Origin of the sequence: Pseudomonas brenneri (assembly GCF_007858285.1) — a bacterium.
GTDB lineage: Bacteria > Pseudomonadota > Gammaproteobacteria > Pseudomonadales > Pseudomonadaceae > Aquipseudomonas > Aquipseudomonas brenneri.
Genome location: NZ_VFIL01000017.1, coordinates 1 through 83,102 on the forward strand (window position 1 = coordinate 1; position 83,102 = coordinate 83,102).

67 protein-coding genes and 1 tRNA gene are annotated in these 83,102 nt (G+C 60.3%); 51 read left to right on the forward strand and 17 right to left on the reverse strand.

Annotated elements, in window-relative coordinates; translation table 11 throughout:
* The first annotated feature begins 503 nt into the window (after positions 1–503).
* The 7 genes from FJD34_RS26175 to FJD34_RS26205 all read left to right on the forward strand — a co-directional run bounded on the left by FJD34_RS26175 (position 504) and on the right by FJD34_RS26205 (position 8,479).
* A complete protein-coding gene (locus FJD34_RS26175; RefSeq protein ID WP_090290540.1) occupies positions 504–1,643 on the forward strand; it encodes a transporter substrate-binding protein in 1,140 nt (379 codons plus the stop codon).
* A complete protein-coding gene (locus FJD34_RS26180) occupies positions 1,640–2,233 on the forward strand; it encodes an ANTAR domain-containing response regulator (protein WP_090290541.1) in 594 nt (197 codons plus the stop codon). The genes FJD34_RS26175 and FJD34_RS26180 overlap by 4 nt, the downstream gene beginning before the upstream one ends.
* Positions 2,230–3,078 carry an ABC transporter permease gene (locus FJD34_RS26185; protein ID WP_032858326.1) on the forward strand — a complete coding sequence of 283 codons (849 nt, stop codon included), beginning with the start codon at positions 2,230–2,232 and terminating at the stop codon, positions 3,076–3,078. The genes FJD34_RS26180 and FJD34_RS26185 overlap by 4 nt, the downstream gene beginning before the upstream one ends.
* Complete coding sequence (locus FJD34_RS26190; RefSeq protein WP_032858324.1) at positions 3,079–4,005, forward strand: ABC transporter permease; 927 nt, start codon at positions 3,079–3,081, stop codon at positions 4,003–4,005.
* 29 nt (positions 4,006–4,034) lie between these two features.
* Entirely contained in the window at positions 4,035–5,654 is a 1,620-nt protein-coding gene (locus FJD34_RS26195) for an ABC transporter substrate-binding protein (protein ID WP_032858323.1), read from the forward strand.
* Positions 5,655–5,730: 76 nt separating this feature from the next.
* Positions 5,731–6,678, forward strand: a complete 948-nt coding sequence (locus FJD34_RS26200) for an acetamidase/formamidase family protein (RefSeq protein WP_032858322.1) — start codon at positions 5,731–5,733, stop codon at positions 6,676–6,678.
* 55 nt (positions 6,679–6,733) lie between these two features.
* Positions 6,734–8,479 carry an ABC transporter ATP-binding protein gene (locus tag FJD34_RS26205; RefSeq protein ID WP_032858321.1) on the forward strand — a complete coding sequence of 582 codons (1,746 nt, stop codon included), beginning with the start codon at positions 6,734–6,736 and terminating at the stop codon, positions 8,477–8,479.
* Between the two features lie 112 nt (positions 8,480–8,591).
* Here the strand turns inward: FJD34_RS26205 and FJD34_RS26210 are convergent.
* Positions 8,592–8,676 (reverse strand) — tRNA-Leu (locus FJD34_RS26210).
* A gap of 108 nt (positions 8,677–8,784) precedes the next feature.
* On the opposite strand from FJD34_RS26210, the gene queA reads away from it, so the two are divergent.
* The 6 genes from queA to FJD34_RS26240 all read left to right on the forward strand — a co-directional run bounded on the left by queA (position 8,785) and on the right by FJD34_RS26240 (position 14,858).
* A complete protein-coding gene (queA, locus tag FJD34_RS26215; protein ID WP_090290542.1) occupies positions 8,785–9,834 on the forward strand; it encodes a tRNA preQ1(34) S-adenosylmethionine ribosyltransferase-isomerase QueA in 1,050 nt (349 codons plus the stop codon).
* Between the two features lie 5 nt (positions 9,835–9,839).
* A complete protein-coding gene (gene tgt, locus FJD34_RS26220) occupies positions 9,840–10,955 on the forward strand; it encodes a tRNA guanosine(34) transglycosylase Tgt (RefSeq protein WP_162276351.1) in 1,116 nt (371 codons plus the stop codon).
* A gap of 43 nt (positions 10,956–10,998) precedes the next feature.
* Positions 10,999–11,337: a preprotein translocase subunit YajC gene (gene yajC, locus FJD34_RS26225; protein WP_032858314.1), complete on the forward strand. Its 339-nt coding sequence runs from the start codon at positions 10,999–11,001 to the stop codon at positions 11,335–11,337.
* 62 nt (positions 11,338–11,399) lie between these two features.
* Positions 11,400–13,268 (forward strand): protein translocase subunit SecD, encoded by a 1,869-nt coding sequence (gene secD / locus FJD34_RS26230; protein WP_032858313.1) that lies wholly within the window; start codon positions 11,400–11,402, stop codon positions 13,266–13,268.
* Positions 13,269–13,277: 9 nt separating this feature from the next.
* Positions 13,278–14,192, forward strand: coding sequence for a protein translocase subunit SecF (gene secF / locus FJD34_RS26235; RefSeq protein ID WP_032858311.1), 915 nt, complete (start codon positions 13,278–13,280; stop codon positions 14,190–14,192).
* 123 nt (positions 14,193–14,315) lie between these two features.
* Positions 14,316–14,858 (forward strand): glycine zipper 2TM domain-containing protein, encoded by a 543-nt coding sequence (locus tag FJD34_RS26240; protein ID WP_032858310.1) that lies wholly within the window; start codon positions 14,316–14,318, stop codon positions 14,856–14,858.
* A gap of 203 nt (positions 14,859–15,061) precedes the next feature.
* Here the strand turns inward: FJD34_RS26240 and suhB are convergent, their stop codons facing one another.
* Positions 15,062–15,877, reverse strand: coding sequence for a type III secretion system regulator SuhB (gene suhB / locus FJD34_RS26245; RefSeq protein ID WP_003175971.1), 816 nt, complete (start codon positions 15,875–15,877; stop codon positions 15,062–15,064).
* A gap of 145 nt (positions 15,878–16,022) precedes the next feature.
* Between suhB and trmJ the strand changes: the two genes are divergently transcribed.
* From trmJ to FJD34_RS26355, 21 genes are all read left to right on the forward strand, one after another.
* On the forward strand, positions 16,023–16,793 hold the full coding sequence (gene trmJ, locus FJD34_RS26250) for a tRNA (cytosine(32)/uridine(32)-2'-O)-methyltransferase TrmJ (protein WP_032858309.1): 771 nt from the start codon (positions 16,023–16,025) through the stop codon (positions 16,791–16,793).
* 2 nt (positions 16,794–16,795) lie between these two features.
* Positions 16,796–17,578, forward strand: a complete 783-nt coding sequence (gene cysE, locus FJD34_RS26255) for a serine O-acetyltransferase (protein ID WP_090290544.1) — start codon at positions 16,796–16,798, stop codon at positions 17,576–17,578.
* 298 nt (positions 17,579–17,876) lie between these two features.
* The gene (gene iscR, locus FJD34_RS26260) at positions 17,877–18,368 is read left to right on the forward strand and encodes a Fe-S cluster assembly transcriptional regulator IscR (protein WP_003210305.1); all 492 of its coding nucleotides are present in this window, start codon (positions 17,877–17,879) and stop codon (positions 18,366–18,368) included.
* A 50-nt stretch (positions 18,369–18,418) separates the two neighbouring features.
* Positions 18,419–19,633, forward strand: a complete 1,215-nt coding sequence (locus tag FJD34_RS26265; protein ID WP_065943314.1) for an IscS subfamily cysteine desulfurase — start codon at positions 18,419–18,421, stop codon at positions 19,631–19,633.
* A 99-nt stretch (positions 19,634–19,732) separates the two neighbouring features.
* Positions 19,733–20,119 (forward strand): Fe-S cluster assembly scaffold IscU, encoded by a 387-nt coding sequence (gene iscU, locus FJD34_RS26270; RefSeq protein WP_007929523.1) that lies wholly within the window; start codon positions 19,733–19,735, stop codon positions 20,117–20,119.
* 28 nt (positions 20,120–20,147) lie between these two features.
* Complete coding sequence (iscA, locus tag FJD34_RS26275; protein ID WP_003175963.1) at positions 20,148–20,471, forward strand: iron-sulfur cluster assembly protein IscA; 324 nt, start codon at positions 20,148–20,150, stop codon at positions 20,469–20,471.
* An 8-nt stretch (positions 20,472–20,479) separates the two neighbouring features.
* Complete coding sequence (hscB, locus tag FJD34_RS26280; RefSeq protein ID WP_032858306.1) at positions 20,480–21,001, forward strand: co-chaperone HscB; 522 nt, start codon at positions 20,480–20,482, stop codon at positions 20,999–21,001.
* Positions 21,002–21,052: 51 nt separating this feature from the next.
* Positions 21,053–22,915, forward strand: coding sequence for a Fe-S protein assembly chaperone HscA (hscA, locus tag FJD34_RS26285; protein WP_090290545.1), 1,863 nt, complete (start codon positions 21,053–21,055; stop codon positions 22,913–22,915).
* A 3-nt stretch (positions 22,916–22,918) separates the two neighbouring features.
* Positions 22,919–23,260 carry an ISC system 2Fe-2S type ferredoxin gene (fdx, locus tag FJD34_RS26290; protein ID WP_032858304.1) on the forward strand — a complete coding sequence of 114 codons (342 nt, stop codon included), beginning with the start codon at positions 22,919–22,921 and terminating at the stop codon, positions 23,258–23,260.
* Between the two features lie 14 nt (positions 23,261–23,274).
* On the forward strand, positions 23,275–23,475 hold the full coding sequence (iscX, locus tag FJD34_RS26295) for a Fe-S cluster assembly protein IscX (protein ID WP_032858302.1): 201 nt from the start codon (positions 23,275–23,277) through the stop codon (positions 23,473–23,475).
* Positions 23,476–23,566: 91 nt separating this feature from the next.
* Positions 23,567–23,992, forward strand: a complete 426-nt coding sequence (gene ndk / locus FJD34_RS26300) for a nucleoside-diphosphate kinase (protein ID WP_017846179.1) — start codon at positions 23,567–23,569, stop codon at positions 23,990–23,992.
* Positions 23,993–24,020: 28 nt separating this feature from the next.
* Entirely contained in the window at positions 24,021–25,169 is a 1,149-nt protein-coding gene (gene rlmN, locus FJD34_RS26305) for a dual-specificity RNA methyltransferase RlmN (RefSeq protein ID WP_029298546.1), read from the forward strand.
* 12 nt (positions 25,170–25,181) lie between these two features.
* Entirely contained in the window at positions 25,182–25,940 is a 759-nt protein-coding gene (gene pilW, locus FJD34_RS26310) for a type IV pilus biogenesis/stability protein PilW (protein ID WP_032858299.1), read from the forward strand.
* A complete protein-coding gene (locus FJD34_RS26315) occupies positions 25,940–26,923 on the forward strand; it encodes a RodZ domain-containing protein (RefSeq protein WP_090290546.1) in 984 nt (327 codons plus the stop codon). The genes pilW and FJD34_RS26315 overlap by 1 nt, the downstream gene beginning before the upstream one ends.
* A 2-nt stretch (positions 26,924–26,925) precedes the next feature.
* Positions 26,926–28,035, forward strand: a complete 1,110-nt coding sequence (gene ispG, locus FJD34_RS26320; RefSeq protein ID WP_029298540.1) for a flavodoxin-dependent (E)-4-hydroxy-3-methylbut-2-enyl-diphosphate synthase — start codon at positions 26,926–26,928, stop codon at positions 28,033–28,035.
* A 23-nt stretch (positions 28,036–28,058) separates the two neighbouring features.
* Entirely contained in the window at positions 28,059–29,348 is a 1,290-nt protein-coding gene (gene hisS / locus FJD34_RS26325) for a histidine--tRNA ligase (RefSeq protein WP_032858296.1), read from the forward strand.
* Between the two features lie 41 nt (positions 29,349–29,389).
* Positions 29,390–30,031, forward strand: a complete 642-nt coding sequence (locus tag FJD34_RS26330) for a YfgM family protein (protein ID WP_032858295.1) — start codon at positions 29,390–29,392, stop codon at positions 30,029–30,031.
* Positions 30,024–31,175 carry an outer membrane protein assembly factor BamB gene (gene bamB, locus FJD34_RS26335; RefSeq protein ID WP_032858293.1) on the forward strand — a complete coding sequence of 384 codons (1,152 nt, stop codon included), beginning with the start codon at positions 30,024–30,026 and terminating at the stop codon, positions 31,173–31,175. The genes FJD34_RS26330 and bamB overlap by 8 nt, the downstream gene beginning before the upstream one ends.
* 262 nt (positions 31,176–31,437) lie before the next feature.
* Positions 31,438–32,907: a ribosome biogenesis GTPase Der gene (gene der, locus FJD34_RS26345; protein ID WP_032858292.1), complete on the forward strand. Its 1,470-nt coding sequence runs from the start codon at positions 31,438–31,440 to the stop codon at positions 32,905–32,907.
* Positions 32,908–33,053: 146 nt separating this feature from the next.
* The gene (locus tag FJD34_RS26350; RefSeq protein ID WP_032858291.1) at positions 33,054–34,202 is read left to right on the forward strand and encodes a pyridoxal phosphate-dependent aminotransferase; all 1,149 of its coding nucleotides are present in this window, start codon (positions 33,054–33,056) and stop codon (positions 34,200–34,202) included.
* The gene (locus tag FJD34_RS26355; protein WP_032858289.1) at positions 34,190–34,981 is read left to right on the forward strand and encodes an amidohydrolase; all 792 of its coding nucleotides are present in this window, start codon (positions 34,190–34,192) and stop codon (positions 34,979–34,981) included. Before FJD34_RS26350 ends, FJD34_RS26355 begins: the two co-directional genes overlap by 13 nt.
* 173 nt (positions 34,982–35,154) lie before the next feature.
* Here FJD34_RS26355 and leuA read toward each other — a convergent pair whose 3' ends face one another.
* The 5 genes from leuA to FJD34_RS26385 all read right to left on the reverse strand — a co-directional run bounded on the left by leuA (position 35,155) and on the right by FJD34_RS26385 (position 44,726).
* Positions 35,155–36,834 (reverse strand): 2-isopropylmalate synthase, encoded by a 1,680-nt coding sequence (gene leuA, locus FJD34_RS26360; protein ID WP_032858288.1) that lies wholly within the window; start codon positions 36,832–36,834, stop codon positions 35,155–35,157.
* Positions 36,835–37,213: 379 nt separating this feature from the next.
* Positions 37,214–40,708: a membrane-targeted effector domain-containing toxin gene (locus tag FJD34_RS26370; protein WP_090290547.1), complete on the reverse strand. Its 3,495-nt coding sequence runs from the start codon at positions 40,706–40,708 to the stop codon at positions 37,214–37,216.
* Positions 40,709–41,600: 892 nt separating this feature from the next.
* Positions 41,601–42,422: a peptidoglycan DD-metalloendopeptidase family protein gene (locus tag FJD34_RS26375; protein ID WP_032858287.1), complete on the reverse strand. Its 822-nt coding sequence runs from the start codon at positions 42,420–42,422 to the stop codon at positions 41,601–41,603.
* A 3-nt stretch (positions 42,423–42,425) separates the two neighbouring features.
* Positions 42,426–43,805: an exodeoxyribonuclease VII large subunit gene (xseA, locus tag FJD34_RS26380; protein ID WP_032858286.1), complete on the reverse strand. Its 1,380-nt coding sequence runs from the start codon at positions 43,803–43,805 to the stop codon at positions 42,426–42,428.
* 30 nt (positions 43,806–43,835) lie between these two features.
* Positions 43,836–44,726, reverse strand: coding sequence for a LysR family transcriptional regulator (locus FJD34_RS26385; RefSeq protein ID WP_032858285.1), 891 nt, complete (start codon positions 44,724–44,726; stop codon positions 43,836–43,838).
* A gap of 99 nt (positions 44,727–44,825) precedes the next feature.
* Between FJD34_RS26385 and FJD34_RS26390 the strand changes: the two genes are divergently transcribed.
* The 6 genes from FJD34_RS26390 (at position 44,826) to FJD34_RS26415 (ending at position 52,195) form a co-directional block, all read left to right on the forward strand.
* Complete coding sequence (locus tag FJD34_RS26390) at positions 44,826–45,593, forward strand: sulfite exporter TauE/SafE family protein (protein WP_032858284.1); 768 nt, start codon at positions 44,826–44,828, stop codon at positions 45,591–45,593.
* Between the two features lie 91 nt (positions 45,594–45,684).
* Entirely contained in the window at positions 45,685–46,233 is a 549-nt protein-coding gene (locus FJD34_RS26395) for a sugar ABC transporter ATPase (protein WP_090290549.1), read from the forward strand.
* Between the two features lie 218 nt (positions 46,234–46,451).
* Entirely contained in the window at positions 46,452–47,921 is a 1,470-nt protein-coding gene (gene guaB, locus FJD34_RS26400) for an IMP dehydrogenase (RefSeq protein WP_003209646.1), read from the forward strand.
* Between the two features lie 81 nt (positions 47,922–48,002).
* Positions 48,003–49,580: a glutamine-hydrolyzing GMP synthase gene (gene guaA, locus FJD34_RS26405; RefSeq protein ID WP_032858282.1), complete on the forward strand. Its 1,578-nt coding sequence runs from the start codon at positions 48,003–48,005 to the stop codon at positions 49,578–49,580.
* A gap of 368 nt (positions 49,581–49,948) precedes the next feature.
* Complete coding sequence (locus FJD34_RS26410) at positions 49,949–51,043, forward strand: alkene reductase (protein ID WP_090290550.1); 1,095 nt, start codon at positions 49,949–49,951, stop codon at positions 51,041–51,043.
* 63 nt (positions 51,044–51,106) lie between these two features.
* Positions 51,107–52,195: an alpha/beta fold hydrolase gene (locus FJD34_RS26415; protein ID WP_223232759.1), complete on the forward strand. Its 1,089-nt coding sequence runs from the start codon at positions 51,107–51,109 to the stop codon at positions 52,193–52,195.
* A 74-nt stretch (positions 52,196–52,269) separates the two neighbouring features.
* Here the strand turns inward: FJD34_RS26415 and treR are convergent, their stop codons facing one another.
* Complete coding sequence (gene treR / locus FJD34_RS26420) at positions 52,270–52,974, reverse strand: trehalose operon repressor (protein WP_090290551.1); 705 nt, start codon at positions 52,972–52,974, stop codon at positions 52,270–52,272.
* Positions 52,975–53,290: 316 nt separating this feature from the next.
* On the opposite strand from treR, the gene treP reads away from it, so the two are divergent.
* From treP to FJD34_RS26450, 5 genes are all read left to right on the forward strand, one after another.
* The gene (gene treP / locus FJD34_RS26430) at positions 53,291–54,733 is read left to right on the forward strand and encodes a PTS system trehalose-specific EIIBC component (protein WP_032858277.1); all 1,443 of its coding nucleotides are present in this window, start codon (positions 53,291–53,293) and stop codon (positions 54,731–54,733) included.
* A gap of 64 nt (positions 54,734–54,797) precedes the next feature.
* Positions 54,798–56,444 (forward strand): alpha,alpha-phosphotrehalase, encoded by a 1,647-nt coding sequence (gene treC, locus FJD34_RS26435; RefSeq protein WP_090290552.1) that lies wholly within the window; start codon positions 54,798–54,800, stop codon positions 56,442–56,444.
* A 150-nt stretch (positions 56,445–56,594) separates the two neighbouring features.
* Complete coding sequence (locus FJD34_RS26440) at positions 56,595–57,815, forward strand: maltoporin (protein ID WP_090290553.1); 1,221 nt, start codon at positions 56,595–56,597, stop codon at positions 57,813–57,815.
* A 116-nt stretch (positions 57,816–57,931) separates the two neighbouring features.
* Positions 57,932–60,463: a phosphoenolpyruvate--protein phosphotransferase gene (ptsP, locus tag FJD34_RS26445; protein ID WP_090290554.1), complete on the forward strand. Its 2,532-nt coding sequence runs from the start codon at positions 57,932–57,934 to the stop codon at positions 60,461–60,463.
* A gap of 2 nt (positions 60,464–60,465) precedes the next feature.
* Positions 60,466–60,750 carry a PTS transporter subunit EIIB gene (locus tag FJD34_RS26450; protein ID WP_032858272.1) on the forward strand — a complete coding sequence of 95 codons (285 nt, stop codon included), beginning with the start codon at positions 60,466–60,468 and terminating at the stop codon, positions 60,748–60,750.
* A 55-nt stretch (positions 60,751–60,805) separates the two neighbouring features.
* Here FJD34_RS26450 and mltF read toward each other — a convergent pair whose 3' ends face one another.
* Positions 60,806–62,266 carry a membrane-bound lytic murein transglycosylase MltF gene (mltF, locus tag FJD34_RS26455; protein ID WP_032858270.1) on the reverse strand — a complete coding sequence of 487 codons (1,461 nt, stop codon included), beginning with the start codon at positions 62,264–62,266 and terminating at the stop codon, positions 60,806–60,808.
* Positions 62,267–62,553: 287 nt separating this feature from the next.
* On the opposite strand from mltF, the gene purL reads away from it, so the two are divergent.
* Positions 62,554–66,450: a phosphoribosylformylglycinamidine synthase gene (purL, locus tag FJD34_RS26460; RefSeq protein ID WP_032858269.1), complete on the forward strand. Its 3,897-nt coding sequence runs from the start codon at positions 62,554–62,556 to the stop codon at positions 66,448–66,450.
* 4 nt (positions 66,451–66,454) lie between these two features.
* Entirely contained in the window at positions 66,455–66,766 is a 312-nt protein-coding gene (locus FJD34_RS26465) for a YqfO family protein (RefSeq protein WP_090290555.1), read from the forward strand.
* A 94-nt stretch (positions 66,767–66,860) separates the two neighbouring features.
* Here FJD34_RS26465 and FJD34_RS26470 read toward each other — a convergent pair whose 3' ends face one another.
* The 8 genes from FJD34_RS26470 to FJD34_RS26505 all read right to left on the reverse strand — a co-directional run bounded on the left by FJD34_RS26470 (position 66,861) and on the right by FJD34_RS26505 (position 81,170).
* Positions 66,861–72,590, reverse strand: a complete 5,730-nt coding sequence (locus FJD34_RS26470; protein ID WP_090290556.1) for a membrane-targeted effector domain-containing toxin — start codon at positions 72,588–72,590, stop codon at positions 66,861–66,863.
* 81 nt (positions 72,591–72,671) lie between these two features.
* Positions 72,672–74,378, reverse strand: a complete 1,707-nt coding sequence (nagE, locus tag FJD34_RS26475) for an N-acetylglucosamine-specific PTS transporter subunit IIBC (protein WP_090290557.1) — start codon at positions 74,376–74,378, stop codon at positions 72,672–72,674.
* 26 nt (positions 74,379–74,404) lie between these two features.
* The gene (gene ptsP, locus FJD34_RS26480; RefSeq protein WP_090290558.1) at positions 74,405–76,918 is read right to left on the reverse strand and encodes a phosphoenolpyruvate--protein phosphotransferase; all 2,514 of its coding nucleotides are present in this window, start codon (positions 76,916–76,918) and stop codon (positions 74,405–74,407) included.
* Between the two features lie 36 nt (positions 76,919–76,954).
* Entirely contained in the window at positions 76,955–77,977 is a 1,023-nt protein-coding gene (locus tag FJD34_RS26485; RefSeq protein WP_090290559.1) for an SIS domain-containing protein, read from the reverse strand.
* Positions 77,958–79,064 (reverse strand): N-acetylglucosamine-6-phosphate deacetylase, encoded by a 1,107-nt coding sequence (gene nagA, locus FJD34_RS26490; RefSeq protein ID WP_090290560.1) that lies wholly within the window; start codon positions 79,062–79,064, stop codon positions 77,958–77,960. Before nagA ends, FJD34_RS26485 begins: the two co-directional genes overlap by 20 nt.
* A gap of 9 nt (positions 79,065–79,073) precedes the next feature.
* Positions 79,074–79,832 (reverse strand): GntR family transcriptional regulator, encoded by a 759-nt coding sequence (locus tag FJD34_RS26495; RefSeq protein WP_032858256.1) that lies wholly within the window; start codon positions 79,830–79,832, stop codon positions 79,074–79,076.
* Positions 79,833–80,094: 262 nt separating this feature from the next.
* On the reverse strand, positions 80,095–80,598 hold the full coding sequence (locus tag FJD34_RS26500) for a L,D-transpeptidase family protein (RefSeq protein ID WP_029296160.1): 504 nt from the start codon (positions 80,596–80,598) through the stop codon (positions 80,095–80,097).
* A 23-nt stretch (positions 80,599–80,621) separates the two neighbouring features.
* Positions 80,622–81,170: an NUDIX hydrolase gene (locus FJD34_RS26505; protein WP_032858255.1), complete on the reverse strand. Its 549-nt coding sequence runs from the start codon at positions 81,168–81,170 to the stop codon at positions 80,622–80,624.
* A 146-nt stretch (positions 81,171–81,316) separates the two neighbouring features.
* On the opposite strand from FJD34_RS26505, the gene FJD34_RS26510 reads away from it, so the two are divergent.
* The 4 genes from FJD34_RS26510 to FJD34_RS26525 form a co-directional block, all read left to right on the forward strand.
* Complete coding sequence (locus tag FJD34_RS26510) at positions 81,317–81,919, forward strand: CoA pyrophosphatase (protein ID WP_029296164.1); 603 nt, start codon at positions 81,317–81,319, stop codon at positions 81,917–81,919.
* Positions 81,920–81,954: 35 nt separating this feature from the next.
* Complete coding sequence (locus tag FJD34_RS26515; protein WP_032858254.1) at positions 81,955–82,479, forward strand: gamma carbonic anhydrase family protein; 525 nt, start codon at positions 81,955–81,957, stop codon at positions 82,477–82,479.
* Positions 82,476–82,691, forward strand: coding sequence for a DUF1289 domain-containing protein (locus FJD34_RS26520; protein WP_032858253.1), 216 nt, complete (start codon positions 82,476–82,478; stop codon positions 82,689–82,691). Before FJD34_RS26515 ends, FJD34_RS26520 begins: the two co-directional genes overlap by 4 nt.
* A 102-nt stretch (positions 82,692–82,793) precedes the next feature.
* Positions 82,794–83,102 (forward strand): helix-turn-helix domain-containing protein (locus FJD34_RS26525; protein WP_146552286.1); only part of this gene is annotated, 309 nt, incomplete at its 3' end.

Sequence of the window (83,102 nt, forward strand, 5' to 3'; positions counted from 1 at the left end):
GTGAAACGATGCATCGCCGATGGTAGTGTGGGGTTTCCCCATGTGAGAGTAGGTCATCGTCAAGATTAAATTCCGAAACCCCAATTGCGAAAGCAGTTGGGGTTTTGTTTTGGGCGCTCGGAAAGGGCTCCGGCAAATGTTTGTCTCGTATTGCCGCATCCGGCGCAAGGCGACGGCAACTGTATGGGAATTAACGTTACATCTGTGCGGGGTAATCACGCCCGGAGTCCGCGCAAGTTTGTCTCCTATTGCGCGCACCATTCTGATGCCCAGAAAGACCAATGCGCTCCAGCTCAGTGCTGACGCGAGCCTTGCACACTATGGAACGCCCCTGATCCTGGGCCACTATAAAGATGGCACGCTTCTTTCATAGCTAAACCTACGAGCAAGCCTGGCCCTGGTCATTAAGTCTTGCCGACAGACATCGCACGCCTTGAGCGCCAGGTAATGAAGCCTGATTGACCAGTCCGCTGGTCGATCAGGTTTTTTTTTGGGGAAAATAGATGCGTCGTACCATTGAGGTTGGGCTGTTGCTCTCCACCGAGGGCACTTACAAAAGTGTTGGCCGCAATGCGTTGGCCGGGGCAACTCACGCGCTTGCGCAGATCAATGGCAACCCCAGCTATGACTTTGTCCTGCGTGCCACCCACCTCAATCCACGAGGTGTTCTGCACCGGTACAGCGAAGGGGCTGTGGAATTGATGCAGTCTGGGGTCCGGCACATCTTCGGCACGACTACCTCCGCCAGTCGCAAGGAGATCATTCCGGACCTGGAGCAAAACGCCGGCCTGTTGTGGTACGCCTGCCCGTATGAGGGGTTCGAGAGCAGTGAGCATGTGCTCTATCTCGGCGGTTGCCCGAACCAGACGTTGATCCCTTTGTTGCGCTACGCCCTGCAGACGTTTGGTAAGCGCGCCGTGCTGCTGGGTTCGAACTACAGCTGGGGTTGGGAAAGTAATCGGGTTGCCCGTGAAGTGCTCGAAGTGGCCGGCGCCGAGGTGTTGCTGGAACGCTACATCCACCTGGATGCAACGCCCTTCAGTGAGTTGATCCAGACGCTCCTGGCAGAGCGGCCGGCGTTCATTCTCAACAACTTGATCGGGAAGTCCTCCTACGCCTTTTTGCAGCAGTTGGATGCAGCGTGCAATAGCGTCGGTTGGAGCCTGCCAGTGTTGAGCTGCAACCTGACCGAGGCTGAACTGAGTGACGTCGGCGACCTGCGCAGCCTGCGTGTGTTGTCGTGCGGCCCGTTCTTTGAAGAAGTCGCCCCCGCGTTCAGCCAGCAACAGCACATGCTGCATGGGGTGTGCTCGATTTCGCACTTCTATACCGGGATGTACGTGGCCCTGCACCTGTTTGCCCGTGCGCTGGAACAGTGTGGCAGCGATGACCCCGATAGGATTTGCCGCTACGTGTATGACCACCCGCAGGACAGCGTATTCGGCAGCCTGGCCATCGCCGAGCGCAACAACCACAGCAGCCAGCCGTGCCATATTGCTGAACTGCGCGCAGGACGTTTTGTGGTCTTGCACAGTGAGGCACGGCCACTGCCGGCCGACCCTTACCTGACCGCCACCGACCTGAGTGAATTTCAACGTCTGCGCGCAGTTGCACCAGTACCCCGCCTGAGGATCGTCAAATGAGCCTGTTCAAACGCCCGGACTTTGAAGCAGGTCGGTTGCTGTTGATCGACTGCGAGCCCCGCAGCCTGGCTAATCTGCACAAGAGCCTGCAGCGGCTGGGGATTACTGCACAGGAGTTGTTTGAGGACGCGGATGATTCGCTCGACGGTTGTTTTGCCGCCATCGTCGAGTTGGAGCCCTTCGCCAGCCCCACCACCCTGCAACGCCTGAATGCTGCCGGCGTACCCATTGTTGCGCTGACCTCCCACGAAACCCTGGCGCATATCCAGCGTGCCATTGAGTTGGGGGCCACGGCGTTGCTGAACAAGCCGATCACCCAAGGCTCGGTCTACACCACGTTGATGATGGCGATCGGTCTGCGTGAGCGACTCGACAGCGACGCACAGACCATTGGCGCGCTGCAACAACGACTCCTGGCACGGCCGCTGCTGGCCCAGGCACTGGCGCGGCTGATGGTCGAGCAGCAGATTGATGAGCGTGAGGCCTATGAGCGTCTGCGCAGCCTGTCCATGCACCTGAACCGTAGCCTGGATGACTTGTGCGCGGATCTGGCGGCAGATCGTCTGCAACCGAGCAGGGGCCAGCTATGAGGCTGTTGCGTGCCTTGGTTCGCCGCCCGGCGGTGGCGTTGTCGCTGTTGTACATTGTGATTGTCGTGTTACTGGCGCTGTTTGCACCGTGGATGAGCCCGTACGACCCGTCCGAGCAATTTGTCGAGGGCCTGTCGCTGGAAGGTGCGCCCCTGCCACCTGATACGCCGTACCTGCTGGGCACTGATCTACTCGGCCGTGATCTGCTGTCGCGGTTGATCTATGGCGCGCGGACGTCATTGTTCATCGGTTTGCTCGCCAATGGCCTGGCGGTGTTGATCGGCACGTTGGTGGGGTTGAGCGCGGGCTTCCTGCGCGGCTGGGTCGGCAGCACGCTGATGCGCTTCACCGACCTGATGATGGCGTTCCCGGCCTTGCTGCTGGCGATTGCGCTGTCGGCGATTTTCCAGCCCAGCGTGTGGATCGTCGCCCTGGTGATTGCCATGGTCAACTGGGTGCAGATCGCCCGGGTGATCTACTCCGAAACCATCGCCCTGAGCGCCCGTGACTTCGTGGCCGTAGAGCGAACCCTGGGCGCCAGTTCGCTGCGCATTCTGTTCTCTCACCTGCTGCCACATTTGCTGCCGACCATCCTGGTCTGGGCCACCCTGGGCATCTCGACCACGGTGTTGCTGGAAGCCACCTTGTCGTACCTGGGCGTAGGGGTCCAGCCGCCAACGCCGAGCTGGGGCAACATCATTTTCGAGAGCCAGACCTACTTCACCTCGGCACCGTGGCTGGTGTTTTTCCCCGGCATTGCGATTGTCCTGCTGTCGCTGGCATTCAACCTGGTGGGCGATGCCCTGCGCGATGAACTCGATCCTACCCTGCAAGGGAGAAGCTGAATGTTGGCCTTCATCAGTCGTCGCATCGGCTACTCGCTGTTGATCCTGCTTGGCGTGACCTTCATCACGTACCTGCTGCTGTTTATGCTGCCTGCTGACCCGGCACGCCAGATTGCCGGGCGCAGTGCCACGCCCGAAGTGGTGGCCGGGATCCGCATGCAGCTAGGGCTCGACTTGCCGTTCTATCAACAGTACGCCAATTACCTGGGCAACCTGGTGCAGGGCGACCTCGGGCGCTCCTACATCCAGCGCAGCCCGGTGACGGAGCTGATCGGCGCGCGCTTGCGTCCGTCCCTGGAATTGATGGCTGCCGGCATCGGTTTCGAGCTGCTGATTGGCATCAGCCTCGGCGTGATCGCCGCATTGCGTCGCGACAGTTGGGCCGACAAAGCCTTGATGGCTCTCTCGTTTATCGGCGTGTCGGCCCCCCAGTTCATCGCGGCGATGCTGTTCCTGTACTTCTTCGCCGTGCAGTTGGACTGGTTCCCCATGGGCGGTTATGGCGGCTTCAAACACCTGCTGTTGCCGGCCCTGACCCTGGGCATTCTCGGCAGCGGCTGGTACTCGCGCATGGTGCGCTCCTCAATGATCGAGGTGCTGCACCAGGACTTCATTCGCACCGCCCGGGCCAAGGGCTTGAGCCGCGTACGTGTGGTTTTGCGCCATGTATTGCCCAACGCCATCGTGCCGGTGATTCCGATGATCGGCATCGACATCGGGATCTTCATGGGCGGGCTGGTGGTGGTCGAGTCAGTCTTCGGCTGGCCTGGGATCGGCCAGTTGACATGGCAGGCGATCCAGCAAGTCGACATCCCGGTGATTGTCGGGGTGACCACGGTTTCAGCGGTGGCAATCGTTTTGGGCAACCTGGTCGCCGACCTGGTGATCCCTTGGGTCGACCCGCGTATCGACATCAAAAAACACTAAGAACATCACCATAGGTAAGGGGCTGGAGCATGAATCGCAAAGCATTATCCTTGGCCATCGCGGCTGCATTGTTTGCCGGCAATCTGTTGGCCGATGACTTTGATCCAAACGCCAAAGACGGTGGCGCCGCCGTCATTACCTATCAAAACGATGTGGCCACCCTCGACCCGGCCATCGGTTATGACTGGCAGAATTGGTCGATGATCAAAAGCCTGTTCGACGGGCTGATGGACTACAAGCCTGGCACTACAGAGCTGACCAAGAACCTGGCGTCGGACTACAGCATCTCCGAGGATGGCACCGTCTATACCTTCACCTTGAAGAAAGGCGTGAAGTTCCAGAACGGTCGCGAACTCAAGGCCAGCGACGTGAAGTATTCCCTGGAGCGTACCGTCAACCCGAAAACCCAGAGCCCTGGCGCGGGCTTCTTCAGTTCGATCGTGGGCTATGAAGACATGACGACCAACAAGGCCGAGCATTTGTCGGGCATTGAGGTCGTCGACGATTACACCGTCAAGATCACGCTCAAGTCGGCGAATGCGACATTCCTGCAGGTGATGGCGATCAATTTCTCCTTTGTCGTACCCAAGGAGGAGGTCGAGAAGTGGGGCGCGGACTTCGGCAAGCATCCGGTGGGCACCGGCGCCTACAGCCTGGCGGAGTGGAAGCTGGGGCAACAGATTCTGTTCAAGAAGAACCCGAGCTATTTCAAGGCAGGCCTGCCGCACCTCGACACGATTACCTTTGAAGTCGGTCAGGATCCGATGGTCGCACTCCTGCGCTTGCAGAAGGGCGAGGTCGATATCGCGGGCGACGGTGTGCCGCCGGCCAAGTTCCTGGAGTTCAAGAACGATCCCAAGTTCAAGAACCTGGTGGTCATCGGTGATCAATTGCAGACCGGCTACCTGACCCTGAAAACCACACTGCCGCCCTTCGACAACCTCAAGGTGCGCCAGGCGGTGAACATGGCGATCAGCAAGGATCGCATTGTGCGCATCATCAACGGCCGCGCGGTCCCGGCCAACCAGCCGCTGCCGCCAGCGATGCCGGGCTACGACAAGGACTACAAAGGCTACGCCTACGATGTCGAAGGCGCGAAGAAGCTCTTGGCCGAAGCCGGCTTCGACAAGGGTTTCGACACCGAGATGTACGTGATGAACACCGATCCGCAGCCGCGTATCGCCCAGGCTATCCAGCAAGACCTGGCGAAGGTCGGGGTGCGTGTGAAGATCAAGTCCCTGGCGCAAGCCAACGTGATTGCGGCAGGCGGTTCCAAGGACCAGGCGCCGATGGTGTGGTCTGGTGGCATGGCCTGGATTGCCGACTTCCCGGACCCCTCGAATTTCTACGGGCCGATCCTGGGCTGTGACAGTGCGGTGGACGGTGGCTGGAACTGGGCGCTGTATTGCAACAAGAGCCTGGATGCGCTGGCCGCCAAGGCCGACAGCATGGCCAAGCCGGAGCAACAGGCCGAGCGTACGGCCCTGTGGAAGAAGATCTTCATCGATGTGATGGCCGATGCGCCGTGGGTCCCGATCTTCAACGAACAGCGCTTCACCGTGCGCTCCTCGCGCATGGGCGGCAGCGACGCGCTGTACGTCGATCCGGTGCACATCCCGGTCAACTACAACTACATCTACCTGAAATAAAGCGCAGCCGGCCTGCGCGCTGGCCTGTCAGCCACCACGCCTTCCGGGCGTGGTCTTTACGTGGAGCTTTCTCCCTATGTGCCAGAACTGCCTGGTCAAGACCATTCACAGCGTCAACAGCCATTTCGGCTGGGACAACAGCATCGAACCGACCGCCCGGGTGGCGCCAGGTGCCATGCTGGAGTTCTGCTGCCGGGATTCGTCCAACGGCTTCTTCACGCCGCAATCGACGGTGAGCGATGTCACCCAGGTGCCGTTCGACACCATCAACCCGGTCACCGGACCGATTTTTGTCGAGGGTGCAGAGCCAGGCGACGTGCTGAAAATCACCCTCGACAGCTTCAAACCGAGTGGCTTTGGCTGGACGGCCAACATCCCGGGGTTTGGTCTGCTCGCTGACCAGTTCACGGACCCCGCCCTGGTGCTGTGGCACTACGACAAACTGGCCCTGAGCCCAGCGGCCTTCAGCACGTTCGCCAAGGTGCCGCTCAAGCCCTTCGCCGGCACCATCGGCCTGGCGCCAGCGTTGGCGGGCTTGCACTCGGTGGTGCCGCCGCGTCGGGTCGGCGGCAATTTGGACATCCGCGACCTGTCGGCCGGTACCACGTTGTACCTGCCGGTGGAGGTCAGCGGCGCCTTGTTGTCGATTGGCGATACTCACGCCGCGCAAGGCGATGGCGAGGTGTGTGGTACCGCGATCGAGAGCGCGATGGACGTAGTGGTGAAGCTGGACCTGATCAAGAACACCCCGCTGGCAACGCCGCGCTTCAGCACCCCCGGCCCCGTGACCCGTCACCTGGACGGTGCGGGCTACGAAGCCTTCACCGGCATCGGCCCGGACTTGATGCAAGCCGCGCGTCAGGCCGTCAGCAACACCATCGACTGGCTGTGCCGTGAGCACCATATGCCGGCGGAGCAGGCGTACATGCTGTGCTCGGTGTGTGGCGATTTGCGCATCAGCGAGATCGTTGACCTGCCCAACTGGGTCGTGTCGTTCTACTTCCCGAAAATCGTATTTGCCTGATGGCTGTTCATCGCCAACGGCTAGGCGTTTATCGCTTCACGCGTGAGGAGCTTTGATGAGTAACGGGACCTCCCAGCCGATTCTTTCGGTGCAGCAGCTGTCCATTGATGTCGGCATGGGGGCCAGCTCCCGGCGCGTGGTCGATCACCTGAGCTTCGACCTGTTTGCCGGCCAGACACTGTGCATTGCCGGGGAGTCTGGCAGTGGTAAATCGCTGTCGTCACTGGCGATCATGGGGCTGTTGCCCAAGGCCGTCCGGGTGGCCGAAGGCGCGATCAGCTTTGAAGGGCGCGACTTGATCGGCGCGCCCGAGCGCGAGTTGCAACGCTTGCGCGGCAAGCAGATAGGCATGATTTTCCAGGAGCCGATGACATCGCTGAATCCGCTGATGACCGTTGGCCAACAACTGCAGGAGACGCTGCGTCGGCACGAACCACTGGGGCGCCAGGCGCTGCGCCAGCGCGCCCGGGAGATGCTTGAATCAGTGCGCATGCCGCAGGTGGAAAAGCGCTTGCAGCAGTACCCTCATGAGCTATCCGGCGGCATGCGCCAGCGCGTGATGATCGCGATGGCCATGCTCTGCCGCCCCAAGGTACTGATCGCCGATGAACCGACCACTGCACTGGACGTGACCATCCAGGCGCAGATCCTGGAGCTGATGCGCGAGCTGCAACAGGTCTACGGCACCAGCTTGCTGATGATCACGCACGACATGGGGGTGGTCGCTGAAATGGCCGACCAGGTGGTGGTGATGAACCATGGCCGCACCGAAGAACAAGCGCCCGTGCGCCAGTTGTTCACCCAGCCTCAGGCCGATTACACCCGTAAATTGCTCGCGGCGGTGCCGGTGCTGGGCACGGCGGGTCAGCCGGGTGACGTCAGCCAGCAACCGGTGGTCTTGCAGGTGCGCGACTTGTCGGTGCGTTTTCCTGTGCGCATGGGCTGGTTCGAGGAGGACAAACAGGTACACGCGGTAGAAGGCGTCAACTTTGAACTGCGCCAGGGCGAAACCCTGGGGCTGGTCGGGGAGAGCGGATGCGGTAAATCCACCACCGGCAAGGCGTTGATGAATATGCTGGCCTATCAAGGCAGCGTGCAGTTGTTCGGCAAGGAACTGAACGGCTTGCACGGCGCCGAGCTTCAGGCTGTGCGGCGTGATATCCAGATGGTCTTCCAGGACCCTTACGCGGCCCTGAACCCACGCAAAAACATCCTGGAGCTGGTAGGTGAGCCGCTGTTGATCCATGACCAGTTGCCACTGGCGCAACGACAGGAACGTGTCGCCGAGCTGTTGCGCCAGGTCGACATGCCGGTTGACGCCATGTATCGCTACCCACACCAGTTCTCGGGCGGGCAGCGCCAGCGTATCTGCATTGCCCGGGCATTGGCGCTCAACCCCAAAGTCATCATCGCCGATGAATCCGTCTCGGCCCTCGATGTGTCAGTACAGGCCCAGGTGCTTGAGCTGCTGGAACACCTGCGCGAACAGCATCGACTCAGCTACCTGTTCATCTCCCACGACATGGCCGTGGTCGAGCGCATCTGCCATCGTGTCGCCGTGATGTATGGCGGGCAGATTGTCGAGATCGGCCGCCGTGATCACGTACTGCACAATCCCCAGCATCCCTACACCAAACGCCTGTTAAGCGCGGTGCCAATGCCCGATGTCGATCAGAAGCGCGACTTCAAGGCGTTGCTGCAAGAGTTCGAGCAACCCAGCCCGATCAAGGGCAAGGGCTTTGAAGCGCCGGTGCAGAAGTTTCACGAGGTGGGCGGGGGGCATTGGGTGGCGGTTGGGTAGTCGATCGCGATTGCGCTATGGCCGGGCCGATGGCCAGACACAAAAAAACCGGCTCAAGTGGCCGGTTTCTCTGTTGCTGAGAGTCTGGTAGAGACTTTCAGGTACTGCTATATGGTGCCCCGAGGGAGACTCGAACTCCCACTCCTTTCGAAAACGGATTTTGAATCCGCCGCGTCTACCAATTCCGCCATCAGGGCTCAATGGCGGCGAAGTATAGAGAGGTGATTACCGTTGGTCAATCACGTTTCATGGTCTATTTTCACTATTTCCGCTAGACTTCCCGGCCCTGCTAGACGAACCCCATCATGCGCGTTGCTGACTTTACTTTTGAACTCCCGGATTCGCTGATTGCTCGCCACCCTTTGGCCGAGCGTCGCGCCAGTCGACTGTTGACCCTGGACGGGGTCAGCGGTGCCCTTGCACACCGTCAATTCACTGATTTGCTTGAGCATTTGAGCCCAGGCGACTTGATGGTCTTCAACAATACCCGGGTGATTCCGGCGCGGCTGTTTGGCCAGAAAGCTTCCGGCGGCAAGCTGGAAATTCTGGTGGAGCGGGTGCTGGACAGCCATCGTGTGCTGGCCCATGTGCGCTCCAGCAAGTCGCCCAAACCAGGGTCGAGCATCCTGATTGATGGCGGTGGCGAAGCCGAGATGGTCGCGCGCCATGACGCGTTGTTCGAGCTCAAGTTTGCCGAGGAAGTGTTGCCGCTGTTGGAGCGTGTCGGTCATATGCCGTTGCCTCCTTATATAGACCGCCCCGACGAAGACTCGGATCGCGAGCGCTATCAGACGGTGTACTCCCAGCGCCTTGGTGCCGTCGCTGCGCCGACGGCCGGGTTGCATTTCGACCAGCCGCTGCTGGATGCGATTGCGGCCAAGGGCGTCGAGACGGCCTATGTGACCCTGCACGTGGGGGCCGGGACGTTTCAGCCGGTGCGTGTGGATAACATCGAAGACCACCATATGCACAGCGAGTGGCTGGAAGTCAGCCAGGACGTCGTGGATGCGGTCAACGCGTGCAAGGCGCGCGGTGGGCGAGTGGTCGCAGTGGGCACCACCAGCGTGCGTTCCCTGGAGAGTGCGGCGCGCGATGGCGTGCTCAAGCCGTTCAGTGGCGACACCGATATCTTTATCTACCCAGGCCGGCCGTTCCATGTGGTCGATTGCCTGGTCACCAACTTCCATTTGCCCGAATCCACGCTGTTGATGCTGGTCTCGGCATTTGCCGGTTACCCCGAAACCATGGCCGCCTACCAGGCCGCCATCGATAACGGGTACCGTTTTTTCAGCTACGGTGATGCGATGTTTATCACCCGTAATCCGGCGCCGCGCGGCCCAGAGGAACAACTATGAGTCGTATGTCGTTTGAATTACTGGCCACCGACGGCAAGGCCCGTCGCGGTCGCCTGACCTTCCCGCGCGGCACCGTGGAGACCCCGGCGTTCATGCCGGTCGGCACCTACGGCACCGTCAAGGGCATGCTGCCGCGTGACATCGTTGCCACCGGCGCCGAGATCATCCTCGGCAACACCTTCCACCTGTGGCTGCGCCCGGGCACGGAAGTGATCAAGAAGCATGGCGACCTGCACGATTTCATGAAGTGGCAAGGCCCGATCCTCACCGACTCCGGTGGTTTCCAGGTGTTCAGCCTGGGCGCCATGCGCAAGATCAAGGAGGAGGGCGTGACCTTCGCCTCGCCGGTGGACGGTTCCAAGGTGTTCATGGGCCCGGAGGAGTCGATGCAGGTCCAGCGCGACCTGGGCTCTGACATCGTGATGATTTTTGACGAATGCACGCCGTACCCGGCCGATGAAGAGGTGGCGCGCATCTCCATGGAGTTGTCGCTGCGCTGGGCCCAGCGTTCGAAGAATGCCCATGGCGACAACACTGCCGCGCTGTTCGGCATCGTCCAGGGTGGCATGCACGAAAGTCTGCGCAAGCGCTCGCTGGAAGGCCTGGACAAGATCGGTTTCGATGGCCTGGCCATTGGCGGCCTGTCGGTGGGCGAGCCCAAGCACGAGATGATCAAGGTGCTGGACTACCTGCCAGGCCTGATGCCTTCTGACAAACCTCGTTACCTTATGGGCGTTGGCAAACCGGAAGATCTCGTAGAGGGTGTGCGCCGCGGTGTGGACATGTTCGATTGCGTGATGCCAACCCGTAATGCCCGCAATGGGCATCTGTTCATTGATACAGGCGTGCTGAAGATCCGTAACGCGTTCCATCGCCATGATGATTCGCCGCTGGATCCCACCTGTGATTGCTACACCTGCCAGAACTTCTCCCGTGCTTATCTGCACCATCTGGACAAATGCGGGGAAATGCTGGGTAGCATGTTGAATACCATCCACAATTTGCGTCACTACCAAGTCCTGATGGCTGGTTTGCGCGAGGCTATTCAACAGGGTACATTGGCCGCCTTTGTCGATGCCTTCTATGCCAAGCGCGGGCTTCCCGTGCCGCCCTTGGACTGAGTTTCCCGACCCTAAGATTCACTATTTGCAACTGGAGTGCTAAATGAGCTTTTTTATCTCTAACGCTATGGCTGACGCCGCTGCACCGGCCGCTGCCGGTCCTATGGGCGGTGGTTTCGAGTGGATTTTCCTGGTCGGCTTCCTGGTCATCTTCTACCTGATGATCTGGCGCCCACAGGCCAAGCGCGCCAAAGAGCAGAAAAACCTGCTGGGCAGCTTGCAGAAAGGTGACGAAGTTGTGACCACTGGCGGCATCGCTGGCAAGATCACCAAGGTTGCCGACGCTTTCGTGGTCCTGGAAGTCTCCGACACCGTTGAAATCAAGTTCCAGAAAGGCGCCATCGCCGCCACGCTGCCAAAAGGCACGCTCAAAGCGATCTGAGTAACAACTTTTACCAATCGACGGGGCGCGCAAGGCGCCCCGCGTCATAAGCGGGCGGCGTGATGCTGAACAAATACCCTCTGTGGAAATACGTACTGATCCTGGCGGTGCTGGCGATCGGTTTTATTTATTCCGCTCCCAATCTCTATCCTGATGACCCTGCGATCCAGATCACTGGCGCCAGCACTTCGCTGCAGGTCAATCAGGCTGATCTGGAACGCGCGAGCAAAGCGCTCACTGACGCGGGTATCCAGGTCAAGGCGGCAACATTGGCAGCTGATGCGAAGGGCGGCTTGTTGCGCCTGACCAAGCAGGAAGACCAATTGCCGGCCAAAGATGTCGTGCGCAAGGTGATGGGGGATGACTATGTCGTCGCGCTCAACCTGGCACAGACCACGCCAAAATGGCTGAGCAGCATCGGTGCACACCCGATGAAGCTGGGCCTGGACTTGTCCGGTGGTGTGCACTTCCTGTTGGAAGTGGACATGGACAAAGCCCTCGACGCGCGCATGAAAGTCTACGAAGGCGATGTGAAGAGCCTGCTGCGCAAAGAGAAGTTGCGTTATCGCAGCCTGCCGCAGCTCAACGGTGCGATCCAGCTGGGCTTTGCTGACGAGGCCGCCCGTGAACAGGCGCGTGCCCTGATTCGCAAGAGCTTTAACGATTTCGACATTGTGCCTGCCGACCTCAATGGTCAGCCGGTGCTGCGTCTGGCGATGACCCCGGCCAAGCTGGCGGAAATCCGTGAATACTCCATCAAGCAGAACTTGACCACGGTACGTAACCGCGTCAACGAGCTGGGTGTGGCCGAGCCTCTGGTTCAGCGCCAGGGTGCCAACCGCATCGTGGTCGAGCTGCCAGGCGTGCAGGACACCGCTGAAGCCAAGCGGATCCTCGGCAAGACCGCCAACCTTGAGTTCCGCCTGGCCGCCGAGCCGGGTGCTTCCAAGGCCACTTCCGAGACTTTCGAGTTCCGTGAGGGCAATCGTCCTTCTGCGCAGATCGAGCGTAGCCTGATCATCACGGGCGACCAGGTGACAGACGCCAAGGCCGGTTTCGGTGAGCACGGTACGCCTGAAGTGAACATCCGCCTGGATGGTCATGGTGGCGAACTGATGAACCGCGCCACCCGCAGCAACGTCGGTCGCAGCATGGCGGTGATCTTCATCGAGCAACGCCCGGTGACCACCTACGTCAAGCAAATGGTCAACGGCGTCGAGAAAGACGTGGCGGTCCAGACCTTCAAGGAAGAGAAGAAGATCATCAGCCTGGCGACCATCCAGTCGCCGCTGGGTGCTCAATTCCGTATCACCGGCCTGAACGGCCAGGGTGAGTCTTCCGAGCTGGCCCTGTTGCTGCGTGCCGGTGGCCTGGCGGCACCGATGTACTTTGCTGAAGAACGCACCATCGGTCCAAGCCTGGGTGCCGACAACATCACCAAGGGCGTCGATGCGGCGCTGTGGGGCATGTTGTTTGTTTCCCTGTTCATCATCGCCATCTATCGCTTCTTTGGCGTGATCGCCACCGTTGCGCTGGCGGGGAACATGGTCATGTTGCTGGCCTTGATGTCGCTGCTGGGGGCTACACTGACCCTGCCGGGTATCGCCGGTATCGTACTCACCATGGGTATGGCGGTGGACGCCAACGTACTGATCTTCTCGCGGATTCGTGAAGAGATCGCGGCGGGCATGAGCGTACAACGGGCAATCAACGAAGGTTTCGGCCGGGCATTTACCGCTATTCTCGACTCCAACCTGACCACTTTGCTGGTCGGCGGGATTCTCTTTGCCATGGGCACCGGCCCGGTCAAAGGTTTTGCGGTGACCATGTCCCTGGGTATCTTTACCTCGATGTTCACGGCCATTCTGGTGACCCGCGCAATGGTCAACCTGATCTATGGCGGGCGTGACTTCAAGAAGTTGTGGATTTAAGGGGCTGCCATGTTACGTACAATCAACTTCATGGGCGTTCGCAACGTTGCGTTCGGCGTCACTGTGCTCCTTACTGTCCTGGCGTTGTTCAGCTGGTTTCATAAGGGTCTGAACTACGGTCTGGACTTCACCGGCGGTACGCTCATCGAGCTGACCTACGAGAAGCCGGCCGACGTTGCCAAGGTGCGTACCCAACTGAACGAGGCCGGTTATCAGGAGGCCATCGTGCAGAGCTTTGGCGCGACTACCGACTTGCTGGTGCGTATGCCTGGCGAAGACCCGCAACTGGGTCACCAGGTGGCCGAGGCCTTGCTCAAGGTCGGTGGCGACAACCCGGCGTCGGTCAAGCGTGTCGAGTTCGTCGGCCCGCAGGTCGGTGAAGAACTGCGCGACCAGGGCGGCCTCGGCATGCTGATGGCGCTGGCCGGCATCATGATCTACCTGGCATTCCGCTTTCAGTGGAAGTTCGGTGTCGGTGCGATTGTCTCGCTGATCCACGACGTGATCGTGACCGTGGGCATCCTGGCGTACTTCCAGATTACCTTCGACCTGACAGTATTGGCGGCGGTGCTGGCGATCATTGGTTACTCACTCAACGACACCATCGTGGTATTCGACCGGGTTCGCGAGAACTTCCGGGTGCTGCGTAAGGCGACGTTGATCGAAAACATCAACATCTCCACCACCCAGACCCTGTTGCGCACCATGGCGACGTCGATCTCCACCTTGCTGGCGATTGCCGCACTGATGATCTTCGGTGGCGACAACCTGTGGGGCTTCTCCCTGGCGCTGTTTATCGGCGTCCTGGCGGGTACCTACTCGTCGATCTACATCGCCAACGTGGTGCTGATCTGGCTGAACCTCAGCAGCGAGGACCTGATCCCTCCTGTCGCAACCGACAAGGAGATCGACGACCGCCCTTGATGGGTGTTTGTTGATCCGCAGTTACAAAGAAGGCGTGAGTATTGAACTCACGCCTTTTTTTTTGCTCCAAGGCTGGGTATAGCGCGGACTTTTCAGTCCGCTTGTGATGGTCAGGAGGTTCACGTGAACAAGTCGTTACTGGTTGGTGCGGTATTGGGTGCTGTCGGTGTGACTGCCGGGGGTGCTGTTGCCACCTACAGCCTGGTAAAAAGCGGCCCTGAGTATGCGCAAGTGCTGGCGGTGCAGCCGGTCAAGACCCAGATCAAAACCCCTCGTGAGGTCTGCAAGGACGTCACCGTGACCCGGCAGCGTCCGGTGCAGGATCAGCATCAAATCGCCGGTACTGTGGTTGGCGCCCTGGCAGGCGGCCTGTTGGGTAATCAGATTGGTGGCGGTTCTGGCAAGAAGATTGCCACCGTAGCCGGTGCGGTTGGTGGCGGTTATGCAGGTAACAAGGTTCAGGAAGGCATGCAGAACCGTGATACCTACACCACCACCCAGACGCGTTGTAACACCGTCAATGACATCAGCGACAAGGTTGTCGGCTATGACGTGCGTTACAACCTGGATGGCAAGGAGGGATCGGTGCGTATGGAGCGTGATCCAGGTAGCCAGATCCCTGTCGACAAGGAAGGGCGTTTGATCCTGGGCCAGAATCAGCAGTAATCCCAGGTCTGGCGCAATACAAAATGTGGGAGCGGGCTTGCTCGCGATAGCGGTGGGTCAGTCAAGTCTATCTAAACTGACACTCCGCTATCGCGAGCAAACCCGCTCCCACATGTGATTTGTGTTGTCGCTGAAATCGAGGCTTGGCTAAATCCCAGGCATAAAAAAAGCACCCCTCGGGGTGCTTTTTTGTGCTCGCTCGCTTAGCGCTTCAGCGAGGCCGGCAGGTGCGGCTGGATCGCCGTCAGTACTGCCTTGAAGCATTTGGTGTTGCCTGCAACCACGTGGCCCTTCTCCAGGAAGTCGTGACCGCCGGTGAAGTCGCTCACCAGGCCGCCAGCCTCTTGGATCAGCAGCGCGCCTGCGGCCATGTCCCACTCGGACAGGCCCGACTCCCAGAACGCATCAAAGCGACCGGCGGCCACGTAGGCCAGGTCCAGGCTTGCTGCGCCAGCGCGGCGGATGCCGGCGGTCTGGCCAACCAGGGCGCGGAACATGCCCAGGTAGTTTTCCAGGTTATCCATCTGGTCATCGCGGAACGGGAAACCGGTACCCAGCAGGGCGCCGTCCAGGCTGGTACGACCGCTGACGCGCAGGCGACGGCCGTTCAACTGGGCGCCACGGCCACGGCTGGCGGTGAATTCTTCCTGGCGAACCGGGTCGAGTACAACAGCGTGTTCCAGGCGGCCACGGTATTTGCAGGCAATGCTCACGGCAAAGTGCGGGATGCCGCGCAGGAAGTTGGTGGTGCCATCCAGTGGGTCGATGATCCACAGGTAGTCTTCGCCTTCGCCGCTACCTTTGTGCAGGCCGGTTTCTTCACCGAGGATGCCGTGGGTAGGGTAGGCCTTGCGCAGGGCGTCGATGATTTTCTGTTCGGCGGCGCGATCCACCTCGGATACATAATCCTTGGCGTCTTTTTCGTCGACCTTGATGGTATCCAGGCGCTCGATGGAGCGGAAGATCAATTCACTGGCGCTGCGGGCGGCGCGCAGCGCGATATTCAGCATGGGCTGCATGGATGTGTCACCTAAGGTTGTTAAAGAAAGCCGAGCATTCTAGCAGAAACTTTCTTCAGGTGAAGGACGACGTTCGCTTTCATGGCATAACCTTAGGCTGTTCTGTAAGATTTGCTCCCCTTTCCCGTGTCCGAGAGCGCCTCCCTTGCTGCAAAACATTCGTGTCGTCCTCGTCAATACCAGTCATCCCGGCAATATCGGCGGGGTGGCGCGGGCCATGAAGAACATGGGGCTGACGCGCCTGGTGCTGGTGGAGCCGCGTGTGTTCCCGCACCACGAAGCCGACGCTCGTGCCTCCGGCGCCAATGACATCCTTGAAAAAGCCCAGGTCGTCGCCACATTGGAAGACGCCTTGGTCGGCTGCAACCTGGTGCTCGGCACCAGTGCCCGTGATCGTCGCATCCCCTGGCCACTGCTCGATCCCCGCGAATGTGGGGCCAAAGTGGTCGAAGAGGCGGCCGGCGGCGCTGAAATCGCCCTGGTGTTTGGTCGTGAAGACTCCGGCCTGACCAATGAAGAGCTGCAGCGATGTCACTACCACGTACACATTCCATCGGACCCTGAATTCAGCTCGCTGAACCTTGGGGCGGCGGTGCAGGTGTTGAGTTATGAGGTGCGCATGGCCTGGCTGGCAGCACAAGGCCAGCCGAGCAAGATGGAGAAGGACGAGGTTGCGTCGACCAAAAGTGGCGAATTGGCCACCATGGACGAGCTGGAGCGATTCTATGAACACCTGGAGCAAACCCTGGTGGCCATCGAGTTCCTTGATCCGGAAAAACCACGGCACTTGATGGCGCGCCTGCGAAGGCTTTACGGCCGCAGTTCGGTCAGTCGGGCAGAAATGAATATATTGCGTGGCATCCTCACGGAAACCCAGAAAGCGGCCCGTGGCGAGCTTCTTAAGCGGAAGGATTAAAAATGTTCGAGCGTTTGCGAGAAGATATCCAAAGTGTTTTCCACCGTGACCCGGCGGCGCGCAACGCCTTTGAAGTGCTGACCTGCTATCCGGGCATGCACGCGATCTGGATCCACCGCCTGTCCGGTGCCTTGTGGGGTATGGGCTGGAAATGGCTGGCGCGACTGGTGTCGAACTTCGGGCGCTGGTTGACCGGGATTGAGATTCATCCGGGGGCCAAGGTGGGTCGTCGCTTCTTTATCGACCATGGCATGGGCATCGTTATTGGTGAAACCGCCGAAATCGGAGACGACGTGACCCTGTATCAGGGCGTGACCCTGGGCGGCACCACCTGGAACAAGGGCAAACGCCATCCGACCCTTGAAAATGGCGTGGTGGTCGGGGCGGGCGCCAAGGTCCTGGGCCCGTTTACCGTCGGTGCTGGCGCCAAGGTCGGTTCCAATGCGGTGGTCACCAAGGCGGTGCCGCCAGGTGCAACCGTGGTGGGGATTCCCGGGCGGATCATCATCAAGCCGCACGTCAGCGATGAGCAGGAAGCCAAGCGCAAGGCCATGGCCGAGAAAATCGGCTTTGATGCCTATGGCGTCAGTGAGGACATGCCTGACCCGGTGGCGCGCGCCATCGGTCAGTTGCTCGACCATCTGCAAGCGGTGGACGGCAAGTTGGATGGCATGTGCGGCGCGCTGAAGGATCTGGGCAGTCCCTACTGTGCGAAGGATCTGCCTGAGTTGCGCGAAGAAGACTTCGCCGAGATCAAGAGCGAAAGCGCTACCAAGGCCGGCTGACTCTTGAGTCGGTCGCGATCCCTGTAGGAGCTGGCTTGCCTGCGATGGCGGCGAGCCAGTACCGGATGGACTGGCTGGCAAGCCGCTATCGCAGGCAAGCCAGCTCCCACATTTGATCTCCATTGGTCTTGAGGTTGGGGCTTGACCCTGTTCCCGCTGTTCCATCCGCCTCCGTCCTGCTACAATTCGCGCGCCTTTTTTACGGGTATTCCTGACTAAAGTACTAGGTCTTATAGTTGACTTAAATACTCGGGAATCGCATACTTGCTCCCATTCTGAAACACCTTGGTACTTGTCCATGAGACTGACTACAAAAGGCCGTTACGCGGTGACCGCCATGCTCGATCTGGCCCTGCACGCGCAAAACGGGCCGGTGTCCCTGGCCGATATCTCCGAGCGCCAAGGCATTTCCCTGTCTTACCTTGAGCAACTGTTCGCCAAGTTGCGCCGCAGCAACCTGGTTTCCAGTGTGCGTGGCCCGGGTGGCGGTTATCAGTTGTCCCGTGACATGCAAGGCATCCAGGTTGCCCAGGTGATCGACGCGGTGAATGAATCCGTCGATGCCACCAAGTGCCAGGGCCTGGGTGACTGCCATGCCGGCGACACCTGCCTGACGCACCACTTGTGGTGTGACTTGAGTCTGCAGATCCATGAGTTTTTGAGTGGTATCAGCTTGGCTGATCTTGTGACTCGCCGTGAGGTACAGGAAGTAGCCCAGCGTCAGGACCAGCGCCGTTGCAACACCAAGGCGCCGCGTCTGGACAAGATTGAAGCGTCCGCCGTCGAGTGACAGCCGAAGAGCTAACGGCACGCCAGCCAGCCTGATTTAGGAGAAAGTCCATGAAATTGCCGATTTACCTTGATTACTCAGCGACCACCCCGGTTGATCCGCGTGTCGCGCAAAAGATGAGCGAATGCCTGCTGGTTGACGGAAACTTCGGCAACCCTGCCTCCCGTTCCCACGTTTTCGGCTGGAAAGCCGAGGAGTCGGTCGAGAACGCTCGTCGCCAGGTCGCTGACCTGGTTAACGCCGATCCGCGTGAAATCGTCTGGACCTCCGGTGCCACCGAGTCCGACAACCTGGCGATCAAGGGCGCCGCGCATTTCTATGCGACCAAGGGCAAGCACCTGATCACCACCAAGATTGAGCACAAGGCTGTCCTCGACACCATGCGCCAACTGGAGCGTGAAGGTTTCGAGGTCACCTACCTTGAGCCGACCACTGACGGTATCGTCACCCCGGCCATGATCGAAGCCGCGATGCGTGAAGACACCATCCTGGTTTCCGTGATCCACGTGAACAACGAAATCGGCACCATCAACGACATCGCCGCCATCGGCGAGTTGACCCGCTCCAAAGGCGTGTTGCTGCATGTCGATGCTGCCCAGTCCACCGGCAAGGTCGATATCGACCTGTCTGCGCTTAAAGTCGACCTGATGTCGTTCTCGGCCCACAAGACCTACGGCCCCAAAGGTATTGGCGCGTTGTACGTGAGCCGCAAGCCTCGCGTGCGCATCGAAGCCACCATGCACGGCGGCGGTCACGAGCGCGGCATGCGTTCGGGCACCCTGGCGACCCACCAGATCGTCGGCATGGGCGAAGCCTTCCGTGTAGCCAAGGAAGACATGGCTGCCGAAAACGTGCGCATCAAGGCCCTCAGCGATCGCTTCTACAAGCAGGTCGAGAACCTTGAAGAGCTGTACATCAACGGCAGCATGACCGCCCGTGTACCGCACAACCTGAATTTGAGCTTCAACTACGTCGAAGGCGAGTCGCTGATCATGGCGCTCAAGGACCTGGCGGTTTCGTCCGGTTCGGCCTGCACCTCGGCCTCCCTTGAACCGTCCTACGTCCTGCGTGCCCTGGGCCGCAACGACGAGTTGGCGCATAGCTCGATCCGCTTTACGTTCGGCCGTTTCACCACCGAAGAAGAAGTCGACTACGCCGCGCAGAAAGTCTGCGAGGCGGTCACCAAGCTGCGCACCCTGTCGCCGCTGTGGGACATGTTCAAGGACGGTGTCGATATTTCCAAGATCGAGTGGGCGGCACACTAAATATAGAAGCCGCCACCCCAGCCCTGTAGGAACGTGGCGGAAAACGCAGGCGTTTTTACAGGGTTCCAGAGCGGCCCTGATGAGTGAGGATTCAATACCATGGCTTACAGCGAAAAGGTCATCGACCACTACGAAAACCCGCGCAACGTCGGCAAGATGAACGCGGAAGATCCTGATGTCGGCACCGGCATGGTCGGCGCTCCGGCGTGCGGCGACGTCATGCGCCTGCAGATCAAGGTCAACGAGCAGGGCATCATCGAAGATGCCAAGTTCAAGACCTACGGCTGCGGTTCGGCCATCGCCTCCAGTTCCCTGGCGACCGAGTGGATGAAAGGCAAGACTCTGGATGAAGCAGAGACCATCAAGAACACTCAACTGGCCGAAGAACTGGCCCTGCCGCCAGTGAAAATTCACTGCTCGGTACTCGCAGAAGACGCCATCAAGGCGGCTGTTCGCGACTACAAGCAGAAGAAAGGCTTGATCTAAGCATTTGGCGACGAGTAAGGAGTCAACGATGGCTATCAGCATGACAGAAGCGGCTGCGCAGCACATTCGCCGTTCCCTGAATGGGCGCGGTAAAGGTGAGGGGATTCGTCTGGGTGTTCGCACCACGGGCTGTTCCGGCCTTGCCTACGTGCTGGAGTTCGTCGACGAGGTGGTTGCGGAAGACCAGGTGTTCGAAAGTCACGGCGAAAAAGTGATCATCGACCCGAAAAGCCTGACCTACCTGGACGGCACCGAGCTCGATTTCGTCAAGGAAGGGTTGAACGAAGGCTTCAAGTTCAACAACCCCAACGTACGCGGTGAATGTGGCTGCGGCGAAAGCTTCAACATCTGAGGCTATCTGTGGGTACTCCTTGTCATTTCGCTTTATTCGAGCTGCAGCCGAGCTTTCGGCTGGACCTTGAGCAGCTTGCCATGCGCTACCGAGAGTTGGCGCGTGGGGTGCATCCGGACCGCTTCGCTGACGCTTCCGAGCGTGAGCAACGCCTGGCGCTGGAGCAGTCGGCCAGCCTCAACGAAGCCTATCAGACGCTGAAAAATCCGCCGAAACGCGCGCGCTATTTGCTCGCGATGAACGGTGGCGAGTTGCCGCTGGAAGTTACGGTCCATGACCCTGATTTCCTGATGCAGCAGATGCAATGGCGTGAAGAACTTGAAGACTTGCAGGACGAGGCCGATCTGGCTGGCGTCGCGGTCTTCAAGCGTCGTCTGAAAGTGGCCCAGGATGAGCTCAACGAAAGCTTCGCAGCTTGTTGGGATGATGCAGCGCAGCGTGAGCAGGCCGAACGCCTGATGCGGCGCATGCAGTTCCTCGACAAGCTCACTTACGAAGTGCGCCAGTTAGAAGAGCGCCTCGACGATTAACCCAGTGCTGCACAGATTGCACGCCTGATAGACAGATAAGACCTGATTACCATGGCTCTACTGCAGATCGCCGAACCCGGCCAAAGTCCTCAACCGCACCAGCGTCGCCTGGCGGTTGGCATCGACTTGGGTACTACCAATTCACTGGTCGCCGCACTGCGCAGCGGTCTTTCCGAGTCGTTGCCCGATGCTGATGGCCAGGTGATCCTGCCGTCCGCCGTGCGCTATCACGCTGATCGCACCGAAGTGGGTGAGTCAGCCAGGCTCGCGGCCTCTACCGATCCGCTGAACACGGTGCTGTCGGTCAAGCGCTTGATGGGTCGTGGGTTGTCCGACGTCAAGCAATTGGGCGATCAACTGCCGTACCGCTTTGTCGGTGGTGAATCCCATATGCCGTTTATCGACACCATCCAGGGCCCGAAAAGCCCGGTGGAAGTGTCGGCCGATATCCTCAAAGTCTTGCGCCAGCGTGCCGAGACGACCTTGGGTGGCGAGCTGGTAGGGGCGGTGATCACGGTTCCGGCGTATTTCGACGACGCCCAGCGCCAAGCCACCAAGGATGCGGCGAAACTCGCCGGCCTTAATGTCTTGCGCCTGCTCAACGAGCCGACCGCTGCTGCCGTGGCTTATGGCCTGGACCAGCATGCCGAAGGCCTGGTCGCGATTTACGATCTGGGTGGCGGTACTTTTGATATTTCGATCCTGCGCCTGACCGGTGGTGTCTTCGAAGTCCTGGCCACCGGTGGCGACAGCGCGCTGGGCGGCGATGACTTCGATCACGCCATCGCCGGCTGGATCATCACCAGCGCCGGATTGTCCGCCGACCTCGATCCGGGCACCCAGCGCAACCTGCTGCAAACGGCCTGCGCGGCCAAGGAAGCCCTGACCGACGCTGCATCTGTTGAAGTTTCCTACGGCTCATGGTCGGCGCAACTGACCCGTGAAGCCTTCGATGCGCTGATCGAGCCGATGGTTGCTCGTAGCCTGAAAGCCTGCCGTCGCGCCGTGCGTGACTCCGGCATCGAGCTGGAAGAAGTCGGCGCGGTGGTCATGGTCGGCGGTTCGACCCGTGTGCCGCGGGTTCGCGAAGCCGTGGCCGAAGCCTTTGGTCGCCAGCCGCTGACTGAAATCGATCCGGATCAAGTGGTAGCCATTGGGGCTGCGATCCAGGCCGATACCCTGGCTGGCAACAAGCGGGATGGTGGCGAACTGCTGCTGCTCGACGTGATTCCGTTGTCCCTGGGGTTGGAAACCATGGGCGGCCTGATGGAGAAGGTGATTCCACGCAACACCACCATTCCCGTCGCCCGTGCCCAGGACTTCACCACGTATAAAGATGGCCAGACGGCCATGATGATTCATGTGCTGCAAGGCGAGCGCGAGCTGATCAGCGACTGCCGCTCCCTGGCGCGCTTTGAATTGCGCGGTATCCCGGCGATGGTCGCGGGTGCGGCGAAGATTCGCGTGACCTTCCAGGTCGACGCCGACGGCCTGCTCAGTGTGGCCGCGCGTGAGTTGGGTTCGGGCGTTGAAGCCAGTATCCAGGTCAAACCGTCCTACGGCCTGACCGACGGCGAAATCGCCAAGATGCTCAAGGATTCGTTCCAGTATGCCGGTGACGACAAGGTCGCTCGTGTCCTGCGTGAGCAGCAAGTCGATGCCCAGCGCCTGCTTGAAGCGGTGCAGGGCGCCCTTGAGGCCGATGGCGAGCGCCTTCTGGATGCTGAAGAGCGCCTGGTCATCGACCTGCAGATGCAGGAACTGGCCGAATTGATGAAAGGCACCGATGGTTATGCCATCGAACAACAGACCAAGCGCCTTTCACAAGTAACCGATGCCTTTGCCGCCCGTCGTATGAACCAGACGGTGAAAGCCGCCCTGGCGGGACGCAACCTGAATGAAATTGAGGAATAACTGATGCCGCAGGTCATTTTTCTGCCACACACCGAGCATTGCCCGGACGGTATGGTCGTGGAGGCTGAGACCGGCAAGTCCCTTCTCGAAGTTGCCCACGACAACCACATCGAGATCGAGAGTGCTTGTGGTGGCGTTAATGCCTGTACCACCTGTCACTGCATTATCCGCGAAGGTTTCAATAGCCTCGAAGAGGCCGATGAGCTGGAAGAGGACTATCTTGATAGGGCGTGGGGCCTGGAGCCGACATCGCGCCTGAGTTGTCAGGCAAAGGTGGGGACTGAAGACCTCACCGTTGAAATTCCGAAGTATTCGCTCAACCATGCGGCCGAAGCGCCGCATTGATTCAAGGAAGTGTCATGAGTCTTAAATGGGTTGATGTGCAAGAGATCGCTATTCTGCTGGCCGACGGCTATCCGGATATGGATCCCTATTCGGTGAACTTTGTAGCTTTGCGTGACATGGTCATGGCCTTGCCAGGGTTCGAAGACGAGCGGGATCGCGGCGGTGAAAAGGTTCTTGAAGCGATCCAGACTGCCTGGAAAGAAGAACAGGACTGAAGCCTCCCTCACGCAGTTAGGCAATACCCAAGAACCCGCGTATAATTCGCGGGTTTAATTTTTCGCAAATTACCGTTTCTGGAGTTACACCATGGCTGTTCAACGTACTTTCTCCATCATCAAGCCTGACGCTGTTGCAAAAAACGTCATCGGCGAGATCACCACTCGTTTCGAAAAAGCCGGCCTGAAGGTTGTAGCTTCGAAACTCAAGCAACTGTCCAAGGCTGAAGCTGAAGGCTTCTACGCTGAGCACAGCGCTCGTGGTTTCTTCGGCGACCTGGTTGCCTTCATGATCTCCGGTCCTGTTGTTGTACAGGTTCTGGAAGGCGAAAACGCTATCGCTCTGAACCGTGAGCTGATGGGCGCTACCAACCCTAAAGAAGCGGCTGCCGGCACCATCCGTGCTGATTTCGCTGACTCCATCGACGCCAACGCTGTACACGGTTCGGACTCCGAAGCCGCTGCTGCTCGCGAAATTTCGTACTTCTTCGCAGCTACCGAAGTAACCACTCGCTAAGCATTGGCTTAAGAGTGAAGGTGAATCCATGACTACATCGACTGTAAAAACCAACCTGCTGGGTCTGACTCAACAGGAAATGGAAAAATTCTTCGACTCAATCGGGGAGAAGCGTTTCCGTGCCGGTCAGGTAATGAAGTGGATTCACCACTTTGGCGTCGACGATTTCGACGCCATGACGAACGTCAGCAAGGCCCTGCGCGACAAGCTCAAGGCGATTGCCGAGGTCCGTGGTCCCGAAGTGGTCAGCGAGGACATCTCCAGCGACGGCACCCGTAAGTGGGTGGTGCGCGTGGCGTCCGGCAGTTGCGTCGAGACCGTCTACATTCCCCAGGGCAAGCGCGGCACTTTGTGCGTTTCGTCCCAGGCAGGCTGTGCCCTGGACTGCAGTTTCTGCTCCACCGGCAAGCAAGGCTTCAATAGCAACCTCACCGCCGCCGAAGTGATCGGCCAGGTGTGGATTGCCAACAAATCCTTTGGCAGCGTCCCGGCGACCGTCGACCGTGCCATCACCAACGTGGTGATGATGGGCATGGGTGAGCCGCTGCTGAACTTCGACAACGTGATTGCGGCCATGCATTTGATGATGGACGACCTGGGCTACGGCATCTCCAAGCGCCGTGTGACCCTGTCGACCTCCGGCGTGGTACCGATGATCGATGAGCTGGCCAAGCACATCGACGTCTCCCTGGCGTTGTCGCTGCACGCACCCAATGACGCATTGCGTAACCAATTGGTGCCGATCAACAAGAAGTATCCGCTTAAGATGCTGCTCGAATCTTGCCAGCGTTATATGGCGACCTTGGGTGAGAAGCGCGTGCTGACCATTGAGTACACCATGCTCAAGGACATCAACGACAAGGTCGAACACGCCGTCGAGATGATCGAGTTGCTCAAGAACACGCCGTGCAAGATCAACCTGATCCCGTTCAACCCGTTTCCCCATTCTGGCTACGAGCGGCCGAGCAACAACGCCATCCGCCGTTTCCAGGATCAACTGCACCAGGCCGGCTACAACGTCACCGTACGCACCACCCGTGGTGAAGACATCGACGCCGCCTGTGGCCAATTGGTCGGACAGGTGCTGGACCGCACCCGTCGCAGCGAGCGTTATATCGCCGTGCGTGAACTGAACGCCGCCGACGATTTGCCGCAGATTGCTGTGAATCGAATCTGAGAGAGGATCTCTATGCCCTTGCGCCTTGCGCTGCTTTTGCTTGTTGCCAGCCTCTCGGTTGGCTGTGTTTCATCGGGCTCTGACAGCCCGCTGCAAACCGGCAAGGGCCGTGACGAAGCGCGTGCTGCCTATGTGCAGTTGGGGCTGGGTTACCTGCGCCAGGGGTTGAGCGAGCAGGCCAAGGTGCCGCTGCAAAAGGCCCTGGCCCTCGACAACCAGGATGCCGACGCCAATGCGGCGCTGGCCCTGGTGTTCCAGGCCCAGGCCGAGCCTGAGCTGGCCGATCAGTATTTCCAGAAAGCCCTGGCCGTTCGCCCCCATGATCCGCGCCTGCTCAACAACTACGGCAGTTTCCTGTACCAGCAGGAACGTTATGAGCAAGCGGCCGGTTATTTCCAGCAGGCAGCCACTGATACCCTATATCCTGAACGTTCGCGGGTTTTCGAGAACCTGGGGGTGACGTCCGTGCGCCTTGGCCAGCGTGAAAGCGCCCGCCGGCAACTGGAAAAGGCCCTGCACCTGAACCAGCGCCAGCCACGGGCCTTGCTCGAAATGGCCCAGTTGTCGTTTGAAGACAGGCATTATGTGCCGGCACGTGACTATTACGAGCGTTTTAGCCTGCTCAGCGGGCAAAATGCACGTAGTCTATTGCTTGGTGTGCGCCTGGCCACGGTTCATGAAGAACGCGACAAGGCCACACGTTTTAGCCAGCAATTAGAACGACTCTATCCCGGTACGCCGGAATATCAGCAATACCTGTCGGAGCAATGATGAAAGCCGCGCACCCGGAAGTTGTAGCCGCTAATCGCGTAAACCCAGGCGAGACCTTGCGTCAGGCCCGCGAAAGCAATGGTTGGTCGCTGGAAGAAGTGGCCCTCAAGCTCAATTTGACCTCCTCTTCCCTGGGCAACCTGGAAAACGGCGCGTTCGACAAACTGCCCGGGCATACCTTCGCCCGCGGTTATATCCGTGCCTACGCCAAGCTGCTGGGCACCGACCAGGCCATTCTGGTCCAGCAATTCGACCAGTTCACCGGTACCGACTCCCAGGGTAGCAATGTCCACGGTCTCGGTCGCATCGAAGAGCCGGTGCGGGTTTCCCACACTATTCTGCGAATTGTCAGCCTGTTGCTGCTGATTGCCGTGATCGGTGGTGGTTTTATCTGGTGGCAGGACCAGACGACCCTGCGCAGCAAGGACCTGATCAGCAACGCCTTGGAGCACGTCGAAGTCGAGAGCGCCGACGGCACCACTCAGATTCATCCTCTGGACGAGCCTGAAGACCAGGCAGTAGTCCAGGGCCAGACCGCGCCCGAAACCAGTCTTGACCTGCAAGCAGGCCAGCCGCCTGCCGAAGGCGTCAGTGAAGCGGCCCCAGCTGCCGTTGTACCGACTCCTGCCGTACCTGCAACCCCGGCCACCGTGGCCCAGGTGCCTGTAGTACCGGCGCCGATCGCACCTGTTGCGCCAACGGCTGCCGCACCTGCTTCCCTGGCGCCAGTCAGCGTGGCGGGCGATGGCCGTCTCCAGATTACCTACGTCGCTGACTGCTGGACACAAGTCACCGATGGCAATGGCAAAGTCCTGTTCAGTGCTTTGAAGCGTAAGGGAGATACGCTTGATCAGGTCGGCAAGCCTCCTTTGACGCTGCGTCTGGGCTTTGCCCGTGGCGCGCAAGTGGCCTACAACGGCCAGCCTGTGGACGTGGCGCCGTTCACCAGTGGCGAGACCGCTCGCCTGAAGTTGGGACAATAGTCATGCACGGCGAATCTCCAATCAAACGTCGCGTATCGCGCAAGATCTGGGTCGGCTCGGTGCCGGTGGGTGGCGATGCCCCCATCGCCGTACAGAGCATGACCAACAGCGACACCAATGATGTGGCTGCCACCGTGGCCCAGATCAACCGCCTGGAAGCTGCGGGCGTCGATATCGTGCGGGTTTCCGTGCCGGATATGGACGCCGCCGAAGCCTTCGGTCGCATCAAGCAACTGGTCAAGGTGCCGTTGGTCGCCGACATTCACTTCGACTACAAGATCGCTCTGCGCGTGGCCGAACTGGGCGTCGACTGCCTGCGGATCAACCCGGGCAACATCGGTCGCGAAGACCGGGTGCGTGCCGTGGTCGATGCTGCCCGTGATCGCGGGATCCCGATTCGTATCGGCGTCAACGCCGGCTCCCTGGAAAAAGACCTGCAAAAGAAATATGGCGAGCCTACTCCGGCGGCCCTGGTTGAGTCGGCACTGCGCCACGTCGAGCACCTCGAACGCCTGAATTTCCAGGACTTCAAGGTCAGCGTAAAGGCTTCCGATGTGTTCATGGCGGTAGAAGCCTACCGCCTGCTGGCCAAGGAAATCGTGCAGCCGTTGCACCTGGGCATCACCGAAGCCGGTGGTTTGCGTTCAGGCACAGTGAAATCTGCGGTAGGTCTCGGTATGCTGCTGGCCGACGGGATTGGCGATACCATTCGCATCTCCCTGGCGGCGGACCCGGTAGAGGAAGTGAAAGTCGGCTACGACATTCTCAAATCCCTGCATCTACGCTCCCGTGGCATCAATTTTATTGCCTGCCCGAGCTGCTCGCGGCAGAACTTCGACGTGGTGAAAACCATGAACGAGTTGGAAGTACGCCTGGAAGACCTGCTGGTGCCGCTGGATGTCGCAGTCATCGGTTGCGTGGTCAACGGGCCAGGTGAGGCCAAAGAGGCACATGTGGGCCTGACCGGCGGTACCCCGAACCTGATTTACATCGACGGCAAGCCGTCGCAGAAGCTGACAAATGACAATCTGGTGGATCAGCTGGAAAAGCTGATCCGCGACAAAGCGGCCGAGAAGGTCGCCGCAGACGCAGCGCTGATCGCTCGCGGCTGATTGAACGAATTTAAGGATTTGATGTGAGCAAGTCTCTGCAAGCCATCCGTGGCATGAACGACATCCTGCCCGAACAGACGCCCCTGTGGCGCTATTTCGAGAGCACGGTCGCGCGCCTGCTGGATAACTACGGTTACAAGCAGATCCGCATGCCGATTGTCGAATTCACCGAGCTGTTCAAGCGCTCCATCGGTGAAGTGACCGACATCGTCGAAAAAGAGATGTACACCTTCGAAGACCGCAACGGCGACTCCCTGACCCTGCGTCCGGAAGGTACCGCCGCGTGCGTGCGCGCCGTGCTTGAGCATGGCATCACCGGTGGTGGCCAGACTCAGAAGCTGTGGTACATCGGCCCGATGTTCCGCCACGAACGCCCGCAGAAAGGCCGTTATCGCCAGTTTCACCAGATCGGTTGCGAAGTGTTCAACCTCGATGGTCCGGACATCGACGCCGAACTGATCGTGCTGACCTGGCGCCTGTGGGGCCAGTTGGGTATCCGCGACGCGGTCAAGCTTGAACTCAACAGCCTGGGCACCAGCGAATCCCGTGGCCGCTACCGCGAAGCCCTGGTCGAGTTCCTGTCCGCGCACCTGGACAAGCTCGATGAAGACAGCCAGCGTCGCCTGAAGACCAACCCGTTGCGCGTCCTGGATACCAAGAACGCCGATACCCAGGCCATCCTGGTCGACGCGCCGAAAATGGCCGACTACCTGGACGATGAATCCCGCACGCATTTCGAGGGCCTCAAGGCTCGCCTGGATGCGGCCGGTATTCCCTACGTCATCAACCCCAAGTTGGTGCGTGGCCTCGATTACTACAGCAAGACCGTGTTCGAATGGGTCACCGACAAGCTCGGCGCCCAGGGCACCGTGTGTGCCGGTGGTCGCTATGACGGCCTGGTCGAGCAGATGGGCGGCAAGCCGACCACGGGCGTGGGCTTTGCCATGGGCATCGAGCGCCTGATCCTGCTGCTGGAAACCCTGGAGCAGATCCCCGAAGAAATTTCCCGTCAGGTGGACGTGTACCTGTGCGCCTTTGGCGAGGCGGCCGAACTGGCTGGCCTGGCCTTGAGCGAGCAATTACGCGACCAACTGCCGAGCCTGCGCCTGCAGGTCAATGCCGGCGCCGGCAGCTTCAAGAGCCAATTCAAGAAAGCCGACAAGAGCGGTGCGTTGTACGCGCTGATCCTGGGTGATGATGAACTGGCCCAGCAAGTGGTAAGTGTCAAACCCCTGCGTGGCCAGGGCGAACAACAAAGCATTGCCTTTGATGCGCTAGCAGCGCACTTGGCCACCTGCATCGTGCAGGGTTGAAGCTGTCAAACAGCCGAATTTAGCGATTAAGGAGTATTGGGGTGTCGAGTACTGAAGATGAGCATCTGGCCGAGTTCAAAGACTGGTGGCAGCGTAACGGCAAACCCCTGGTCACTGGCGGCCTGCTGGCGCTGGTAGTGGTGTTTGGCTGGCAGGCGTTCCAGAAATATCAGGGCAATCAGTCGCAAGGCGCCTCGATGCTCTATCAGCAACTGCTGGAAACCACGCTGACGCCCACTGGCAAGCCTGACCCTGCCCAAGTGGCGGACCTGGCCGGCAAGCTGAAAAAAGAATTTGGCGGTAGCACCTACGCCCAATACGGCAGCCTGTTCGTCGCGAAAGTTGCGGTCGATACCGGCAAGCTGGATGACGCAGCTTCCGAGCTCAAAGCCGTCGCCGACAAGCCGAACAACCCGACCCTGGGTGAAATCGCACGTCAGCGCCTGGCCCAGGTCCTGGCTGCACAGAACAAGGCCGACGAAGCACTGAAACTGCTCGACGGCGATGCTGACAAGGCATTTGTAGCCACTCGCGAAGAGCTCAAGGGCGACCTGCTGGTCCAATTGGGTCGTACCGACGAAGCCAATGCTGCGTACCAAAAAGCCAAGGCTGCGCTGTCTGATGAAGCAGCGGTCGGTGGCTTACAAATCAAGCTGGACGACCTGGCCAAAGGGGATGCGTGACGTGATCCGTTGGAAACATGCAGCATTGCTGGCTCTGGCCGTTTTGGCCGCGGGTTGCAGCAGCAACAGCAAAAAAGAACTGCCTCCGGCCGAGCTGACCAGCTTCAAGGAAGAAGTGGTCCTGCAAAAGCAGTGGAGCCGCTCCATCGGTGACGGTCAGGGCGACACCTACAACATGTTGGTACCGGCAATTGACGGTGACAACATTGTGGCCGCTGACGTGACGGGTGTTGTGATCTCCATGGATCGCATGAACGGCGACGTCAAGTGGAAGAAGGATCTCGAACTGCCTGTTTCCGGCGCCGTCGGCGTGGGTTACGGCATGGTGATGATCGGCACGCTCAAGGGCGAAGTCGTGGCCCTGGATTCGAGCAACGGTGAAGAGAAATGGCGCGCTCGCGTGACCAGTGAAGTCCTCGCACCGCCTGCCACCAACGGCGATATCGTCGTGGTGCAGACCCAGGATGACCGTGTTATCGGCCTTGATGCCAACACCGGTGAGCAGCGCTGGCTGTACGACAGCACCCCTGCGGTGTTGACGTTGCGCGGTACCAGTGGTCCGGTTGTGACCAATAACCTGGCGCTGGCTGGCCTTTCGACCGGTAAAGTGGTCGCCCTGGATACCCAGAACGGCGTGCCGGCCTGGGAATCGCGGGTCGCCATTCCGCAAGGTCGTTCCGAGTTGGACCGTGTCGTGGACATCGACGGCGGCTTGCTGCTGTCGGGTGAAACCCTGTACGTCGCCACTTACCAGGGCCGTGTTGCGGCGCTGGACCTGCAAAGCGGCCGCGTCCTCTGGCAGCGTGATGCTTCCAGCTACGCCGGTGTCGCCCAAGGGTTTGGCAGCGTCTACGTGAGCCTGGCATCCGGTACCGTTGAAAGCGTCGATGAGCGTTCCACCACAGCCCTGTGGAGCAACGACTCGCTGGCTCGTCGTCAACTGTCGGCTCCGGAAGTGTTCTCCAGCTATGTAGCGGTAGGCGACCTGGAAGGTTACCTGCACTTGCTGAGCCAGGTGGATGGTCGCTTTGTCGGCCGTGAACGTATCGACAGCGACGGCCTGCGTGCGCGTCCGCTGGTAGTAGGCAACATGCTTTATGTGTTTGGTAACAGCGGCAAGCTGGAAGCCCTGACCATCAAGTAAGAACTATGCTTGGGGTAACCCCCAGGCGGCCCTGCTACAACGCTTTTTGCTTTTTGTAGGAGCGAGCTTGCTCGCGAAGGACCTGAGGAGCACGCGTTTAATCAGGTTAAACGCGTTATCGTTAACGTTCTTCGCGAGCAAGCTCGCTCCTACAGTGATCAGTGTTGTGCAGGGCATGTGGCATTTCAAATGCCGCCCCGAGCACCAGCCGCTGCCTTGCAGCGGCTTTTGTATTTTCTGAAATAACGCAGTGGAGAGCCGCATGGTTCCCGTAATCGCCCTGGTGGGCCGACCTAACGTCGGCAAGTCCACCTTGTTCAACCGCCTGACCAGGACTCGCGACGCCATCGTCGGCGACTTGTCCGGTCTGACCCGTGATCGCCAATACGGTGAGGCAAAGTGGCAAGGGCGCTCCTACATTATTGTCGACACCGGTGGTATCTCCGGTGACGAGCATGGCATGGATGAAAAAATGGCCGAGCAGTCGCTGCTGGCCATCGAAGAAGCCGATGTCGTGTTGTTCCTGGTGGATGCCCGCGCGGGCTACACCGCTGCCGACCAGATGATTGGCGAGCACCTGCGCAAGCGCAACAAGCGTTCCTATCTGATCGCCAACAAGATCGACAACATCGATCCTGAGGCGGCCCGAGCCGAATTCAGCCCGATGGGCCTGGGCGACGCGATCCCGGTCGCCGGTGCCCACGGTCGCGGCATCACCCAGATGCTGGAAATCGCCCTGCGCGACTTCCCCAAGGATGACGACGAAGAAGTTGAAGGCGAAGAAGAAGTCGTTGCCGAAGGTGAGGAAGCCAAGCGCATTCCTGGCCCAAGCGAAAAAGACGGCATCAAGATCGCTATCATTGGCCGTCCGAACGTCGGCAAGTCGACCCTGGTCAACCGCATGCTCGGTGAAGACCGGGTCATCGTCTATGACCAGCCAGGCACGACCCGTGACAGCATCTACATCCCGTTCGAGCGTAACGACGAGAAGTACACGCTGATCGACACCGCCGGTGTGCGCAAGCGCGGCAAGATCCACGAGGAAGTCGAAAAGTTCTCGGTGGTCAAAACCCTGCAGGCGATCAAAGACGCCAACGTGGTGATCTTCGTCATGGACGCCCGCGAAGGCGTGGTCGACCACGACCTCAACCTGCTGGGCTTTGCCCTGGAGGCCGGTCGGGCATTGGTGATCGCGATCAACAAATGGGACGGCATGACCCCGAGCGAGCGTGACTTCGTCAAAGTCGAGTTGCAGCGCCGGTTGTTCTTCGTCGACTTCGCCGATATCCACTTCATCTCGGCGCTGCACGGCACCGGTGTGGGCAACCTCTACGCGTCGGTACAGAACTCGTTCAAGTCCGCGGTTACCCGCTGGCCAACCAACCGCCTGACCCAGATCCTTGAGGATGCAGTTGGCGAGCACGCGCCGCCGATGGTCAACAACCGCCGGATCAAACTGCGTTATGCCCACTTGGGTGGTGCCAACCCGCCGATTATCGTGATCCACGGTAACCAGATCGAGAAGGTGCCAAAGTCCTACGTGCGTTACCTGGAAAACACCTACCGCCGTGTCTTGAAGCTGGTCGGTACGCCGATCCGCATCGAGTTCAAAGGTGGCGATAACCCGTACGAAGGCAACAAGAACAGCCTGACTGATCGCCAAGTGAACAAGAAACGTCGCTTGATGAGCCACAACAAGAAGGCTGACAAAAAGCGTAAAGACCGCCGCTGATCCCTGTAGGAGCCGGCTTGCCAGCTTCTACATAAGATAGGCGTTACCCAAGAAGGGGCTCTGAATGAGCCCTTTTTTGTGCCTCACGATTGACCCCTCGGCGCTTGCAGCTTACAACTTGTAACTCACCGTCAGGGGCCCACCGAATGATCACCAGCAAGCTGCCGAACGTCGGCACCACCATCTTCACCACCATGTCGCAACTCGCTGCGCAAACCGGCGCGCTGAATCTGTCCCAGGGCTTCCCCGATTTCAACGGCCCCCAGGCCTTGCTCGATGCGGTGGGCAAGCACGTTGCCAGTGGCCACAACCAATACGCGCCGATGACCGGCTTGCCGGCCCTGCGCCAGCAAGTGGCGGCCAAGATCGCCCGCAGCTATGGCGTGCAGGTCGATCCCGACAGCGAAGTGACCATCACCCCCGGCGCCACCCAGGCGATCTTCTGTGCGATCCAGGCGGTGATCCGCAGTGGTGATGAAGTCATCGTCTTCGATCCGTGCTACGACAGCTACGAGCCAGCAGTGGAGTTGGCCGGTGGGCGTTGCGTACATGTGCAATTGGGGCAGGAGGACTTCAGCCTGGATTTTGAGCAGATCAAGGCTGTGCTGTCACCGCGCACACGCATGATCATCCTCAATACCCCGCACAACCCCAGCGGCGCCCTGATCAGTCGTGCGGAGCTGGACCAATTGGCCGAGCTGATCCGTGACCGCGATATCTATCTGGTCAGCGATGAGGTCTACGAACACCTGGTATTCGATGGCGTGCCCCACGTCAGCGTTCTGGCCCACGAAGAGTTGTATCAGCGCGCGTTCGTGGTCAGCTCCTTCGGCAAGACCTATCACGTCACTGGCTGGAAGACCGGCTATGTCGTCGCACCAGCAGCTTTGAGCGCGGAGTTGCGCAAGGTGCATCAATACGTCAGCTTCTGCGGGGTGACGCCGTTGCAGTACGCCCTGGCCGATTTTATGGCCGAGCACCCGGAGCACGTCGAAGAGTTACCGGCCTTTTACCAGGCCAAGCGCGACCTGTTCTGTGATTTGTTGGCGCCCTCGCGTTTCAGTTTCACGCGGGTGACCGGTACTTACTTTCAACTGGTGGATTACTCACAGATTCGCCCGGACCTGGACGACGTGGCCATGTCGCTATGGATGACCCGCGAGCATGGCGTGGCGACGATTCCGGTCTCGGTGTTCTACCAGAACCCACCCCAGGGCCAGCGCCTGGTGCGCCTGTGCTTTGCCAAACGCGAGGAGACGCTGCGCCAAGCAGCCGAGAAACTATGCGTGATCTGAGTGCGTTACCCGACCTGAACATCGCCCTGGTACAGACCACCCTTGCCTGGCATGACCGCCAGGCCAACCTGGAGCATTTCGAGTTGCTGCTGGAGCAGGCCAGGGGCGCCGACTTGATCGTGCTGCCGGAAATGTTCACCACTGGTTTTTCCATGGAGTCCCAATTGCTGGCCGAAGCCGAAAACGGCCCGACCCATGAGTGGCTCAAGGCCCAGGCGCAGAAGTACAACGCGGTGATCACCGGCAGTGTGATTATCCAGGCCGCTGATGGCAGCCACCGTAATCGCTTGTTGTGGGCGCGGCCCGATGGTGAGGTGCTGCACTACGACAAGCGCCACCTGTTTCGCATGGCGGGCGAGCACAATCACTACACCCCTGGCGAGCGTCAGGTGCAGTTCGAACTCAAGGGCTGGCGAGTTCGCCCGCTGATCTGCTACGACCTGCGCTTCCCGGTGTGGAGCCGTGATGCCCAGGACACCGACCTGCTGCTGTACACCGCGAACTGGCCGGGCGCCCGGCGCCAGCACTGGAACCGCCTGTTACCGGCCCGGGCTATCGAGAATCTGTGCTATGTGGCGGCGGTGAACCGGGTAGGCACCGACGGCAAGGGTTTTGCCTACACGGGCGACAGCCAGGTCCTGGACTTTCAGGGTGAAAGCCTGTTGAGCGCAGGGGAGGCGGACGGGGTGTTTCAGGTGTGCCTGGAGGCGGCGCAGTTAGCGGAGTATCGCCAGAAGTTTCCGGCGAATCTGGATGCCGATGCCTTTCAGTTTGTCTGATAAATCTTTGGTGTATGGGAGATAGCTATCGTGGGCAAGCCCGCTCCCACATTTGGAATGCATTCCCCTGTAGGAGCGGGCTTGCCCGCGATGAGGCCATCAGCATAACCACCACTCCAAAGTAAAAGGCCCCTGGGTTCTCACCCAGGGGCCTTTTGCATTGCGGCAGGCTGTTACGCCGCTTTCGCTTCCAACTGGCTCAACGAGCGGTTCAGCGCGCTGAACACCGCCTTGAAGCTGGCCGTGGTGATGTTTTCATCGATCCCCACGCCATGCACCGGACGCTCGCCATTCACGCGCAGCTCGATGTAGGCCGCGGCCTTGGCGTTAGTCCCCGCGCCGATTGCATGTTCGTTATAGTCCATGATCTCGACACCAATCGGCAGGCCGGCTACCAGCGCTTCCAGCGCGCCGTTGCCCTTGCCGTGCCAGCGCAGGTTGGTTTCGCCCTGGCCCTTGCCGGAGACTTCAACTTCTACCGAGCTGTTGCCGTTTTCTTCCTGCAAGCGGTGGCTGACCAGCGCGTACGGGGTATTGGCTTGCAGGTATTCACGCTGCAACAGCGCGTGGATCTGCGAGGCAGTCATCTCCAGGCCTACGCGGTCGGTTTCGGCCTGTACCACCTGGCTGAACTCGATCTGCATGCGGCGTGGCAAGCTGATGCCATATTCCTGTTCCAGCAGGTAAGCGATACCGCCCTTGCCCGACTGGCTATTGACGCGGATCACCGCCTCGTAGCTGCGGCCAATGTCGGCCGGGTCGATTGGCAGGTACGGCACTTCCCACAAGGTATCCGGTTTCTGCTGGGCGAAGCCCTTGCGGATCGCGTCCTGGTGGGAGCCGGAGAATGCGGTGTGGACCAGGTCGCCAACATACGGGTGACGTGGGTGTACCGGGATCTGGTTGCACTCCTCGACCACTTTGCGCACGCCGTCGATGTCGGAGAAGTCCAGCTCAGGGTTTACGCCCTGGGTGTAGAGGTTCAGCGCCACGGTGACGAGATCGACGTTACCCGTACGCTCGCCGTTGCCGAACAGGCAGCCTTCGACACGGTCGGCACCCGCCATCAGGCCCAGCTCGGTGGCGGCGACGCCAGTGCCACGGTCGTTGTGGGTGTGCAGGCTGATGATCACGCTGTCCCGACGGTTGATATGGCGACCGAACCATTCGATCTGGTCGGCATAGATGTTCGGCGTGGCGCATTCCACGGTGGCCGGCAGGTTGAGGATCATCTTGTGCTCGGGCGTCGGGTTCCACACCTCGATCACCGCGTCACACACTTCCTTGGCGAACTCAAGCTCAGTGGCGCTGAAGGTCTCTGGCGAGTACTCGAAAGTCCACTGGGTTTCCGGCTGCTGGGCAGCGTATTTGACGAACAGCTTGGCGGCGTCGACCGCGATGGCCTTGATCCCGTCCTTGTCCTGGTTGAACACGATACGACGGAAGGACGGCGAGGTGGCGTTGTACAAATGCACGATGGCCTTTTTGGCACCGCGCAGGGATTCGAACGTACGCGCGATCAAGTCTTCACGGCCCTGGGTCAGCACCTGGATGGTGGTGTCCTCGGGGATGTGGTTGTCTTCGATCAGGGTGCGCACGAAGTCGAAGTCGGTTTGCGATGCGGCTGGGAACGAGGCTTCGATTTCCTTCACACCGACGGCGACCAGGGTTTTCCAGAAGCGCAGTTTTTTCACCGCATCCATGGGCTCGATCAGCGACTGGTTGCCATCACGCAAATCGGAGCTGCACCAGATCGGCGCGCTGGTGATGGTCTTCGACGGCCAGGTGCGGTCCGGGATATCAATGGTCGGGAATGCGCGGTATTTCGAAGACGGGTCTTTGAGCATGCTCATCAGAAGAATCCTTGTTGTAGGGCCGAAAAGAGGCGGCCTGCCAGAAAGCGTTTATTAGGGATGCAAATCGGGGACGAGGCAGATCGATTCAGCCTGGCAGTCGTGCGCTGACAAGGCACAGGCTGCGGTGCTGACGAAGCTGAATGAGGGTATGAGAGGTTTTCATGGGTTTAACCCTAACCGCGGGAAGGGAGGATGGCAAGCAGCTGGGAAAAATTGAGATAAACTCCATCGTTTATGAAATAAGCGAGATTTTATTGTGTGAATATTTTGCTTTGTTTGTTTTTATTGCTTTGTATTTCTAAGGTGCGCAATCGGTTTGGCGGCAGACCATGCGGTTTTCAAACCCCATGGTCGTTGCCAATACGACGGTCTTCGGCTAGAGCGTCAGTTTGTCGATGTTGTAGTCGATATGAATATCTCCCACAGGCTCCGGCATGCTGGTGCCTCGTATGATCTTCAGCGGTGGCGGCGGGGTATGGGGCGGGTGGCTGACTGTGCTCGTCGTACCTTTGATGGACGGGGAGAGAGAAATTCCCACGCCTCCCGTCAACTCAGAGACACCCGGAATATTGTCATAAGTGTTGATATGCGCTTTACCGAGCAGTGCCACGAACTTTTCTCCAGTCGGGGTCTGCTTGATGATTTGCGTGGCGGCATAGTTGAACTCTGCCAGACGGTCATCGGTGAAACGTACATTGTTTATCCTGGATTTGAGGTTGTCTGTATGCATGGTCAACTCACGATGTTCAAGGCCGATGACCTTGATATCGTGGGCCTCGGCGGCCTTGATGACATCTGCGAACGTTGGGCTGTTCGGTGTATAGGCCTGCTCATAAGATCGCGGCCAGGCGTACACGGCATCAGCGGGGGTATAGGCTCCGGAGCCAAAACCGGGAGCGCCTTGCAGAAATGGCGCATTTTCCAGATAAATGACAGTGACGCCGTTATTTTTGAAGTGCTGCATCTGATCGATCAGGAACTGAAAACCGACCGGTTCGTCATGGACTTCGCCGAACACCAGCCCCCTGACGCCAGGTTGTGACAGCGTGCTCTGGATGACGCTCTTGGGTGTGTCACTGGTGCCCAGTGGTTGAAGCAGAGGGCGTACAGGCATCTGGCCCGAGGCCTGGCTGGCGTAAAACTCATCCATGTCTCGCCTGAACCAGCGCCGCAGTTGTCCGGTAACAGCGGGGTTTCCATTAAAATCACCGGCTGCAACGCCCTTGATCACGCGGTCCATATACTCATCAAGTGGCGGTGTATGTTTTCGCCTGTTTCCTCCCGGCAATTGACTCAACCGCCATTCCCCGCTCTCTGTCGATTGCATGAACGCCACATTTCTGATGGTTTTCGGCGCATCCAGCGGTGCATTGGGGTCGACAATATTCACCTGGCCATATCTGGCCTTGAACGCTGAATCAATTTGATAAGGCTTGTTGATTCCAGTGCTGTCGGTGAAGCGGATGTACCAGTTTTCGCCGGCCTGATAAATGCCGTCGGCTCTGGGTTGGATGTCCTTGAGGACTTCTTCGGGGACGCTGTAGGCGCTGAGGTCTCGCATGGGGATAGCGGTGGGAGCGTCGGGCAGAACCTGGGAAAACCGGATGCCCACGCTCGTTGAAGGGACGACGGGAGGGATAGGTGGCTTGGGCGCAAACTCTCCTGGTATCGATAGCGATCTGGTCGACGGTGCCCGTACAGTTGGCGCTGAGACCGTGCTGAAGACTGGGCGCAAGGGGGCGCTCGGTACGTGGGGAAGGCCTGAGGCGTGGGTGGTAAAGTCCGCGTAAAGTTGGGCCCGGACACCTTTGTTCAATAGTCCGCCGGGCAATTGCCAGGCATGGGTCCGTATGGTTTTCAGCGCGGCCTTGACTAACCGATTGCCGAACTTGACCACGGTAGAAACGCCGCGGCCGATAACCGGGAGCAAGTCCAGGAAAATCGTAGCCACTTCGATGCCAAACATAATTTTGTTACGTGTCGATTGGGTGGCCACTTCTGCGCTGCTGGTTGATTGAAAGTCGGCTTTGTCGATCAGCAAGCGTGACAGTTGGCTGTACATCTCATCGTGGATATTCGTAGGTATCGGCGTAAGGGTGGCGAGGCCAGCGTGACGCTTGCCAATATTGCCGGTCGCATGGGCTAGTTCGACGAAATCGGAACCAAGACTCTGGGAGAACTTTTTTATCGACTCCGTGGTTTTTTCGAAGTCGTTTTTTTCTATCGGTGATTTCCTGCTGGCGGTGTAGGCCTTCCATTCTTTCTTATCCAACAGCGTCGTCAAAGCCTCCAGGTTGGGCAACTCACGGAACGACAACCCATCAGGAGCCCCCGGGGTGTAGAGCACCAGGGATGAATCGGTGTTGTTGCCGATGACCATCGTGCCACGCACAGGCTGGCCAAGTTGGGCCAGGGTATTGGCGACAATGTTTTGCCCGTCCACCTGAGGGCGATTGGTCGGGGCTGGATAATCAAGGATCGTTTGAATCCACTGCATACCCCGCTTCGAGGTGGTATCCGTGGTGGCTTTAGCCTGGAACCCATCAGGGTTGAGTTGCGCCAGGAAGGCTTCTTTCTCCATCAACTCCGAGTGGTTGGCTTTCCAGGCATTGCGCAAGTCTGCGGCGGGGCCGGACTCTGCATCGGTCGCCATGCGCCCCTCAAGTAGCTTGGTGTATTCGCCGCCTACATCTGCGTCGTTGAGCAGGGTCTTGAGTTGTTGCATATCGAGAATGACCGGTAGCCCCTGACTATCCAGGATGGGGGAGCCCTGGGTGTCCAGCAGCGGAAGAGTCATGGTGGTTTTGGTGTGCTTGTTGCTCTCGCCTGTTTCCCAGTGGGTTGGGTTCTTCAGGGCCAGGTCGCTCAATGACAGGTAGGTCGTCGTGGTTGAGGGTTGCTGTGGAATACCTGAACGACCGAGGTGGAAACGTGTTTGGGTGACCACCTTTACCTTCAATTGGTCGGCATCCATATTTGTCAGAGGGTAGGCGTCTTTGATGGCGCCATTCATTTTTGTTCTGGAGAAGCTCGACAGGCTTGGAATCTTTTCCATGAGAGAGGCAAGTTTGGCGGTACTCTTTTCTTCTTTGCTTTCCAAGTGATTAAAGATTGTTTCTTGCGCGGGGCTGAGGTTCCTCAACCAGTCCGGCTGTTTTTTTTCGGCGAGCTTTTCGTTCCGCACGAGCATCGCGTTGGTGCCGTCGACTTGGGCTGACCAGTCTGCGGCTTCATCCAAGGCATCCATCAACTTCGGATCCTGTAACGGGTTGGTGGCCGGTGGGTTGTCAGACGTAAAGGTCTTGGTCAGGACAGTGTCGACTTCAGCCGCCTGGCGCTTGAGCAGCAAAGGTATCCCTTCGGCCAGCACATCCCCCGCCAGGGGGGTGGCCCCGAGCATCAGATCATCTCCCGTCGGCGGTGAGGCGCGGTTTTGCACCGGCAGCGGCAGGCTTTGCCTCAGCAGTTCGGCGCCGGGGCCGCCACTGTCAAGTCGTTGCACCAAGGCTTGGCGTAGCAGTGCTGGCGTTGCGAACTCCTCGAAACCTTCGCTGGGCGTATAGAGCACCACGGGACCGTTCTGCTCGTTGAGCGTGATTGTCCGGTTGCTCCCCGGTGATGTCAGAGTGTCAGCCGATGCCCCATCGTTGCTGGTGATCATGAATGCACCGGCGAAGGCCGCTCCGTGTTCGCTGCCATCATCAATGGTGATGGGGTACACGCCGGGTCTTGTTCCGGTGGGCAGGTTGCTTTCCCGTTCTTCGAGTGTGGGGTAGCGCAATGCGCTGTCGACCAACTGTTTACTCGCCGGGCTCAGTGTACCGTCCATCACACGCAGGGCTGCCAGGGTCGACAGTTGTTGCTTGTGCATCCACAGCAGTTGTTCCAGGGGCGACTGTGGACTTTTGGGCGGGCCGGGTGTTGTCCAGTATTCCAGGAGTGCCCGTGGAAAGTCATTGGCAATAGCTCGGGCGAGGGTGTGCAGTGAGTCTGAGGCCTGGAGGGTATCGGTGGCGGTGGGTCGTGAATTGGACCCTGACGTCCGGCTCTTCGATAAACCGTTCGGCCGGATTGGCATGAATCTCCCTGATTGCCCTACCGAGGGCCTTCATGAGGGGCTCTGAAGATAGCAACGTATCGCCACGGTATCGGTTGAAGGAAATTCTGTCCGGGTCGACAGGGGCCAGTTTGGGAAACGCTTGCGCTATCCGTGCCTGCAGGAAATGTGCGAAGCCGGGTTGTTGATCTTGCAGTGCGGCCATGTTGTTCGCGAGTGTGGCGTACTGTTCGCTCAGTAACTGTTGGTCGCCGACCTTGAAGTGGTCCGAGAGTGGGCTACGCAGGGCGGTAGCGGGTCTTATGCCCGATGACTTGACTGACAGATTGTCCAGACCCCTAACGGAGGAGCGGCTCTTGGTAACTGCGGATGGGATGCCCGGATCGCTGGCCTGGTGAGCCGGCGGTGATTCTTCAGAGGGGGGCGGGGCAAGAAACGGTTGGGGCGCGATGGATTGAGGTGCAGAGATAGTCATCAAAGGAACTCCAAAAGGCTTGCTTTAGGTGTCCTTGCGCGCAGGTTGTCTTCCCTGGAATTCGAGGAGTGGGTGATGAGTCAACCCCTGGGGGTTCCTTAAAAAATGTAAGAGCATGGCCGAGCACTGCACCGAATTCGGCGCAGTGCTCGTTGAGAGGGGGGCAGGTTGCTGCGTAGAGGTCTGCCGCTTAATGCCGCGGCATGTTTTGCAGTATGTGAGGTCAGGTGTTTAAGGCTGGAAGGCCCCGATAAAAATCGCTGGGTCGACCCGAGCGTCATTGAGGCTGACATTCCAATGCATATGCGGCCCGGTTGCTCGGCCCGTCGAACCGACTTTGCCGACCACGGCCCCACGTACCAATGGCTGGCCCACCTTCACATCAATCGTCGACATATGGCAGAACATGCTGATAAAGCCCTGGCCATGGTCGACAAACACGGTATTGCCGTTAAAGAAGTAGTTGCCGATCAGGATCACCTTGCCGTTGGCCGGGGTCTTGATCGGCGTGCCTGCGGGCACCGCAAAGTCCAGGCCAGAATGCGGGTTGCGCTCCTCGCCATTGAAGAACCGGCGTACCCCGAACTTGCTCGACAGCGGCCCGTTCACCGGCTTGTCCAGCACCAGGTTGCTCGGGATATTCGGGCTGAAGGTGCGGTAGGCCTTGATCTGCACAGCCAATTCGCTTTCGATGCGCTTGAGTTGTGCGGGCGCTGGGTTTACCTGGCTTTTGTTCTTCAGGGTGATGCGTTGCTCCGGGTATTTCTTGAAGCCGACGATGAACGGCAGGTTGCGCCCGCCGCTGCTGATCTGGTGGTTGCCCGGCTTGATGGTCAGCGGGATGCCGACGATGGCCAGCCAATTGTCCTGTTCCTTGACCACCAGCACCGGTTTGCCCTGATAGGTCGCTTTCGGTGGTGTGGCCGCAGCGCCCAGTTCGACCACTGCCACGCCACCCGGCACCGGTTTGTTCAGCACGCGGGTGATGTAGCTGTCGGCATGGGCGGTGAAGGTCAGGCACAGCAGCATCAGCAAACTTGAAATACGCAGCATGAATCAATCCAGTAAAGAGAGGGTGACAGGGGTGAGGTGGTTGTCTTCCACCCGCACCTGCAACTGGCCTTCGCCCAGGCGCGCAGTAAGGCGCTGGCCGGTATGGGTTTGCGCAGCATCGCGAATGGCTTGGCCGCGCTCATCCAGCAAAATGCTGTAGCCGCGCCCCAGGGTCGCCAGGGGGCTGACGACGTGCAGGGTTTGCACCTGGCTTTGCAGTTGCAGGCGCCGGGCCTTGAGGCCTTCGCGCATGGCCCGCGGCAGGCGTTCGGCGAGACTGTCCAGGCGCTGGCGCAGCAGCGCCAGTTGCCGCCCCGGATGCTGGCCGGCCAGGCGGGTTTCCAGGCGGATCAGGCGTTCGCGCCGGGTGTTGAGATTGCGCTCGAAAGCCCGACGCAGGCGCATATCCAGGTCGTCCAGGCGCTGTGCCTGCTGGCGCAAACGCTCGCCGGGATGGCGCAGGCGCCGAGCCATGCCTTCCAGGCGCAGGCGGTCATGGACCAGGCGATTGCGCATCAGCATCACCAGGCGCCGGTGCAGGCTATCGACCTGGCGCACCAGGTTGCTGGAGTCCGGCGCCAGCAATTCGGCGGCGGCGGAGGGCGTTGGTGCGCGCACGTCGGCCACGAAGTCACTGATGGACACATCGGTCTCATGGCCGACCGCACTGACGATGGGCGTTACGCAAGCATCAATGGCACGTGCCACGGCTTCTTCGTTGAAACACCAGAGGTCTTCCAGTGAGCCGCCACCACGGGCCAGGATCAGCGCATCAAAACCACGGGCATCCGCCAGTTTGAGGGCGCGGACAATCTGCGCGACGGCTTCACGGCCTTGCACGGCGGTGGGGATCAGGGTCAGTTGCACGTTCGGTGCACGGCGCTGGAACACGCTGATGATGTCGCGAATAACCGCGCCGGTCGGTGAGCTGATAATGCCGATCCGTCGCGGGTGGGCCGGCAGCGGCACCTTGCGCTCGGCACTGAACAGGCCTTCGGCGCTGAGCTTTTCCTTCAGCGCATCGAAGGCCAGGCGCAGCGCACCGTCGCCGGCCGGCTCCACGGTGTCGAGGATCAATTGGTAGTCGCCACGGCCCTCGAACAGCGAGACCTTGCCGCGCACCTTGACCGCCAGGCCATCCTTGAGCGCCTGGCGTACCCGCGCGGCGTTATTGCGAAACAGCGCGCAACGCACCTGCGCGCCGCTGTCCTTGAGGGTGAAGTACACATGACCGGAGGCCGGGCGGGCGAGGTTGGAGATCTCGCCTTCGACCCAGATATTGGTGAACACGTCTTCGAGCAACACCCGCGCACGGCCGTTGAGCTGGCTGACAGTCAGGACTTCGCGGTCCAGGCCCAGGCGGGCAAACGGGTCTTTAATCATGGGAGGAGATCTTTAGTCATGGGCGGCAGTTTATAGGCATTCGCCCAGTGTTTGACAGAACTGCGCAACCAACGCGCTCGGCGCCTGCGCGCAGGCCAGGGCCACGGTGCTGTGGCAATCGGGGTCGGCCAGGGGGAGGAAGTGAATGCTGGCTGGAGCTATGTCGCGCATCGACTCGGGCAGCAGGGCAATGCCAAACCCGGCCTGAATCAATTGCAACTGGGTGGTTTTGCGCGACATCACCCGCGCGGCCTTGGGGAAAAATCCGGCACGCATGCACAACTCTGCTGACAGATAGCTCAGGCCACCGCGTTGCGGATGCGGGATCGAGATAAAGGCCTCGTCCTTCAATTGCGCCAGTTCAATGGCCGATGAGTGTCGGGTCAAAGGATGAGCGGGCGGGACTGCCAGCAACAGCGGCTCCTTATATAAAGGCATGATGTGTACCCCTTCGCGCTGGCGCAGCACCGGCAAGCGCAGCAGGCCAACCTCCAGCCGCCCATCGGCAATGTCTTCCAGCTGCGCCTCAGAGGACAGCTTGACGATATCCATCGACACACCGGGGCACTGTTCCAGCCAGGCGCTGATCCCACGCAGCACGCGCCCGCTCATCGGCACGGTGCTGGAGTGGCTCAGGCGCAGGGTGCCAAGCTGGCCGTGGCCCACTTGGGTCGCCAGCTCGCTGGCCTTGTGCAACTCGCCCAGCAGGTTGCGTGCTCGTGGATAAAACGCTTCGCCTGCGGCTGTCAGCCTCGGTTGGCGGGCGGTGCGCTCGAACAGCGGGGTTTGCAGGAGGTTTTCCAGCTCCTTGATCTGTCGGCTGAGGGCCGATTGCGCGACAAACAGGCGCTCGGCGGCGGCGCTGAAGCTGCCGCTTTCAGCGATTTCAACGAAATAACGCAGTTGCCGGGTGGAAATCACGAGTCATGCCTTTTCGAGATAGGTGGAGGGCTTTGAAGATATTAGTCGCAACCCAGCGCTTTGGCTAAAGTGATGGCCATCTCGAACAAGGAATACGTCATGAGCCTGGTTGAACTGATGAGTCAGTGGTCTTTTAGCAGTGTTGACTGGCTGGTGATCGGCCTGGGGATTGCCCTGGCCTATATCGTGTTTGGCATCGCCGGCTTCGGCACGGCGCTGGTGGCCGGGCCGATCCTGATTGTGTTCATGCCGCTGTCGAAGATCATCCCGTTGCTGGTGTTGCTGGATTTTGTCGCGGCCTTCGGCAACCTTCTGCAATCGCGGCGGGAGGTGGTCAAGCCGGAGCTGTTGCGGTTGCTACCGTGCATGGCGATTGGCTGCACCCTCGGCGTGATCTTTTTGCTCAACCTGCATTCGGACCTGTTGTTGCTGTTGATGGGCGTGTTTATCAGCACCTACGCCATCTACAGCCTGGCGATAAAGGCCAAGCCCACCGCCCTGGCTGCCGGCTGGGCGGTGCCGATGGGGGTGGTGGGTGGATTGTTTGGGGCCTTGTTTGGTAGCGGTGGCTTTTTATATGCGATCTACCTCAACAGCCGTTTGCCCAAGGACCCGGCCCGGGCGACCCAAAGTGCATTGATCAGCGCCAGCACCGTGGTGCGCCTGAGTTTGTTTTTGATCGCCGGGGTGTATGCCGAATTGCCGTTGCTGATGTTGGCGGTGTGTTTGCTGCCAGCGATGGCCTTGGGGCTGTGGCTTGGGCGCCGGTTGACCCTGCGCATGTCCCGCGAGGCGTTTGTGCGGCTGGTGACGTGGTTGGTGCTGGCCAGTGGCATAGCTTTGATTGGGCGGTACTTGAGTACTTGACCTGTGTGGGGCAGGGATTAAGCTGCCAGCCTTCAGGGCCTCTTCGCGGGCTTGCTCGCGAAGGCGCCAGACGCCACACCGCAGGACTCCCATGAATTCCCAAAGCATCCTTGTCCCGAAAGTCTCCACCTTGCCCGTCCACGAACCCCGCGCCCGGGCCATCGTGCGCTGGCTGGTGCGCAAGAACATCATCAAGGAAGAGTTGAGCACCTGTGGCCGTACCGGTAACCGCATGGGTTATGCCTTGGCCGACGGTGCGCGTGCCGTGGTGCTGCACCCCGAGGCGCTGCCGTTCAACGAGCCGGTCAACGGGCTGGAAATCATCTACAAACGCTGCATCTATACCCCGGCCAAGGGTTTTCTCGAAGAAGCCGGCTGCCCGGAGTGCCGCAAGGAAGTTGGCGAGGCACTGTTCGAAAGCCTGGAAGACTGGATGCCCGGCCATACCGATAACTTCACCTGCCCGTTGTGTGGGCATGAGGACGACATCAACGGTTTCCTGTTCCTGCAGGAGTGTGGTTTCTCCAACCTGGGCTTCATCTTCAACAACTGGGCGGAGGCGGGGTTCAAGCAGAGCTTTATCGACGAGTTTGCCGACTGGCTCGACCAGAAAATCAGCTGGGTCAAAGTCGAACTGTAGGAGCGAGCTTGCTCGCGAAAATCGTCAACGATAATGCGGGCGGTCTGTTTGTAACGCGGCGCCCTGGCGTTCTTCGCGAGCAAGCTCGCTCCTACAGAAAAGCCGCGTGGTTTATCCATCTATCAGTATTACCAAGTTTGTCAGAGTTTTACATTGAGCCTGGCAGGGTGCATGTATATAATGGCGCGCTTCCATTTTCCCGCTCGGGAGCCCCCGCGATGCTGCGTATCAGCCAAGAAGCTCTGACATTCGACGACATTCTCCTAGTGCCCGGTTATTCCGAGGTGCTTCCTAACGAAGTCAGTCTCAAGACCCGCCTAACCCGTGGCATCGAGCTGAATATTCCCCTGGTTTCCGCTGCCATGGATACCGTCACCGAAGCCCGTTTGGCAATCGCCATGGCTCAGGAAGGCGGCATCGGCATCATCCACAAGAACATGACCATCGAGCAGCAAGCTGCCGAAGTGCGCAAGGTCAAGCGTTACGAAGCCGGTGTGGTGAAAGATCCGATCACCATCGAAGCCGACGCCACCGTGCGTGACTTGTTCGACCTGACCCGCCTGCACAACATCTCCGGTGTTCCTGTGCTGCACGATGGCGACCTGGTTGGCATCGTCACTTCCCGTGACGTGCGTTTCGAAAACCGTCTTGAAGTCACCGTCCGCGAAGTGATGACGCCCAAAGAGCGCCTGGTCACGGTCAAGGAAGGCGCCGACAAGAACGATGTGCGTGAACTGCTGCACAAGCACCGCATCGAGCGCGTGCTGATCGTCGACGACAAATTCGCCCTCAAGGGCATGATGACCGTCAACGACATCGAAAAAGCCAAGGCCTACCCGCTGGCCAGCAAGGACGATCAAGGTCGTCTGCGCGTGGGCGCTGCCGTTGGTACCGGTAAAGACACCGGCGACCGCGTTGCGGCCCTGGTCGCTGCCGGTGTTGACGTGGTGGTGGTCGACACTGCCCACGGTCACTCCAAAGGCGTGATCGACCGCGTACGCTGGGTCAAGCAGAACTTCCCTGACGTGCAGGTGATCGGCGGCAACATCGCCACCGGCGCTGCCGCCAAGGCCCTGGCCGAAGCCGGCGCTGACGCAGTCAAGGTCGGTATCGGCCCAGGCTCGATCTGCACCACGCGTATCGTTGCAGGTGTAGGGGTGCCGCAAATCAGCGCCATCGCCAATGTCGCCGCTGCCCTTGAAGGCACTGGCGTACCGTTGATCGCCGACGGCGGCATCCGTTTTTCCGGTGACCTGTCCAAGGCCATCGTTGCCGGTGCTTCCTGCGTGATGATGGGTTCGATGTTCGCCGGTACCGAAGAAGCGCCGGGCGAGATCGAACTGTTCCAGGGCCGTTCGTACAAGGCTTACCGCGGCATGGGTTCGCTGGGCGCCATGTCCCAGGCCCAAGGCTCGTCCGACCGTTACTTCCAGGATTCCTCGGCAGGCGCCGAGAAGCTCGTACCGGAAGGCATCGAAGGCCGTGTGCCGTACAAGGGCACCCTGAGCGCCATTATCCATCAACTGATGGGCGGCTTGCGTTCCTCGATGGGCTACACCGGCAGCGCCGACATCGAAGAAATGCGCACCAAGCCCGAGTTCGTACGGATCACCGGCGCCGGCATGGCTGAATCCCATGTCCACGACGTGCAGATCACCAAGGAAGCGCCGAACTACCGCGTAGGTTGAGGCTTCCAGCAAAACGTTAAGTAACCGGGGCTGTTCTTTCAGCCCCGAGTTGTTTCTGATTCATTAGACGAGACTGACTTCATGGCCCTCGACATTCACGCCCACCGCATCCTGATCCTCGACTTCGGCTCCCAGTACACCCAACTGATCGCGCGCCGCGTGCGTGAAATCGGCGTGTACTGCGAACTGCATCCGTTCGACATGGACGACGAAGCGATTCGCGAATTCGCCCCAAAAGGCGTCATCCTCGCCGGTGGCCCCGAGTCCGTGCACGAAGCCAACAGCCCACGCTGCCCACAAGCCGTATTTGACCTGGGCGTACCGGTCTTCGGCATCTGCTACGGCATGCAGACCATGGCCGAGCAACTGGGCGGCAAGGTCGAAGGCTCCGAACTGCGTGAATTCGGCTATGCCCGTGTGGATGTGGTCGGCAAGAGCCGCCTGCTGGACGGCATCGAAGACCACGTTGACACTGACGGCCTGTTCGGCCTCGACGTGTGGATGAGCCACGGTGACAAAGTCACCAAGATGCCGGAAGACTTCCATATCCTGGCCAGCACCCCGAGCTGCCCGATTGCCGGCATGTTCAACGACGAGCGCGGCTACTACGGCGTGCAGTTCCACCCAGAAGTGACCCACACCAAGCAAGGCGGGCGCATCCTGTCGCGCTTTATCCTCGACATCTGCGGTTGTGAAGCCCTGTGGACCCCGTCGAAAATCGCTGAAGACGCCATCGCCAACGTGCGCGCCCAGGTTGGTACCGATAACGTGCTGCTCGGCCTGTCCGGCGGTGTTGACTCCTCGGTGGTTGCTGCGCTGCTGCACAAAGCCATCGGCGACCAACTGACCTGCGTATTCGTCGACAACGGCCTGCTGCGCCTGCACGAAGGCGAGCAAGTGATGGCCATGTTTGCTGAGAACATGGGCGTCAAAGTGATCCGCGCCAACGCCGAGGACCAGTTCCTCAACAACCTGGCCGGCGAATCCGACCCAGAGAAGAAGCGCAAGATCATTGGCCGTACCTTCATCGACGTTTTCGATGCCCAGGCCACCAGCCTGGACAACATCAAGTACCTCGCCCAGGGCACCATCTACCCAGACGTGATCGAGTCGGCTGGCGCCAAGAGCGGCAAGGCCCACGTGATCAAGTCCCACCACAACGTGGGTGGCCTGCCTGAGGAAATGAACCTCAAGCTGGTAGAACCGCTGCGCGAACTGTTCAAGGACGAAGTCCGCCGTCTGGGCCTGGAACTGGGCCTGCCGTATGACATGGTCTACCGCCACCCATTCCCGGGCCCGGGCCTGGGCGTGCGCATCCTCGGCGAAGTGAAGAAGGAATACGCCGACCTGCTGCGTCGTGCCGACCACATCTTCATCGAAGAACTGCGCAAGGCCGACTGGTACCACAAGGTCAGCCAGGCCTTCGTGGTATTCCAACCGGTGAAATCGGTTGGCGTGGTCGGTGATGGCCGTCGTTACGCCTGGGTCGTGGCACTGCGTGCGGTAGAAACCATCGACTTCATGACCGCCCGTTGGGCACACCTGCCGTACGAACTGCTGGAGACTGTCAGCGGCCGTATCATCAATGAGATCGAAGGTATTTCGCGCGTTACTTATGACGTGTCGAGCAAGCCGCCGGCGACCATTGAGTGGGAATGACCCCCTTCACCTCAGCGTCTATTGCCACTGTGTAGAACAGGTTGGCGATGACGCTGGCACCGATCGGGAGGGCTAATCGTGGCCTTCCTGTTCTCTGTCAAATCTTGATCCTGCAACATTCCCCCTCCCTCCTGCGTTTCCCCATTCTGATCCCTCGGTGATTGTGCTGTAGGGCATATCGTCATGGCCTTTGCGCCAAAAACACCGCCTGCCTGACCTGGAGCGTATTTCGATCGACGCCACGGGTATGTCTTTGATCGCAATAAATGTATTGATCACTAAAAAATAATTGACGAATGCATCGTAATGGATATTACATAGTGATCACTATATTAATGGTGTGAACGTTCTCCAGGAGTTGCTTCATCATGTCTAAAAAGCTCTACAGCCCATTGCCGGTTGGCCCGGTTTTATTGCCCAATCGCCTGGTCATGGCACCGATGACTCGTTCTCGTGCGGCACAACCTGGTGACATACCAGTGGAAATCAACGCGACTTACTACGCACAACGTGCCAGTGCCGGCTTGATTATCAGTGAGGGGACTCAGGTCTCACGGCAGGGCCAGGGCTATGCCTATACCCCTGGGATTTTCAGCCCTGAACAGTTGGCGGGCTGGAGAACGGTTACCGATGCGGTCCACGCGGCGGGAGGTCGAATTGCTGCCCAGCTTTGGCATGTGGGGCGGATGTCCCATGGGTCGATGCAGTTGGAAGGTGAAAAGCCATTGGCGCCTTCGGCGATAACTGCCAAGGCCCAGGTTTTCGTGAGTGATATGAAGGGGGGCGGCACCATGGCGCCTGCCGCCGAACCGCGTGAAATGACCGTGCAAGACTTCAAGCAAGTCCGCCAGGAGTTTGTCCAGGCTGCTCGCGCGGCGCTGAGTGCCGGGTTTGACCTGGTGGAAATGCATGGCGCCAATGGCTATCTGTTCGACCAGTTTCTGGCCACGGGCAGCAACCGACGAACAGACCACTATGGCGGGAGCGTGGAAAACCGTGCGCGATTTCTGCTCGAAACCCTCGATGCCATGATTGCGGTCGTGGGCGCCGAACGTATCGGGTTGCGGTTGTCGCCGTGGGGGTCGATCAATGATATTCAAGATGATGAGCCTGAGGCGATGACCTTGTATCTGGCCGGTCAACTGCAACAGCGCGGCCTGGCGTATTTGCATATTGCCGAGTGGGAGTGGGCGGGCGGTGCCCCTTATCCGCAAGGTTTTCGCGAGCGCCTGCGTGCCGCTTTCAATGGGCCACTGATTGTTTGCGGTAACTATGACGGCGCGCGTGCCGAGGCGATCCTCCAGGCAGGCCTGGCCGATGCGGTGGCTATTGGGCGGCCATTTATTGCAAACCCTGATCTGGTGCAGCGGATCCACGAGGGGGCATCACTGAGCGTTGCAGATCAATCCACGTTCTACGGTGGCGGTGCGGCTGGCTACATCGACTATCCGACGCTCTCCTAGCAGCCTGACACTCTCCTTCTAGCTGAATTCCCCCATTCGACGGCCGCCAGCAGGGCGCTATTGATGGTGTTCGCCGATCTTTTGACCTGGACCTACAAAATCATGAAAAAAGTCTTATCAGCAGTCCTTTTATCTTCCTTGCTGGCCGGCCCATCCTTGTCGTGGGCGGGATACGATCCGGCGATGAAGTCAATCGACACGCCACCCAGTGTGTCTCGCCAGCAGTTTGATACGGTCAAGAATAATCATCTGGGCCAGTATCAATATGGTGCCGGGCTGTCGAGCAAGTTTATCGATGTCGACGGCACGCGTATTCACTATGTCGAAGGCGGCAGCGGTGGGACCCCGGTGGTCTTTCTCCACGGCTTTGGTTCCACCTGGAAGATGTGGGAGCCGGTGATGCAGGCCTTTGCCAGGAACCGTACGGTGATTGCCGTTGATCTGCCCGGCCTTGGGCAGTCGGGTCCGATCAAGGGCGACGACTATTCGGCTGAGAATGTCTCCAGGATCCTGTTGGGCGCGGTGAAAAAGATCACCCCGGCGCAGTCCATCGACTTCGTCAGCCATGATCTGGGCAACTCCGCCTCATACCCGTTCGTGGCCCGCAACCAGGGTAGCTTCATCAAGAAGGTGGTGTTCATGGATTCGCCGATTCCCGATCGGGATATGTTCACCTACCCAGGCTATACCCCGTCAGGCCCGGGGCTCGGTTGGCACTTTGGCTACTTCAGCTTCGGTGATATTGCCGAGAAGCAAATTGCTGCCGATCCAAGCCTGTTTTTCTCGTACTTCATCAAAACCTACGCGGGCAAAAAAGAGGTGTTCACCCCTGAGTTGCTCAGTGAGCTGATCGAGCCTTATTCGACCCGCGAGCGGCTGCACGCTGCGTTTGGTTACTACAAGTCTCATGCAGACTCGATTGCACAGAACGAGAAGTTGCTGGCTGACGGCAAGTTGCTGAAGATCCCGTCGATGGCGCTCACCGGTCAGCAAGGGGTCAACGATGTGCTGACCAAGGAAATGGCCGCTCGTTTTGTCAGTGATCCTTCGCAACACACGGGCAAAATCCTGCCGGGCTGCGGTCATTGGATGGTCGAGGAGTGTGCGCCGCAAGTCACTGCCGAGTTGAGCCGCTTTCTTGGTAAACCTTGATCACTGAGTGATGCCGCGATGTGCAGGTCGCCCATGGCCACCTGTGCATCGCCTGTACTTGACGGGATCCGGCTCTATCGCCGCGCAATATCCGAAAAGTAAAACTTATCCAACGTATGCCGCGACTCGGTGTACTCGAACTGCCGCCCATCCTGCAAAAACGTCTGGTTACTCACCACGATCACATGGCTTTGCCCGTCGAGGTCCAGGTGCGCCTGGTCGTCCTTGCTGCGGGGCAGGGCCTCGATGGTGCGTTGGGCGTAGCTGATCTGCAACTGCAACGTCTGCTCGATAAACGCATAGATCGACTGCTCGGCAATCGTCTGGTCCAGGCCCGGGATCAGATCGGCGACGAAGTGGTTGATGTCGAGGATCACCCGTTTGCCGCCGATGCGCCGTACCCGCTTGATACGGGTGATCAGGGTGCCGGGCTCGGCCTCGATATGTTGCTGCAGCGAGCCTTCCAGCGGGAGCTGGGTGAACTCGACCACCTCGGTGCGTACGTCATCGCCCAGGTCGGCGTGGGTTTCGTGGAAGCTGACGATGCCGCCCAGTTGAAACTCAATCGGGTTTGGCGACAGCACGAACGTCCCCTTGCCGTGAATCTTTTGCGCGAATCCACGTTCCTGCAACTGCTCGATGGCCCGGCGCACGGTGCCGCGGCTGGCCTGGTAGGTATCCATCAACTCCGTCTCGGAGGGCAGGCGGGTGCCGCGTTGCAGGCGTTCGGTGGTGATGCTGGCAAGCAGATCAGTGTAGATCTGGTTGTATTTACTCATGGGAATGGCTCTGTGCCGCGATTGCATTCAAGGCAGGAACCTTAGAGGCAGAGGTGGGGTTTGTCCATCAGCCCCTCGGATATCGCAAATCCCTGTAGGCGCGAGCTTGCTCGCGAAAATCGTTAACGATAACGCGAAAAAACTGACACCCCGTGTTGCCCTCAGGTTCTTCGCGAGCAAGCTCGCTCCTACAGAAAAGCGCTCATTCGATATTTTTGTAACTCGTCTGTACGAGTTGTTGCTTTAACTCGTACAGACGAGTACTTTTGCCCTCGGCATGCTGCCAATAACAAGAATCTAAAGTGGAAGAACAAGCATGAGCCACGATTACCCCAACATCGCCCGCGAGATTCTGCAGAACCTCGGTGGCAGCGACAACCTTGAGCAAGCGGCCCACTGCGTGACGCGCCTGCGCCTGGCCCTCAAGGACCCGAGCCTGGTCAACGCCAGTGCGCTGAACCAGGTCGATCTGGTCAAGGGCTCGTTCTTTACCGGCGGCCTGTTCCAGATTGTCATCGGCCCTGGCGAGGTGGAAAAGGTCTACGCCGCCCTGCGCGAACAGACCGGCCTCGGCGTCTCGACCATCGCCGACGTGAAGAAAGCCGGTGGCGACAAGACCAACCCCATGCAACGCCTGGTGCGGGTGTTCTCCGATGTGTTCATGCCGATCCTGCCGGCGCTGATCATTGCCGGCCTGTTGATGGGTGTGAACAACCTGATGGGCGCCAAGGGCATGTTCATCGAGGGCCAGACGCTGCTGGAGGCCTATCCGAACCTGGATGGTCTGTGGAGCCTGATCAACCTGATGGCCAACACGTCGTTTGTGTTCTTGCCGGCGTTGGTGGGCTGGTCGGCGGCCAAGCGCTTTGGTGGCAGTGAAATCCTCGGCATCGTGCTCGGCCTGATGCTGGTGCACCCAGACTTGCTCAACGCCTGGAACTACGGCAAGGCCGTGGCCGGGCTCGACGGCCAGAGCCTGCCGTACTTCGATATTCTGGGCTGGTTCCAGATCGAGAAGGTTGGCTACCAGGGCCAGATCCTGCCGATCCTGATGGCCGCCTACGTCATGAGCGTGATTGAAAAATGGCTGCGGGCGCGGGTGCCGAACGCCATCCAATTGCTGGTCGTGCCGATCACCACCATCGTCGTCACCGGGGTACTGGCGCTGGCGATCATCGGCCCGGTGACTCGTCACCTCGGCATCCTGATCACCGAAGGCGTGGTCACGCTGTTTGACCTGGCGCCGATGGTTGGCGGGGCGATTTTCGGCCTGTTGTATGCACCGCTGGTGATCACCGGCATGCACCACATGTTCCTCGCCGTGGACCTGCAACTGATCTCCACCCAGGGCGGTACGTTTATCTGGCCGATGATCGTCATGTCCAACCTGGCGCAGGGCAGCGCGGCCCTCGGTGTGTTCTACATGAGCCGCAATGCGCGGGATAAAAGCATGGCCTCGACCTCGGCGGTTTCCGCCTATTTCGGCATCACTGAGCCGGCCATGTTTGGGGTGAACCTGCGCTTCAAGTTTCCGTTCTATGCCGCGTTGCTGGGCTCGGCCCTGGGCAGCATTTTCCTCTCGCTGAACAAGGTCCAGGCCTCGGCCATCGGTGTGGGTGGCTTGCCTGGGTTTATCTCGATCATCCCGCAGTACATCCCGATGTTTGTGATCGGCATGGCGGTGGCGATTGTGGTGCCGTTTGTCTTGACCTGTGGGTTGAGCATGAAGATTGTCCGGCCGGGTTATCGCGTCGCCTGATCGATCGCTTTCGCGAGCAAGTCCGCTCCCACATTTGATCGCATTCCAAGTTGAAGGAGTCCCCATGCAAGACTGGCAACACTCGGTGATCTACCAGATCTACCCCAAAAGCTTCCACAGCCACGCGGGTAACGCCACCGGTGACCTGTTGGGCATCGTGGACAAACTCGACTACCTCCAGTGGCTGGGCGTCGACTGCCTGTGGATCACCCCGTTCCTGCGCTCGCCCCAGCGTGACAACGGCTACGACATCAGTGACTACTACGCCATCGATCCCAGCTACGGGACCATGGCCGACTGCGACCTGCTGATCCGCGAAGCGGCCAAGCGCGGCATCAAGCTGATGCTGGACATTGTGGTCAACCACACCTCCATCGAGCACGAATGGTTCCAGCAGGCGCGCAGCAGCCTCGATAACCCGTACCGCGACTTCTACATCTGGCGCGACCAGCCGAACAACTGGGAATCCAAGTTCGGCGGTTCGGCCTGGGAATACGAGGCACAGACCGGCCAGTACTTCCTGCACCTGTTCGACCACACCCAGGCCGATCTCAATTGGGACAACCCCAAGGTGCGTGCCGAGGTCTACAAACTCATGCGCTTTTGGCGTGACAAAGGCGTCGGCGGTTTCCGCCTGGACGTGATCAACCTGATCTCCAAGCCGGCGGATTTCCCCGAAGACCGCAGTGACGGTCGCCGTTTCTACACCGACGGCCCCAACGTGCATGAGTACTTGCAGGAAATGCACCGCGAGGTGTTCGAAGGCCACGACCTGATTAACGTCGGCGAGATGTCGTCCACCAGCCTGGAACACTGCATTCGCTACTCTCGCCCGGAGTCGAAAGAGCTGTCGATGACCTTCAACTTTCATCACCTGAAGGTCGATTACCCGAACCTGCAAAAGTGGGTGCGCGCCGACTTTGACTTTCAGCAACTCAAGCAAATTCTCTCTGACTGGCAGTTGGGCATGCAGGCCGGCGGCGGCTGGAATGCGCTGTTCTGGTGTAACCACGATCAGCCACGGGTGGTCTCGCGGTTTGGCGATGACGGCGAGCACCGCGTGGCCTCGGCCAAGATGCTCGCCACCGCGTTGCACTTTCTCCAGGGCACGCCGTTTGTGTACCAGGGCGAAGAGCTGGGGATGACCAATCCGGGCTTCGACACCATCGAGCAGTACCGCGATGTGGAGACCTTGAACATCTATCGCCTCAAGCGCGATGCCGGTGAGTCCGAGGCGTCGAGCATGGCCGCGATCATGCAGAAATCCCGCGACAACGGCCGCACGCCGATGCAGTGGAACAGCCAGGCCAATGCCGGTTTCAGCAGCGCTGAGCCGTGGATCGGCATCCCGGCCAATGCGGCGCAGATCAATGTCCAGAGCCAACTGGATGACCCGGATTCGGTGTTGCATCACTACCGTGCGCTGATCGCCTTGCGGCGCCTTGAACCGCTGATCCAAGCGGGCGTTTACCGCCAGTTGCTGCAGGATCACCACAAGGTCTGGGTGTATCTGCGCGAAGGCCATGGCGAGCGCCTGCTGGTGCTGAACAACTTCTATGGCCAGCCCTGCGAAATCCTGCTGCCTAGAAACGTGATCAGTGCGGCGAGCGCGCAACGCCTGTTGATCAGCAACTACCCCGACTGCCCGGTGCGCACAGACACGCTCACGTTGCGCCCTTACGAATCGTTTGTGCTGCACCTGACCGACTGACATTCCCCTTTTTGTAGGAGCGAGCTTGCTCGCGAAAAATTTCAAAGCGCCGCGTGCATCCGGAATGCCCGCGTCATCGTTGACGATTTTCGCGAGCAAGCTCGCTCCTACAGAATCGCGTTACAAACAATAAGAAAAAAGGAGCGCTTCATGAAAACAACAATAAAACTGGGTCTCGTCGCATCTTGTCTAAGCGTACCGTTTGCCGCACACGCCCTGGAGTTCGCGGGCTACCTGCGCAGCGGCGCCGGCACCTCGACCGGCAGTGGCCCGCAGCAATGTTTCCAATTGCCGGGAGCCCAATCCAAATACCGCCTGGGCAACGAATGCGAACAATACGCCGAGCTGGAGTTGCGCCAGGACCTGTTCACCCTCGACGACGGCTCGGTGCTCAGCGTCGATGCCATGGCTTCGTTGTACAACAAGTACGACCGCGAGCTGAAGTTCCAGGGCGAGAACAACGGTTCGGCGCGCATGCCGCAGATGTATGCCCAGTGGTCGAACATGCCCAGCCTCAATGGCGGCTCGTTGTGGGCCGGGCGGCGCTACTACAAACGTAATGACATTCATATTTCCGACTTCTACTACTGGAACCAGAGCGCCACCGGCGGCGGTATCGAGGACGTGTTGATTGGCGACCTGAAATACAGCTATGCCCTGTCGCGCAAGGACAACCTGTACCAGAAGGAATACGCCACTCGGCATGACTTCAATGTGGCGGGCTTCAAGACCAACCCCGGCGGCGAGCTGGAACTGGGCCTGAGTTACATCGAACAGGCCGGTGGCCGCGACACCCACAGCGGCTGGGCGCTGACCGCCCAGCATGTACAAAAACCGTTCCTTGGCGGCAAGAACAGGTTCGCCCTGCAGTACGGTGAAGGGCCGGGTACCGGCCTGGGTTACACCGGCAATACGGCGCTGGAACGCAGCAGCAAAAGCTACCGCGCAGTGGAGTTTTTCGACTGGCAAGTGACGCCGCGTTTTGGTGGCCAGGTCGAGGCGGTGTACCAAAAAGACGTGCGTCCCGGCAGCCAGGATCAGACCTGGATGTCCATCGGTGTGCGCCCGGCGTATGCCCTCAGCGAACAGTTCAAGCTGGTCACCGAACTGGGCCACGATCAGGTGGATGCCACGGGTGGCACGCGCAAACTCAGCAAATTTACCTTCGCTCCGACCTGGTCGCCCAAAGGCCCGGATTTCTGGGCGCGGCCGGAAGTGCGGTTGTACTACACCTATGCGACCTGGAACGAAGCGGCCAAGCGTGCGGCCAATGAACTGGCGGCGGGCTCGGCGCTGTCCGACAGCGGCTCCTATGGCACTGCGCGGCATGGCTCCAACTTCGGTGTGCAGGTCGAATACTGGTGGAAGTAATCCCTCGGTCGTACGCGGATTGAATGTGGGAGGCGTGCTCCCACATTTGGATATTCGTCACCCCGGAATTTGCATCCGCCCCATGATTTTTACAGAACCAAACAGCAGGTGATGTCATGACCACAACTCAACCCCTGGAACTGCTGGCGCCCCTGGCCGGCGTGCTGTTGCCCCTGGACCAGGTGCCGGATCCGGTGTTCTCCAGCCGCCTGATTGGCGACGGCGTGTGTATCGATCCCACTTCGCAGACCCTCTGCGCGCCGCTGGCCGGGGTGATCAGCAATGTCCAGGACAGTGGTCATGCGGTCAGTATCACGGACGACAACGGTGTGCAGGTGCTGATGCATATCGGCCTGGATACCGTGAACCTGGCGGGCAAGGGCTTCACCCGTCTGGTCGAGGAAGGCCAGCGGGTTGAGGCAGGCCAGCCATTGATTGAATTCGATGCCGATTTCATCGCGCTCAATGCCCGCAGTTTGTTGACCTTGATGCTGGTGGTCAGCGGCGAGCCCTTTGTGCTGCTGGCGGAGGACCGCGGACTGGTTGAGGCCGGGCAACCATTGCTGCGTGTGACGCCGGTCACACGCGCTGCTGATGACGATGATGAAGAGGGCGACGCCCTGTTCTCCAAGCCCTTGACGCTGCCCAATGCCAACGGCTTGCATGCCCGCCCGGCGGCGGTACTGGCGCAGGCGGCCAAGGGGTTCAAGGCGAGCATCTGCCTGCACAAGCAAACCCAGAGCGCCAACGCCAAGTCCCTGGTGGCGATCATGGCGTTGCAGACGGTGCAGGGCGATACCCTGCAAGTCAGCGCGGCGGGGCAGGATGCGGCGGCGGCGATCCAGGCATTGGTTGCGCTGTTGCTGGAGGGGTGTGGTGAAACCGTTATGGTGGTGACCGAGGTGGCCGCGCCGCTCGCGCCGTCATCGTCGGCGACCGTGTTGCGCGGTGTGTGTGCGTCGCCCGGTTCGGCGTTTGGCCTGGTGGTGCAAGTGGCTGAGCCGCAGCTGAGTATCCCCGAATTCGGTGGCGCAGAGCAGGTCGAGCGCGCCCTGCTGGAGCGTGGCCTGCGCGCTGCAACCGAGGCGCTGAAAACCCTGCAAGCCAAGGCCGATGGCAGTGCCCAGGCCGAGATCTTCCGGGCCCATCAGGAGTTGCTCGAAGACCCGACCCTGCTCGAACAAGCCCACGACCTGCTCGCCACAGGCAAGAGCGCCGCCTTTGCCTGGAACAGCGCCACGGTGGCCACTGCCGAACTGTTCCAGGGCCTGGGCAATGCTTTGCTCGCCGAGCGCGCGGCGGACCTGGCCGATGTCGGCCAGCGCGTATTGAAACTGATCCTGGGCGTCCAGGACACTACATGGGACCTGCCTGAACGCGCGATCCTGATTGCCGAACAACTGACACCTTCGCAAACCGCCAGCCTGGATACGCGCAAGGTCCTGGGGTTTGTCACCGTCGGTGGCGGTGCCACCAGCCACGTGGCGATCCTTGCCCGTGCCCTGGGCCTGCCGGCCGTCTGTGGGGCGCCGGCACAGGTATTGACGCTGGCCAACGGCAAACAGGTGCTGCTCGATGCCGACAAAGGCGAGCTGCACCTGGCGCCGAACCTGGCCGAGATCGAACAACTGGAAGCCGCGCGCAAACAGCACGTGCTGCGCCGTCAGCGTGACGTGGCGCAGGCTGCCTTGCCGGCGACCACCCGCGACGGTCATCACGTCGAAGTCACCGCTAACGTTGCCTCGTTGCAGGAAGTGGAGCAGTCCCTGACCCTCGGCGGTGAAGGCGTCGGCCTGCTGCGTTCAGAGTTTCTCTACCTGGAGCGCAACCGCGCGCCCAGTCCCGAGGAGCAGGCTGGCACCTACAGCGCCATTGCCCGCGCCCTGGGCCCTGAACGTAATCTGGTGGTGCGCACCCTCGATGTGGGGGGCGACAAGCCGCTGGCTTATGTACCGATGGACGCCGAGACCAATCCGTTTCTCGGCCTGCGCGGGATTCGCCTGTGCCTGGAGCGCCCGCAATTGCTGCGTGAACAGTTGCGGGCGATCCTCGCCAGTGCCGGTTTGGCGCGGCTGCATATCATGTTGCCGATGGTCAGCCTGCTGTCGGAACTGCGCCAGGCCCGCAGGATCCTGGAAGAGGAGGCGGCGACCCTGGGGCTTGCCGAGCTGCCGAAGCTGGGCATCATGATCGAGGTGCCGTCAGCGGCGTTGATGGCGGATGTGTTCGCGCCCCATGTGGATTTTTTCTCCATCGGCACCAATGACCTGACCCAATACACCCTGGCCATGGACCGCGACCACCCGCGCCTGGCCAGCCAGGCCGACAGCTTTCACCCGGCGGTGCTGCGCCTGATCGCCACCACGGTCAAGGCCGCCCATGCCCATGGCAAGTGGGTGGGCGTATGCGGTGCGCTGGCGTCTGAAACCCTGGCGGTGCCGATGTTGATCGGGCTCGGAGTCGACGAGTTGTCTGTCAGCGTGCCGCTGATCCCGAGCATCAAGGCCACGGTGCGTGACCTGGACCTGGCCGACTGCCAACTGATCGCCCATCAGGTGTTGAACCTGGAAGAGGCCGCCCAAGTGCGCGAGGCCCTGAGCCAGTACCACGCAGCGACCGTCGAAACCTCATTGGTTGTGGAGAACTGAACATGTTCGAGAAATTGCAGCGGGCGTTCTGGAAAGCCCTGACCCCGGATCTGGTCGCCGAAACGGTGCTTGCCGAGCCGGCGGCTGATGCGTTGTTGGCGCCGGCGGTGCTGAGTGCACTGGGTGGGGCGAATAATCTCAAGTCACAACAGCGGGTGGCATTGACGCGGATCCGCGTGCAGTTACAGGACCCGGCACGGGTGGATGAGGCGGCACTGAAGGCGGCAGGGGTTGCGGCGGTGATGATATTGACGGGCGGTGTGGTGCATCTGATCACTGGCCAATAAGACACCGCTGATCAAAAGTGTGGGAGCGGGCTTTGTGGTGTTTGGAGGGTTGAGGTTACAACTGCGGGCTATCTTCGGCAGGCTTGGTCTTGTCCACACCCGGCACATGCAGGTTGCCTTCCACCACCTGGTTGCCCTCCAGCTGCGGCTGGGTCACCCAGGTCAGGATGTCGTAGTAGCGCCGGATGTTGGCCACGAAGTGCACCGGCTCGCCGCCCCGGGCGTAGCCGTAGCGGGTCTTGCTGTACCACTGCTTCTGCGACAGGCGCGGCAGCATTTTCTTCACGTCCAGCCATTTGTTCGGGTTCAGGCCTTCCTTTTGCGCCAGCTTGCGCGCGTCATCCAGGTGCCCTCCGCCGACGTTGTAGGCCGCCAGGGCAAACCAGGTGCGATCAGGTTCAAGGATCTTGTCGTCCAGTTCGCTTTTGATCATCGCCAGGTACTTGGCGCCGCCCTTGATGCTCTGCCGGGCGTCCAGGCGGTTGGACACGCCCATCGCCTGGGCGGTGTTCTGGGTCAGCATCATCAGGCCGCGCACGCCGGTCTTGGAAGTGACCGTCGGTTGCCACAGCGATTCCTGATAACCAATGGCTGCCAATAGCCGCCAATCGACTTTCTCTTCCTTGGCCGAGGTCTTGAAGAACTTCTCGTACTTGGGCAGGCGCTGCTGCAAGTGCTGGGCAAAGGTGTAGGCGCCGACGTAGCCCAGTACATCGACATGCCCGTAGTAACGATCCTTGAGGCGTTGCAGGGTGCCGTTCTTCTCGACCTTGTCGAGGTAGCTGTTGACCTCGTTGAGCAGGCTGTTGTCCTCACCCGCAGCCACGGCCCAGCTCTGGTTGCTGGCGTCGCCCAGGTCGAAGGCGACCCGTACGTTGGGGAAGTACACCTGGTTCATCGCCACTTCATTGGAGTCGACCAGGGTCAGGTCGATTTGCCCCTCGTCGACCATGCGCAGCAGGTCGACTACTTCAACGGCGTCGGACTCTTCGTATTCAATCGCAGGATTCTGCTTTTTCAGCTCGGCCAGTTGCTCGGCGTGGGTACTGCCCTTGAGCACCATGATCTTCTTGCCCACCAGGTCGGCGGCGTTAGTGGGGCGGGACTGGCCGTTGCGGTAGATGATCTGCGGGGTGACTTCCAGATACGCATGGGAGAAGCGCACCTGTTGTTTGCGCTGTTCGCTGCTGACCAGGCCGGCGGCGGCCAGGACCGGGCCGTTGGGTTTGCCCAACTGGCCGAACAGGTCGTCGAGGTTGTCGGCGGTCTCGATTTCAAGCTTCACCCCCAGGTCGTCGGCAAAGCGCTTGACCAGTTCGTATTCGAAACCGGTTTCGCCGTTGCGGTCCTGGAAATAGGTGGCCGGACTGTTTCGGGTAACCACCCGCAATACGCCATCCTCCTTGATTCGCTCAAGCGTGCTGGGCTTATCAACACAGGCGCTGAGCATCAGGAAGAGTCCGGTGGCGATGAGCCATTTGGCGCATCGCGGGCGCAAAGCAGTTGGGGAGAACATCTGCGCAGTATACGCAAACGGCCCACGGCGCCATATATCGACAGCATGGGAGTTGTCTGCTAGCGCTGGCGAAACTGTGCTGCAGCCCGCAGAAACGTGGCCTGGGGCGCAATTATGACGGTTAAAATAACTGCGTCGGTAGCGCTGGAAAACGTCGCGATACCGTGCAATCTGTGCCAACTGACGTTCGGCAGCGGCCAGTCGTACCGTTTCGGGTGCCGTTGGCAGCGGTTTACGCTAGAATGCACGGCCTCAAAGCACACCCCCTTCCCGAGGCTGTCCCGAAGATGTTGATCCTGCGCGGCGCTCCTGCCCTTTCTGCCTTTCGCCACAGCAAACTCCTTGAGCAACTGAGCCAGAAGGTTCCAGCTGTTACAGGCCTGTACGCTGAATTTGCTCACTTCGCCGACGTCAACGGCGTTTTGACCGCCGACGAACAGCAAGTGCTGGCACGCCTTCTGAAGTACGGTCCCAGCGTTCCTGTTCAAGAGCCGACTGGCCGCTTGTTCCTGGTTCTGCCACGGTTCGGCACCATCTCGCCCTGGTCGAGCAAGGCCAGCGATATCGCCCGCAACTGCGGCCTGTCGAGCATCCAGCGCCTGGAGCGCGGCATTGCCTTCTACGTGGCTGGCCAGTTCAGCGATGCCGAAGCCGAGCTGATCGCCAGCAGCCTGCATGACCGCATGACCCAGATCATCGTCAGCCAGCTGGAACAGGCTGCCGGCCTGTTCAGCCACGCCGAGCCCAAGCCGCTCACCGCGATTGACGTGCTGGGCGGTGGCCGCGCCGCCCTTGAGAAGGCCAACACCGAACTGGGCCTGGCCCTGGCCGAAGACGAGATCGACTACCTGGTCAACGCCTTCACTGGCCTTGCGCGCAACCCGCATGACATCGAACTGATGATGTTTGCCCAGGCCAACTCCGAGCACTGCCGTCACAAGATCTTCAACGCCAGTTGGGATATCGACGGCCAGAGCCAGGAAAAAAGCCTGTTCGGCATGATCAAGAACACCTACGTGATGCACAGCGAAGGCGTTCTGTCGGCTTACAAGGACAACGCCTCGGTGATTGTCGGCAGCGTCGCCGGCCGTTTCTTCCCGGACCCTGAGACCCGCCAGTACGGCGCGGTGCAGGAGCCGGTGCATATCTTGATGAAGGTCGAGACTCACAACCACCCGACCGCGATTGCCCCGTTCCCAGGCGCAGCCACCGGTTCCGGTGGCGAAATCCGCGACGAAGGTGCTACCGGCCGTGGCGCCAAGCCCAAGGCGGGCCTGACCGGCTTCACCGTGTCCAACCTGCAGATCCCGGGCTTCGAACAGCCATGGGAAGTGCCGTACGGCAAGCCTGAGCGCATTGTTACCGCACTCGACATCATGATCGAAGGCCCGCTGGGCGGCGCCGCGTTCAACAACGAATTCGGGCGTCCGGCGCTGACCGGTTATTTCCGTACCTTCGAACAGTCCATCACCACCCCCCATGGCGACGAAGTGCGCGGCTACCACAAGCCGATCATGCTGGCCGGCGGCATGGGCAACATCCGTGAAGAACACGTCAAGAAAGGCGAGATCCTGGTCGGCTCCAAGCTGATCGTGCTCGGCGGCCCGGCGATGTTGATTGGCCTGGGCGGCGGCGCGGCTTCCTCCATGGCCACCGGCACCAGCTCGGCCGACCTCGACTTCGCTTCGGTACAGCGCGAAAACCCAGAGATGGAGCGTCGCTGCCAGGAAGTCATCGACCGTTGCTGGCAGTTGGGTGACAAGAACCCGATCAGCTTCATCCACGACGTCGGTGCCGGTGGTTTGTCCAACGCCTTCCCGGAACTGGTTAACGATGGCGACCGTGGTGGCCGTTTCGAGCTGCGCAACATTCCAAACGACGAGCCGGGCATGGCCCCGCACGAAATCTGGAGCAATGAATCCCAGGAACGCTACGTACTGGCCGTTGGCCCGGCGGACTTCGAACGCTTCCAGGCCATCTGCGAGCGCGAGCGCTGCCCGTTCGCGGTGGTCGGCGAAGCCACTGCCGAGCCGCAACTGACGGTCACCGACAGCCACTTCGGCAACAGCCCGGTGGACATGCCTCTGGAAGTGCTGCTGGGCAAAGCCCCGCGCATGCACCGTTCGGCGGTACGTGAAGCCGAGCTGGGCGATGATTTCGACCCAAGCACTCTGGACCTGGCCGATAGCATCGAACGTGTGCTGCATCACCCGGCCGTGGCGAGCAAGAGCTTCCTGATCACCATCGGCGACCGCACCATCACCGGCCTGGTTGCCCGTGACCAGATGGTTGGCCCATGGCAGGTGCCGGTAGCTGACGTTGCCGTGACCGCCACCAGCTTCGACGTGTACACCGGTGAAGCCATGGCCATGGGCGAGCGTACCCCGCTGGCCCTGCTGGACGCCCCGGCGTCGGGCCGCATGGCCATTGGTGAAACCATCACCAACATCGTCGCTTCGCGCATTGGCAAGCTGTCCGACATCAAGCTGTCGGCCAACTGGATGTCTGCCGCCGGTCACCCGGGTGAAGATGCGCGACTGTATGACACCGTCAAGGCGGTGGGCATGGAGCTGTGCCCTGAGTTGGGTATCACCATCCCGGTGGGCAAGGACTCCATGTCCATGGCCACGCGCTGGAACGAAGACGGCACCGACAAGAGCGTCACTTCGCCGCTGTCGCTGATCGTCACCGGTTTTGCACCGGTCACCGATATCCGCCAGACCCTGACCCCGCAACTGCGCATGGACAAGGGCACCACCGACCTGATCCTGGTCGACCTGGGCCGTGGCCAGAACCGCATGGGCGCCTCGATCCTCGCCCAGACCCACGGCAAGCTCGGCAAACAGGCACCGGACGTCGACGACGCCGAAGACCTGAAAGCCTTCTTCGCGGTGATCCAGGGCCTGAATGCCGACGGTCACTTGCTGGCTTACCATGACCGTTCCGACGGTGGCTTGCTGACCAGCGTCGTCGAAATGGCCTTCGCCGGTCACTGCGGCCTGAGCCTGAACCTCGACGGCTTGGCGGAAACGTCTGCCGATATCGCCGCCATCCTGTTCAACGAAGAGTTGGGCGCAGTGATCCAGGTTCGCCAGGACGCTACCCCGGACGTGTTGGCACAGTTCAGCGCCGCCGGCCTGGGCGACTGCGTGGCCGTGGTCGGCCAGCCGATCAACAACGGCGTGATCAACATTGTCTTCAACGGCGATACCGTGTTCGAAGGCCAGCGCCGCCTGTTGCAACGCCAGTGGGCCGAGACCAGCTATCAGATCCAGCGCCTGCGTGATAACGCGGACTGCGCCGAGCAGGAATTCGACGTGATCCTGGAGGAAGACAACCCGGGCCTGAGCACCAAGCTCAGCTTCGACGTCAACCAGGACATCGCCGCGCCTTACATCAAGAAAGGCATTCGCCCACAGGTTGCCGTACTGCGTGAGCAGGGCGTCAACGGCCAGGTGGAAATGGCGGCTGCATTCGACCGCGCCGGCTTCAATGCGATCGACGTGCACATGAGCGATATCCTCGCCGGTCGCGTTGACCTCAACGCGTTCAAAGGCCTGGTGGCCTGCGGTGGCTTCTCCTACGGCGACGTGCTGGGTGCCGGTGAAGGCTGGGCCAAGTCGGCCTTGTTCAACAGCCGTGCCCGCGATGCGTTCCAGGGTTTCTTCGAGCGTAACGACAGCTTCACCCTGGGTGTGTGCAACGGTTGCCAGATGATGTCCAACCTCAGCGAACTGATCCCGGGCAGCGAGTTCTGGCCGCACTTTGTGCGCAACCGTTCCGAGCAGTTCGAAGCCCGTGTAGCCATGGTGCAGGTGCAGGAGTCCAACTCGATCTTCCTGCAGGGCATGGCCGGTTCGCGCATGCCAATCGCCATTGCCCACGGTGAAGGCCATGCCGAGTTCGAAAGCGAAGAAGCACTGCTCGAAGCCGATCTGTCCGGCACCGTGGCCCTGCGTTTCGTCGACAACCATGGCAAGGTCACCGAAAGCTACCCGGCCAACCCGAACGGCTCGCCGCGCGGGATCACCGGCCTGACCAGCCGCGACGGACGCGTGACCATCATGATGCCGCACCCGGAGCGTGTGTTCCGCGCCGTGCAGAACTCGTGGCGCCCGGAAGAGTGGAACGAAGACGGCGCGTGGATGCGCATGTTCCGCAACGCTCGTGTGTGGGTGAACTAAAGCGGTGTACAAGCTCAGCTTCTTTGTGCCCGACAGCCATGTGGAGGCGGTGAAAACCGCCGTCTTCGCAGCCGGCGGCGGGCGCATCGGCGACTACGACAGCTGCGCCTGGCAAGTGCTGGGCCAGGGCCAGTTTCGAGCGTTGGACGGCAGCCAGCCGTTTCTCGGGCAGATTGGCCAGGTTGAAGTGGTTGAGGAGTGGAAGGTCGAGCTGGTGGTGGCCGATGAGTTGATCAAGGCGGTCGTCGTGGCCTTGAAGCTCAGCCACCCCTACGAGACACCGGCGTATGAAGTGTGGCAGTTGGCGGATTTCTGATCGGCTGGCTGTTGAAACAAGAAACCCGCTGGGCCAGGTTGGCCAGCGGGTTTTTTGTTGGCTGTCATGTAGCCAGGATCAAGGTATCAATGGTTCACGGCGCGGGTCTCAACCCCACTTCAGCCTGCAGCGCCTCAATCAGTATGTTTTCGTAGCTGAAACGCTTGCCTTGCATGGGCTCCCAACGGTCGACATAAAACAGGCCGTTGTCGTCGACCTTGATTGGTGTCGACACTATTTCCCCGGTGCGGGAGCGGTGCAACACATTATTCTGTGCCGGTGATGGGCGTTCTATCAGGAACAGGCCTGGGCGATTCAAGCGTGACCGGTCCACCGGGACGAAGGGGGTAAGGGCTTTGATACCGTCAACGCCGGCGTCCAAGATGAAGTCACTGCGCAAGGCTCGCTTATAAGGGCTTACGCCCTCGGCAAATGTTTCCCAGTCACCAGGGCGGATATTCTGGGCCAGCGCAGGCGCCGTGTCCCGGACATGCAGGCTGACAGCACCTTGCAGCTGCACCAGGCCGGGTACTTCCAGATTGGTATTGGTGTGTACGCTGCCGACGAAAGCGACCCACTTGTGAGGCCCATGCGCAGCCTGGTCAGCCTTGATCACCTCAGAGGCGAAGTAGCTGAACATCCGGTTGCGCAACACGTCCGCGTCTCCCGCCCCCTTGATGTTGTAGCTGGCGGTGCAGTCCAGCGCCCGGATACGCAGCCCATGCTTGGCTGCGGTTTGGATGACCTCGGTGTAGGTGTTGCTGCCGGTGTAGTTCGGCATATGGCCTCGGTCCAACTGCCTGAGATAGTGCTTGAGATTGTCGGGCAGCCGTTGGGTACGCAGGAACACATCCAGGTCCGCCTGATGCATATCGGTCAGCAGGTGCTCAACGTACAGGGTCTTGAACTCCAGCTTCTTGAGTTTATTCATGTAGTCGCGCAGCAGTCGCTTGCTGGATTGAGCCCCGTGCCCTTCACCCAACACCAGCCCCGAGAACTCGCTGTGAGCAACGCTCTCCAGCAATGTGTCCGGTGCTTGCGGCGAGCCCAGCACGGAAGGATCGGGCCTTGTCGGTGGCACGTGGCTGTCCAGGTAGGTGTCTGCGTCTTTACTCAGGCGTGTTCTGGCCTCCTGAAAAGCCTGGAACGCTTCATGATGCTCTGGATTCTGTGGGAAGTAGCGGGTGTCCAGGCCATGGCGAGTATCGCTCTGTCGGCTGATGCTGTCCCGGAGCGCGGGGGGAATATCGTACTCACTGAAATGCGTCACGACGTCGGCCGGTGCTGCGCTGGCTGACGCGGCCTGTTCGGGAGCTTTGTACGCAGTGTGCAGGCTCAACCGGTAGTCGCCCCTGGCCGACGGGTCACCCGCGATAGCGCCCGGCGTGTCGATCCAGAGGCCCACGGGTTGGTTCGCGCCCACATCCTCCACGCGCAGTGCGACTGCATCCTGCAAGTCCGCCAGGCCAGGGGTTTGCTCGAATGTCCGCAGGCGCGAGTGATCCACGAGGGCAACCCAGCGTTCATCCTGTTCATTGAGGGCATCGGCCTCGATGGCTTTGTGGGTGTAGAAGTTCCTGATGCTATTGCCCCGTACCGTGGTCGGCGGGGTATCACCCATTTGCAGCGCATCGTCCAGCAGATAGGAGGTAGAGGCGTCCAGAGCCTTGATCTTCACTCCCTTCTCCTGGGCCTTTCGGACCAGCGAGACATAGGAATACTGGGCGTCCTCGGCAAAACCGAGCGCTTTATCGACGGCTCTCAGATGTCGTTCGATGTGCTTCCAGGATTTGCCGCTGTTGAGCTTCTCCAGTTTCAGGCGGAAGACATCGGTGGGCAGGTACTCGATGTAGAGATGCTTGAAGCCTTTGCTGACCAAGGCGTCCATCTGGGTGATTAGCAGTTGTTTACTGGCGATGGAACCCGGTATCGCGCCGATGACCAGGTTCTTGTTCCCGCTGAAGACGTCGCTGGTGATCAACTGCGAAAGAGATGTGCTGGCGTCGAGGGCCGGGGGTTCGGCGCGGGCAGCCAGCGGGGCGAGGCTTTTGAAAAAGTCTTGGGCGTCTACTGTCAGGCGCTCGGCTTGTTGCAGATAAATCGTGCGCAGGGATAGAAGCTCAATGGCGCCAGTTCCCCGTGCGACCTCCTTGGAGCCGAACTCCCATTCAGACCGCAATAGTATTCCTGCCCGCACCTGCGGGTTGAGCGCCAGCTCCATTTTGCCCGCGTACTTTGCCGGTATTTCATAGGGCTTGAGCTGTTCCGGAGTGTCGGGCAGTTTTTCATACTTGGGCGCGCCCCCGGTGATGCCGGTACGACTCCAGACGCCCTGTGCATCGGGGGCGGCCACGCGGGTGGTGGAAACCAGTTTGCCGGTGACCGGATCCAGTCGGTACAGCAAGTAGCGGCCGATTGCATCCGGGGTCTTTTTCGCCCACAGGGCCTCGCCACCGAACAGTACCGCCTGCATGTCCGCTAGCGCCAACAGTTTGGGTTGCAATGGCTGGATCAACTTCAAGGCTTCGCTTGGAACGGCAGCTATCTTGGCCGCTTGACGCAGGGGCGTTTTTGCAAGCTGTTTGAGCGAAACCAAGGCCGGTCGTAGATCGGTGAATACCGCACCGGCGCTGTTGAGCACGTAACCGATCAAGTGCTCGACGGCTGCTCTGGTATCGCCCTGTTGATAGGCGTGCAAGGCCAGCATGCCATCCTTGAACGCCAGCAACATGCCCAGGCTCAGGCTGAGGATGGGGAACGGCGCGGTGGCAATGGCGGTAACCCATTCCACGCAGGTCCACAGGATAGCGGAGACCATTTGGTGGCGATTGACCGTAGTGCCTTCAACATCGTCGATCTTGCGCTGCAGCTTCATGTTGTACAGCGCCTGACGCAGGTCCATGAGTGGCGGCTGGCCGTGAGTCGAGTCATAGCGTGCGGGGCTGGCAGACGTCTTATCCAAGTCCTCGGGCAATTGCGCCTTGGCGTTTTCCAGGAAGGTGCGTACCCGGGTCTGTGACTGGGCACCGACTCGTAGCGTGAAGTAGCCGACCATCCCGGGCGTTTTTTTCAGCAGGTAATTGAATTGCCGTGCCTCACGAAAGCTAATGCCGTCCGGTGCGTTGGGGGTGTAGAGCAGCGTAGGGAAACCGGCGTGACTGAAGAGAAAGCTGTCGATCACCCACTCACCGTCGACCAGTAGTCGATGGATGGCATAGGTGCCGCGCGTGTCGGCGGCGCTATCGCCCATACTGGCGATGCTACGATCCAGCCATTCCCAATCCACCCCGGCGATATACCCTTGTAGGCGGCACTCTAGGGCCGCGCTTTGCATCTGGTACTGGGTAATGCTCAGGGTTGCATTACGCCGTAGCTCATAGCCCGCGCTGCTGGCATTCAGCAGCTGGGTCTTGACTTCGTTGATATAGCGCTGGCCAATCCAGACTCCGGTGACTGAGCGTGCGACCTTTTCAGCGGTCAGTGGTCTCAGGTCAATATCTTTAGGGCCTTTGAAACGTGCAGCCCTGGAGAACTTCTCATCGAGAAAACCCACGCCGTCGGCATAGCCGTCACGGTACAGTTGGGTGTAGGTCAGGGGGGCAGGGGTCCATGAAGCGAGCAGCGCTGGTGGTGAAAAGGCCCAGACGGTATCGGGATCAACATCGTTCTGGCGGCGCCCCAGTAGTTCGTTCAGGCGCTTTTTCGCTTGCTCATGCAGGTAGCTGGAGAAGCTTTGGAAGCGTGCATCGGACAGCGGGAAGTCGTTGTAGGCTTGCAGCGCACCTTCGGCGTTTTCAGATAGTTTCAGCAGTTTCTGGCGGTTGGCGGTACTGGTGGCGCGATACCAGTCCGGCGTGCTGAACGCATAGTCGTCGACCCGTGTCGCCAGCACATGCTGCGACATGGCCTGCAGGCAGTGGGCGTGGCTGCCGATGTTGCCAAACCGGACCTTTTGGTATTCCTGGGCGTGAGGCTTGCCGCTCAGGCCGGTCAATACCTGCTTCATTGCGCCGCGAAAACGCAGGGCGACTCGCTTGATCAGGTAGTCGGTCAGAGTACCCGGGGGGTGTTTCGCGCCATTGTCCAGGCTCCAGCCGAGGATGTGGCTCTGGCAGGCGATCTCACTGTCGAATGCCTGGAACTGCTGTTCCCGAGGTGCTTGTGGCGTACACAGCAGCAGGCGTGTGACTGTGCCACGGGCGTCGCTCTGGCGCAGCACCCACATATCCTGCAGTTGGGCTTCATGCAGTGACAGGGTCGCGGCGCTCAGGCGGGTGTCGGTGCCCTGGCGCAGGTTCTGCACCAACTGGAAGTCACCCTCACTGAGGTGCCCCTGGAGCAGAGCGGTATAGGCCAGCGCGTTGATCCGTTGGTCGAGCATCTGTTCGATCGCTTGGCTGGTTTCGGGCTTTGCATGCATCTGTTGCTGCACCGCCGCGAAGTCGAGGCGCGGTTGCAAGGTGTTGAGCGTTTGCGCCAGCCAGGCCACCGTCAAGTCCTTGTAGGCCTCGGGCAGAGGCGCCTCTTTATAGGTGAGCGTGGTTTTTTTCAGGAAGTCCGAGCCCGTCTGTTCGTCACCTTCGTGCAGCCCGCGCAAGGCCAGGTCGATCAGCGTACGGCGGTGTTCGTACTCGCCGATGGGGGCGACGTAACGGCGAGTGTTGATCACCAGGTGTTCTGGCGCCAGGTCGTGGATATCCAGCTCGTCGCTCAGTCGTTCGAGGACTTGATAGCGGGCCAGGGTTTGTGGCGTGGTGACCGGGCCCAGCAGATCAAGCAGGTTCTCGCGGGCTGCGTTGTACTCCGCCAGGTGGCCGGCGAGCGTGATTCGGCGAGCATCGCTGGCGCTGCGGTACCAGTCTGGGGCGCTATGGCGCAGGTAACGTTCCAGCAGGCGTTGGGCGCGCCACGCCAGGCGTGAAGTCAGGTCGGGCAGCGAGGCCACGATGGCTTGATCCAGTGCGTTGATCAACTTATCCATGGCCTGTTCGGGGTTGCCCACGAGGTTCAGCGCGTGGTCGATGTCTTCGGTGCGCTTGTTGATCAGGGCGTTATAGGTGTGTTCGAACAAAGGCCTGTCGTTGATGGGCGTCAGCTCCAGCGGCCAGATCGCACCGGGTGTGATGTCGTGGTAGCGCACCGGTAACAGTTGCATGAAGGCGTGCCGCTGCGCTGCGTCGTCCATGCCCCGCTGTAAATGCGTATTCAATTGAGGCAGGGAGCCAAAGGCTTCAATCCCACGGGCAGGGGTGAACAGCATGACTTCGCCAACGGCCGGCATGGACGACAGGTCGGTGATCTGCGGGCTGGATTTTTCGGTCAGGACAAAGGCCCCGGCCAGTTCGATGGGCCGCTCCTGATAGCGCAAGGTCAAGGCGTAGAAGCCAGGGCGCAGGGTGCTGCCCAGCGGCACGCGCTCCAGCATGGCTTGCTGGTGTGGGTGCAACAGCCGGTCCTGGGTGCTGAGGGTCGTCTCATTGGCCAGGGCGGTGAAGCCTGCCTCAAAGGTCATGAAGGATTTGCAGGGTTTTCCATCGATTTGCTCGTAGAGGTCGAGCTGTTGCAGGTGTGCGTTGAGCGTGGTCTTGAGCGAAGCCAGCTGTTGGGGCAGGTCACTTTGTTTGAGTGATTGATAAAGAGCCCGGCCCTTGCGCAGGAACTGCTGCCGGTAGTTCGTCAGGATGGCGTTGGTTTTTTCCAGATAAGCCAGTTCGACTGATGGTTTATGTGCGGGCAACAGTGATGCTTTGACGTCGAGCAGGTGATGACCGATCTGATTGAGGTTGCCTTTGATGCCTTCAAAGGCTTGGGTTGATGTGCTCACAAGTACGTTCTCCATGCTGGGGATAAGAACCCGCAGCATGGGGAGTCGCGCCTTTGGCAGGGCAGTAGATAAGTAGCGGCGTCAGGCGCCGGTGCGCACCGTGTTGCGGCTGGCCAGGGCCTTGAGTGCAGTGCTCAAACCCTGTGCCGATTCGCCCACCAGCAGGTGCCAGATACCGTCGTCGAGCTGGCTGATACCCTGGCACCCCAGGGCCTTGAGTTGCTGCTCTGACAGCATCTGGTCATCGGCCAGTTGCAGGCGAATGCGGGTCATGGCTACACAATCCAACAGCAACACATTGTCTGCGCCGCCCAGTGCATTTAGCCATTGCTCGGCGTGTGACGGTGTAACGGTGCTGGCTTGAGGGAGAGGAGCGACGGATGGCGACGCGAGCTGGCTGGATGCAGGCATGGCCAGGCGAATTTCATCGGCAATGCTGTCAGCCATTGGCCCCACCACCACTTGCAAGCTGCCGCCGTTGCCGGGGCGCACCACTGCCATCGCGCCCAGGGCCTTGAGTTCTGCATCCACCGCCTTGCTGCGATCGACCATATCCAGGCGCAGGCGTGTGGTGCAGGCGCCGACGCTGAGCAGGTTGTCGGCACCGCCCAGGGCACGGATGTAGGCGGTAGCGCGCTGGTTGTCGGTCATGGCTTCGGCCTGCGCCACCTGGATATCTTCACGGCCAGGGGTTTTCAGGTTGAAGCGACGGATGCAATAGTTGAACACGCTGTAGTAGATCACCGCGTAAGCCAGGCCCACCGGGAAGACCAGCCAACCATTGGTGGACTTGCCCCAGCCCAGCACCATGTCGATGAACCCACCGGAGAAGGTAAAGCCCAGGTGGATATTCAGCAGGTTGGTGACGGCCATCGACAACCCGGTGAGTAGCGCATGTAGCAGGTACAGGAACGGTGCGAGGAACATGAAGGCGAATTCGATCGGCTCGGTGACCCCGGTGAGGAATGAGGTCAGGGCCATCGACAGGAAGATCCCGCCCATGATCTTGCGCCGCTCTGGCAGGGCGTTGCGGTACATCGCCAGGCACGCGGCGGGCAGGCCGAACAGCATCACCGGGAACATGCCGGTCATGAACTGGCCGCCTTTGGGGTCGCCGGCAAAGTAGCGGGTCAGGTCGCCCGTGACCACCGCGCCGGTGACCGGGTCGGTGAAGCTGCCGAATACAAACCAGGCCATGTTGTTGAGGATATGGTGCAGGCCGGTGACGATCAGCAAGCGGTTGAACACGCCGAACACAAAGGCGCCGAGGCTGCCGCTTTCCATCAGCAACACGCCGAAGCTATTGATGCCGTGTTGGATCGGTGGCCAGATCAGCCCGAAAATCACCCCCAGGCCCACCGCCGAGAACCCGGTGACAATCGGCACAAACCGCCGCCCGCCGAAGAACGCCAGGTACTCCGGCAGCTTGATGTCCTTGAAGCGGTTGTACAGCGCGCCGGCCATCAGACCGCTGACGATCCCGGCCAGCATGCCCATGTTGATGGTGCTGTCCATCACCTTGAGCGTGGAGACCATCACCAGGTAACCGATGGCTCCGGCAAGGCCGGCCGTGCCGTTGTTGTCGCGGGCAAAACCCACGGCGATGCCGATGGCGAAGATCAGCGCCAGGTTGGCGAAGATCGCTTGCCCGGCATCGTGCATCACCGCGATGTTCAGCAGGTCAGTGTCACCCAGGCGCAGCAGCAGGCCGGCAATCGGCAGGATCGCGATGGGTAGCATCAGCGCACGGCCCAGGCGTTGCAGGCCTTCGATAAACAGTTGGTACATGGCGAGTCTCCTTTTTCTTGTTGTTGTCAGCTCAACGGCCAATGGTGGTGACAGGCTTGGCGAACGGCCCTGGCGCTGCTCAGGTTGAGCAATTCCTGGCTCCGTTGCCGGCATTGCGCGGCGTCCAGATGGCGCACGCGATCCTTGATTTCGGCAATTTGTGGCGGGCTCACGGACAGCTCGCGCACCCCCAGGCCAACCAGCACGGGGGTGGCCAGCGGGTCGGAGGCTAGGGCGCCACACACACCGACCCACCGGCCATGCTTCGCCGCGCCTGCGCAGGTCTGGGCAATCAGGCGCAACAGCGCCGGGTGCAAGGCATCGACCCGGGCGGCCAGGCCGGCGTGGTCACGGTCCATGGCCAGGGTGTATTGCGACAGGTCATTGGTGCCGATGGACAAAAAGTCCGCATGTTCGGCCAGTTGTTCGGCCATCAGCGCGGCGGCCGGCACTTCGATCATCACCCCCAGTTCCGGGCGTTGGGCCAGTTCCAGTTCAGCGCACAGTTCATCCAGGCGCTGGCGGATGTGCAGCAATTCGTCGACTTCGCTGACCATCGGCAACAGGATCCGGCAGCGGGCCAGCGGGCTGACTTGCAGGAGTGCGCGCAGTTGCTGGTCGAGCAGTTCCGGGCGCACCTGGGCCATGCGGATACCGCGCAGGCCCAGCACCGGATTGGCCTCGGCGGGCAGTGGCAGATAATCGAGTTGCTTATCGCCGCCGACGTCGATGGTGCGGATGATCACGGACTTGTCGCCCATGGCATCCAGCACGCCCTGATAGGCCAGGCGTTGTTCCTGTTCATCGGGCGCGGTGTGGCGGTCAACGAACAGGAATTCGGTACGCAGCAGGCCAACGCCGTCGGCGCCGTTTGCAAAGGCAAGCTGTGCTTCGCTGCTGGAAGCCACATTGGCGGCGACTTCGACACCCACGCCGTCGAGGGTCTGGGCCGGCGTCCGGGCCAGGGTCTGTTGCTGCTGGCGCTTGAGTTTTTGCGCATCGCGGATCTGATGGACTTCGGCGTGTCGTGCCTCGTCAGGGTGCAGTTCGAGGCGGCCATTGGCAGCGTCCAGCACCACCCGTTGGCCTTGCGGTACATCCAGCACTTCGCCGCCCAATGCCACTACGCACGGCAAACCTTTGCCCCGGGCCAGGATCGCCACGTGGGAGGTGGCGCCGCCTTCGGCCATGCAGATACCGGCCACGTCTTGCGCGCTCAGTTGCAGCAGGTCCGAGGGAGTCAATTCATGGGCGACGACAATGGCGCCTGCTGGCAATTCGAAATGCCAGGCCTCGCCCAGCAATGCGCGCAGTACTCGTTGCTGCAAATCCCGCAGGTCGTTGGCGCGCTCGGCAAACAAGGGTTTGCCCAAGCCCAGCAACACCGCGCATTGGGCCTGGATTGCATTGCGCCAGGCATGGGTGGCGGCGCTGCCTTGTTCGATGGCGCCAGTGGCGGCGTCCAGTAGTGTCGGGTCTTCCAGCAGGGCCAGATGGGCGGCGAAGATCTCTTCTTCCTCGACGGCCTTGCGCTGGCGGGCGTGCTCCAGGGTGTTGCGGATTTCGCCGCGTACCTGTTCCAGGGCGCTGTCCAGGTGTTGCAATTGTTCATCACGCACGTGGTTGCCCGGGTCTTGCGGCAACTCGATGGTGTTGAGCCGCAACAGCGGCCCGCAGACCAGGCCAGGAGCGGCGCAGACGCCCTGCAATACGCCGGCTTCGCGGTTGACCGGGCGCGCCGTGACGATCACCGGGGCATGCACTGCTTCGTGGGGGGCGACGGATAACGCTGCGAGCAGTGCCTGCAACGCTGCGTCACAATCCTTGCCCAGGCAGGTGACCTGTACCTCGTCCTGCTCACCGATGCCCAGGCCCATCAACCCGATCAGGCTGTCGCACGACGCTGATTTGCCGGCGAAATGCAGCTGCGACTGGCTGCTGAAACCTTGGGCGGTCTTGCGGATCAGGGCGGCGGGGCGTGCATGCAGGCCGCCGCTATGGGTGATGCGCACGCTGGCGCTGGCATGCGCCTGGGAGGTGTCGGCCACCGCGGCCTGCACGACGCCCGCCTGACGCGCGACGATGCGTAGCAATGCCTCGCCGACCTTCACTGTATTCAACGCCACCGGGCGCACTTCGAACTGGTCGCCATTGGTCAGGATGATCAAGCTGATCAGGCTTTTGCACTGGCGGGCGATGCGGTCCAGGTCAAAGCGCACCAGGGCTTGCCCGTTGCTCACCCGCGTACCTTCCTTGACCAGCAAGGCAAAGCCTTCGCCTTGCAGTTGGACGGTGTCGATGCCCACGTGCAGCAGCACCTCGGCGCCATTGTCGGCGCGGATGGTCAGGGCGTGGCCGGTACGGGCAACATGGATCACCACGCCAGTGCACGGCGCATGCAGGCAGTCGTTGAGGGGGTCGATGGCAATCCCGTCGCCCATGGCGCCGCTGGCGAACACTTCATCTGGAACGTTGCCCAGGGTCAGCACCGGTCCGCTAAGGGGGGCGCTGAGGGTGAGGTCATTGTTATTGTTGGACATGGGCACGGTACTCATCAGGAAAACGCGGCAATCAACTCAATGGGTGCGAGTGACTTTGCTCAGGTGGCGGGGCTGGTCCGGGTCCATGCCCCGGGCCTGGGCCAAACCTGCAGCCATCACATAGAAACTCTGGATCGCCAGGATCGGGTCCAGGGCCGGGTGTTCGGCGCGGCTCAAGGTCAGGTCGCGCTCGGCGATATCGTCGGGCGCGGCCAGCAGTACCCGGGCTCCGCGTTGACGCATTTCCGTGGCCAGGGTCAGCAGGCCCGGCTGTTCGGCGCCGCGTGGGGCGAACACCAGCAGCGGGTAGTTGTCATCGATCAACGCCATCGGCCCGTGGCGCACTTCGGCGCTGCTGAAGGCTTCGGCCTGGATCGCCGAGGTTTCCTTGAGCTTGAGCGCGGCTTCCTGGGCGATGGCAAACCCGGCGCCACGGCCGATGACCATCAGGCGTTGGCAGTCGCGCAGGGCGTCGATGGCCAGGCTCCAGTCCTGGGTCGCCGCTTCGCGCAGGCCGGCGGGCAAGGCGTGACAGGCTTCGAGCAGACCATCTTCCTGATTCCAGTGGCCGACCAACTGGGCGCTGGCGCTCAAGGTGGCGATAAAGCTCTTGGTCGCGGCCACGCTGCGCTCGGGGCCGGCGCACAGCGGTACATGGAACTCACACGCGGCCTCCAGGGGCGAGTCCTCGGCGTTGACCAGCGACACACTCAACGCGCCGCGTTTGCGCAGCAGGCGCAGGCTGTTGACCAGGTCCGGGCTCTGCCCCGACTGGGAAAAACCGAAGGCCGCCTGGCCGCTGACCTTCAGCGGCGCCTGCGACAGCGTCACCACGGACATCGGCAACGACGCCACCGGAATGCCCACGTGCTGCATGGCCAGGTAGGCGAAGTAACTGGCAGCGTGGTCCGAACTGCCACGGGCGACGGTCATTGCCACTTGCGGCGGCTGGCGGCGCAGGCGGCCGGCGACCTCGGCCAGCAGCGGGTCGAGGCATTGCAATTGGGCCGCGACGGCCTCACAGGAGGACAGGGCCTCTTCAAGCATTTTTGAAGTCAATGGTTTCTCCTTCGACCATTACGTCGGTGAGGTGCAGGGAGCGGTCCAGGCGCACGCAGTCGGCAAAGCTGCCGGGTTGCAGGCGGCCGCGTTGTTCCAGGCCCAGATAGTCCGCAGGAAATTGCGACAGGCGCTGTGAGGCTTCGTTGATAGGCAGGCCGATCTTCACCAGGTTGCGCAGCGCCTGATCCATGGTCAGGGTGCTGCCGGCCAGGGTGCCGTCGGCCAGGCGTACGCCGCCCAGGCATTTGGTCACGGTATGGCTGCCCAGCTTGTATTCACCGTCGGGCATACCGGCGGCGGCGGTGGAGTCGGTGACGCAGTACAGGCATGGGATCGAGCGCAGGGCTACGCGCATGGCGCCGGGGTGCACGTGCAGCAGGTCCGGGATCAGTTCTGCGTAGGTCGCATGGGCCAATGCCGCGCCGACGATGCCCGGCTCGCGGTGATGCAGCGGGCTCATGGCGTTGTATAAATGGGTGAAACTGGTCGCGCCGGCGGCCAGGGCGGCGACGCCTTCTTCATAGCTGCCCAGGGTGTGGCCGATCTGCATGCGCACCCCGCGCTGGCTGAGGGCGCGGATCAGGCCGTCATGGCCGGCGATTTCCGGGGCAATGGTGATCACCCGGATCGGTGCCAGGCGCAAATACTCCTCGACCTCGGCCATCAACGCGGTGTGGGCGAAGTTGGGCTGCGCGCCGAGTTTGCCGGGATTGATGTAGGGACCTTCCAGGTGTACGCCCAGTACACGGGCGCTGCCGGCCGGGCGGTTTTCGCAGAACTGGCCGAGTTCGCCGAGCACCCGGGAGATTTCCTCGACCGGGGCAGTCATGGTGGTGGCCAGCAACGAAGTGGTGCCGAAACGCACATGGGTGCGGGTGATGGTCTCGAAGGCGCTGCGGCCTTCCATGATGTCCTTGCCGCCACCGCCGTGCACATGCAGGTCGATAAAACCCGGCAGCAAGTAGGGCAGATCGTTGTCGGCCGGATCGCAAAGCACGCCTTCGACGGCGCTGACTTTGCCTTCGTGGTGCACCAGGCGGCCGCGAATCCAGCCGTGGGGCGTGAGGATATTGTCTTCGGACATGGTAGTTCTCTAAGGCCGCAACTCGGCGGCAAAGTCGTATCGACGCAGCTCTGCGACAAAGTCGTAGTAATCGTTGCGGCAGTAGGTGTCGGTGATCTCGATCGGCGTGTTGTCGGCGGTGTAGCCGACCCGGGTCATCAGCAACATGGCGGTGCCGGGGGCGATGCCCACCAGGGCGGCGAATTCGTCCGAGGCGTTGATTGCCTGGATATGCTGCAGGGCGCGCACCACCGGTTTGCCGATAGATTCCAGGTGTTCATAGAGCGAGCAGCCGATGGCCTGGGGCTTGGGAATGAGCGAGGCCGGCAGGGCGCTCATCTCGATGGCCATGACGGTGTCATCGGCTTTGCGCAGGCGCTTGAGGCGCGCCACTTTGTCGGTGGGCGACAGGCACAGGCGGATCAGCTCTTCGTGGGTCGGAGGGGTGATTTCGCGCTCCAGCCACTGGGAGCCGGGGACAAAACCCTTGAGCCGCAGCATCTCGCTGAACCCCGAAAGGCGCGACAGCGGTTGTTCCAGGCGCGGCGTGATAAAGGTGCCGGAGCCCTGGTTGCGACGGATCAGCCCTTGGGCGAACAGCACTTCCAGGGCTTTGCGGGCGGTCACCCGGGAAATGCTCAGTTGCTCGCTGAGCACGCGTTCCGAGGGCAAGGCCTGCTCGGATTTCCATTGCCCGGCATGAATCGCTGCTTCCAGGCTGCGGGCCAGTTGCAGATAAAGCGGCGTGGATTGTTTGTCGTCGGGGCGCAGGGCCTGGATAGGATTCATCTGTAGGTTTCCGATGCGGTTATTGGAGTGTTGTCGCCCGGTATTGGCCGGAAATTAATACCACTTAAATACCATGTCAATGCTGCCAAAAGCGCGCAGATGCCTGTTTTCAAGCACCTTAAAGGTGCCTGGTATCAAGTGGTATTAGAGAGGTCTTTATCGCGCGCAGAAAGACGCAGCCCCTGGCAGTGAAATGGTATTCACCGGCAGGGGCTGTGGGGGAGGCAGGTTTTTTTTGAATTATTTTACGAACGGTCGAAGGTTACGGGCGGATCTCGATCATCGTGCCGTCCTTGACCAGGTTCCACACTTCGCGCATGTCGACATTGCGCATGCCGATGCAACCGTCGGTCCAGTCCAGGGTGTGGAACCACTGTTCGGGGTATTCCTCACTGTCTGGCGTGCCGTGGATCATGATCATGCTGCCGGGCTTGACCCCCTCGCGACGGGCGCGGGCGGCATCGCTGATGTTGGGGTAGGAGATATGCATGGAGAGGTTGAAGCGGTCGCTGGTCTTGCGCCAGTCGATCCAGTAGAAGCCTTCCGGGGTGCGGCGGTCGCCTTCGATCAGCTTGTGGCCCTTGGGGTTCTTGCCCAGGGAAATGCGGTAGGTCTTGAGTGGCTTGCCGTCGTTGATCAGTTGCAACTGATGGGCAGACTTGAGCACCAGGATCTTCTCGACGGGTTTACCGCCCAGGGTTTGCAGGGTGGTGGCGCACGACAGGCTGGCGAACGACAGGCAGAGCAGGGCAAGCAACCAACGCATTGGAACGATATCCGTATAAAGGCTTATTGCGCCGGTTGAGTCAGGGGCGGCACCGATTCGCTGCGCACGGGGAACACCTGTTGCCGACGGTCGGCAAAAAAGCATTCTAAGGTACGCCTGACCGTGCGGAAAGCCAGCTCGGACCAAGGGATGTCGGCTTCGTCGAACAACCTGACTTCCAGGCTCTCGGGGCCGGCGGCAAAGTCCAGGTCGATCAGTTCGGCCCGGTAGAAGATATGCACCTGGCTGATGTGCGGGACATCGATCAGCGTGTAGATATTCAGGTTGCGCACCCTGGCGCAGGCTTCCTCCAGGGTTTCGCGCATGGCGCCCTGTTCGACGGTCTCGCCGTTCTCCATAAAACCTGCGGGCAGGGTCCAGAAGCCCAGGCGCGGTTCGATGGCGCGCCGGCACAGCAACACCTGGTCGCCCCAGACCGGCAGGGTGCCGGCGACGATATTGGGATTCTGATAGTGAATGGTCTGACAGTGGTCACACACATAACGCAGGCGTGCGTCGCCTTCGGGAATGCGCTGGGTGACCGGTTTACCGCACTGGCTGCAGAAGTTCATGCTTGGGTTCCTGGGGACTGCGCCTATCTTGGCGTGCAGGGCAGTGGCCTGCAAGTTGTCGTTTAGCGACACCGCCAGGGTTTTGGGGTTGGGCACCCGTACGCTTTGGTGCATGATGCAAGGTAGCCAACAGATCGAGATGACTCATGCTGGACGAGCTACTTCGCCGGGTAAGCAATCACACACCACGCACGCTGGAAACTGACGGCCGTTTCCCTGAGGCCGCCGTACTGGTGCCGATTACCCGCAGTGACGAACCCGAGCTGATCCTGACCCTGCGTGCCAGCGGCCTGTCGACCCATGGCGGCGAAGTGGCGTTCCCGGGTGGGCGCCGCGACCCCGAAGACCCTGATCTGGTGTTCACCGCGTTGCGCGAGGCCGAAGAGGAAATCGGCCTGCCACCGGGCCTGGTGGAAGTGATCGGCCCCTTGAGCCCGCTGATCTCCCTGCACGGCATCCGCGTGACTCCCTATGTGGGGGTGATTCCCGATTACGTCGAGTACCTGGCCAACGATGCCGAGATTGCCGCGGTATTCAGCGTGCCCCTGGAGTTTTTCCGCCAGGACCCACGCGAGCATACCCACCGTATCGATTACCAGGGCCGCAGTTGGTATGTGCCCAGCTATCGGTTCGGTGAGTACAAGATCTGGGGACTGACGGCGATCATGATCGTCGAGTTGATCAACCTGCTCTATGACGATGCCGACATCAGCCTGCACCGTCCGCCAAAAAGCTTTATCAATACTTAAGCCATCGTTTGAATGGCAAGCCGTGAGGGAAGACCATGAAATACCGCCTGGGCGATGCCCGCGTCGAGACCCATCCGCACAGTTGGGTGGCGCCCAATGCCACGCTGGTAGGCAAGGTCAAGCTGGAGGAGGGGGCCAACGTCTGGTTCAACGCGGTGTTGCGTGGCGACAACGAACTGATCCTGATCGGCAAGAACAGCAACGTGCAGGACGGCAGCGTGATGCACACCGACATGGGTTACCCGCTGACCCTGGGCACTGGGGTGACGGTGGGGCACAACGCGATGCTGCATGGTTGCACCGTTGGCGACTACAGCCTGATCGGCATCAACGCGGTGATTCTTAACGGTGCAAAAATCGGCCGGCACTGCATCATCGGCGCCAATTCGTTGATCGGCGAGGGCAAGGAAATCCCTGACGGCTCGCTGGTGATGGGCTCGCCCGGCAAGGTGGTGCGGGAATTGACCGAGCAGCAGAAAAACATGCTTGAGGCCAGTGCTGCGCACTATGTGCATAACTCCCAGCGCTATGCCCGTGATCTGGTCGAGCAGGAAGAATGAGTGCAGTCGAACGCCCCGTCGCCTCGCCCTGCGTGAGCATTTGTGCGTTGGATGACGACGATATCTGCACCGGTTGCCAGCGCAATGTCGACGAAATCACCCGTTGGAGCCGCATGGACAACGCCGAGCGGCGGGTGGTACTGGGGTTGTGTCATGAGCGGGCGCTGGCCAGCGGGGTAGTATGGATGATTCCTGGTAAATCTGGCGGCTGATAGACCGCTATCGCGAGCAAGCCTGCTCCCACATTGGAATGCATTTCAAAATGGACTGCCCCCAAGAAGTTGGACACCAATCCAATTTCTTGGGGTGTTCACATGAGCAAGTATTCAGATCAATTCAAGCTCACCGCCGTCCAGGCCTACCTGGAGGATGGCAAAGGGTTCAGAACAGTAGCTCAGCGATTTGCAGTGGACTTCAGCCTGCTGCGGCGCTGGGTCTGCGCTTTCCAGAAGCATGGTCAGTTCAGCCTGCGCAAACCAGGCCAGCGGTACAGTGTGACCTACAAGCGCTCAGTCCTTGAGTACATGCACAAGCATCAGCTTTCCTCGCGCCAGACCGCCGCCCATTTCGGCCTCGGTCAGTCCTCGCAGATAGGCATTTGGGCACGGCAGCACTACAGTGGG

Excerpts from the sequence above, each read along its gene's own strand:
- leuA (WP_032858288.1), bottom strand. The coding sequence starts at position 36,834 with ATGAGCATGCTCAAAGACCCGTCTTCGAAATACCGCGCATTCCCGACC.
- FJD34_RS26200 (WP_032858322.1), top strand. The coding sequence starts at position 5,731 with ATGTGCCAGAACTGCCTGGTCAAGACCATTCACAGCGTCAACAGCCAT.
- FJD34_RS26395 (WP_090290549.1), top strand. The coding sequence starts at position 45,685 with ATGAATTCCCAAAGCATCCTTGTCCCGAAAGTCTCCACCTTGCCCGTC.
- FJD34_RS26505 (WP_032858255.1), bottom strand. The coding sequence starts at position 81,170 with ATGAACTTCTGCAGCCAGTGCGGTAAACCGGTCACCCAGCGCATTCCC.
- FJD34_RS26195 (WP_032858323.1), top strand. The coding sequence starts at position 4,035 with ATGAATCGCAAAGCATTATCCTTGGCCATCGCGGCTGCATTGTTTGCC.
- FJD34_RS26390 (WP_032858284.1), top strand. The coding sequence starts at position 44,826 with ATGAGCCTGGTTGAACTGATGAGTCAGTGGTCTTTTAGCAGTGTTGAC.
- tgt (WP_162276351.1), top strand. The coding sequence starts at position 9,840 with ATGTCGTTTGAATTACTGGCCACCGACGGCAAGGCCCGTCGCGGTCGC.
- ptsP (WP_090290558.1), bottom strand. The coding sequence starts at position 76,918 with ATGTCCAACAATAACAATGACCTCACCCTCAGCGCCCCCCTTAGCGGA.
- nagA (WP_090290560.1), bottom strand. The coding sequence starts at position 79,064 with ATGTCCGAAGACAATATCCTCACGCCCCACGGCTGGATTCGCGGCCGC.
- FJD34_RS26205 (WP_032858321.1), top strand. The coding sequence starts at position 6,734 with ATGAGTAACGGGACCTCCCAGCCGATTCTTTCGGTGCAGCAGCTGTCC.
- FJD34_RS26375 (WP_032858287.1), bottom strand. The coding sequence starts at position 42,422 with ATGCTGCGTATTTCAAGTTTGCTGATGCTGCTGTGCCTGACCTTCACC.
- mltF (WP_032858270.1), bottom strand. The coding sequence starts at position 62,266 with ATGTTCTCCCCAACTGCTTTGCGCCCGCGATGCGCCAAATGGCTCATC.
- treP (WP_032858277.1), top strand. The coding sequence starts at position 53,291 with ATGAGCCACGATTACCCCAACATCGCCCGCGAGATTCTGCAGAACCTC.
- bamB (WP_032858293.1), top strand. The coding sequence starts at position 30,024 with ATGCGTGACGTGATCCGTTGGAAACATGCAGCATTGCTGGCTCTGGCC.
- hscA (WP_090290545.1), top strand. The coding sequence starts at position 21,053 with ATGGCTCTACTGCAGATCGCCGAACCCGGCCAAAGTCCTCAACCGCAC.
- fdx (WP_032858304.1), top strand. The coding sequence starts at position 22,919 with ATGCCGCAGGTCATTTTTCTGCCACACACCGAGCATTGCCCGGACGGT.
- FJD34_RS26510 (WP_029296164.1), top strand. The coding sequence starts at position 81,317 with ATGCTGGACGAGCTACTTCGCCGGGTAAGCAATCACACACCACGCACG.
- FJD34_RS26440 (WP_090290553.1), top strand. The coding sequence starts at position 56,595 with ATGAAAACAACAATAAAACTGGGTCTCGTCGCATCTTGTCTAAGCGTA.
- secF (WP_032858311.1), top strand. The coding sequence starts at position 13,278 with ATGTTACGTACAATCAACTTCATGGGCGTTCGCAACGTTGCGTTCGGC.
- xseA (WP_032858286.1), bottom strand. The coding sequence starts at position 43,805 with ATGATTAAAGACCCGTTTGCCCGCCTGGGCCTGGACCGCGAAGTCCTG.
- FJD34_RS26175 (WP_090290540.1), top strand. The coding sequence starts at position 504 with ATGCGTCGTACCATTGAGGTTGGGCTGTTGCTCTCCACCGAGGGCACT.
- der (WP_032858292.1), top strand. The coding sequence starts at position 31,438 with ATGGTTCCCGTAATCGCCCTGGTGGGCCGACCTAACGTCGGCAAGTCC.
- treR (WP_090290551.1), bottom strand. The coding sequence starts at position 52,974 with ATGAGTAAATACAACCAGATCTACACTGATCTGCTTGCCAGCATCACC.
- FJD34_RS26410 (WP_090290550.1), top strand. The coding sequence starts at position 49,949 with ATGTCTAAAAAGCTCTACAGCCCATTGCCGGTTGGCCCGGTTTTATTG.
- ndk (WP_017846179.1), top strand. The coding sequence starts at position 23,567 with ATGGCTGTTCAACGTACTTTCTCCATCATCAAGCCTGACGCTGTTGCA.
- FJD34_RS26350 (WP_032858291.1), top strand. The coding sequence starts at position 33,054 with ATGATCACCAGCAAGCTGCCGAACGTCGGCACCACCATCTTCACCACC.
- FJD34_RS26415 (WP_223232759.1), top strand. The coding sequence starts at position 51,107 with ATGGTGTTCGCCGATCTTTTGACCTGGACCTACAAAATCATGAAAAAA.
- yajC (WP_032858314.1), top strand. The coding sequence starts at position 10,999 with ATGAGCTTTTTTATCTCTAACGCTATGGCTGACGCCGCTGCACCGGCC.
- ispG (WP_029298540.1), top strand. The coding sequence starts at position 26,926 with ATGCACGGCGAATCTCCAATCAAACGTCGCGTATCGCGCAAGATCTGG.
- iscR (WP_003210305.1), top strand. The coding sequence starts at position 17,877 with ATGAGACTGACTACAAAAGGCCGTTACGCGGTGACCGCCATGCTCGAT.
- guaB (WP_003209646.1), top strand. The coding sequence starts at position 46,452 with ATGCTGCGTATCAGCCAAGAAGCTCTGACATTCGACGACATTCTCCTA.
- FJD34_RS26355 (WP_032858289.1), top strand. The coding sequence starts at position 34,190 with ATGCGTGATCTGAGTGCGTTACCCGACCTGAACATCGCCCTGGTACAG.
- suhB (WP_003175971.1), bottom strand. The coding sequence starts at position 15,877 with ATGCAGCCCATGCTGAATATCGCGCTGCGCGCCGCCCGCAGCGCCAGT.
- nagE (WP_090290557.1), bottom strand. The coding sequence starts at position 74,378 with ATGTACCAACTGTTTATCGAAGGCCTGCAACGCCTGGGCCGTGCGCTG.
- FJD34_RS26315 (WP_090290546.1), top strand. The coding sequence starts at position 25,940 with ATGAAAGCCGCGCACCCGGAAGTTGTAGCCGCTAATCGCGTAAACCCA.
- iscX (WP_032858302.1), top strand. The coding sequence starts at position 23,275 with ATGAGTCTTAAATGGGTTGATGTGCAAGAGATCGCTATTCTGCTGGCC.
- FJD34_RS26370 (WP_090290547.1), bottom strand. The coding sequence starts at position 40,708 with ATGCACAAGCAACAACTGTCGACCCTGGCAGCCCTGCGTGTGATGGAC.
- iscA (WP_003175963.1), top strand. The coding sequence starts at position 20,148 with ATGGCTATCAGCATGACAGAAGCGGCTGCGCAGCACATTCGCCGTTCC.
- iscU (WP_007929523.1), top strand. The coding sequence starts at position 19,733 with ATGGCTTACAGCGAAAAGGTCATCGACCACTACGAAAACCCGCGCAAC.
- ptsP (WP_090290554.1), top strand. The coding sequence starts at position 57,932 with ATGACCACAACTCAACCCCTGGAACTGCTGGCGCCCCTGGCCGGCGTG.
- FJD34_RS26190 (WP_032858324.1), top strand. The coding sequence starts at position 3,079 with ATGTTGGCCTTCATCAGTCGTCGCATCGGCTACTCGCTGTTGATCCTG.
- FJD34_RS26450 (WP_032858272.1), top strand. The coding sequence starts at position 60,466 with ATGTTCGAGAAATTGCAGCGGGCGTTCTGGAAAGCCCTGACCCCGGAT.
- FJD34_RS26180 (WP_090290541.1), top strand. The coding sequence starts at position 1,640 with ATGAGCCTGTTCAAACGCCCGGACTTTGAAGCAGGTCGGTTGCTGTTG.
- purL (WP_032858269.1), top strand. The coding sequence starts at position 62,554 with ATGTTGATCCTGCGCGGCGCTCCTGCCCTTTCTGCCTTTCGCCACAGC.
- FJD34_RS26515 (WP_032858254.1), top strand. The coding sequence starts at position 81,955 with ATGAAATACCGCCTGGGCGATGCCCGCGTCGAGACCCATCCGCACAGT.
- FJD34_RS26265 (WP_065943314.1), top strand. The coding sequence starts at position 18,419 with ATGAAATTGCCGATTTACCTTGATTACTCAGCGACCACCCCGGTTGAT.
- cysE (WP_090290544.1), top strand. The coding sequence starts at position 16,796 with ATGTTCGAGCGTTTGCGAGAAGATATCCAAAGTGTTTTCCACCGTGAC.
- guaA (WP_032858282.1), top strand. The coding sequence starts at position 48,003 with ATGGCCCTCGACATTCACGCCCACCGCATCCTGATCCTCGACTTCGGC.
- queA (WP_090290542.1), top strand. The coding sequence starts at position 8,785 with ATGCGCGTTGCTGACTTTACTTTTGAACTCCCGGATTCGCTGATTGCT.
- pilW (WP_032858299.1), top strand. The coding sequence starts at position 25,182 with ATGCCCTTGCGCCTTGCGCTGCTTTTGCTTGTTGCCAGCCTCTCGGTT.
- secD (WP_032858313.1), top strand. The coding sequence starts at position 11,400 with ATGCTGAACAAATACCCTCTGTGGAAATACGTACTGATCCTGGCGGTG.
- FJD34_RS26500 (WP_029296160.1), bottom strand. The coding sequence starts at position 80,598 with ATGCGTTGGTTGCTTGCCCTGCTCTGCCTGTCGTTCGCCAGCCTGTCG.
- rlmN (WP_029298546.1), top strand. The coding sequence starts at position 24,021 with ATGACTACATCGACTGTAAAAACCAACCTGCTGGGTCTGACTCAACAG.
- FJD34_RS26185 (WP_032858326.1), top strand. The coding sequence starts at position 2,230 with ATGAGGCTGTTGCGTGCCTTGGTTCGCCGCCCGGCGGTGGCGTTGTCG.
- FJD34_RS26495 (WP_032858256.1), bottom strand. The coding sequence starts at position 79,832 with ATGAATCCTATCCAGGCCCTGCGCCCCGACGACAAACAATCCACGCCG.
- FJD34_RS26520 (WP_032858253.1), top strand. The coding sequence starts at position 82,476 with ATGAGTGCAGTCGAACGCCCCGTCGCCTCGCCCTGCGTGAGCATTTGT.
- treC (WP_090290552.1), top strand. The coding sequence starts at position 54,798 with ATGCAAGACTGGCAACACTCGGTGATCTACCAGATCTACCCCAAAAGC.